The following is a 115343-nucleotide window of genomic DNA, read 5'->3' as shown; positions in this document are numbered from 1 at the left end:
TTTATTTACAAAGAAACGGCGCTTATGGAGAGTAATTTGTTAGCACTTAATTCTGCTAACAAATTACTCTTTGTGAACATGTCAACGTTATTCCTAAAGGCTTTAGAAAAAGCCTAAGCTTTAGAAAATGGTTAATTCATTTCCCTCAACATCCTCTTTTTCACAGGAAGACGATTCACTCTCCACTGAACGCTCAGGTTCCTCTTCTTCATTTTCCAAAGCTTGGGCTATTCGGTATATGCAGCAGGTGAATCAGCCATTGTCACGCCCTACGTTTGCTAATGAACGAGAATTGCGAGCGGCTATTGCGAAGACACTGCACCAGGCACTGCGGCCCATTAGCGCTAAAGCATGGAACAAAACGGAGCAGCTTCTTTCCGAAGAGGTCGTGCGGCATCAATTAGATCCTGACATTATTGATCCGTGGGCGATTGCGGGAGATGTATTCCAGATTTTTGACAAAGCCTTTGAAAGCTATGCTTCATTTATATATCCAGAACGCTTTGCCGTCAGTATTGCACCTGAGCTAGGTCATATTCGCGCAAAATTTACTGCTGTAGATCCTAGAGTAATTGGCTTTGTCAGTATGCAGTTTCACTACACTGGGCAATTGCTGTTGGAGTTGCTTGAGCCTAGCCAGCGCGGAGTATTGGAGCTTTACTTTAAGGCAATTGACGATCATCTTTATATGCCATTACAAAGGGCGTATGATGCTGCCTCGAACTATCCCTATGCGTCACTAGAATTAAGGGTTGTTCGGACGCTTCTTCCTAAGAGTAGTTCTATTGCTCAGCGGGTAGTCGCTAAAGTTTCAGACGCATTTCCTAACCATCAGTGCTATAGCGGCCCCTTAAAATCACCCACCGTGAGAACGTCTAGCACCCGAGATGCAGAAATGTTTCAAACCTATCTTTGGGTGTGTCTGCTAGAGAAAAATCCTAGCGTCGTACAGCAGGAGCTGTTTCCTTTGTGTGTGATGCTGTACCCCACATTTAACGTGAATTGGGAGCTGGTACGCTACATGCTTAAACTGTTGCAACGTGAGGTTGTTCAGCTTTTATCTCCGAGTGAGTTTGCTCAATGTGCATACCACTTTGATTTACTGGAAACAATTTTTTCGCCAGAAGTTACTGAGGCGAAGGGTGTCTGCTCAGAGAAAGCTGTGGCGACCGCTTAAGGAGACGTTTCTGCATTAGCGGCTGCCACAGCTATGGTGCTGTAGCGTCAGTACACTTTCTGCCAGAACAGCAGCTAACCATCGTCACCATTGAAAACCAGGAGGAAACCTCAGGACAACCGCTCATCAATCTCTTCCAGACATTGTTAGCGGCAGACGAATAAGGATATCCAGATGGTGGGCCGTGCCCACCGTCCAATTCAAAATTAATCCTTCAAAATCAATATCACGGTTGCTGCGTCGCAATCCCTAACCGTACACCTGCCAAATTCCGAATCCGATCCATCACCGCCACCACCTGACCATGGGGCGTCGCCGCATCGGCCCGTATGGTCACCATGGCAGGCTGCCCCGGTGCAATTAGCGCCTGCACATCAGCCGGCAAGGCCTCTAGGGTCACTGGCTGATCCCCCAAAAACAATGCCCCCTCTGCCGTAATCGTTAGGGTCAGCGCGGCCTCATCCTGACTGACCGAGGTGGTTGCTGTGGGTAGCGTCACCGGCAACCCCTCAGCCCTTGTAAGGTACAGCGTAGAGAGAATAAAAAACGCCAGAATCGCAAAGACCACGTCGATCATCGGTACGATGTTGATAGTCAGACGAGACTCTTCATCAGGGGGAAGATTCATAATCGTAGGATGGGCACGGCCCACCAGCAATGGGTGATCGGATCATAGCGACAGTGGTTAACCCACCCCGCAGCTCATCCCAAGAGGGGAAAGCGCTCAGCCTACGTTAAAGGGTGAGCCAATCTAAGGAACACTCTACCTTAAGAAAAAGCATAGCTACGATCAATCTTCACTCGGCAGGGGTGCTGTAAACGGGGTGGGTTGACCGCTAGGGCCCACAGTCCGATGGTGCGATGCATCGCCCCCTACGCCTCAAGTCATACGTAGATCATTAGTTGAGAAGAAAAGTTAATAGTTGGTTGAGTTTTTGGGTAGGTAGGGGTCATAGTGAGGATAGATAGGAACTGCCACTAGTGTTGTTCAACAAGCACTTTAACGTTAGCTCCTAAAGCGATGATCATCAAACTGTTTGGCATTTCATTGACTCTAACGTTGTCGGCATTGATGACAGAGATAGGCGAGGCTTCCCAAACAACGAGTGAGCCCATCATTTTGTCAATGGATAGGATAGAGGCTAAAAAACAGAAGCAGACCGGCTATTTAATGAGTCATTAAGCCTATGGCGAATCAGTCGCTGGCAAGAGGCGCTTGAGAAATTAGAACAAGCCCTAATATTGTACCGAGAAATTGGCGATCGCCAGGGGGAAAGTAGGTCACTGACAGGATTTGGATCTATTGCCGACAGCTTAGGACAGTATTCCCAGGCCTTGGACTACTATGAGCAGGCCCTGGTTATCAGCCGCGAGATTGATGACCGCACTGGCGAAGGGGCAACGCTCAACAATATTGGCCTTACTTACCACAACTTAGGGCAGTATTCCCAAGCCTTGAACTATTATGAGCAGGCTCTCAGGATTATGCGTGAGACTGGTAACCCCATGAGCGAAGGGACTACTCTCAACAATATTGGCGGCATTTACGATAGCTTAGGGCAGTATTCTCAAGCCTTGGACTACTATGAGCAGACACTCGCAATTTTTCGTGAGATTGGTAACCGCACGAGCGAAGGGACTACACTCAACAATATTGGCAGTATTTACAATGGTTTAGGGCAGTATCTTCAAGCCTTGGACTACTATGAGCAGGCACTCAGGATTATGCGTGAGATTGGTAATCGCGCTGGTGAAGGCATTACTCTCGATAATATTGGCCTTACTTACCACAACTTGGGGCAGTATTCCCAAGCCTTGGACTACCATGACCAGGCCCTCGTCATCCAACGGGAGATCGGCGATCGCGCCAGCGAAGGTAGCACGCTCAACAATATTGGCAGCATTTACGATAGCTTAGGCCAATATCCCCAAGCGCTAAACTACTATGGGCAAGCCCTGAGCATCAGCCGTGAGCTCGGTGACCCCACAGTCGAAGGGAGGACGCTCAACAATATTGGCCTCACTTACAATCACTTAGGCCAGTATCCCCAAGCGCTGGACTACTATGGGCAGGCCCTTGTCATCAGCCGTGAGATCAGTGATCGCACTGGCGAAAGAGGGACGCTCAACAATATTGGCCTCACTTACAATCACTTAGGCCAGTATCCCCAAGCGCTGGACTACTATGGGCAGGCCCTTGTCATCAGCCGCGAGATTGGTGACCGCGCTGGTGAAGGGGCAACGCTCAACAATATTGGCCTCACTTACAATCACTTAGGCCAGTATCCTCAAGCGCTGGACTACTATGGGCAGGCCCTCGTCATTAACCGCGAGATCGATAACCGCGCTGGCGAAGGCATCACGCTCAACAATATTGGTAGCACTTACGATAAGTTAGGCCAATATCCCCAAGCGCTAGACTACTACGAGCAAGCCCTCGTCATCCAGGGCGAGATCGGTAACCGCGTAGTCGAAGGGGCGACGCTTAACAATATTGGTCTCACTTACGATAAGTTAGGTCAGCACCCCCAAGCGCTAGACTACTATGAGCAGGCCCTCGTTATCCAACGCGAGGTCGGCAACCGCGCCAGTGAAGGCGTTACGCTCAACAACATTGGCTGGCTGCTGGAGGCGACGAAGGAATCTGAGTTAGCAATTATCTTCCTCAAACAGTCAGTCAATATCTACGAAAATATTCGTGATGATAACCAAACATTAACCCAAGAACAACAGCAATCTTATACAGATACTGTTGCCCATACCTATCGAAAGCTGGCAGATCTCTTGCTTCAAGAAAATCGAGTGCTAGAAGCCCAAGCTGTGCTTGATCTTCTGCGAACACAAGAGTTAGAAGACTATTTTCAGGATGTGCGTAGTCATGATGATGTGCCTAAAGACGTTGACTATTGGCAACTAGAAGAAGAGATCCTTACCCTCTATAAAGAGGTTCTTCTGGCCAAAGATGACTTAGCTCGACTAAAAGCCAAAGCAGATACTGAAGGCTATGACTCACTCACTTCCGAGGAACTAGAGCTGTATGATCAACTTAGCGCCCGTGAAGACGAGCTGTTGGATAACTTTACTGAGTTTCTAGATTACCCAGCCGTAAAAGAAGCCATCGCCCAGCTACGCACCTCAACAGAAGGCCAAAATATTGAACTGGCTAGCCTTCGCACACTTCAAAACAACATTGCTGACCTGCCCAATGCAGTTCTACTGTATCCACTCATCTTTGACGACCGACTAGAACTCATCCTGGTGTCTCCAGATGCCCCACCTATTCGCCGTCCGGTGGAAGTCAGTGCTAAGGACCTCAATGAGGCCATCCTTAACTATCGCACCCTGCTCCGCAGTCCCCATGGCTCTACTCAACAGGCAAAAGCAGCTGCACAAAAATTCTACAACTGGCTGATTAACGATATCGAAGAAGACCTGGCCCTGCTCGATACTGGCACCAGTACCCAAACCATTGTCTATTCTCCTGATGGTGCCCTGCGCTATATTCCCCTCGTCGCCCTGCACGATGGCAACCAGTGGCTGGCCGAGCGATTCTCGGTCACCCACATTACCACCGAATCCATTAGTGATTTTGACACCCCACCCCAGCCTGAGCAGAAAATCTTAGCCGCTGCCTGTGCCGACTGTAGTTTTAGCCCCACCGTTGGCGGTGAGCAATACACCTTTAGCGACCTTCCCTTTACCCGCACTGAGGTCAACAACCTGGCTACCCAGATCCCCAATACCGATGTTCTCCTTGATGCTGACTTTAGTAAAGCTGACACCGAACGCCGCATTGAATTAGGTGGCTACAATATTATTCACCTGGCCACCCACGGTGCCTTTATCTCCACCAGTCCCGATGATTCGTTTCTGTTATTTGGCGATGGTGATATTGCCACCCTGCGAGATATTAGCAGTTGGAATTTAGCAGGTACCGATTTGGTGGTCTTGAGTGCCTGTGAGACAGGACTGGGCGGACAGGATTTAGACAGTGGGATTGAGGTATTGGGGCTGGGCTATCAGATTCAGCGAGCTCAGGCAAAAGCAGCGATGGCATCGCTATGGCGAGTAGACGATGGCGGCACCCAAGCGTTGATGAATGCCTTTTACCTGGCCCTGAGTAAGGGATTACCCAAAGCCGAAGCTCTCCGCCGAGCTCAGCTAGCCCTGATAAAAAATGATCTCTCGGTCATTGCAGGAGAATCCGGAGCGGCGATTAATATTGTCGATTTCGAGACAGGCGAACCGATTAGTCTGAAGGCCAGTTCAGACCATCCCTACTACTGGGCACCGTTTATTTTGATCGGCAATGGTTTGTAGATAGCACCACACGCCGATGGTGCGATGCATCGCACCCTACCCCAAAGCCTTTTCCAACTGATTCTTTGCAGCATCCAATGCCTCGGGTAATTTCAACGCATCACGACCGCCTGCCTGGGCAAAGTTAGGTCGACCGCCACCACCACCGCCCGTAATCTTGGCAATACCGCCGATAAATTTACCAGCCTTCAAACCTTTATCCATGACAGGCTTACTAAAGGTTGCCACCAGGCTCACCTTGCCCGCAGCGGGGATAGACCCCAACACCACAGCTCCATCGCCTAGCTTCTGTAACAAACGCTCAGCAGCAGTCTTCAAAGAATCCGCATCTACTTCGCCCATGTTGGCCACTAGCACCTGGAAATCGCCCACAGTCTCTGCTTGATCTAACAGCTGATCAGACTTCAGCAATGCCAGCTCAGATTTGAGACCATCAACGGTTTTCTGCGTCACCTTCAGTTCGCTCTGCAGGTTGGTAATCCGGTCCACCAGTTCCTCAGGCTTTGCCTTAAACCGGTCGCTCAGATCTTTCACAATCTGGTCGCGCACATTTAAGTATTCCAGCACCGCCGGACCAGCCACTGCTTCAATGCGTCGCACGCCAGCGGCAATCCCCGACTCGGCAATGATTTTAAATACGCCAATCTCAGCGGTGTTGCCTACATGGGTGCCGCCGCATAGCTCCATAGACACGCCAGGAAAATCGACGACGCGCACTTCATCGCCGTACTTTTCACCAAACATGGCCGTAGCCCCTTTGGCCTTGGCATCGTCAATGGGCATGACCTCGACTTGGGCACCGTGGGCTTCCGCAATCCAGGTGTTTACCTGGGCTTCTACCTGCTGCACCTCAGCATCGGTCAGAGCGCGAGGACAGTTAAAGTCAAATCGCAGCCGGTCAAAACTCACCAGAGAACCGGCCTGGGAAATACTGTCATCCACCAGCTTCTTAAGAGCAGCCTGGAGTAGGTGAGTAGCGGTGTGGTTAGCCTGAGCCCGACGACGGCAGGCGCGATCGATTTGCGCGTTGACGCTATCCCCCACAGACAAGGTGCCGCGTTCTACTCGACCTAGATGGATAAACAGGTTGTTGTCCTTTTGCACATCTTCGATGCGTACCACCAGTGTGTCGCCGGAGAGAAAACCCCGGTCACCAATTTGACCACCGGACTCGGCATAGAAGGGAGTTTTGTCTAAGACCAGCTGTACTTCAGTACCGGCTTCTGCAGTTTCTACTGTTTCGCCATTGACCAAAATGGCTTTCACCATACTCTTGCTGGTGGCGTCGGTATAGCCGAGGAAGTCAGTGGAATCGATACCCAGTTCGTTGAGGTTACCCTGGGCCAGCAGGTCAATGGTTTCATGGGCACTCTTGGAACGCTCGCGCTGGGCTGCCATTTCTGTTTCGAACCCGGCGACATCGACGGTCAAGCCATTTTCTTCGGCAATTTCCTGGGTGAGTTCTAGGGGGAAGCCAAAGGTATCAAACAGCTTAAAGGCTTCTTCGCCGGAGATTTGCTTGGGTTTGCGCTCCAGAATTTCTGCTAGCAGCTTTTCACCCCGCTCCAGGGTCTTAAGAAACTGGTCTTCTTCCCGCTGCAGCTCAGCTTTAATAATGCCTTCGCGCTGCCGCAGGTCAGGGTAGGCAGATTCGCACAGCGCGATCGCACTTTCGGCCACTTCATTAATAAAGGCACCTTCAATCCCCAGGAGACGACCATGGCGCACGACGCGCCGAATCAAACGGCGCAGAATATAGCCGCGACCCACATTGGAGGCAGTGATGCCATCGGAAATCATATGAACCACAGACCGAACATGATCACCAATCACCTTTAAGGACACCTTGGCAGACTCATCCTGCTCAAAGTAATCCACCTTGGCGATGTCTGCAGCGGTCTGAATAATCGGGAAAATCAGGTCCGTTTCATAGTTGTTAGGCTTTTTCTGCAGAATTTGGGCCATCCGCTCCAGACCCAGGCCGGTATCAATGTTCTGAGCCTGGAGCGGCGTCAGCTTGCCATCGGCATCCCGGTTGTACTGCATAAATACCAAGTTGTAGAACTCGATAAACCGGGTATCGTCTTCAAGGTCAATGTCGTCGTCCCCGAGCTCGGGATGGAAGTCGTAGTAGATTTCAGAGCAGGGGCCACAGGGGCCAGTAGGACCAGACGTCCAGAAATTGTCCGCTTCATCCATACGGATAATGCGCTTTTCGGGGACACCTACTTGATCACGCCAGATGGCGTAGGCATCGTCGTCTTCCCGAAAAACACTCACCACCAAATTCTTGGGGGCAAGCTTAAATACTTCAGTGGAAAGCTCCCAGGCCCAGGCTACTGCCTGCTCTTTGAAATAATCGCCAAAGCTAAAGTTGCCCAGCATTTCAAAGAACGTATGGTGGCGAGCAGTGCGGCCCACATTCTCAATGTCGTTGGTACGAATACACTTTTGAGATGTGGTAGCTCGGTCGACAGGAGCCTGACGCTGGCCTAGAAAAATTGGCTTAAAGGGCAGCATGCCCGCAATCGTCAGCAAAACCGTGGGGTCTTCGGGCACTAGAGACGCACTGGGCAGAATCTTATGGCCTTTCGCCTCATAAAACTTGAGAAAGGCCTGACGAATCCCAGCGCCAGTGGTAACCGATTTTTTTAACCCAGGCTTTGACGTAGACATTTTTTAGCAAGCGCGTTTAGCGGATTTAAGGGTTTAGCAACGTAGTTTCTACCATTCTGACCGATGTTGCATCAAGTTTGATGAAACGGCCATGGTTTTTGTAGGTATTCATTGACGAATAGATGTGTTCCGTAGAACGAGGGGCTAAACCTCTGCCGAGTGCAAATGGCGTTCAATTAACTCACAGCATTCACTAACTGGGCGACGCTCGGCCATGGCGTCAATCAGTACTCCGTAGGCATCCGCTTCTTTTTCAATCAGTGTTTTGGCTTGGAGCATAGACCAGCGTTGTTTGAGAGGCACCTCTGCCAGAGGACGGTTGATTTGCCGCCACAGCAGGTTGAGCTTAAGACGGTCGTCATGCCCTCCCTCGGCGCTCCCGTAGGTGATTTCCTCGGCGGCAATGCCAGCCATCCATACGGTGCAGTAGCGGTCGATTTCTTGCTGGCTGATTTTACCGGCTGCAACGGCTCGATCAATATCGTCAGTTTTGAAGATCACGCCGCCATTGCCATCGACGCCGGAATGCAGGGCTTCCCAGGCGGTCAGAGTGTAATCGGCAATGGGAATACCCAATAGGTAGGCGGTTAAAAAGTGACCGGCTTCGTGGCGGACGATGCGATCGCAATATTCCGGCGAGCGCTGTGATATCCAGTCAATCAACAATCGACCACCGCGCCCTTGCCAGCCCAGCTGATCAACAGCCGCTATACCTAACAACGCGGCGGTAACGGTTGCCAGACCCTCTGGCGAAATCGCCAGCAGCGGACCTAGCAATATCAGCATCGTCACCGAAAAAACCGAAATAGCGATGAGGTTTAAGGTGATTTGACTCATAGTGCGATCAGTTCAGTTAACAGTTGCGATCGCCAACAGTGCCATCGGGGAGTATGGTGTCACAAATTACAGCCTCTGACCAGGTTGCCCCCCGCAAATTAGCCCCCTTGAGGTTAGCCCCCCGCCAGTCAGCACTGCCGATCACCGCCGCCGTCAGCTCCGCATTTTCAAGATTAGCCCCTTGAAAGTTGGCCCCATCAATGTTGGCCTGGGTGAGCACAGCTCCAGTCAAATCTGCACCACTCAAGTTAGCCCCTTGCAAACGAGCCCCATTCAGCGACGCCCCAGCCAAGTTAGCCTGGCTCAAATCAGTTCCCTTCAGCTCTGCCAGCATCAGGTTAGCTTCCTGCAAATTACTATTACTCAAGTTTGCATCAGTCAGCTCTGCCACCTTCAGGTTAACCTGAGCAAAATCTTCCCCTGACAGATCGGCTGAAGTGAGGATACAGACCGGACAGTCTCTCAATTCCAGCAGCATGTCCACATCATCTTGCAAATATGCCCAACTGGGTGTGGCAAACCCCAACAGCCCCCACAAGACCACTAATAATGCACCAAGGCCCGTTGCCAACGATTTTACGTTCATCCTCTTTCCAAGTGTGAATTGTCAAACTGGTTCCAGGCTTCGAGGTCACCTACTCCGTCACCTATTACATCCTAAAAGCTGACGGTCATTCTCAGCCAGTACACCTGCAGATGTCAAAATAATCTCAACCTCCATCCCACACACCAGTTACTTTCCCACCACTGCTGCTTTTGAAACTTCACCAAACAGGTTTCAGGTATCATAAAGCTCTGAAAAAATCAATCCCATGCTTGCCCATCAAGCCCCCCATCTGCTGCCGATTCGTGTTGATTTTTGTTTAAGCCGCTCAGTTTCTGTGTTTTTTTACGTAAATATAAGTAAAGTTAAGTACAGCCATCTATCTACGTAGCCATATCTCGTCACTCTGAGATATGACCAGGGTGCTTTTACACTGACAGACTTACAAAATCAAAAATTTGTAGTAACAGGTTTTCTGTAATGACAGGGGTAAAGCAGCAACTTGTCCTTATCTATATGATATTGGGCACGGTCATAGTCTCGATGTTTGTTCCCATCGATTGGCAAGGCCAAGCCAAAGTCCTGCGGGATTGTGTTGTCATGGCTTGGGTGGTGGGAGTTTTAAATTTTGCCTATTTAGGAGGGGGGTTAAATCGCCTCTTGGGCATTCGTCCCCGTGAGCCATTAGGGCTATTGGGAATTTTGTTTTCCCCTTTCCTGCATCGCAATGCTGGACATTTGATTGCCAACACGCTGCCTTTTGCAATTTTGGGGTGGTTAGTTCTGCTCCAGGGCATTGATAACTTTTACGCTTTGAGTACAGTTATTTTATTAGTTAGTGGTTTAGGTACCTGGCTTTTCGGGCGCTCAGCCATTCATCTGGGGGCTAGTGGCTTAATTTTTGGATACCTGGGATATTTGATTGCCCGAGGCTATCTGGAAGTCACTCTAATGACCATTGGGTTAGCATTTGTCGTCATGCTGCTCTATGGTGATCAAGTTGGGACAATGTTACCTGACTCCGATGAAACCACACTGTCGTGGGAAGCTCATATGTTTGGCTTTTTAGGCGGTGTCCTCGCCGCGTACAATCCGGTCTTTTTGGATCAGATGAGTGTGTTTCTAGCAAACCTCTAGATGCCTTCATGGCGTTCTGTCACAACCTTTTATAAATCTCTAAAAAATAGCTATGACAGCACCTCAACTGTCATAGCTATTTGTTTTTTTAACGTTCTGGTTGATTTAATCAAGCTGTTCTAACGGTCTGCTGAAGGGCTGATTTGATGCCTGGAAATCAACGTTTGAACAGGTGGTGAGCAATGCGTTTTCAGGGGGTTTGATGAATGTATACCCCTGACTCATAGCTGAAAAAGTCAAGACTCATAACTTGTTCATGTTTGTAGTAGATACTGTGTTTAGGATAGGTCACGTAACCAGTGGGGGGATCCACCATGAAAGCTGTTGCAATTGCCAGTACGCTCATTTCGCTCGGTGCCATCGTTAGTCCAGTCATGGCTCAGGAGACTACTACTGAGCAGACTGCACCTGTTATTGTTGCTCAAACAAGTGAAACTCTGAGCACCACGATCCGCAGTGACGAAACGCTGTATTTAGATAAAGATCAGGTTCACGAGTACAATTTGGTGCTCGATGAGCGCTCAGAGATTGACGGTCGTTTTTTCCCGGCAGGCAGTATTATTCGAGGACAGTTTGAGCCTGTGGATGGAGGACTACGGTACGTGGCAAACTCCGCAGAGGTCGGGGATCGAATTTTTGAACTCAGCGCTGTGTCTGAAACTCTCACCGATCAAAAGGACCCTCGTCAAACTGACGTAGACGATATTATTGAGGACGCAGCCATTGGCGCTGCTGGCGGTTTGATTGTTGGTGAAGTGCTAGGTGATATTGACTTCTTAGAGATTTTGGGTGGTGCGGCCGCAGGTGTCGTTGTTGGTAATGTGACTGCCCCGACCGTCGTTGTGGTTGAACCTGAGCAAACGATCTTGCTCTATGAAGATTAGTAGTTTGGCCAACGTTTAGCCCGTTATCAACGTAAACAAAAAGCTTCAGCGGAGTCTATGCTATCCGCTGAAGCTTTTTATTATCTATCCAAGAACATAAAATCACCGTGGATAGTGGCGTTAAACTAGTAGCCTGGCGTACAGTTTTCTGAGTATGGCGTCGCCAAAACTCACGATGAACTTACGATCAGCTCACTTCTCACCCCAACGGTCAACAATTGTGAGTCACTGGTATCAACTTGAAGTCGCTGTGGCCGCACAGCAAGTGAACACTCATCTAGAGGATGGATTAACGACTGAAGCAGCCAACCAGCGGCTGTTGAGAGATGGACCAAATGAACTAGTCACAGCTGAAGGTAAATCGCCCTGGCAGTTGTTATGGGAGCAATTTAGTGCGCCGCTGGTGATTATGCTAATTGTGGCAGCCGTTGTCTCTTGGCTAGTGGGAGCCTTTCGCGATGCGATCGCAATTCTTGCCATTGTTATTTTCAATGCAACCCTAGGGTTTCGCCAGGAGCGTAAAGCCGAGCAGGCGTTGGCGGCCCTAAAAAAGCTAGCGGTGCCAACGGTCCGCGTCCGCCGTAACGGCCAGGTGCAGGAATGTTCCATGACCTCTGTAGTGCGGGGAGATCTGGTGCTGCTAGAGGCGGGTAATGTAGTGCCTGCCGACGGTCGGTTGGTTGAGACCGTCAATCTGCAGGTGCAAGAAGCCGCGCTGACGGGGGAGTCGGCTCCGGTAGATAAACAGGCGACGGTTGTTTTTGAAAAAGAACAACCCCTGGGCGATCGCTGCAATATGGTCTATCACAGCACCACCATTACCCGTGGGCGCGGTACCTTTGTGGTAACTGAAACCGGCATGGGGACTGAGATTGGCCACATTGCCCGCATGCTGCAGTCGGTTGAGGGCGAAGCTACACCGCTACAGAAGCGCCTGGCCCAGCTGGGGAAGGCGCTGGGGGCAGGGGCAATTGCCATTTCGCTAGTAATTGCCGCCATGGGTCTGCTACAGGGAGAGCCCTTGAGACAGATGCTGCTCACCGCCGTCAGTGTGTCTGTGGCGGCGGTACCAGAAGGGCTACCGGCGGTTGTTACCATTGCCCTGGCGCTGGGGGCAGAGCGTATGTTAAAGCGTAATGCGCTGATTCGCCATTTGCCAGCGGTAGAAACCTTAGGGTCAGTGACGACAATTTGTTCTGATAAAACCGGCACCCTCACCGAAAACCGCATGGCAGTGACCGTACTAGATGTGGCCGGGCAGCAGATAGAGCTATCCGACGATATGGCCATTGGGAATCGAGCCATGAGTTTGCTGTTGCTCAGCGGTGCCCTATGTAACGATGCGTCCTTAGACAACAACCATGCCATTGGTGACCCTACAGAGACGGCCCTGGTGACAGCGGCGGCTCAAATGGGATTACCAAAACGCAAACTTGACCAGCTGTGGCCTCGTATAGACGAGGTGCCCTTTGATTCAGAGCGGAAGCGGATGACCACCTGTCACCGCTGTCAGCAGCCCCTACCAGAAGCACTACAGCAGAACTGGCAGCAATCGGTACCAGCAGACACTCACGTTGTGGTCTTTAGCAAAGGTGCCCTCCACAGCATGATGACCACAGTTGATCGGGTGTGGACGGACAATCAAATTCAGGTACTGACCGATGAGCTACGTCAACGGATATTTTTGGCCCACGACCGACTGGCCAACCAGGGACTGCGGGTATTGGGGTTGGCATTTCGGCCCCTGTCAGCTCAGCCAGACTGTCTAGAAGAAAAGCTAGTATTTCTTGGCATGATGGGGTTAATGGACCCGGCCCGTCCGGAGGTAAAAGAGGCCATTGGTCTGTGTCAAACTGCCGGGATTCAGGTGGTCATGATTACGGGTGACCATCCTCTAACCGCCCAGCACATCGCTCAAGATTTAAGAATTTCTGGTGACACACTACTCACAGGGCAAGACCTCAGCCTCATGCCCGTTGAGCAGCTAGAGACCGCCGTTACTAAAACTGCCGTTTATGCCAGAGTCACCCCTGAAGACAAGCTGCGAATTGTGCAAGCGCTACAGCGGCAGGGGCACATCGTGGCCATGACGGGAGACGGTGTGAATGATGCCCCGGCTTTGAAACAGGCCGATATTGGCGTAGCTATGGGCATCACCGGTACCGATGTGGCTAAGGAAGCCGCCGATATTGTTCTTCAAGACGACAACTTTGCATCAATTGTGGCAGCAGTCAGGGAAGGTCGGGTAATTTATGAAAATATTCGCAAGTTTATCAAATATACCTCGGCAGGGAACGTGGGACAGCTGTGGCTGTTGTTGCTGGCACCGTTTTTGGGGATGCCAATTCCGCTAGTACCCATCCAGATTTTATGGATTAACCTAATTGCCGATGGTCTCTTGGCACTGGCACTGAGCTTTGAACCGGCTGGACGGCAAGTGATGGAACAACCGCCCCACCGTCCCAATGAGAGTGTCTTTGGCCGCGGCATGGGGGTCGATATTCTCTGGATTGGTGTGTTGCTAGGAATTGTGTTGCTGTTGGTGGCTAATGGCTACTGGCGTAACGACGATCCGTCCTGGCAGACGATGGTGTTTACCACTCTGGCATTTTCTCGAATTGCCCTGTCAGAAGCGGTGCGCTCCTCCGATTCGTTATTTCAAATTGGTCTTTTGTCAAATGTCAAACTGTTGGGGGCGGTGCTGCTCACATTTGGCTTACAGCTGATGGTGATCTATGTGCCAGTCTGTCAAATACTTTTCTCAACGGTGGCCCTGAGTGGACAACAGATTGCGATCGCAATCCTGCTGGGCACCATCAGCTTCTGGGCGGTAGAACTCAAAAAGCTGTTAGCTCGCTAAGGGGATTGCACCCATCTACAGCCCCAGGTTGAGGCCGTAGATGGGTGGATGAGTGATGGGGTAACGGGGAAATTATTTAAGCGCGGGAGCCTAACTGCCCATAGCTTTTTCTCAGACATAACAATCTAACCATATCGCCATCAACAGCTAAATTTAGCCAATCTAGAATCCTTGAGAGAGACTCTTTTGCAGTCAGCTAGCATGAGAGTTTTCTTAAGGGTAAATCCTGGGGCCTATGTTAGGGTTAGGTAGATTTATTGATTACCCCCATAGCGCTTCAGCAGAAAGAACTTGTATTTACTTAGAAAATTATGAATTGATAGAGGAGCTGAGTAGGGCTGTGATCTACTTTATCGCTGCATGGTGCATAGTATCTATCGTCAGTTGGCTCATTGGCACTGCCCTAATTATTAGCTTACGGGCAGATTGTTTTGACCGCATGGGAGACCGGATTATCGTCTCCCTATGGTTAGGACTGGTTCTACTAGCTGATAGCTTACTCTTGCTCTCCCTGATACTGCCGCTGTCACCCATCGTAGGTTTGGCATTTGCTATTGGCATCAGTCTACTGCTAATCTGTTGGGCTCCGATCAGAGACGAACTCCAGCACCTCTGGAGAATAAAATCGTTAGCTGTAGTGGTAGCCATTGCCAGTTGGGCCGTTTTAGTTGCTGCCTATATGACCACACAGGTAACCTGGTTTGATACAGGACTGTACCATTTTGGATTAACTCGCTGGCTATCAGAATTTGGTACAGTTCCGGGGTTAGCGCTGGTCTTAAATAATCTTGGTTTTACGTCTTCTTGGTTTGCGCTAACGGCTCCTTTGAGTATTGAGAGTGTTGCATCCCGCGTCCATGCCGTGACCAATGGATGGGTGGCATTACTTGCTACCTGTCATGGATTTCTCACCCTTTGGTATTGGGTTACGGGCAAAGCTAGAGTAACCGACAAGTTTATGCTGATTTTTCTGGTCCTGGTGCTGCCAGGACTGACGGTAACTCCGTTTTTATCAGCGATTGTAACCTCCTCTTCTCCAGATGTCCCCATTATCTTCCTCACGGGCGTAGTAGCTTGGAGCATTTTAACAACGACAAACAGCCCCTCATCACGCTCTGAACAATCCAGAACACATCTGTGGGGTGCTTCACTCATTCCCTTATTGCTAGCCGTGGGAGCCGTCTCCATTAAGCTGTCGGCTCTCCCGCTGCTACCCATTGCGCTTTTATTTTATGGGCAGCAACCATTCCTAGACTATCGTCGATTATTGTTTGGCGGTTTACTCTCTTTATTACTTCTATCACCGCTGATGATCGTCAGTATAGTCACGTCTGGCTGCCCTCTTTATCCATCGTCCGTACTGTGTGTGAATGTGCCCTGGAGAGTGTCAGCCGCCGTTGCACATCGTGCAGTAGAAGTTATTCGTTTTTGGGATCATAACTTTGGGGAAGTTCCACCTGGAGCAAATCGCTTTTTCTGGCAGCTCTGGGAATGGCTCAAATTTGCTCGCTTTAATGCCATCATGCTGCTGCTGTTGTTGTTGTCCATGGGTTTTGCCATACCCACACTCAGGTCAGCTCGTAAACAAAAGATTGATAGCACGTCATGGCTACTGTGCTGCAGTCTGATTGGCATGGTGTTTATTATGCTCCGCGCTCCGATGATCCGCTTTGGCTTAGGTTATTTTATGATGACTCCAGCCATTACAATCTCGATTCTAGGCACAGCATATTTCGCTAAATCAAATTGGCAATTCCCTCGATACTTCTCAGGGCCAAACGTCAGGGGATATCTGTCTAAATCATTTTTTGTAGGACTCGGACTGATCGCAGTCCTGATTCTATTTCAACCAGACATTCAAGCTCGCTTGTTCCTACCCCCAGCTATGCCAAGTACTGCTGTCGAATCTAAACAGTCTTATGATGTCCAATATGTTCAGCCTGTTAACGATAGCGTCAAGTGTTGGGATGCCCCAATCCCTTGCACTCATAACGAACTTAACATTCGCTTACGTCATCCCTCCCGTGGATTAAGAGCTGGATTTGTACCGGCAGAGACAGCATATTAAGCAACAAGACAGGTTTAGGAAGAAGACGTTGCGGTCATTGTGGAAGCGATGGAGCGCTGTTTATACTTCTCCCAGACAAAGCCCACCATATTAGCAACTTGCGACAGAAAAAATAATCCTGAGAGACTCAAGGCGCGCACGGCTTGATACTTGGCAAAGGGATACATCAGTAGGCGGATATAAAACGCCAGTGGCTCTACTTGTATCGATTGAGTTTGTCGCTGACTGCGGACTCTATGAAAATGGAACGCTCCTCGACCGTAGTTAAAATGTTGTCGCCAAAAGGATGTTAGGCTGAGCTTATGGGCATGCCTGAGCTGCATTGTCGGAGCGTAGTGCATGGGAAAGCCATGGTATCGCCAGCGATCGCAAAATTCTCGGTCCTCTCCAGCGGCTAGGGGAAAACTGGTGTCAAACCCCTGGAGTTGTTGATATATAGTGCGGGGCATAGCAAAGTTATTGGACGCAAAAAACGTGGCTTCGCCTCTGGCCTGGTTGTAATAATCGTAGATATAGTCAATCAATAATTGACTGGCCGTAGAGTAAAGGTTATTGGGCAAAGCATTCAGAGTGCGTCCACCAATCAAAGCGCCTGGCACTTGGTGACAAGCCTCTGCTAAAGATCGCAACCAGTCAGACGTTGGCTGACAATCATCATCGGTAAACACAAGATAATGCCCTCGTGCCGCTGTCGCCCCAGTATTGCGGGCGGCGGCTGGACCCGTGTTTTGCTGTTGAACTAAGTGCAGTGAAAGCGATGACGCAAACTTGTCAGTAATCGGACTTAACGGGATGCGGCTACCATCATCTACTACAACAACTTCAAAACAATCACTGGGGTAATCTAATTGAGCAATGCTTTGCAGACATTGTTCCAAACAAGCAGGGCGATTGTAGGTTGGAATAATAATGGAAAATTGCAGGGAGGGGAAACTCATAACTCAAAATGATGACGCAAAACGCACACGATAATCTGCTTTGGAGTCGCTGACCTGACTGATTTAAAGCATTGTTCTATCTGTTGTGTAGGCGGAAAAAGTCTTACTAGCTGTTGTTTTCAGCAAATGCTGTCCTAAACGACGAGCCAGGGCCAGAATGGTAAAAGTGGGGGAGTAAGAAGGACCAGTGGGAAAGACTGCTGAACTGGCGACATAGAGATTATCTGTACCAAATACGCGACAGTTGGGATCGACCACGCCCGCTTCAGGATGACTGGCCATACGTGTAGTCCCCATTTGATGGGCAGCGTCTGTCATTGTCTCTAAGCTGGGTGGTTCATCACCAAAGTCAAAAGTCCCGAGACCTACTGCAGCAAAGCGTTTGGTTAAGAGCTGTAGGGTCTCTGCCATAGAACGGCGATCGTGATCCGTGAAGCACCAGTCCACCTGTAGCTTACGCTGGCCAAGCACATCACAGTCCGTGGCCAATTTCACGCGACTCCCTATCTGTGGGGCCTGTTCAGTCACAAATTTGACGCGATAATTAGCGACAATACCATTGCCATCTCGACAGATCGGACGACCCCGCACGATGCGTCCTAAACGCTCTCTCACCCCTTCATAAATCGGCTGCAGATACAACACATGTTCCAACAGTTCTTGTTTACGCTGTGTCTCGTCATCAAGGGCAAAGCACACACAAAACCTTGGTTTCGGGGCATATTGCAGCTCGTGGGCATAGTATTGTGCTAGGGGACCCGGCCGTAGTTTACCGGTATGGTGCTTGGGGTGATCGGTATAGAAACGACCAACCAGGTCATGGGCATTCCCAATGCCGCCAGGGAGTTGACGGTCGGACGCTAAGAGCAGACGCGCCGTTTCAAACGCGCCGGTGGCTAACACAATGGAGTCACCGGTAACAATCAGTTCTCGGCCTTCCAGGGAACGGCAAATCACTGACGTCACCCGCTGACAAGTATCATCGAGTTTGAGTTCAGTGGCCGTTGCCCCCAGGACAACTTTTAGGTTTTGAGATTGGCGCATCTCATCACCAAATCGGATAGCCGTGCGGGTGGGGGTTTCCTCCCAGTAAAAACTGCTCATTTTTAGGCCACCTGCCGCCAACTTTGCGCGCCAGGTCATAATCTCGGGACGGCTGGCTTCTGCCTCTAAATCGCCAAAGCCATAGTCCCTGGCTGCAGAGCGGTAGTGTTCTAAGAGATCGCCATAGCGAATGGGCCAGCCACTGTTGGCAATCCAGGGTCTACCTTCAAAATCCCAGGGCTGTAGATATTTCCATTTCCCTGTCCAGACGTTACTGGTGCCCCCAAACTGACGGACCCGACTGACACCGCGAAGCTCGGGCGGTAAGTATCGGTGGTAGTAAGTGTTGGGATTTAGCTCACGATGGCGTTTACCCAGGAAAATCACATCATTGAGCGCCTGGATTTTGGGATCAAATTTTTCCCGCCCGCTTTCTAACAGAATCACCTCTTGGCCATGGCGAGCCAGATAGGTGGCCACTTCGGAACCGGCGATCCCAGAGCCGACGACAACAACTTGCCCCCGCAGCTGTGTTTGTTCACCCAGTTCAAGAATATCGGTAATCATAGAATCTCCCTGTGAAAAAATATCTGATCAGAGCCGATTACTGTAGCTTGTTGAGCAACGCTGACATAAACAATTTGCCTTGGGTATAGCCCCCTGGCAGCAGCAGCCAAATACAGATGTAGAACAATGAATAAACCAGCCCCGTAACCAGCAGCCTCATGAGTAATAGATTGATGGTGGGCATGAATATTTGCACTGGATAAAGCAAACCGGCGGAGAAAATAGCCGCGATCGCAGGTCGCCATAGGGCCCCCATAAAGTCGCCCAAGGTAATGGGGGATTGGCGTACACAGTAAACCACCGCTGGGTAGCTCAACAAACACATCGCAACGGTGTAACCAACGGCCACGCCATAGGCCCCCCACTGCACACCGATTGCGATCGCAGCAATCATCACTGGCGTATGAATCAGGCTCCAGCGCAGCTGTCGTTGGGTTGTGGCCGCCGACACATAAATCCACTTAGTCACCCGGTAGAGGCAACCCACAAACACCCCCACAATCAGGACACGAAACATGGGCACAATCTCTAACCACTGCTCCCCTAGCATCAACAGGGTGACATCATCAGCGGTCATAAACAGACAGGCCAGGGCTGGCATACATACAGCAAAAATCAGCAGCAGCCCTCGCCGACAATAGAGTCGATAACGCTCTGGTTCAGATAAACTGCGGCTCAAACTGGACACCGCCACATCAAACAGCGGATAGTAGATTTGCCAAAATGGGAAATAGGCCCACTTGTAGGCCATGGCATAAAATCCCAGGGAGCTGGCCCCGCCCACATAGCCCAACAGCACCCGATCCATCTTCATACCCACCCGGCTAATACAGCGAAACCCGGTTAGATTCAGCCCATAGGAGAGAGTTGAACGCAGATCTTGTTGGCAGTGAGCAGAGTTGGCCAGACGCTGGGGACGCCAATCACAGTAAAGCCAGTAGGCAATCCCTTTTGTGACTTGTAGGGCCGTCAGCTGCAGTACTAAGGCCCAATAACCGAGACCTAGCCAGGCGGTGGCGATCGCCACCACCGTACTTGTCACCAATGCCACCAATTCAATTGCAGTCAGCAGCTCAAACCGCATTTGTCGTTTAAGCAGCGACAGATGCTGAAATGACAGACACAAACTAGCCACACCAATGGCCAGACATAACAGCATATGAGTCAGTTCTGGTTGCCCATAAAACTGGGCAACCAGGGGGGCCGTCAGCACCATGGCACCGAGAATCAGAGCATTGATTTTTAGGGATAGCCAAAAGATGACGCTGGCCTGTTCAGGATTAAACTCCTGACGTTGCACAGTGGCCGTTTCTAACCCCAGATTGCTGAGACTATCCACAATACTCAGCACCGGCTGCACCATCGCCAGCAATCCAAAATCAGCCGGCACCAGCAACCGCGCCAGTACCATGGTGCCACCGATACCAATGCCTAATTTGAGGGGTTGAGCCGCCACAGAAATGAGACCAGACTGCAGTGAGCGCTGGGTTAAGTTGGCTTTTAGGGCCGTCATTTCAAAGTGACGATTAGATTTAGCCATAACGCTACACTCCGGGCGGGCATATTCTCTCGCGGTTTTGTCGGCGCGACAGATGCTTCAAACACTGCCGTTTATAAGGAGACCCCAACCGCAGAAGAATATGTATGGGATGAATCATCAAAGCCTGACCCAGGGCTTTTGTTGCCAGCCAAACCTGTCCGCTTCTTTGCAACATATCGGCATGGTTAAACACAAAATCAGCCACTGTTTTGCGAGGATGGCTGGTAAACAGCGCCCGGTGTTTTGACCAAAGCCGCTCAAAATTCCGCTGGCGACGACGTGCATTAGACGACACCCGCATGCCCTCATGGGCCGATAAATGATACGTCACGTCCGGCACCCCCCACAGGGAGCAGACAGGGTTAAGCCGTAGAAATAATTCGGTATGTACCCGTGAGCTAAAACTCGGGTCAAACCCGCCCATTTCCAGTAATACCTCTCGTTCCACCACCAGGGTTTGCTTTGAGAAAAAAGACTCTCCCGGTGGGATCTCTTCTAAACAAAAGTGGGCTCCTCGGGGCAGGGTTGGTGGCAGGTGTGTTGCTAATCTATGCCCCTGTCTATTGACAATTGTCAAGCCAAAGAGCACAGCGACCGGCTTAGGTAGGTCTTGAGGAATAGTCTGGATCGCCGCCATCGCTTTTTCAGCCATATCAGGCAGTAACACATCATCATCGTCTAAATAGGTGATCCAGCGGCCCCTGGCAGCTTCTGCACCGTAGTTGCGGGCGGCAGCTCCTCCTTGATTAGGATCTTGCCGAATTACTCTCAGGTGTTCTTGGGCAGGCAACATTACGGCTGGGATAGAGCCATCATCCACAACAATGACTTCAATATCTGTCAGAGTTTGGCTTAAGGCGCTTTGAACAGCCCTCAACAATAGCTGAGGCCGGTTATAGGTGGGAATGATGATGCTGAGTAGAGGAGAACTCATGAAGATAAAATCTCCGGATGAACCATAGTATTCAGAGTGTAAGTGGCCTGTATTTGTTGATAGAGCGCGATAAATCGTTCGGTGCGAGTATGCTCACTAAAGTAAGTGAGGGCTCGGGTTCGGCCCGATTGCCCCATAGGTTCTGCCAGGTTCCGATTGAGTAATAGCTGAGTGAGCCTGGCGGCCATGGCGGCCACATCGCCGGGAGGCACTAAAAAGCCAGTAACATTAGGCTCAATGATTTCTGGCTGTGCCCCCACGGCACTGGCAATGACAGCGGTACCGCGCATCATGGCTTCTGTGGTCACATTGCCAAAGGGTTCAGACCACAGGGACGGCACCACCTGCACCCAGGCTTGATCAAACTGTCGCTCTAGCTCAGGGCGTGATAAATGTCCGAGCCAGGTAATATTGTCGGCCACCCCTAGCTGGTTGGCCAGGGCCCGTAGTTCGGGTTCTGACTTGCCTTGACCGGCGATGAGTAAGCGAGCCTGGGGGACTTGGGTGGTTGCGATCGCAAATGCCCGCATCAACACCGGCATCCCCTTTTCAGGCACCAGTCGACCGGCATAGGCAACGGTGGGAGGACAGCTCAGAGGGGGGCGCTGTTCCCTCACTGGCACACCATTGTGAATCACCTCCACCGATGACAACCCGGCCTGCTCTAATTCTGCTTTCATCGCCTGGCTGAGGGCCACCACCCGGTCAATGGCAGAACGCCATCGCTGCCACAGCTGCCACTGCACCATCAGCACCAGCCACGTTTTTGGTGTCAAACACCCTGACGACAAACATACCCGCCCCGGCAAAGACCGACAGCGGCTACCATCCGGCAACAGATTGGTGCCCGCCGGACAAATCGCCTTATAAACAGCCGTTTGATAGATGCAGGGAATATCTTTTAGCAATGGCAAAATCAATGGAGACAACTGCCAGAGAAACATCCGAATATGCACCACATCAGGCCGAAAGGAGTGCAATATCTGACGCAACTGCCAGTAGGCGGACAGATTAGCCGTCTGGGTTAACACCTGTAGCTTCGCATGAGTCCCAAAACAGACATCATCGGCCAATTGAGGATAGCCCTCTACCGGCTGAGCACTACTAGCAAACAATCGCACCTGATGGCCTCGATCAATTAACCCCTGACGCAGCGCTAGCATCTGGAGTTCTGCACCACCGGTTGCCGTGCCATAGTCATGCAGCAGAAGAATTTTCATCGGTTTTACGCTGAAGAATTCCTAACGATGGTGCTGCTGTGACCGGCAAACCCGATGCCCCCATGGCGGGATTTAACCATTTGCGGGCATGGCGATCGGTTAAATACTTGTTGAGTATGCGATCGATCGGGGTCAACAAACCATACATAAAGACTTTTTCAAAAAACCGATCCTTGACCAATCCAAATGTGACTTTTTCAAAAAACTGATGTTTAAATACACCCAACGTCAGACGGTCTAATAACGGTGAGAGAATCATTTGCCGTCGTCGCCAGCCCAGCGCCTTATGCTTTTGAGTAAAGTAAGTATCTTCAGACAGGTTCCACTTTTGTTTGAGGTGTTCTAAGCTGATCGTCTCCCAAGCATCACTCCAGCGCAACATATAAAAGTGCAAATCTGCTAAGGTCCAGGCAATCCCTGGCACATAGGTAATGAGAGAGTTAGGTTCAAAATAAATAGAGCCTCCAGCCTCCGTCACGGCCATACACAGGTCAACATGTTCTTTAGTATTGAGAAAGTTCTCATCCAATGGCCCCATGGCCTCAAAGACATCCATGTTGACCAACATGCAGTGAAACTCTACCAGTTCTGCCGGGCTTCGCTCCAGTTTCGACAGTGTATTAGCCACCTGCTGCCCCTGACGAGTCATTTTTTCCCGCAGCCGTCGCCGCCCCTTCACATCGACAATCACATGGGCCACACCATCGGCAAAGTGAATGGTTTCATGGACAGGTTCATCCTGACAGGTAAGGGGGCCGACAATGGCTGCCCTGGTTTCTTCAGCACATTCCACTAATGCCTTGAGCCACCCCGAAGAGACCACAACATCATTGTCAACAAAGACGACATAGGGTGTCTTTACCTGAGCCAAACCAATATTTCGCGATTGATTCGGTGTTAACAGCTGATCCACCCGAATCAGCTCAAAGTTTTTTTCCTGGGCTTGAGCGGTGAGATACGTCTTAATCGGTGGGGGTGAACCCCCATCCACGTACACTAACTCAAATGGATATTGTGTATGGTCATAGATACTTTCTAAGGAAGGTTGAGTGTAGCTAAATCGTTCTCGTGGTGAAACCACAAGCGTGACTTTGGGTTGACACATGGCTTCAATATCTTCCAATTTTAAGCACTCCGACAGATCATTGTTTGGTTTTCAGTTACCTCTCTTAAGCGGCAGGGGTTAATGATTTACGGTCAGCCCTAGACTCTGCTGTTTTTTGCTTAAGCTGTGCCCACTCCTGATCGGTAAAGTTCTCGTGATAAGAGCGCTCTACATTAATATTCCAGATATCGTGTTCCTCACCTAGAATATTCTTGGCAGCTAGCAATGCCGAGAGCATTGAGTGATCCTGGTTATTGTAACGGTGCATGCCGTTGCGTCCCACAGTTTGCAGATTTTCAAAACCGCGAATATAGTCTTCTAAAACCTTTAAGTGTCGACGGTATTCACCGTCATACACCGGATACGCTTTATATTGACGAATCACACATCCATCTTCTATATCACTGGCCTTAACCCCTAGATTCAGTTTTAAGATTTCCTGAGAGGCGAGCTCAATCAGCTGGGTATTCGTCATTTCCCAGATCCCATCTCCCTCACTGCAAAAATACTCCATGCCCAGACAGGTTTTATTGGCATCGGGCACCATGGCAATACTCCAATTTTTGAAGTTCTGAATACGACCTACCTTGAACTCAGGACTATGGATATACAGCCAGTTATCGGGAAATAAATAGGCCCGATCCAGGATCAAGGAGACAATCAGAAAGTCACGATACGTTAACCCACGAGCTGCTGCCAACACATAATCTGGTGGTGGTGGATGCAGCCGATGCATCAATGCTGTCACTGGCATTGAGCTGATGAAGTGATCCCCCGTTAATTCAAAGTTGCGATCGCCCTGCTTTGCAATTACCGTATGTATACGGCGGCCTTCTCGTTCAACCCTCACCACCTCTGTATTCAGATGCACCGGAGTTCCATGCTCTTCTAAAATCTCCTGACAACGTTCCCACATCATGCCGGGTCCCAAGCGTGGGTAGTCAAAGGTTTTGATCAGACTTTTTGAATTCTTACTGCCAAACAGCGCATTAATCACAGCTTCCTTAAGAGAAAGATTTTTAATTCGCTGAGCTGCCCAGTCAGCCCGAATTTGGTTACAGGGAATCCCCCATACCTTCTCCGTATACGTTTTGAAAAAGATCCGATAGAGTCTCGCCCCAAAACAATCGGTCACCCAATCTTCAAACGTCTGAGGAGTTGAACTTAAACCTAGATAGCGCTTGAGTTTCGCTCGCAGATAGCTAATTACAATCAGGAAACTACGAACAAGCCCTAAATTTCTGAGGGTTTTGAAAAGAGCCAGGGGATAATCATAAAACTTACCGTCATAGTAGATTCGAGATAACCGTGGCGTCTGAATAAAGTCGTCTCCTAAAATCTCTTGCCAAATAGCCTTCACTTCACCTACTTTAGTAAAGAAACGGTGCCCACCAATATCGAAGCGGTACCCTTTATAGCTCTCTGTACGGGAAATTCCACCAACCTTGTCAGCTCTTTCAAGCACAATGGCCTTGACCCCATGTTTCATTAACTCATAACCAGAGGTTAATCCAGCCGGTCCACCCCCAATAATGACTACGGAAGTAGCTATCTCTTCTCTAGCTTTTGACTTCATAGGTTACACACTCCAACATTTTCCCGATATAAGTGTTGTGATTAAATCTGTATTTAACTGACTGTATTTAACCGACTCCGGTTCATCAAAATCAGCAATCAGCGCCCCCTTAAACAGCGAACTCTCACCATAGGGTCCAATAGTTATAGAAAACGCCCAAAATAATGTTGCATCAGGACCCAGACAAACGCACTGCCCCCGTAGAAAAAGTAGAGCCAATGCCAGGGGATGACACGCAGCGTAAATAGCCCCCCACGCTTCGCACAAAAAAACCGATAGACGTTGAAATTAATCAACAGTAATCCCAACGCTGTTGCGGCTGTCAACCACCAAATCCAAGCAAAGAAGCAACCAGCTAACGCCGTGACTATCAGAGCAAACACACCCAGAACACTCAGACGGTTGGTATAATTGAGATTCAAATCCGCATCAAAACGCTGCTCGCGGATCAATAGGGTAGCCCAAGGAATTGCTCTATAGAAAATGTCTGCTTTCAGCAGCGATCTGGCCTCCCATCGTTTCAAATGCTTGACTTGAATGTCTTTATAAAGGCGAATTTCATACCCCATGCGCTTGAGACGATAGCCTAGCTCAATATCTTCAATACAGGGCTGGGTATAAGTCTCGTCAAAGCCTTCAATCGCCAGAAAAACCGAACGCCGAATAGCACCACAGGCTCCCCAAAAAGTAGACGCTATTTCTGCAGAGGTCTGATGAGTATAGTGATGGAAAAGATTCTTATATTGAGACAGAAAGTTTTCCGCCCCCGGTGCATCATCATAAGAGCCGATCAAAGCTGCAAGCTCCGGCTGTTCTTGAAATCGTTGCTCAACCAAACTGAGCGTATCTGGATGGAGTGTCACATCTGCATCCATAAAGAAGATAACATCCCCCTGGGCAGCCTTTGCACCAATATTTCTAGCTCGGGCTGGACCGCCAGAACTTCCTAATCGCAGTACCTTTGTGCCAAACTCCTCAGCTACTTGCCAAGAGCCATCCGTATCTCCATCAGATACGACAACAATTTCATCTGGAGGTCGAGCACTATGCCCAATGCTCCCTAAGCATGCGTAAAAAGCACCCCCACCATTATATACAGGAATAACAATTGAGATATTGATTGTAGACATTCCCACCCTGAAAAGACGAGTAGCAAAAAAATAACTCAGCAGAGTTACCTCTTAAAAGATGACCTTGCTAATATTTTTATAAATCAACAGTTCAAAGCGTTTATTATCAGCCCCAAAGCATCTTGGCCGATCAAAACGCCAGGTCAGTTGCCTGATTGGCTATGCCAAGAAAACTAATGAATTCAGTTCTTTGTTGAGAGTAGAACGGCTGACGCTAACTTTCATGAAATTGGGATGAGAGAATTCTTATGCCGATGCTATACATCTATCTTCCGAGTCAAACTCAAGAATTATGATCGACCAATATCTGCTCAGATATCTGAGCAGATATTGGTGAGATGGGCTTAGATACAGGAGCTCAAATTTTCTATACAGCTGCGATTAGACCGACTGAGCATGCTCACAATAATTCCTGCATCTGTTTGTTAGCATTTTTCAACCTAAATCTTTTTATTTCCAGAGATGTTTAATGGGATCTCGATATAAAACGTTGTCCCTTGCCTGAGCGTAGACTGGCAAGATAACTTGCCCTGGTGCATTTCTGTCACAATTTGATAGCTAATTGATAACCCCAGGCCAGTTCCTTTACCGACAGATTTTGTCGTAAAAAAAGGATTGAAGATATTTGCTAAAACACCCTCAGGAATACCAGGACCATTATCCGAAACTTCTATCAATAAGCAATTTTGACTTTTCTGCCAGTGGGTAGAAATTTGGATTTCTGGCATCTGATCATGTGGCTGCTCATGCTCATCAAAGGCATCCACAGCATTCACCAGAATATTCATAAACACCTGATTGAGGTGGCTGGCATAGCACTGAATCAAGGGTAAATTGCCATAGGACTTGATAATATTGATAGTAGGGCGTTGTTTACGAGCCTTTAAGCGATGTTTCAAAATTAGTAGGGCACTGTCAATACCCTGATGGATATCAATATCCTTAATTGCCGATTCGTCAACCCGAGAAAAGGTCTGCATACTTTTGACGATATCGACAATGCGACTAGTGCCCATCTTCATTGACGTCATGATTTTAGGCAAGTCTTCTAGGACAAAATTCAGTTCGATATCATCGATTTTATTCTGAATAATCGATTCCGGTTCTGGGTACTGCTGTTGATAAAGTTGAAGCAGCTCCAACAGCCCTGTTACATACTCCTGCATCGGTTCTAAATTGCTGGAGATAAATCCCACTGGATTATTAATCTCATGGGCAATACCCGCAGCTAGCTGGCCTAATCCAGCCATTTTTTCACCCTGCACCAAGCGTGCCTGGGTACTCTTTAACGTTTGCAATGTCTGATTTAACTTAGCGGTCTGCTGCTGAGTTTTATTCAACAGTTCCGCCTGCTGCAAAGCTATCCCCAACTGGGTTCCGACCTGGGCCAACAGTCCTACCTCGTCATCATCCCAATAGCGGGGTTTTGAGGTTTGATAGGCCATCAGCAGCCCCCACAATTTTTCTCCCTGTGAAATAGGTACAAAAACCTCATTCCGTGGCAATTGACCATCTTGACCAGGATTAGAAAATACATCCTGAATCATGGTCTGATTGGGAACGGTAGGCTGCCAACCATCGACAATCGAATCGGCGACAAAGGCCCCACTCCAATCAGCATTAAACCGATAAATAGCCACTCGCTCAACTTCGAGCAATTGCCGTACTTCCTGAGTGGTGGTGGTAAAAATCACATCAATATCTAAGGATTGACGAATTTTATCAATCGTTAAGGTTAAAGCTCGCTGACGATCCGTGGCTTTTTGCAAGGCGGCGGCTTGCTCACGTACCTGAGCAACAGCTTCGGCCTGATTCAAGGCTACACCTAGCTGCGTACTTACTTGGGCTAAGAAATCAATTTCATCCGTTTCCCAATGGCGCGGACGAGAATTTTGACAGGCTGCTAACAATCCCCAGAGTCGGCTGCCTTCCATAATCGGTACAATCATATAGGCAAGGGCCTGAGAGTCCTCTAACAGCGTCATAGGAAAAGCGTCATCATCCGTCTGATAGATATCATCCACCGCTACCGTTTCTTGCTGTGCATATCGCCCTCCCTGATTTTCCATCAGGTAAGCATCTTGAATTATTTCCTGAGTACCGACAAGCTTAGGCCAACCATCGGCGACGGATTCTGCCACAAACTGACCACTCCAGTCAGGATTAAATTGGTAAATAACAACGCGATCGGTCTTAAATAGGGACTGGATGCTTTTTGTCGTAGTGTCAAAAATCTCTTCAATTTGCAGAGAGTCACGAATAGCATTAATCGTTTGCGATAATAATTTCTGTTGTTCTAGTGCTTGTTCACGAGAAGACACATGTGCTAGCTGAGCCGCTTGCAACTTTAATTGCTCCACCTGACTCCACTGCTCCAGGGCTACGCCTAAATGCTTAGCAATTTGATCAATAAACTCAATTTCAGAAGGCTGCCACTGTCTAGATCCCTGACATTGGTGAATGCAAAGCAATCCCCATAATTCAGAGCCATTCATAATCGGTGACACCACATTTGCCTTAATGCCAAATTGCTCTAATTTTTGAACATAGCTATTTGATATATCACCTTCATAAATATTGTTGGCAACATACATGCGCCCTTCCTCATAGAGGGGAGCATAGTTTTCACCAAAGCAATGATCATAGATTTTCTCCTCCAGAATAGAGGTGATGCCCTCACCACAATCTTCCGCTACAAACTGCCCTTCCCAATGGTCCTCATTTTGAAAGAAAAAAATACCAACTTGATCGGCTTTCAAAAGCTGTCTTACTTCTTGAGCTGTGGTTTGAAAAATTGTTTCTAGATCAAGGGATTCACGAATACGACTGATGACACCCGTTAGAGACTTTTGCTGCTCTGTTTGATATCGTAACTGCTCTAGTAACTTTAGCTGTTGTAAGGCAAAGCTTAAGTACTCAACAATTTGCTGTACAAATTGAATATCATCCACACTCCAGTGGCGCACCTGCTCACATTGATGCACACAGAGCAGTCCCCATAGCTGCTCACCCTGGAGAATAGGAACTACTAGATTTGCCCGAACCTCAAACCGTTCTAAAACTGTGAGATAGCTGCTACTTAATTTAGCTGTGTGGATATCACTAATAACTTGAACCCGTCTCTCATCATATTGATGATTGAACTGTGCTTCAAAACTATGTTCGTATACTCGCTGGGTTAGAATCGAACGACAATGATCTGCTACATCTTCAGCAACGAACTCTCCTCGACAATCTTGATCGGGAGTAAACTGAAATATAACTACCCGATCTGCCTGCAAAAGACAGCGTATTTCAGTTGTCACAGACTGAAATAATACATCTATAGCAAGGGACTGACGAATCTTACTAATAGTCTTAGAAAGCGCTTTTTCACGGTCAACATTATGGGAGAAAACGCTAGTTTGTCTATCAGGATTAGGGGAATCTCCAGCTTGTTTCACGTTATCCTCAAGCTGTTTTATGATGCTCCGAGTTAGCGCAATTTCTTCTGAACTCCATAGACGTGGCGATTGGCAGTGATGCACACATAGTAGTCCCCACAACTCTTGCTCTTTGAGAATCGGGATCACTAAGTTGGCTTTCACCTGTAGCTGATTGAGGATCTCTACACAATCAGGCTTAAGATCAGTATCATGAATATCAGCAATAGCCTGTACTTGCCCGGCGTGATATTGAAGTATGGCAGGTTCATCCCCAAAACACTGATAATCCTGCTTCACCAGCACAGATACATAGCCTTCAGCTACATCCTCAGCGATAAATTCGCCATTCCAGTTTGTATCTGGATGAAATCGGAAAATAGCAACTCGGTCTACAGCTAGTAATTGTCTGATTTCTATTGTTGTCTCTTTAAGGATATTATCGATGGTTTCGGGTTCCGGTGAGCGAAGAATATTGTTGAGTTCTGCTGTCAGGTATCTATTCTGCTGAAGAGAGTTAGGGATAATTGCGGGATAACCTACAGGCTGTTTGGTGTTGCTAAATCTAGGGATGAATTGCATTTCATCAATTTACTGAACGGTTAAAATATCAAAACTGACACAATAGCGTAGTCTTCAAATTCATCGCATTATTGAGCCACACTGATGCTTGGGATTCGAGCCGTTCAGGCATATGAACCAGATTCAAGCTAACCACCTCAATGTCTCCATGGGATCATATCTTCAAGTCCTTATGCTCATGATAAATGCCAGCCCATCAATGATTATCTTTTCGACGTTGCCACGCCGAAAAAGGACTTAATCTGTGAAGTCTTGGCAAATAGCCATGATTTTAGATGTTTTTATTTATAAATTGGCAGTAGAACAGTTCTATTGGACTTGAGGGGAGCAGCAGTAGTTCCCTAGTCGAGCTGATCTGTTCTCAACGGACTCACGAGTACCTGGATCTTCTACTGAATCTTCTAAATGATGCGATTATTAGGATTACTGCATGCATTGTTGATCCCATGGCAACTCAAAAAACTGTCTTGCTCAACCAGATTGAATTAGTCTATTTAGACTGGCAAACTGATGGCGACCCGGTCCTGCTGCTCCACGGATTGGCAGACCATGCTTTGATCTGGTCGGCTGTGGGAGATCGGCTAGCAGAAAGCTACCATCCAGTGGCGGTTGATATGCGCGGCCACGGCAACAGTAGCAAGCCTGAGAATGGATACGACTTTGATACCGTCATGGACGACCTGGTACAGCTAATGGATCACCTGGGCTGGTCGGCGGCTCACATTGTCGGACATTCGTGGTCAGGCAAGGTCGCTACTTACTGGGCAACGCGCCAACCAGAGCGTTTTTTGAGTATGGTGCTGGTAGATCCCATTTTTGTATATGGAGTAGCGGGCATTTTTCGGCTAACGTTCCCGTTGTTTTATAGCATACTGCCATTTCTAAAGGGCATGGGGCCATTTGCGGATTGGGATACGGCCATTCAGCAAGGCAAACAGATGAAACAGTATCGAGACTGGAACGTGCTGCAGGAGTCAGTGTTTCGTCAAAGTCTAGAAGAGAAACCGGACGGCACTGTCAGCAGTAAGTTTACCAAGGCAGCACGGGATGGAATTTTTGAGGCGGTGCTAAGGGTTCCAGGCTTGATACAAGACATTCAGGTGCCGAGTCTCTTTATGCAGCCGGAAGCAGGTGTAAATCGATTTGACTGGCAGCTAAAACCCTATCAAGAATATTTACAGAATTTGGAAATTGAGGCGGTGCCTGGTAATCACTGGGCGTTTTTGGTTGAACCAGAACGTTTTAGTCAAACACTGACTGATTTTTTGGCTAAATCAGTCAATTAGAACAATGCATACCAACTATGGTTTGATGAACCTGGCTATGGTTGTGTGCTAGCCATCGCCAGCTGTCGCTGCCGAATATCGTCAAGCTTTGCATCGGGAATTGCGGCAATCAGCTGCTGGGTGTAAGGCTTTTGTGGCGACTTGTAGATATCCTCAGCAGGACCAATTTCCTCTAGACGCCCCTGGTTCATGACCATAATGCGATCGCTAATAAACTTGACCACACTCAGGTCATGGGAAATAAAGATGTAGGTAAGATTAAAGTCTTTTTGCAAATCCTTGAGCAGATTCAACACCTGGGCCTGTACTGAGACATCCAAGGCCGACACCGACTCATCACAGATAATAAACTTAGGTTCACAGGCCAGAGTGCGGGCAATACAGATACGCTGACGCTGACCACCGGAAAACTCATGGGGCATTCGTCGTAGGGCACTGGCATCTAGACCGACCCGTTCCAACAGGCTGATAGCTCGCGCTTGCCGTTCAGCCTTAGTACCGCCTAACCCATGGATTTGCATCGGTTCGATGATGGCGGCACCAATTGTCTGTCGGGCATCTAAGGAGCCGTAGGGATTTTGAAACACAATTTGCATTTCTCGCCGCAGCTGGCGCATGGCCTCAGCATTCAGGTCTAGAACCGGCTGATTATCAAAGAGAATCGACCCCGATGTCGGCTCAATCAAACGCAGCAAACAGCGGCTAAGGGTGGATTTACCGCAACCCGACTCACCGACCAAACCTAAGGTTTCACCAGGATACACCTCAAAACTGACCGTATCCACCGCGCGAAACTCTTGTTTTTGCCCAAAGAACCCGGTGCGGGTTGGAAACGCCTTGGTTAGATCTTGAACCTGTAACAGCGGCGTTTGCTGGAGCAGAGATTGACGATGGTGCTCAATTTCTTGGTCGCTCACTTCAGCCAGTAACTCCGCTTTCTCGGCGTCTGTACTCACTTTGGCAATAATCTTGTCAGCCTCTGCCCCAGGGCGAACTTCCATAAAATCGCTCACGGTGGGCAACCGACGCAGCTGTTGATGGGGCCTGGGTCGACAGTTCAACAAACCTTGGGTGTAGGGATGCTGTGGATTAGCAAACAGGTCATACACTGGAGCAATTTCAACCAGGTCACCCTTGTACATGACCGCTACGCGATCGGCAATTTCCGCCACCACCCCCATGTCGTGGGTGATGAACACAATCGCCGTTCCCCGCGAGGCTTGTAAATCCCGCAGCAGGTCCAGGATGGTCGCTTGAATGGTGACATCCAGGGCTGTGGTGGGCTCATCGGCAATGAGAATAGCGGGGTCACCGGCTAGTGCGATCGCAATCATCACCCGTTGCTGTTGTCCCCCCGACAGCTGGTGAGGATAGCGTCCTAACATCTGCTCAGGCTCAGGCAGTTTCACCTCGGCAAACAGCTCTAAAGCTCTCGTCTTAGCCGCTTTAGCATCCAGGTTCTGATGCAAGCGCTGCGCTTCGATCAGCTGGTCACCACAGGTATATACCGGGTTTAAGGAGGTCAGCGGCTCCTGAAAAATCATTGAAATCAGCTTACCCCGGTAGTACCTGCGGGCTTCGCGAGAAAGTTGAAGCAGATCCACTGGCTGCGCGTCGGGTGATGTGGGATCTCGAAACCAGATTTCCCCTGACAGTTCTGTTCCCGGTGCCAGGAGACCCATGAGAGCCAGAGATGTCACCGATTTACCCGAGCCCGATTCACCCACCAGACTTAATGTCTCTCCAGCCGCCAAAGAAAACGAAACAGATTTGACTGCTGCCACATCCCCAGCCTTGGTTGGAAATGTTACCGAGAGATTACGAACATCAAGCATAGGAACAGGCATATCTGGGCTGATGAGTAGAGCCAACATTATTCCTAACCTATCACACAGCATTTAATCCATTGTTTTTGTATCTGTTATCGCTGTTTCCAATTCATTTTACTTTTGTCATAGAAATACTTATTTTTTGACATGCTGTTACGTGTATAAATTTACTCATTCTTTCTAGTAAGGTTCATGTAGCGTGGTGGATCACATCCACAATTTAGTTGCTTGCTTCATCTCTCTACGACTCTCTTTGCAGATGTGGCCAGTCACGTCCGGAAATGTGGCTTTTTCTACGGCAAGATTCCGTTCTGGACGTAAACTCAGATTCACTTAGGAGCCCTTTATGATTCGTCAACGAAGCTTTTTCCGACGACGTTTTCGCAGAATTCTGTCAATTTTCTTTGCGCTGACGCTCACAGCCGTTCTGATTAACTGCGGCGGCACTCCCAGCAGTGACAGCTCGGCAACAAATCAGGTAGCGACCACAGATACAGGAACTCTTGTCTTTGGTTCGGGGGGACAACCTGCCAACCTTACCCCTGGGGACATCACCGATGGCAACTCACTCTATGTGCAGCTGCAGATTTACAACTATCTGATCGGCAATACCCCTGGTTCTACTGAGCTTGTCCCTGAGCTAGCCACCGAATGGACCTCGTCTGAGGATGGCCTGACCTGGACATTTCAGTTACGCGAAGGCGTTAAATTTCATGACGGCACCGATTTTAATGCCGAAGCGGTGATGTTTAACGTCAATCGCTGGTGGGACCCTGACTTTGAGTATGGTTTTCGTGATGAAGGTAAACTGTACGAAATTTGGACCGATCTCTTTGGCGGGTTTAAAGGGGACGAAGCCTCGATTCTGACCGATGTGCGCGCTGTGGACGACCTGACAGTAGAATTTACCCTGGCTGAACCCTTTGCCGCATTTCCAGCCGCGATCGCATCCGCCTACTTCGGTATTGCCAGCCCCAGTGCCATCCAGGAATCTGGTGCAAACTATGGCACCCCCTCTGGCTTGGCCGTAGGCACCGGACCATTTGTGTTTGAAGAATGGCTCAGCGGCGACCGGATTACCCTGTCCAAATTTGACGACTATTGGCAAGCAGGCCTACCCAAAGTCGATCAGCTGGTTATCAGCTTTATTGAAGATCCAGCAGCGCGACTGGCGCAGCTACGGGCCGGTGCCCTCGACTTTACCGTCGATCTCACCCCCGATCAGCTAGCAGAAATCGAAGCCGATGCCAATATCGAAGCCGTATTTCGCCCCTCCTTTAATGTCGGCTATCTGGCCCTGAATCCTAGCTACGAGCCCCTCGCCACACCAGAAGTGCGTCAGGCCATTGCCCAGGCCATCAACAGACCGGCCATTGTAGAAGCCTTTTGGGGAGAGTTAGGTACAACCGATGCCCACTTTGTACCGCCTTCTATGGCAGGCTATACCAGTGAGAGCGTGGGAGATTATGAGTATGATCCTGAAGCGGCTAAGGCTGTGATCGCAGAGGCCGGCTATCCCAATGGCTTTGACCTGGACCTGTGGTATATGCCCGTCAGCCGTCCCTATTTTCCTAACCCCAAGCCCATCGCCGAAGCCTTTGCAGCAGAGCTAAGCCAGATCGGCATTACGGTTAATTTACAAACCAAAGACTGGGCCGCCTACTTAGAAGATCGCAACACCCCTCCCGGTTTCCAATCCTTTATGCTCGGCTGGACCGGCGATTATGGTGACCCCGACAACTTTCTCTACGCCCACTTTGGTCCCGGTGCCACTCAAGACTTAGGCAACTATGAGAGTCCGGAAATGTTTGAACTCCTCAACAAGGCCCGTTCTGAAGCAGAACCCCAAGCGCGAGAGAAACTCTACCAAGAAGTCGACACCATGTTATTTGACAAGGCATTGCGGATTCCCATTGTCCACTCGCAGCCATTACTGGCCCAGCGTACTGGCTTAACAGGCTGGAGCCCCAGCCCCCTAGGAAATGAACCGTTTCCAGCAGTGGAGAAATCATAGATAAGTAGGTGAACTCAATTCTTTATAAGATTTGAACAAACTGTTTAACGTCCTAGAGTCTGCCCCCAACCCCCAATCCTGGGGGCATTGAGACCATCTACTGACTCAACCCAGTACCGCCGTTAAAACCACAACCACCAGCCGCTGTCCCCCTCGCATCGACACTAGCCGTAAAGAATCTCCATGGGTAGATACATCCTCAAACGCTTACTCCAGCTAGTTCCCGTACTGCTGGGCATTTCCCTGCTCGTGTTTGCCTTTTTACATCTAATTCCCGGCGATCCCGCCCTAGTGTTACTGGGGGACCGGGCCAACCCTGACCAGGTAGCGGCGTTGCGAGAGCGTATGGGCTTAAACGAGCCGTTGCCGCTGCAGTACTTATCTTTTCTGGGCAGCTTATTAAGATTTGACCTGGGAGAAAGTATCTTTACCGGCATTCCCATTTGGGATGAGATCAGGCTGCGATGGCCCGCCACCTTTGAGCTATCAGTTTCAGCCATGTTGATTGCTCTCCTATTGGGTATTCCCGCTGGTGTGATTGCCGCTGTGCGCAAAAACAGTTTGATTGACAATCTCACCATGAGCGGTTCACTCATAGGAGTATCCATGCCCGTATACTGGCTCGGGCTGTTGCTGGTTTATCTCTTTGCCGTCAATTTACAATGGCTTCCCCCCAGCGGGCGGATTGGCATTGAGGCAGGCTATAACTTTGAACCCATCACCGGCTTTTTTATCTTTGACGCCCTGGTTCAAGGAAACTTTGCAGCCCTCAAAAACATTTTGGCCCATCTGTTGCTGCCCGCTATTACCCTGAGCACAATTCCCCTGGCGATTTTGGCACGGATTACCCGCAGTGCCATGTTAGAAGTTCTCTCTCAAGACTATATTCGCACCGCCCGAGCCAAGGGGTTGCTAGAGCTGTTTGTGATTGGTAAACATGCCCTTAAAAACGCCATGCTGCCTGTAGTCACCATTGTCGGCCTAGAATTTGGCACCCTGTTAGGGGGAGCGATTTTAACCGAAACAATTTTCTCCTGGCCCGGTATTGGCAAATGGATTTACGAAGGCATTTTGCAACGCGATTACCCAGTGGTGCAGGGCGGCGTAGTGTTCGTAGCCCTCGTATTTGTCCTAGTGAATTTGATTGTAGATATCTCCTACGCCTTTCTAGACCCCAGAATTCAATACAAGTAGGGGCACCCTCCAAAATATCGGCAAATTCTCAACATCCTACAGATATCGCCAAATGTTCAACACCCTGAATTGGACGCACCGCTGGGCATCTCTACATCTTCCACACCCAAAACCATGACGCCTGCTACCACCACTAAACCCATTCCCAAACTATTAAAAAACCGCGCCGTTCAGCGTTTTTTAGAATCAACCTCAGGACTAATTGGTCTCGGCATCACCATTTTTATTATGCTAGCCGCCCTGCTAGCGCCAGTGCTTAACCCCTACGATCCCGCCTCCGATCGCAACTATGCCGCTCGGTTACAGGGGCCGAGTCTGGAGCATTGGTTTGGAGCTGATGGTCTGGGTCGCGACATTTTGACCCTGGTTTGGTACGGCCTCAGAACGTCATTGGTGATTGGCCTAGTTTCAGTCTTAATTGGTTTGCTAATTGGCGTAGCACTAGGATTATCGGCGGGCTACTTTCGAGGCTGGACAGAAACAGTGATCGGCTGGATAACAGATGTGATGCTGGCGTTTCCGTCGATTTTGCTTGCGATCGCAGTCGTTACCGTCACCGGCCCCAGTGTCATCAGCGTCATGTTTGCCGTCGGCATTGTCCAAATTCCCAAATTCATCCGACTCACCCGGAGTATGGTGCTCTCCCTAAGGGAACAAGAATTTGTCCAAACCGTCCGTGCCTTTGGCGCTAAACCACCTCGGGTTGTGTTTCTGCACATATTGCCAGCTAGCCTAGCCCCACTCGTGGTACAGGCCACATTGGCCATTGGGACCTCAACGTTAGAAGCAGCTGGTCTAGGTTTCTTAGGCTTGGGCGCTCAGCCCCCCACGCCAGAACTCGGCACCATGCTCTCCGATGCCTTTAAGGGCGGCTATTCCCTGTCAGCACCTTGGACTATTATGTTTCCGGGATTATTTATTACCCTAACTGTTTTAGCCTTTAATCTGTTGGGCGATGGTCTTCGGGATGCCCTTGATCCGAAAGGGAGTCGTTAGGCTGCATTGATTCAGTCCGCTAGGGCTAGCGTGTACACACATCTAGGAGATCTACTGGGAATCAGCTCCATGCTCTGCATTAGCCCTCATCCTAAATCCTTCTCCCTGGGGGAGAAGGACTTTGAGACTAACTCCCCTTCTTCCCGAGGGAGAAGGGGTTGGGGGATGTAGAGCTTTGCTCTTCTCGCAGATTGGGCTCGACATCTTGAGTCATTCTTCGACTTGTGTATACACGGTAGGTCCGCTAGGGGGATTGCACAGCAATAAAGTCCCAGGCAGAAAATTTGGCAGCCATTTCATCCACCCATCCACCCATCGACTCATCCACATCAGCATCTCACTAGAGATTACGATCGAGACTCAATCGCTAAGGCATGAGGATTCAATTAGGCCCTATCTTTTGCCATACAGGCGTTCCATGGAACGCCTCTGCAGACAACATTGTTGGATCTGATAAAATCCTGATCCCTAACCGCCAACTGAAGATTGTCTGGCAACCGGACGAGCAACTTCTCCTGTTCGCGCTAGGGACGAGAGAAATAATGTCGGCTCAGAAACATTGTAGTGTGTTGAAGTATCCAATAAGAAATCAAGCTTGCCATCACGATCTAAATCTCCAGCCCATAACAGACTGGGGCCGGTCCAATCACAGCAATTCTCTAGTTCATATTCCTGAGTTTTTCCATCCCCATCCTCAGAAAACGTCAAAACAGTCTGCAGAGTCTCACCCGAGCTAACTTCAGTTAGACTAAACCCGATGGTGAATCGGTATCTTTGAGGCTTCATCAACATCAAAAATCAAACTCAAAGAAGACAGACGTCCTGTCTGAGGCTGACTGTTAGGAATAGTAGCGGCACCAGAAAAGACTGTTTTAACGGTGCCAGCCTCTAAGAAGTCTGGACCTTTTACCAGAAATACGGATAAAGAGTCATTGTCAGTCACAACTTCTTTTCCCGTCAACTCACCCTCCTCTAGATCTACAAAGGGATCTCGAATCGTATTTACAGTAATGGTCGTTGGCAACAGCTCAAACCCAGCATCCGTGATAAATAATCCCCACCACTGCTCCCCAGAGGTCGCGAGGATTTCATCACCATGATAGTTACGTGCCTGCAGCAGCTCATAGGGAAATGTTTCAGTATTCAGGCTGGACAGAGAAGCTACAGAGATCGCAGCCACTTTAGATGGCAATTGAGTGGCGGGTAGGGAAGTATCCAGAGGCGCAATGGTTGAGACCAGGGTATTCTTCATCGCTGTTGGCTGAACTGAGCTGTGACTACAAGCCGTTAGTCCCAAATAAACGAGACTAACCAGTAATTTGCGATGCATTTTTCACCTCGTGAGCGCACGATTTTGCTAACCAATGCAACCTGATGGGCTCCTCTTCAAATCTAGGGGTCCAATTACGCAAACGCGATGGCAATCGACATACTTTGTATCGTGCGCTCAGACAATAAAACACCATAGTTTCAAGAGCTGATTTTAAGATTCCTGCTATTTCAAATCAAAAAGGGCGCGTTAACCTGGGGGTACCGGCATTATCCGTAATGAAATTACTATGGTTGTAACCTCATCCTCCCCATCAATCGCTGAATGGCTGGGTCAAGCAGCTGATGACTTACTAGGCCATAGGGCAAAAATTCCTAAAGACCAACTACATCTGCCAGGAGCTGACTGGGTAGATCGGATTTTTGCTCAAACCGACCGTAACCCGCAGGTATTACGTAGCTTGCAGCAGCTCTACAGTACCGGCCGATTAGCCAATACGGGCTATCTATCAATTTTGCCGGTGGATCAAGGGATTGAACATTCGGGAGCCGCATCGTTTGCACCAAATCCGATTTACTTTGACCCCCAGAATATTATTGAGCTTGCGATCGCAGGCAGCTGCAATGCCGTCGCCACCACCCTGGGCGTTATGGGAATGATGTCCCGCAAATATGCCCACAAAATTCCCTTTATCGTCAAGCTCAATCATAATGAGCTATTGACCTATCCCAACCAGTTTGACCAGCTGATGTTTGCCTCGGTTGAACAAGCCTGGAATCTAGGCGCTGTAGCTGTCGGTGCCACTATCTACTTTGGCTCACCCGAAGCCTCACGACAGATTCAGGAAGTCAGCAGAGCCTTTGCCCGCGCCCATGAGCTAGGTCTAGCAACAATCTTATGGTGTTACTTACGCAACGGTGTATTTAAGCAAGAAGATCAGGACTACCATGTCTCCGCTGACCTGACGGGGCAGGCCAATCATCTGGGGGTGACAATTGAGGCCGACATTATCAAACAAAAGCTGCCGCTGAATAATGGGGGATATAAAGCCGTAGCTCAGGCGACGAGTGAAAAGTATGGAAAAACCCACGATTTGGTGTATTCAGAGCTGACAACGGAGCATCCGATTGATTTAACCCGCTATCAGGTACTCAATTGCTACGCCGGTCGTGCTGGGTTAATTAATTCAGGTGGCGCATCAGGAGAGAATGACTTTGCTGAGGCAGTACGGACTGCAGTAATCAACAAGCGAGCCGGTGGCTGCGGGTTAATTTCAGGCCGTAAGACATTTCAACGAGACTTCAAGGAAGGAATTAAGCTATTCCATTTAATCCAGGATGTGTACCTCTCGGATGAAGTAACCATCGCCTAGCAATTCCAGGCTCAGTCCCAGGCTCTGCCTGGACTGCTGCCGCTCGGTCCCAGGCTCTCCTGGACCGCATCTGGAGGAGGCTCTGCCTCTGGCAATGGGTGGCGGAGCCACCGGGTAGAGTCGCCCAGGCAGAACCTGGGGGCGAGGAGTAAAGAGCTAATATTAAGTCCTGGAAGGAAAACAGACCACCCGAAAACCGATAAGGCTGTAGTAGTTGCCGAGCGTATCCCCGTCGCGATTGGCAGAGCGACAGTTGCCCGGACCATGGAGCCAGGAACCGCCCCGCAGTACTCTCCTATTTTCGCCAGAAGATATCCATGCACTTCCGTCTGTGGGGGCTCCTTCATAAGAATCATGCCAGCTATCTAAACACCATTCCCATACGTTGCCGTGCATATCGTAGAGACCAAATGCATTTGCGATCGCAAAGCTACCTACTTCCGTAGTTTTCTGTCGATACTCACCTTTCTGGCCTTTACCATAGAGCTGGCTGGCATCATAGTTGGCTAACTCTGATGAAATTGTTAGTCCGAAATGAAATGGTGTCGTCATTCTAGCCCGACAGGCATACTCCCACTGTGCTTCACTAGGCAACGTATATTCTTTCCCAGTCTTCTGCGATAGTCGTTTACAAAACTTCTCAGCATCCTGCCAGGTTACATTCTCAACCGGACGCTTTGCATCCTTGAACCTAGACGGATCACTCTTTAAATCTCGACCAATTTTCTGAAGATTTGCAACCGCTTGCCACTGCTCCTGAGTTATCGTAAATTTTCCCATCCAAAACTCAGGCAGCTTCACCTCATGCTGCGGGTACTCGTCCTCACTTGCACCTGCTTCACCCTCAGCGGCTCCCATCATAAATGTACCACCAGGAACACGTACCATCTCCAACGTCAGGCCATTACCCAAGTCTTCAGCAAAGTGTTCTGCTTTTCCCGGTATGATTTCAATCACATTACCTTGTTCGTCTACCTTGGCTGTCTTAAAGGGAAACGTAGGATATTGCTTAGTTTTTGACTTTTTGGATGAGTCCTCTTGAGCCACAAATTGCTGAGGCTTTGTCTTTTCTCCCAGAACTTCTACTTCTACCTCAATAGCTTGACCAACAAGCTCTTTCTCCATCGGTCGGACATCATCATCTTTCAAACTCAAATGTTTCTGATAGTCTTTTAGATCAACAATTGTCTCCTGACTAAGAGGAGACTCTTCTTCTAAGCAAGCCTGTAACGTTTCCCTATACTCCGCTAGCTTGCGCTGATACTCCCGATAGGGTTGTAAAACCTCTTCTTCAATAATCTTTGCTGCTGCTTCTGATAGCCCGTACTGCCTACGCAGCGAATGCAGCTGACGCCGAGCAGGAATGGTAAATTTGCCCGTGCGAGCTTTTTTCTCGACTGCTTTTCGATATTTCACCTCCGGTTTATCTTGAGGTGACCGGGCCACAATTAGCTTATACCCTTCATCTCGCAGCGTAATAATCTTAGGGCTCATAGCGGGAGATTCTTCTTGCACCTTGCGGCTAGCAAACTCGTGTAGCTCATCCACCGAGATCCAACCATCTCCATTCAGGTCTGCCGCCCCTTTTTCAATCCCTTCTACCAAGTAACGAGTGTAGATAGACGGACCGTCCCCCTCTTCGTCTCCGAAAGAATATCCTACCGAATTAGTCGAAGTTAGAACAACTCGACCCTCTGCTCCCAATACATCTTCAATCGGAACTTCTCCATCATCTTTAACTAGCACATCGCCAAAAGCACCGCTAAAGCAGCAGTCTAGAATAACAATTTGATGTTTGCAGCGACTATAGCAAATAAAGTTGTGAATATTTCTGGCCGCAACAGCAGTCGAAGTTACCAGCTTTTCGCGGATTTTTTCTGTGTTGCTGGCGGCAAAATACAGATCTCTGCGCTCATCTTTAAGACCATGACCTGAGAAAAACAGCAGGGCTAAATCATCGGGCTGACGGTCGGCAAACCAAAGTTCAATGGCCCGTGTCAGCTGACCAGCGGGCAAATCGGTCAAGGTCTGGACATGGTCAAAGCCACCCAAGGTTTTATCTACTAAAACTCGCTCTAAAGCAGCCACATCCTCAGTTGCTGCGGGCAAATTTGTCAGCCCGTCTGGATACTCAGCAATACCGATAAGGAGTGCATATTTTCCCATTGGAGTAGATGTCGTGCTTGGGTGAAGATGACCAATATCAATCCATACCAATATAGATCATTCGCTTCGGGGCTAAATCCTGAAAACTTTGCCAGACAGCTGATTTCAGCCAACCTTTTAGTTAGTTTTAATACTGAGGCAGTCCTTTTTCCTTTGAAGGCACACCTAAGATTTTTCTTTGACCTGGATGCGAATAGTTTCCAGCTTTTGCACAGCAGCCAATGCTACCTTTAGATCTTCTGCATTTTTGTATTCCAGCGTAGTCTTCAGACCATCCGCCTCGTACTGCAGAGTTAGCGTCCGGCCATAAAAGCGATTACCCAGAAAATCCACCGCTTTTTGCAGATTTTCGCGATTCACCTCTGCTGTGAGTACACCGCCAATAAAGGCAAGTAAGCCTGATTTTGCCCCCTCAGGCAGGTCTGACTCTCGGGCCAGACGGGCGCTATCAACTAAATCCCCTGATTGCAGTTCATCGGCCAGCTCTAAACTACGAGATTCCAGTGCTTCTGGTGCTAGATCGGTTTCAGCCTCAGTTAGATCAATAACGATAGTTAACGTGTCTGCCATTGGTTAAAACTGCCAACTCTGTTGCACTAGTAAATTTACCCATGGATCTTGATGCAGCTTACTTAGTCAGCCCAATATTATGAACGGTTCTTGATGCAGAGAGTCCCATAGTCTGACATCGCTGACGTTTCTCGATACGCTGCTGTGCATCAGGGCATCTGTCTATCCTATGGGCTGGAGCAACGGTCTGATTGTCTTAATTCAAGGTCAGTTCCAGTTTAATGAAGAAACGATGAATGCATCATGATGGATGGATTTGACGAATGCGATCGCAAGTACTCTGAAGTCTGAGTATCTACGTATTTTTTCCAGATAATCATCAAAGTGGTTTGTAAGTGTATGTGTATTTACCAAACCCATGCTTACATTACGTAGTTCCCACTAAGGCCACACGCGTAAAACCCGTAATAGAGCAGCCAAGATTAAGCCCAGGGTCTTATTGAACCATGGTCTAAAGCAAGCAAAACCCAACCCAGTTTTCTTGTTTGAATTTATGCTGACTACCAATCTTATAGGAAACAAAGTATGAAAAAAAAACCAATCATACTTTCGGCGGCAGTTGGCGCACTGCTAGTGTGGGTGGGACTGCTAGTTAAAGGACGTCCAGTCGACGTTGATGCTCATTTAGTGTATCGGGACTACCTGTCGGAGCAACTTCAACAGGACTTAATTCTAAATCAAACCCTGATCGCATCTCAGCAAACCTTAGAGCCTACTCAGGAAACATTTGCTCAAAAACTTCAGCAGATCCAAACCCTTCAGGATCAGCTTGAAGCTAGACCTGATTTTTTGACTTCCCAGTATAATCAAGAGCTTGAAACTATCCTTGAGGATACCAGCCAGCTACTGACCCAAAAAGCTGACCTGCTCGAACAATTTCAAGCACAGAATCTACAGATCAAGGCATCTTTATCGACTCTAGCATTATTGACTCAGGATTCTCAGCCCAACAATACCCAAGCCGCTGATAGACAAGTTAATCCAGCCCTTCAAGCCACAATCGATCAAATCTTGCTCTATAATTTTTCCTCAGATGAGGCATTGGTCGAAGATATTGAACGCAGAGTTACCGAGATTGATACCCTGACTGCAGATGCCGAGCGAGATAATATTGATCGCTTTTTAGAGCATGCCAGAATTATCTTAGACAACAAACCTCAGGTTGACCAACTCGCTCAGTCATTATTGTCATTACCAACAACACAACAACTTAAAACTCTAGCGAATACCTATGATGAAGCCTACCACATAGCCGAGAGAAGAGCGAGGCTGTTTCAGCTGGCAACCGTTATATGGAGTCTGATCATACTAGCGACAGCGGCTTATTTAGTACTGCGGAGACGACAGTCTTACAAAGTTGAAAAAATTACCAACTTTTTATCTGAAAGTATTGATGATGCCTTTATTGATGTTGACAATCACTGGCTAATTACCTATGCCAATGGACATGCGGCCAATGCGTTAGATAAATCGCCAGACGACCTAACCGGCCAGTTGCTGTGGACTGTCTTGCCACCAGAAATGGGGAAAGACCAGGAACACTACTATCAAGAGGCACGTAATCAGCAAGCTTTGACAACATTTGAAACTCGGTTTTCTGCCAAATCTCGCTGGCTTGAATTTCGTCTTAGTCCCAGTGTCAATGGACTCTCAATCTTTTGGCAGGATATTAGCAATCGGAAAAAAGCTGAATTCCAGCTAGCCTTGAGTTTGGAAGCCAATGATGAAGCCCTAAAAAAAGCTTACGAAGCTCAAAAGAAAGCAGAAACTGAACGGCTGAAAGCGGAAAAAGCAAACCAGGCAAAAAGTGAGTTTCTGGCTAATATGAGCCATGAGCTACGGACACCACTTAATGCCATCATTGGCTACAGCGAAATACTCGAAGAAGATGCAGAAGACCTGGCGCAAGACGGTTTTATCCCTGAGCTGCAAAAAATTCAAAGTGCTGGCAAACATCTGTTAGGTCTCATCAATGATGTGCTTGACCTTTCTAAGGTAGAAGCGGGTCACATGGAAATGTATTTAGAAACATTTGCAGTGATGCCCTTGGTAGAAGATGTTGCCGCAACCATGCAGCCTGTTATCGAGAAAAACAACAATACTCTCAACATCCAGTGTGCTGCAAGCGTTCAGACCATACATGCGGATCAGGTGAAAGTCCGTCAAAGTCTTTTCAATCTGTTGAGCAATGCTAGCAAGTTTACCCAAAATGGGACTATCACCATTAGCATCAATTCTGAAAATACTCTCAAGGGTCAGTGGATCAACTTTAGAATTCAAGATACCGGTATCGGTATGTTACCTGAACAGCTACAAAAGATTTTTAACGCCTTTGCTCAAGCAGATTCTTCAACTACACGAAAATACGGTGGCACTGGCTTAGGGTTAACCATCACTAAGCGTTTTGTTCAGATGATGGGCGGCACCGTGAATGTTGAGAGTGATATCGGCAAAGGTACGACTTTTACCGTCAGAATTCCAACAACTGTCAGCGAGACAGTATTGCGCTCTGAACCACCTGAAATGCCGACAGCAGAGCCGACATCCGCTCTGGCACATGCCCCTGATGACCAGCAGACGGAATTGTCTATCGAGCAGTCAATTTTTTCTCTGGTCACCGCTCCTGCTTCAGAATGTATCTTAGTCATTGATGATGATGATGAGAACTGTAAGCTAATTTGGAAAACGTTGGTGAGTCAAGGATATTTTGTTGTTTTAACCCACAACAAACGTAAAGGCTTAAAGATGGCCGATCAGCTTTTGCCTGACATAATTCTCGTAGATTCCATCATGTTGCGGGAAGATGGTAGCGATAATGTCTTCGACTTTTTTGAAGATAATGTAATGCTCTCAAAAATCCCTGTTGTTGTGCAAACAAAGCTGCCTGATCAAACAACCCATTACTCGCCAGGAAAAGTTGAGTCATCATCATCGCAAAAGCTGCAGAAATTGCTGACTGTGTTGAATAAGTATCATCCTAACCAGTTAGAAGACAGCGTTGATCAAAACGGGACTGACAGAGCGAGTCGAGACCACCATAGCCCCAGCCAGATCAAGCATAAAAATGTGGGTGTTAACTTGGCAAAATAAGAGATACGCCAACAGTATCAGCCGTTAGGCTCCCGCGCTTAAATAATGCCCCCGTTACCCCATCACTCATCCACCCATTTACAGCCTCAACCTGGGATTTCATTTTTGGGCAATCCCCTTCACCCCATCGGGCGTCAACAGATTAGCTAGAATTGTTGGTGTAATGCCGGTTAAATCCTCAACGGTTGTAAATGCATGGGCCGCTGGCCCCACTACCCACAAGGGAACGGCGTTTAAGGTATGACATTTGGTAGCTAAGTTTTCCACATTACCGTGATCGCTGACGACAATCAGGCTAGTCTGGGGGCCTAAGGATGCGACTACGGTGGCGAGAAAACGATCGATCCGCTGGAGTACGGCTACAGCTTGATCATAGGCTCTGGCATGCCCCGCGTAGTCACTGAGATAACATTCAAACAGAGTGATGCTGTGGTGATTTCCTAAGGTGGCTAGATAGCTGCCGGCCAGTTCAGGCGTAATCGGTGCGGTGGCAATACCACGGGAGCTGGCAATCTCACCGGTAATGTCCCAAAAAATGGCGGTGCCGCGCTCATATTCATATTGCATGCGAAAGGGTAAACCGGCTGTCATGTTGAGCAGCGTGCAGACGGAGTAGCGCCACCGTCGTTGGGCAATGGCTTCAAAGTACGCTGGAGAGTAAAGGTTGGCTAGCGTGGCTGTACCGCCTTGGGCCAAAACTCGCTTAAATAGGCCATGGGCTTCTATCAGCTGGCGTAGGGAACCATTGGCAAAGCCGGTTTGATGTTTGCCGCGAAATCTGGCGGCGTTGTGCCCTGTGTATAGGGTGGTTTGGCCGGTGGCGCTTTGGGGGAGTCCGGGTACTCCCAGGGTGGCGTCGATGGGTTTGAGTAAAAAGCGGGGACGCTGAACCTGAACCTCAGCTAGTAGGGGATGTGCCCACAGGGCCTGGCAATGGGGCATAGTAGCAGGATCGCTCAGGGGATTCTGGGGACCAGCGCTGCCAAGACCGAGGCCATCTAAAAAGATCAGAATGAATCGACTTGTCATTCGTATATCCTAGGGCATCCCTGCTGGATGCTCCGGCCATGGGTCTATGCGATCGCAAAGACGGACTGTTTTAACCGAATTTGATTGGCTGCGACCCAAGCGTGCAGATCAGCAAAGCTGCGATCTCGATACTTGCCATAGCGTTCTCGTTTATTGCGAATTCGCTGGGGCAGGGCTGGAAAAATGCCAAAATTTGGCGGCATCGGTTGAAAGTGCTTAGGTTCAGCTGAACTAATAAACTCAAACAGCGCCCCCATCATGGTCGTGACCGGCAATGACACCAGGGAACGTCCCAACACCGACCGTGCCGCATTGGTACCCGCCAGCCAGCCCCCTGCACAGGCCGCCGTATACCCTTCAGTCCCCACTAACTGACCCGCCGCAAACAAGTTCGCCCGTTGATGAAACTGCAGCGCACTGCTCAGCAGCTCAGGCGAATTAATAAAAGTGTTGCGATGCATTACCCCCATCCGCACAAACTCCGCATTTTCCAATCCTGGAATCATGCGAAACACCCGCTTTTGCTCACCCCAACGCAAATTAGTCTGAAAACCCACCATATTCCAGAGCTGGCCGCCCTTATCCTCCTGGCGGAGCTGCACCACGGCATAGGGTTTTTTATCCTTATTGGCAGGATCATCAAACGCACCATAGCGTTTATCAAACAACCCCACTGGCTTGAGGGGACCATAACGCATGGTGTCTTCACCGCGACGGGCCATTTCCTCAATGGGCAAACAGCCTTCAAAAAATTTAGCGGTTTCCTGTTCAAAGTCCTTGAGTTCAGCCTGCTCCGCTGCACACAGGGCCTGCCAAAAAGCCAGATACTGCTCCCGGTTCATCGGGCAATTCAAATAAGCGGCTTCCCCCCGATCGTAGCGGGAGGCCATAAAGGCAAAATCACGGTCAATCGACTCACCCACCACAATTGGGCTAGCAGCATCAAAAAAGCTCATATAGTCTTGACCGGTAAACTGACGCAGGTCTACCGCCAGGGCATCGCTGGTCAACGGTCCCGTCGTCAGCACCACCGTCCGATCCGTCGGGATGGTGGTGACTTCATCACGTCGTAGTTCAATTAGCGGATGTTGTTCTAACGTTGCTGTCAGGTCGCGGCTAAACACGCCGCGATCCACCGCCAGGGCACCCCCAGCAGGCACAGCATGTTCATCGGCCTTAGCAATCACCACTGAACCCAGCTGGCGTAATTCTTCGTGGAGCAGTCCCGAAGCTCGGTCCGTCGCCTTGGCCCCAAATGAATTACTACACACCAACTCAGCTACATGCTCAGAATGATGTGCAGGGCTGACTTTTACCGGACGCATCTCATGCAGCACCACTGGAATACCCGCTTGGGCAATTTGCCAAGTCGCTTCTGTTCCGGCAAGGCCACCGCCGATAACGTGAATAGGTTGGATGCGCTGGTCGGTCATAGTCGTACTTAACGGATGCAGAGGATTCCATCATAGGACACTAGCCATTGAAACCTTTATCCGGGGACCGATGTCAAAAAAAATACAGACAGAATTTCTCCCATAGAAAAGCACAATATTCTGTGATTTCGTCCCACACACACCCCAGAAAATCGCGTAACACTGAAAGTGTGAGGAATCTTAAGTATCTAGGAGCATGGTTGATCAACAGCCCCAAAATCCTGTAGAGCAACAGCTAGTCGAATCATTGGATTCTCAGCAGCTGGAGTTAGTTGCTAATTGGCTATTGTCCGAGTTAGAACTTCGGGTCGATGAAGGCTACAGACATCCCGATCTGGTCTGGTCCCTGGCCTGGATGAGCCAAAAACTGTGGATACTTTCTTCCAACAAACAGAATCCTCACTAACTGTCTGGCAGGCTACCAGCGTTTAAAGTCGGCGTTCTGTCGAACAAAAATCAGGCTAGGAGGTCTGACTGCTGTCAACCACGGGGACATCAACTACCCCATGCACCTCGGGTTGAGCTTGACCGATCCGGGCCAACATCGACAATAAAAAACCTTGGGGAGGGAGGTGACTAGGACGCTTCGCGTTCATAGCGATGGCCTTCATAATGGCCTCTTCAAGGTCGCCACCCTCTAATATCGTACTGATTATCCACATGGGCAGGTAACTTAGGAAGCGTCGACTACATATTGTTTGTATGAATAGCAAAAATCATCAGCAAATTTAACCAAAAATTTATCCGGAAATTTAGTTAAATTTTCACAAGTCTGAACATTTTCCATGCTAAGGAAACACAAACCCGTTGGGTGAATAATGTCTAGATCACGATGTTTGACTGATTAACAGTAAACACAGAGAGGATTTTAGCCATACAAACTCTCAGAATCATTCGATCATACGCACAGATTCGCCGGATATGTAAAAACTACATCCACCTCAAAATAAAACAGGAGAGTATGTGAAATTCTCGTGTATATTTTTTGAGCTACGAAACTTAAACGCTCGGTTGAACAGACGCCCAGATGGGCCAGTCCGAGCAGCCAGGGTTGATTTTCTACCCCAGAACGCCGCGTCAGTCTTATAAGATCTTTATTTCTAGCCTCTAATCCTCGTTTTCCCTTATCCCCATCCATGACTAAAAAACGTATCCTTTCGGGCATTCAAACCACTGGTAATTTGCATTTGGGGAACTATCTCGGCGCAATTCGCAATTGGGTAGAAATGCAGGATGAGTACGAATGTTTCCTGTTTCTGGCAGACTTACATGCGATTACGGTGCCCCATGATCCAAAGCTGCTAGCGGAAAATACCTATAAGGTGGCAGCGGCCTATTTAGCCTGTGGCATTGATCCTGAACGTGCAACTGTTTTTGTACAGTCCCATATCAGTGCCCACAGCGAGTTAGCCTGGTTATTTAACTGCATCACCCCACTGAACTGGTTAGAACGCATGATTCAGTTTAAGGAAAAGGCGGTTAAACAGGGAGAAAATGTCAGTGTTGGGTTATTGGATTATCCGGTCCTACAGTCAGCGGATATTTTGCTCTACGAGCCGGATATGGTTCCTGTCGGCGAAGATCAAAAACAGCATATTGAGCTGACCCGTGATATTGCTGTGCGGCTTAATCATTTATTTGGCAAAAAAAAGGAACCAGTGCTCAAGGTGCCAGACGCGCTGATTCGTGTGGATGGGGCACGGGTGATGAGCCTGACCGATGGGACGAAAAAGATGTCGAAATCCGACCCGTCTGAACTGAGCCGGATTGAGATTGGTGATACGCCGGATCTGATTAAGAAGAAAATCAAAAAGTGTAAGACTGATCCAATGCGGGGGTTAGAGTTTGGCAATCCGGAACGCCCGGAATGCGATAATTTGCTGACGCTGTATATGCTGCTATCGGGTCAGGAAAAAGCAGCGGTGGCAGCGGAATGTGCTGATATGGGCTGGGGGCAGTTTAAGCCTTTGCTGACGGAAACTGCGATCGCAGCGCTGCAGCCCATCCAAGAAAAATACCAGGCGTTGATGGACGATCGGGGTTATTTAGAATCGGTCCTGAAACAAGGTAATCAGAAGGCTAGCGTCATTGCCAATCAGACTTTAACTAAGGTAAAAGATGCCTTAGGCTACTCAAAGCCATTATAAAGCTGGTTGCTGGCGGGTAAGCAGCGGCCATCGTCTCGTACCATGGGATCATATGCGAACTACTTGTTGACCGTTGTGCAAACGGTTGATGGTTACCCTTATACGATCCAGCTTTAAATAAAATTTTCGATGGCAATTTCTAACGGCTCCCATTCGGCTTCTTCACTGCTACGCTCTGCGATCGCAGAGCGGCAGTTTATCATTACCGCTGAGGTGATGCCCCCCAAGGGCGGCGATCCCAGCCATATGATTACAATGGCGCAGCAGCTGAAGGGACGAGTCCATGCGGTCAATATTACCGATGGGAGTCGAGCCGTATTGCGCATGTCCTCGCTGGCCTCGGCAGTCTTGCTAAAACAAGTGGGGATTGAACCTATTTGTCAGCTGGCCTGTCGCGATCGCAACAGCATTGCCCTCCAGGCTGACCTCATGGGAGCCAACGCCCTGGGCATCCACAACGTTTTAGCCCTTACTGGCGACCCGGTAAAAGCTGGAGACCACCCCAAAGCCCGCAGCGTCTTTGACCTGGAATCGGTACGGCTGCTGCGCACCATCGGTCTGCTAAATCAAGGCATTGACCTCAACGAGAAAAAGCTGCCGGATGGTGCACTCGACATCTTTGCCGGTGCAGCTGTTGACCCCCAGTGTCCCAGCTGGTCAGGCTTACAAAAGCGGTTTGAGCGTAAAGTCAACGCCGGAGCCCAATTTTTCCAAAGTCAGCTGATTTCTGACTTTGACCGTCTTGAAAAATTTATGGATCAAATTGCCGCACCGACTGAAAAACCAGTGTTAGCTGGTATCTTCTTACTCAAATCGGCTAAAAATGCCGCCTTTCTCAATCGCAATGTTCCTGGGGTCCATATTCCAGACGACATCATTGAGCGTCTTGCCGCCGCTGAAGACCCCCTGCAGGAAGGCATCATCATTGCCGCTGAACAGATCAAATTAGCCCAAACTCTCTGTCAGGGGGTACACATTATGGCCATTCGCCGAGAAGACCTGATTCCAGAGATTTTAGATCGGGCCGGCATTGCCCCGGTTTGTAGCGAGCCTGCGGCTACTGATGTGTCGAGTCAAACCGTCTCTAGTCAGCAAGATTTGGCTGTAGTTTAGACTTCGACAAAAAATCTAATAGGTTCTCACGACATCAGCCTGATATCCCAGAGGCTAGAACGTTTTCACCTACCAAGTCTTGTAATAAAACCGACCTTTCCCTACTTTTTCCGGCTGCTGCCAGAGCTTGCCCTATGTTTGAGTAGACAAGGGCCTTGCTCAAGCTGTGATTCTAAGCAGCCTAGGCAACAAGAAATGCAAAAATAGTCATCACGGGACGGTAGATGCTGAAAATTGTGTTGCTAATTCTGGCTGAAACTCATTCAGCATCCTGGCTACACACAATAGCAGAATGGTTGGGCCAAACTGCTGGGCCTATCGCAGCTGCTGTAATTATTGCAACGGCAATATTAGTGGCCATATTAAGAAATGCCCCCCCAACAAGATCGCGTCGCTTAAATGTTGACAGCTCCCATCAGCAACCAGCCCCCGACGAAGTCGTTGCCCATCAGAGCAACACCATCACTAACGAGGCAGAGCTGTTTGATGCCTTTATTAGCCAAAAACTCAAGGAAAATAACAGCAATATTTACGCACCTGGCAAGGGACCTAATCATAACCAGACTCGTACTTATTTAGCATGGTTAGGACGGCAGCTTGAAAGCGCTCGTAGACCGGAGTTCTTGATTGAAGATTTGCAGCCTTGTATGCTGCACCGAAATCAGATTCATCTTTATCAGCTGATTTATGGATCAATGTACGGGCTATGTTTTGGGCTGTATTTTGGACTATATGGTGGCCTGCTGTTTGGGCTACTGTTTGGGCTGAGTACTGGACTAAAACCGTCTAGACAGCTCAGTGAAAAGCTGGTTTTTTCATGCTCAAAGGCATTAAGAAAAGGGCTACGTTTCGGCTTACGTGCTGGACTGTTGGTTGGGCTAACCTTGGGACTGGTCTGTGGGTTGTTTGCCTGGTTGTTTGCTGGCCTGCTTGCTGGCCTGCTGCTTTTGCTGATTATTGGGTTGAGTTTTGGGCTGCTGGTTGGGCTGCTGGTCGGATTGATTAGCGGATTGAGTCGTGGGCTAATCGATGAAAAAACCTTTCCAAATCAGGGAATCTGGAGATCTTTACAGAATTCCATCATAGTCATTTTAATTTTCGGACTGAGTTTTGGGCTGAGTGGTGGGCTGTTGTTCGGGCTGGGTTTCGGACTAGAGGGCTGGCTTTACAGCGACTTGAGAGAGGGATTGTTGATCGGATCAAGTGGTGGGCTGAATATGGGCCTCCCTCTCGGACTAAAATGTGGACTCGTGTATGCGTTGATCGGCGGGCCACACCTTGGGCTGAATGGCGGGCTGCAAGCCGTTGCACAACACCTTGCCCTGCGCATTGTGCTGACCCAAAGTGGGAACATCCCGTGGAACTATGTACGCTTTCTCAACCATGCTGTGGAGCTTCGCTTTCTACAACGAGTCGGAGACCGCTATCGTTTTACCAACGACCTGTTGAGAAAACATTTTGCGGTCATGAGTCTTGAATAGAGCTATTGAAAAAACACTACTTTTGCGATGTAGCGATCAGTGTGTCTCATTATGCAATTCTTAAATTGTCTTAGACTTTATGAGACATTTAAAGCATTGATACGCAAGTCTTTCGCTAGATCATTTCAGGTTGAGTGAAACGAATGGAAAACGATATTCCAGAAAAAGAAACTCACTTGTACCATTCTGGAGAATACCTTTTCGAGAGGTTATGCAGAAAACCCCAGTCTAGAAATTCGGTACTTTATTGGTCAGAAATCGCAAACAGGGCTCATCTCAGCCTTCCTAGATTTCAGGGATAGGCGACGATAGGTCCAAAATACCCCATGAGGGTAATAGTCACTAGCCCCCCAACTGTCTATGCTTAAACCACGAGCAACTGTGATTTACCAGGACATGAAAATTTTCTTTTTTAGGACATCTCTAACCAAGATGCTGTCGCCGGATACTTCTTAAATCCAAAGTTATCTCAGTAGAATTTTGCGTATTTTTCGGGTCTGTCCAACAGTCACCATACTACTTCCCGTTAAAATATAGATATGGAATTTCAACTTTGCTAAAGCGTTAGTTTATAGGGTCTTAGCAAAGTAGTACCTCTGAAGCGTTCAGGAAGATATGCCCCGACTAATCGGGACACTGTTGTTTTCTTGCACACACCTTAAGAGTGGTATGTATGACTAAGGAAAACAGTACCAAGGGGAATGCTGCTATGAATATAAAACGCCTAGGTTCACTATCGGTAATGATTATCGTCACTTGGTTAGGAGTACAGAATACCGCCTTCTCTCAGCTCCGTATTCTTAGCCCTCGTGACCGTTTACTGAGGTACAACGAATGTCCTCGTTGCGATCTTATCAGGACTGACTTAAGTTACCTGGATTTACGGGGTGCCGACCTCCGGGGCGCTGACCTCCGGCAGGCAGACCTCAGCTACTCGGATTTAAGTTACTCAGATTTACGAGGCGCTGACTTGAGAGGCGCGATTACAGAAGGCACAATTTTCAATTTCATTAGGCGATGAGTAGCATATTTTGTGCTATCCAAATATTTTTTATGGTGTAGGTGCTTGGGCATCTGCGACTCATACCTATCAGGGGGCTGATCAATGAAACGCATCGTTATGTTAGCTTTTAGTCTGTCTGTTATCTTAATGCCTTTCAAGTCTTTAATAGCTGGCGAAGCAGAGGTAGCAGAGTTGAAGGCAAAGAATTCCTGTCCAAGCTGCAATTTAGCTGGCGACACCTTGGCAGGTCTGAATCTGTCAGGAGCAAACCTAACCTACGCTAATTTAGCTAACGCTAACTTGTCAGGTGCAAGCTTGATCAATGCTACCCTAACTGGAGCAAACTTCTCCTCCACAGACCTCCGCAATACCAACTTAAATGGGGCTATCTGTGGAGAGACCATCTGTCCGAAGAACATGTTTGGCGGAGCCAGAGTCAACGCCAACACCACCTATCCCGATGGTAGCAAACCGAATTAGTAGTCCTTAAGCGAATCCGGCATCTCAGCTCATAGTTGGATTAAAGGGTATTTTCGCAATTAAGATCTATGCCTGTCGATGCTGGGTCTATGGAACCAGGGCGTTGCAGCCAGTCGCAAATTTTACCTTGCAAATCCTTCCAACTAACTTTCCAGAAATAAAGCTGGTTTCCTTTGCCAATAAATAGCAACATATTCTGGTTTTCATTGTAATCGATGGAATTGACAGCAATTAATGGATCGTTGGGTGTATCTAAGTAAAAGCTGGGAATAGATGATTTCACCGCTGGGTTGCTATTGTCATTGAGATCCCAAAGCCACAGTTCCCCTTTAGTATCCATAGAAAACAAGGTTTCGTTACTCCTAACGAATAGGACACGTTTAATCAAGCCTTCATGACCTTGGTAAGGCGTCGAGGTTTCCCTCCCTGACAATTCAGTCTGTGGGCGTTGAATCTGCCAAAAGCCACCCACATAGAATCTCAGACGTCTCCAAAATCCTTGCTCTAAGGGTCTAATCCGTATAGTTTTATCATCACTCACTGACGCTAAAAAATCACTTCGTTGACTAAAGGTAACATCGTTCACCTGAGCCCTGTGTCCCTGACGAATGCTTTCCATTTCATTCAGTTTCCCCTGCTCTAACTGGTATAGAACAACATTACTGCCAAGGCCGACAGCTAAATACCTACTGTTTGGAGAAAAATTGATTCTCGTCAAGGCATCCTGCTCACCTTCAGACTCTTCCCCAAGAATACAGGGTGTAAAAATGGAAGTGGAAGTAGAAGTGGATTCAATTTCTCTAGTGCCAGACTGAATGGATAGGAGATGGAGACGCCCTACCTCTAACTTACCGATCGTCTGGGTCGATAAGCTATCCGGCTGACACTGCGACTTAGTAAGTCCTTCAGCAATGGCCAAATACTCGCCTGTAGGGCTAAATCTAATGTCTGCAACAGTGTCAAACTCACGCTCAATGCAGGGCTGAATCAGGCCATCTTCCCCCCTGCAAAAGACTCTAACCCCCCTGTCCCTAAAGGTATTTGTGGCCGGCGTTTCTGTGGCCACAAAGGCTACAACAGATCTGTTAGGGTGAATTTCAACGTCCTTGGTGGTACCTGGCACAGGCACGTCAATTATCTGAGCAGGGTCACTGATATCTTCTAGGTTCCACAGGCTCAGGCGACTCTTCTGGTCTGGAGTGGGAGTCGTCACAGTGGCCAACCGAGTTCCGTCGATATTTAGGCTGAACGATTGAACTGCAAGGTCTGGAATAGTATAGGCTTTGTCTGTTTGGGGTCGATTTATTTCCCAGGTTTTAAGCACACCAGTATTGAGTCCGGCTAACAATCGCCCGTCCGGGGAAAACTCTACTGTACTGATATTGCGTACATTGATGATTTGTTGCCGCTGGAAAGAGGCGTTTGTAGGCGCTAAATCCTTGTTGGTGTCCCAAAGGATAACACCATCTGTGTCTACGGCAACCGCTAGGGTATTGAATCCCTGCTGCTTACTGAAGCTTAAGTCTACAACTCGCCTGTCCGTTTCTAGGGGGTGAAGAGAGGGTATATACTTTTTGGTCGCTGGGTCCTGATTCCACAGGTAAACGCGGTTTGTTGTCCCTCCCGAAGCGAGAATATTACCTTCCGCATTAAAGCTAAGGGCCGAAAACTCCCCCGGCTTGCAAGTTGAGTTACTAGTATTATCAACGGTTGCAGTTTTTGAAATATTACAACCTCGCAGGGTTTGGAACGGCTCTCCTCCGGTAACGTTCCAAAGATTAATGGTGTTGTCAAAGCTAGATACCGCCACCAAAGGGGCCGTGGGATGAAATTGAATGTCTCGGATGCGATCAGCCTGCCCTTGAGCTGTGGTTAACTTTTTATCATCAACTAGCTTAAGCTCAAGCTCTACATTCTTCGAGGCCAAGAGAGCATCCCCAGGAAGTTCATTTCTCGTCGAAATATTGTCTTCGGAGGGAATATCTCGACAGGTTAACTGCCAAAATTTAACCCTACCGTCACCATCACCAGTAACCATCCACTTCCCATCCGGGCTGATTCTCACCCGTTCTACACCGCGCGGGCCTGAGGATTCTTCACTAAGTGCGTTGGTTTCAATCGGTATACCTTCTAAATCCCAAAGTTTAATCTGGCCATCATCACTGGCAGAGGCGAGCATGGCACAGGTTGGATGAAAGCTAATACTGTTTACCCGACCATCGTGCCCCGGGATAGGCGTAGTCTCAGCCCCCCATAATCGAATCGTCTTGTCAGCGCTTGCTGTTGCTACCAGTTCCGGATCGCCAAACGCAATCTCCTTAATCGCTGTGGGGTGAGCCGAAAAGCTATCAACCTCTTGCAAATGCTGAAATGATGTCAGAATTTGTCCAGCGGCTTGCAGCCTTGTTTTTGCGGGCAAAATCCAGCGAAACAAGACATTCCTTTCAACCGCATGAGTGACCTCATAGCTTTTTACCAGCGCCTTAATTTGGTCTCCAGAAACCGCCAAAAACTCAGCCTCACTCACTGCAGCCTGAACATTAGAAATAATCGCCTGTCTGCCTTCTTTGATGGCGATGCCAGCCAGTACCACCGCCAACAGGCTAAATATGGTGCTGGCGCGGATAAATTGGGTCTTCTTCTTCCCGGCCTGCTTGAGAGACGCAATTTCCTTTTGCTGGCGCTTATTTTCTATTCGACTAGGATCAATCTTACGCCGAATCAACGTAGCCAGATAGTCGTGGACAAGCTGATAGCGTTCTTCTGAAACTTCCGGCAACAGCAAAACTAACCTAGACTCAACCAAGATTTCTAAGATGAGCCTCAGCTGTTCAGTATTAAACGACTTTAAATTTGAATCCTGCTCCAGTTCATGGAGAGTTTTTCTGGGTCTAATTTCTTTATCTCCAGTCAGTAAATACAGAACCATTTTGGCGGTATCCTCATTTTGAGGACCACAATCGACGATCACCTGATCCAAAAAATCCTCAACTAAAACCTCCTTAGGGTGAGTGCCCAACTGCCGGTACTCTTGCAGAGTAGTGATTTGTTTTTCCTGTAGAATTGAACCAACAACCTGTAGCTCAATCGGCCTCACCTCACCAATTTCTGCGGATAGGTCTTCAACCAATGCCTCCACTAAATTATCGGGCAGTTGATTGCCAGTACGGTCCGTTAGACGCTTGATAATCGTGACTGAATCAGACTTAGAGAAATTTCCAATAAAATAGAGTTTTTTCTCATTAAGAATATCGCTGAGTATATTACGGCTAAGGACCCGATCATCTTGCCCTGCCCTCGCTGGCATAGATAAACGGCTCCCCTGTAGGAGAAAATGGAGAAAGTCTTCCCGCAGAGATAAGATTACCTTCAAATAAAGTAATTCCAGACAGTCAGCCAGAAAAGAAAAGAATTGTTGCCTCAGCTGACGTTGCTCTTCAGTATCATTGCTGACAACAAATATCTCCTCAAATTGATCGAAAATCAGAATAGTTTGCAAATGATATTCATCATTGCTCAGGTCCAGCTGACGTAACTGCTCATGAATGGCAGAGATCAAACTATCTGACGGTATATGCTCATTCTTTGTTTTGGAATTTTGAGTAATATCTTGCTTAATCTCATTTTCCAACTCTGGAATAATTTGGATATTTTGTAACTTGAGCACTCTAATCAGGTCGTGGGCCAGATGCTTGGCCCAATTGTCATAAGCACGAACAAGGATGGGTAAATTTTCTTGAATGCCGCTGGACTGGGTGGTCAAGGTTGGCATAAGAGCGGCCTCGATTAAGGAACTCTTACCAACTCCCGACAAACCATGGAGAATAATTAGCTTATAATTGGGCTCCCGGATACGTTGCATCAGGTCATCGATTTCACGCTGCCGAGAAACCTGCATCTCAGTGGCGACTTGCCCCAGTTCCTTAAGCTTACTGGTACCTTTTACTCCATTCCAGGAGTTCTGCTCTGGTTGTAACCTACCAGCCCCTACAAAGGCTCTGAGTCCATACTGCTGCTCAATCGACAGGCGATCCATCTTGACGCGAAAAGCTTTTAGAAAATAATTCGCATCATCAGGAATAGCCTCTCCCTGAGCAAAGTAAATGGTATGCAACTTTTTCAAAATTCTGATGTAAATCTTGGGATGATTTTGAACTCCCAAGCTCTTTGCTAGCTCTAATGCTTCAATGGCAAGCTTTGCATGTCCCAATCGCTGCTCAGCTTCTGCAAGTAGCAGTAATAATAGACTCTTAAACCATTGTTTGTCCTTACCAACCTGCTTCAAGGTACGTAATGCATCTTTTGCAGACTGTTTCGCCTCCAGGTAATTCTTCTGGTAAGAAGCTACATCGATTAAAAAGCTATGAAATTGCACCACCCCCCAAGCATGGGGATGGGTTTGATGCAGTTGGATACCCTGGTGCGCAAGGCTTTCTAAATCTTGCCAGTGTGCATCTGTCCTTGGTCCTTCAATATCGTCAACAGCAATCCGCCGAATAATCTGTCCTAGTTGAGGCAAACAGTAGATGATTAGTTCAGTGCGATTGGTCTGTTCAAAAATCGCTATAGCCTGCTTCAACGCGTCCCTAGCCTGTCGGGTTTCATCAACAGAATCAAGCTTATCTCCCAGGCAATAGCGACATCGCCCTATATAAAAATATAGGAGCCCTGCCCGTAGTAAGGGACAATCAAGTGATTGCTGTTTAGTTCCTCCCTCTGAAATGGCCTGTAAGGAGTCTGGCGGCATAGCTTGCTGTTGCCAAAACCTGAGGCTTCGATTGAAATGATTCAGGGCTGTCTGGTGATCTTCTGAGCTCCCTGAGTCTGTATCATCTAAAGCAATCAGACCTTGGGCAAATTCTAAGTTGGCCTCTAAAATAGGCTCCAGAGAATTATTATTATCTTTGAAGTCTTGCAGAGCCATGTCGACTTCAAATCGCTTCAGTTCTCCCATGTACTCAACGGCATTTAAGATAGTGCCAACCCGATCAAAGTCAGAGGATAAAGCAGTCGAAAAAAGTTTATTTGCCCCCTCCTGTAGTGAATGCCGGATAATATCTGGTGGGAATTCAAACCGAATTTTAGTGGCCCAGCTTTCTAAATCCGGTGCTTTTTCTTTAAGGTGCAACAATCCTTTATCGGTAACCCAGAGAATCAGCGGAAAATGTAAGTTCTGTCTCAGTTCCTCCCGAATTTGATTAAGAGATGTCAGAAGATGACTTAAGTCTGAAACTTTTTCCAAGCCAAGCACACAAACACTGTCTGGTACGGTTTTCGATAATCGCCTTCGTAGGAGCGTGTAGAGTGCTCTTGAAGAAGGCTCTAATTCAAATAGCTGCAGACCAGTCTTTTCGGCCTGGAGATCTTGCAGCATAAGCTGTTGAAGTTTTTCATAGTTACACCGCACAACCAGTAGTTTAAATTCTCCTTGGGATGCTGAGATGGCCCAAATCAGCTTTTGGAGACTCCTTTTGTTATAGTTGCGAATCGCTTCAGAGAAAGAAGATGTGCTCATAACTGCAACTCTCTAGATTCTTTCAGAATTGGATTAACATCAAACCAGGATTGTCCCTGAGACCGATATTCAAACACTAACCGACTACGAACCAATGTCTGATATTCCTGATCACCTCTGACCTCCTTTCGCTCCTGTACCTGACGTAATAGGGCCCACTCAAAGTCAGATATCTGCATGATCATTTCATTGCGAAAGCTGCGAATTACCGTTTCTAGGCTATTTCGCTGCAAAGGTAGTGCCATATCCTCTTGAATCCAGGAATTTAGTAGACGCAGCAGATCACGCACATGACCACCACTAACCTGACACAGACGCCTGAGACTGGCAGAATTATCAAAAAGCTCTGCCGATTGCTTCAGTCGCTCAACTTCATTTAAATGAGGATAGGCTCGGGCTAACACCATCTGCTCTAAAAGTTTCAGGCCCTCTTCGCAAGCTTGTCCATTAGAATACTGCACGGTTATCATAGGCAGCACGCTGGGGGATTCAAATCTTTGAGTCAAAACATTGTATTCGTTACAGAACTTAAGCGAGAGGGGCATAGTGTAAACAATATGGCAGTTCAAACTGCCTAGAAACTCCCCTTGATCAATGAATAAGTACTCTTGCTGGGGACGAGATCCATATTTTGGGGTATTTGAAATCCGATCTAAATTATCAATGATCACCACTAGCCCTCGTTTTCCACTGGCCTTCAACGCCTCTATGGCTGGCTCCATCAGTTCATCGTTGATAGCCCTGAGCAACTGAGTTTTTTGCGGTGCCAGGAACTGGTTTAGTCTATCCCGTAGCCGAGCATCATTTTTTGCCCTGGCGGTGATTTTACCAATGCCAGCAGCAACTAGAGAAAATCCTTCCCGACCAACGCTCACTTCCCCTACACCAGGTACTACAAAATTCGCCCCACTCTCGGTATTGGCGGAGGTGCTGACACCCATGAACTGTCCTTCTGCCGTAAGTTCTATTTCAGTACTGAGTAGTTTGGCTGCAGCCAGGAGGATATCTTTTAAATTCTTAGGTTCCTTTATTTGGATAGAGTCCAAACTCTGACTAATGCGTTGGGCAATCGCTAGGAGTAAATCCCCAATGTCAACATCTGTTAACTCTAAATCTTTACTAGAGACAAAGTACACGACATGAAAGCCATCTTGTTCTAGTTCGGCCTTGAGTCTTAAAAGTTCTGTTGACTTACCGCATCCAATATGACCAGTAAACAGAGTACATGTGGGCTGATTAGGAGTCAGGATTGCAATCTTATTGCGGAGCTTCCTGATAATTTGCCCTCCCCGAACATTAGAAAAATCGATGTAATAATCCTTATCCTCAGACTGAGAATAGTTCAAGGTTTTACTGGGATCCGTTACCTGATAAAACTTTTGAAGATCTATACTCATGGACCAACTTAGATGCAGCTAAGTTGGTTTATATCACATGGATTAAGGACGTTGATCGACTTAGGGAAGAATTAGCCAAGGATAGGATTCTGACATAAAGATTTACAAAGGGGTATAAATTCCTATTTCCTTATTGATTATTGAGGTTTCTTATTGATTATTGAAGCTTATGTGGCGAAGCCAATGATTTGATGTGTAAAGCGATTTAGTCAGACGTACTCTTTCTCATAGAGCCTTTGAATTACCCCTTTGCGGATCATAGCCATCATTTCATACCTGTTGAGAATTTGATCAGCGTGTGGAAAGAGCCAAAACCCAGATTCAGTTTAACTAATCGTTTGATGCAGCAATTGTCTTACTCAATTGTGTTGTTGAGAGATTTGCCCGGTCTCAATTCGATTCTTCTGAGGTACGGTAGCAACGGGTAATCCAACCACGAATATCGTCGAAAGAGATTTCTGAGAAGGCATTTTCAATCCCCTCGGCATTGATCAGGTTACCCTGGCGGATATCCTCACTGGGCGATACTGCAACGCAATCGGCAGGATGTGATTTATTCATCCGCTTTTCACTAACTCTATGAACCTTCAGCCCCAACTCATTTCAGATTCTGGGTCCGATGCTCAACTTCCTAAGAATGATCGACAGCCCCATGACAATCCGTTATTAGATGCCTATTCCCAGGCAGTCACCAAAGTTGTCGAAACCGTTAGTCCAGCCGTAGTCAATATTGAAGTGCGTCGCCTGCGGCTGCGAGCCGATCGGCGGCGTCCGGTGGATGTCAGCGGTAGCGGTTCCGGCTTTCTCTTTGCCCCCGATGGCTACATCCTCACCAACAGCCACGTGGTTCACAACACCGACATCATTGAAGTCACCCTGGCCGATGGTCAACGACACCGCGCGGAGCTAATTGGCGATGACCCTGATACAGATTTAGCCATTATTCGCATCCCTGGGTCTAGTTTTACCCATGGCGATTTAGGCAACTCAGACGGGTTAAAGCCAGGTCAGCTAGTAATTGCCATTGGTAATCCACTGGGGTTTCAATGTACGGTCACTGCTGGTGTAGTCAGCGCTCTGGGTCGTTCATTTCGGTCCAAAACCGGGCGATTAATCGGCGATGTGATTCAAACCGATGCGGCATTAAATCCAGGGAATTCTGGTGGGCCGCTGGTTAATTCCCATGGGCAGATTATTGGAGTGAATACAGCCGTGATTCAAGCCGCCCAGGGTATTTGTTTTGCCACACCCATCAATATGGCCAAACGAGTCATTCGCCCATTAATGCAAATGGGGCGGGTGCGCCGGGGGCGTATTGGTGTAGGTGGACAAACGGTACCGTTGCCACAGCGCTTGGTACGTCAGCACAATCTATCGGCAGACAGTGGTGTGCTGGTCACCTGGCTTGAAGCCGGTAGTCCTGCCCAAGCAGCCGGGTTACAAGAACGCGATATTGTTGTCACTTTTACAGGCAATCCCGTACGCAATGTGGATGATTTACACCGGCTGTTGGATGAAGATACCATTGGATTGCGGACTCAGCTCACCATCCTGCGTCAAACCCAGCGATTGGATTTGACCATTGTGCCAAGAGAATCTCGTCCGGATTAGAAGACAGGGTAAAAATTATGCTGTTGGGCACAAACTAGCGTTGGCCAAAATCTTGGGCTTTTCACTTACTCCAACGTCAGCTGCTTTGGATCTAGCTCTAACCCAAGGGTCATGCCATAGCTCAAGCCCCTGATAAATGGTGCCAATACTTCCAGCGTGGCAGGGTCCTGGAAGTGTTCGGGCTTGGTTTCAGGATGAGGATAATAGATCAGTCCTGGTAAGCGTTGCGCTGTATCTAACACAACTCGACAGTCAAAGAAGGAGAAATCTTCCGGTGGAGCATTCTCCGCCCACTTTACCTGTCTAAACCTATGCCTGGCCTGACGTACTGTGTAGTGTTTGGGGTGAATAGACACATTGATAGTGCCAGGGAAATAGGCATCCAAACAAAGCCCTTGGGCCGCAAACATAGGCACCTGCATTTGCAACGTTCCTTCTGGAAAGCGCGGATCCTTGGCTTGGCCAGAGGCCACCCCGTGGCCTCGAATGACTTTTCCTAGAACATAGACCCAAGCTGTCATTCTATCAACTGCCCTGTTTTTCAAAACTCAGTAAACCAATAAAGCAACCATTGTTGCTTCAATTCACACAACAATCTACTGGGACTTCTTTAACAATGGTGTCTAAACTAACCGAGCGCCACAGAGTCAGTCAGTTATCCTGTCAGCTACTGTTGACAGTGCAAAGTGATTAATCCTAAGTTGCGTAGTTTTTGATGCATATTTGATGTATGGCAGATTCTATTTTTTTCAAGGGGAGGCTTACATCAGCAATGCTGGTCTGAAGGTAGATAAACCTTTGAAATACTAGGGTTTTAGACGATTAAAATACATAGAGCTACCGAGGGACAAGACCATGACGCAAAGGGAGGGCGCTAATGGTAACCAACCACCTGTGAGCAGCATTAGATAGCATATACTCCATAAGCTTAGGGTCATACCCGTTAGTACTACAACACATACTAATGGGTGATTATGCAAAAAACGACCATAGGCAGCACGGTTACGGAATGAATAGTAAATAACCCACACTACGCCATTGCTACTGATGGCCCACAGTAAAATCCACAGCCCCTCACCCCATTCAGGCAGCCACCATATCAGCGGGCGATTATCTAATGTGGCACTAATTAACTGACTGGCCTTTTGGGCATGAATGGTAACGCCGAGCATACGCTCGGTTTGTTTTGGAGTAAATTGGGCATCTTTAGGCTCAGCTAGGCCTATGAGGACAATGCGATCGCGACTCCACTCATCCAATTGATCATCTACCTTTCCCTCCAGTAACTCCCTGAGAGATACCTGCCGGGGACCCCGACTACGATAGTTCACTAAAATTTGATAGCCACCCTGCTCCTCTGGGTCCAGGTGATAACCTCCAGCAGTAGATGAAATTTTAGGTATAAAAACATTCCCCAGTTGAATCAAATCTGATGAGATAAAACTTAAATCAACCCCCTCCGGAGCCAAATAACGTAGTGCAATTCTCAAGCTAAAAGCAGCATTAGTATTACAGGCATTTGTCCCATCCATGCCAAGGATGTGACGCCGAATTCGATAGTCAGGGTCAATAGCAAAGTCGGTAAAACCCACCTGAACAGAGGGCAGCTCGGGGGGGGGGGGGGGCAATGCTGACAGGGGTATCCACCTCAACCGTTTGACCAATTTCACACACAGCAATAAACCGATCATCCAGCTGGGCCGCTAATGGGGGTGAGAATGCAAAATCATGATAAAAATCTAAGCCTAATACTCGCGGGTTGTGGGGTTTGAGCTTCTGCCACAGCAGCAACAGCGCCTCATCTGACAGAGAACCCCGACGCGGCATACCGAAGCGATCTTGATACTGGATATCGGCCTCGCTGACGGTAATGATTAAAAATCGATCGTCCGGGGGTTCTGGAGGGTGCGATCGCAATAACCGATCAAACGCTAATAGCTCTACTGGCTGTAATAACCCTAGCGATCTCACCAGCAACACCAGTAACGTCGCCCCTACCCCCACCATCACTGCCTGCCATAAAGGCCACAGGTTAAACGACTGAGGCGATAACTCCGCCAGCTGATTCGCCACCCAAGCCTGGTCAAACACCGTCGCATAAATGCGGTTAAAGACCGTTAGCCGCCCCTGGCGTCGAGTCACTAATCCCGTGAGCCTCAGCTCCATCTGTTCAGCCGAGTTATCAGCAGGCACGTCGCCTTTTTTGAGAATCTGTCGATAAAGACGCAGCAATCGCTGGGGTGAGCGGGCATTACGCAATAGCCGATTCTGAATTGTGCGCAGATGCTCTGGCTCATCCTGCACCTGCCAGTGCGCAATAATCCGAGTTTGGATTAGAGCCTGGACAGACGGGAAAACCTGACTTCTGATGCCCGACATCTGACTCCAAATACCTGATTCCTGTAGAAACAGCTGACACACCTTTTGGGTCAAAAAGGGTTGGCCTCCGGTCCAGGCCAAAATTTCCCGCAGAACAGCTTTAGGGTCAGCCGTAACCGCCGCCAACCCCCGGAGCAGTGGCTGAGCTTCCCAATAGGTAAACGGCTGCAGTTCAATGGCACGACCAATATTAAACGGTGTAGCGTGGGCATTTTGTATCAGATTCGACGGTGTCACCACCCCCAGCAGCACCACCGTCAAACGTTTATACTCAGGTCGAGTCGCGCGCTGCTCATGCCAGTTGCGCAGCAGACCAAAAAAGTCATCCGTGGCAAAGTTCAGCCCTAAAACACTGTCAATTTCGTCAAAAAAGAGCACCACTGGCTGTTGAGTTTGGGGCAACACCACCTGTTCTACAAACGTACCCAGTTGCTGCACCGGAGAGAGATCTTCGTGCTCCCGCAGCCATTTTCGACGATTGACCCGCAGACCCAGACTTGAAATCAACACTTGAATAATGCCACCATACCACTGGCTAGTTGTAATCTCCTGGCTGCCAATGCCCAACAGTTCTACCTCGGCACAGCGCACCCCAGCATCAAACAAACGCTCTACGGTTCGCACCCGCAGCGAAGATTTACCCATCTGACGAGAGGTTAAAACATAGCAGTAGGTGCCTGCCAACAGTGCATTAAACAGCTCATCATCAGCTTGCCGTGAGATATAACTGGGCGCATTGGGCGGTAAACTTCCCCCCGACTGATAGAGATAGTTCTCCTCCATTACCCATCTCCCAACTGGGTAGCAAAGTACCGACGATAGAGTTGACAGCGAGGCTCTGCAATATTGCCCGTCAGCTTGATTACCCCCATACTATGGAGCTGATGGGCCTGGACTGACTCCAACACCATCGGCTCCCTGGCATACACCACCTGGCGTAGGGTCTCCATCAGGGCTGGCGTATCCCGTAGGGTAATCCAATGTTCTCGTAGATGATTTGCATAGATGCCGGTTTCGGTGGGCGCTGCAGCTAACAGCGTGTGTAAAGACTCTTCAGGATGGGCCTTCAGATAGTCAAACGCCTGTTCTAGTAAATAAGGATGTCCACCTACCATGGCCATCAGCGGAGTCAGATCCAATGAGGTAGCCAACCCATGGTTCTGAGCAAACTGTTCAATTTGTTCTGGGGTAAATTCGGTGAGTTCGATGGGTACGCCAACATTAAAGGGTGATTGATTAATGTTGAGTGGGATATATACATCGGTAGAGTGAACAATCGCGAGACGTAACTGTTTCCACAGAGGGCGACTGCGGGTGCGAGCCATTTCGTACCATGATCGCAACAACCCAAAAAAGTCTTCGTAAATTTCAGGGTAGGGAAACAACAAATCTACATCATCTAAACAGAGCACCAGGGGTGCATTACTGGCAGCTAGCAAATACTCCTCCACATAGGTGGAACAGCTGACTTTACTGCCCATGCCTGCTTCATCCCAATAATCATCCAACTCATTGGGTAGAGCCAGTACCCGAGTAATATTGATACACAACCACCGCAGAAAGCGATTGAGATTGGAAAAATGCACCTGACGATCGGCGAATTCTAAGCTAATCCGAACTGTTTTTAGGCCTTTTGACTCTAGCTGAGTTAGAACATAATCCATCAGCAGGGTTTTACCCATCAGAGATGGCGCTTTGATCCGGACTAGAGCACCCGGCTGATAGAGCGTATCAAGACAAATGGTTTCTAAGGGGGTGCGCTCAACATAAAACTCGGAATAGCAGTTAACTTGTAAAGTATCATCAAATAAATGCTTAGCCAGAAGTTCATTCGTAGCCACATTACTCTTATCACTGCTAAGGACATGTGATTCTATCGGAGACTGTCCAGACGACAAGTTTAAATCCTGCAGCACACCAGAGTCTTTTATCTGGTCAAATTTTATTCTATCCCCTTTCAGTTTTAGCACCGGAATATGCTCTTCTGGAATACCTTGCAGCTCAAGAGAATTACACCCTAACTTGTAAGAAAATTCAACATCTCTTCCAGCACCCAACCCTCGGTAAAATCCTTCCGAAAAACGAATTGCCGCCCAATCTCCAATGGGCTGATTCATCCCAATAACCGCATCTATATAATTCACAATCGCCGCCGCCTGCACCTCGGAATAACATGCATTAAGCACTACACATTTCACCTGATCAGCAAATAGTTTAAACAAATTGGCTAAAGCCTGAGAGCTAATCAATTGCCCTTTGCCACTATCATCTTCAAATATCAGACCATTGGCCCCATCTCCATGACCACAAAAATGAACGATTTGAAGCTCATAATCTAGGAATGCCTGCTGAATATCACTTGGACGAGCCGCAATATGAGTTCTGATATCGAACCTTTCTCGCTGCTTAGCGCGTGCCAGTACGTTCTCAATCTCACGAACTTCCTTATCCAAAAGTAGTCTGGATGCATCTAGTGGATTAGCAGCTAGAATTAAAATCCTTTGCATCGATAGCATAGAACAATGCAAGTGCGAGAAGTTACTTACTATAATCTTTCAGCAAGATAGTTAGACCTCAATTCCTTACACAACTTCAATATATAAACTAAATCGTAATACAAACTGAGCGATGAGAGAAATCTAAAAATTAGGTAAGCATTCAAGAAGATGGCGCAGATTAGCAGTTCTAGCCGTGGGCTTTCACAACGCGTCGTGAGCCTATTGAATCAGGTCCAAAGTTTTCATTAGCCGCTATCTACCCCATCTTTTTTCAGATCAAGTGGCTGTAAGTATGCATCTGCCTTGGCCCAACGAGCTGGAATTGCATAACGTTGTCCATCTCTAAAGTTAAGGGTACCAAAGTGCTCACACAGCTCATCAATAGACCAAGAAATGATGACCAAAATTTGGACTGTTTTTTAAGGCTGAACAAAAGCAGTGGCCACCATTCTGGAATAACTTAATAAAGGCTGTAGCCCAGACAGTCTGCTGTTGTGCTGTGCAATATCTTTCAAACTGTGCTCGAGTCTATGAAACAACTCTTTGATATCCTTAGCTATAGCTGTGTAGTCATTGCTATAGCCCTTACAGCCCTGGCTTTGCTGGCAAACCAGTTTGGCTGGTCTTTATATTTAGAGATTTTTTCTCACTTCCAGGTACAGTATTTTTTTATCACACTTGTATTAGCGGGCATCAGCTTACTCCTAAGGCATACAGGTTTACTGATAGTCCTTTTTTGCACAGCAATCCTATCAGCCCAGGTGATCCCCTGGTATCTGCCATCTCATCTGGGTCATCTGCCTGCTAATTACCGTGTTCTGGTAGCCAACCTGAATTTTAGCAACAACGATGCCACCCAAACACTCTCCCTGATGGCTGCTGAACAGCCCGATCTGGCTCTCTTTATCGAAGTTGGTCGAACGATGGTAACTCAGCTGGATGCCCTAAAAACTGAGTTTCCCTACAGTACTTACCTTGCTGCAGCCGATGGCATCATCTTGTATAGTAAATCTCCCCTATCAAATATACAACTTCAACAATTTGGCCTGCACGCACGGGAGTCATTAGTTGCGAATTTGACAGTGGGGGAAAACCTCCTTTCCCTTGTTGCGGTTCATCCTTTGCCGCCTATCGAGCACAGGATGTTTCAATCTCGTAATACGTTACTGGCCGATGCCGAAGACTATATCAAAACTCAAACCGAGCCTGTCTTACTACTGGGTGATTTAAATATCACCATGTGGTCGCCTTATTATCAGGCTCTAATTCAACAAACCCAGCTGAAGAATGCACGCGAGGGTTTTGGCATTCAGGCCACTTGGCCTAGACTAGGCAGCTACTATCGCCTACCTACCTGGTTTCAATGGTTGATCGCGCCTCTACAAATTCCCATCGATCATTGTTTAGTCAGTCCAGAAATCAAAGTAGCTAACATTCATACAGGTATTGATACGGGATCTGACCATGCACCTATTGTGGTGGACTTGGTTATTCCTACTGCATGATTGCGCGATCGCAACAAATAGCAAAATTCTCACGATCACTAGTGTAATTATGTCAACCGATACATACCCCGATTATTTCCGTATAAAACATCAGGAGTAAATCCACGCGACTATTTAATAATTTGAGAGAACATTCTTGCTCTCTATGGACTAAATATTAGTCTACTTATCATAATGGCTACAAAATTTTCATTTAAGAGAAAAATATTTAATGTTTATCTTTTAGCATCCGTTTCAAGCATTTTAGGCAGTTTAGCAACACCTCTGATCACGCCAGCTTACCAGCACCATCCAGCTGAATTTATTCAAGACATCGAAACATCACCCTTTAGCTTATTGGTCCCACATCAGGGGATGATCAGTCATATCAGGCTTTCTCTTAAGTATGGATTAAAAGATGACAGCCGTGGGTTAGAAAGTGCAATCTTAATCCGTGATGCTGCTGAACTATTGATGAACTATCCAGAAGAATATGATTATTGGGAAGTTGTCAATCTGTCCATTACACAAAATTTGTTGGAGCAGTATTCTCAGTTAGAGCACATTACACTGGAGTTAGAAATTCTTCCTCGTGAGCATGTTCCCTATCACTGCATCAGTACCGTTACTCGATGGGCACAGGGTCATGTTGAAGAAAATTGGAGATTTGAGGTAAATGATCTCCTGAGTCAAGAAAGAACTTTAGATGCTGCTGTCAGTTACAGTTACAAAGCAGGTGTTCTGCATCCTGACTTTTTGGACATCCGAACTCAGCTGGGAAATTATCTGAATAGTCTGTCAGGAAAGAGTTTATCTTTTGAAGAACTGGAAGAGACGCTGGAACAGCACCTATTACAAAATTACGCAGAACAGCTATCTGATATTACAGTTCAGCTATGGTAAGCAAATAGCCGAAAGTAAACGTCCCTAACACCGCTGGCTTCGATTCTGCTCAACCAGCTAATAACGAAGCGGCATTTTTTCCTTGTACTTCAGGCATCCTCTGAACGAAGTCGAAGGGGACGCTTACGACAACTCTGATTAAACTGCTGCTAATAGTTGTTCAAAACTAAGCAACGTCCTGTTTCAAAGCCTGAATAAAATCAACTACTTTTTGAGGGACATCGGGAAAAAGATTGCTGAGCTTTTTAATAATATTGTGAATGCCTTCACTACCACCGGCAATTAGACCGGCAGTCAGAATGACATCTAGCACCCTAAATAAGTAAAAGCGAAAAAGCTCTAGAATAGACTCTGGTTCAGGAAAGTTAAATGCACTTTCTAGCGATCGCACCCCAACTAAACTAATTAGCGTCCCAAATGCGATCGCGACTCGCAAAAGGTTTTGACGCATATAATTTTTATAAACCCGTAGACTTTCTTCCGCATTAAATAAACGAAGCTTCACGGCCTTAATCGCTTCGTTATTAGAGCTTTCATCAGCGTTGGTCAGTAGTAACTGGAGTTCCACCTGAACATGTTCCACCTGAGCAGCTAGTCGTTCTTTTTCTTGTGACAAATAGGATAGCTTGTATACTTCTAGAGCACGCTCCAGAAAAAGAGCTACAACTATTAAGATTGTTAGCTTTTGAATGGAAATCTTAACAATCGAAGATTGTAATATAGGCGGATCTATCGGAATTAGAACATAAAATAAGCCACATACTAAAACCGTATAGAATATATAACGCGGAAATTTTAGTAGGGATTCACGGTCCATAGGATTGCCCTAAATAGCTCTCTGTTTGAGCATTCCATTATCTATGGCTACTTGTCTACATTTTCTATAGATTCTTCACTGCACAAGGAGATTGCACAAAAATAAAGACCCAGGTTGGGGCTGTGGATGGGTGGATGAGTGATGGGGTAACGGGGTGATTATTTAAGCGCAAGCACCCAAAGGTAATGTGAGCGTCAACGGGCATCTTGGCTTTTTGAGTCCAGGAGGTGGCGCTTGATTCATCACACGCCCTTTTTAGGGTTAAGGCAAGCCCCTACCTACACTCTCTTCCTAACAGGTTATCTTGATTTCTCAGCTTGGCAATCTTATTTTATCTGCCAAGCTGAGAACTGTTTTTTAGGCAAACAACCTGACGATTACAACATTTCACGAACTTTTTTTAGATCTCGCTTACTACACTGACGCTTCTTGGCAGCGTAGATCTTTCGACCATATGTTTGCAATGCCTTTTTAGCATCAATCATCTCTTTGAGTAACATATCCCAAACAAAGGGGAATGATAGTACCTCAAAGGTGATACGGTACCAGATATTCTCTATTTGACGATATTGTTCATAAGCAGTGATTTCAATCTCATGGTTAGGGGGTTTAGGTTCTCGTCTGCGACACACTTTAGGCACCACACACAGTAAGCCTGTTTCAGGATGCACATAGAATTGTGTTCCATAGCTATCTGCTAAAGAGGGACGTTCACCATTCCAATGCCACTGTCTTTGTTTGGTATAGGGCAAACCATCAATCATCTCTACATGCTGTTCTACAAAAGCCCAAAGGTGATCAATTACATGCTGACCAGCCATGGTACGAGGATTAAGGTCGCGGCAGAGGCGACTATAAACCTGATCCCAGGGTTGACCCACTTGAGACTGCAACAATTTACGCAACGGCCCTAGGTGATCTGATAGCCACTTAGACTGTCGTCGCGTCTTAATCAAATAGGGACTTAGCAATCCATCTTCAGTCGCCACTTGCGTAATCTGATTCAGCTCCTTTCGATATCCCTTCAGCTTTTTAGCACTAATCCGCATCCCACCTCGGGGACGCTCAATTACAATTTCACTCAGGCGATGTTCACTCATGGTACAAACTCAATAACAATCCTAAGCAAGGTTGTGTTGATATCGGGTAATACTTTCTTTAACAACTAATGGAGAGGACGGGACTCGAACCCGCATCGACCAACGATAACTTTCAGGAAACGCGCTTCCTTACTACCCTGAGGCAAATGGGAGCTTCCCCCATCTCGGACAATGAATTCCTTTCAGTGCTTCTGCAACCTGTTATCCGTTTACGGTTTTCGGGGAACGTCGCGACGCAACTATGAACCCTGACTGACTGACAAAAGTTAGTCAGCCTGCAACCTCCCGTCAGTAAATGGGGCTGGTGGCAGGCATCGAACCTGCAATCTTCTGTTTACAAGACAGTTGCTCTGCCAATTGAGCTACACCAGCAATAGTCCCCGAACCCACCCTCACTAAATTCAACCGATCAACACAGGGTAGTAAGCAGTCACAATAGGATGTGCACTTGTCACAATGCTGGGCGTAATTGATAAACGGGAATTGAACCCATTTGCACTTGCCCCCAGCGCACCAAGGAATCGTTTGCGAGACGATATGTTCCAACTTGCCCAGTTGGCGGGTTGTGTTCGCTTCTGTTGAATTTAGCTACCGACTATTTGCTTTAACCACCTAACAGGTCAATTTGCCAGTTCAGCGATTGAATCTGCGCATCTAGTAAACGATAATCCCGTGAGATACTGTCTAACTGACGCTGTAGACTGCCAATATCTACTGTACTCACAAATCTCACCTCTGAACGGCTATACCGATCGTGGGTAATGGAGGCGGCTTGGATTAGGTTTTCCAAAACACTTCGCTTAGTAAGTAGAGTATCCCGCTGAGCCAGGGCATCTGATAGAGAACCCTCAGCAAATACTGTATTAGCATTAGTCTGATTAATCCGCTGCACCAAACGGGTAAGTTCAGTAATTGCAGCATCCACATCCGACAGCAGCTCTTGAGGATTCTCAGGGGGCTGTTCACCTTCCTGGACCTTGGCACTGCGGGTTAAACGCTGACGCAGCTGAGCAATTCTCTTCTGACAATCTGCCCGTTGCATTAGGGCTTCTGCAAGCTTCATCGGATTCACCTCCTTTTGTAAGTTTATTGCTATTAGCATTACTGCCATACCCCTGACAGGAGTCGAACCTGTAACAAATCCGTTTTAAGCGGACCATGTCTACCAGTTGCATCACAGGGGCTGGTGGGTTGTGTAGGGATCGAACCTACGCTCTTCCGTTTAAGAGACGGCTGCTGTACCACTTAGCTAACAACCCTGGTACTCTCGGTGGGAGTCGAACCCACAACAACTAGATCCTCGGTCTAGTGCGTATGCCGTTCCGCCACGAGAGCATATGTGGGCAAACGCCCAGTACCCTTGGTGGGAGTCGAACCCACAAAATCTGGTCTCTGAAGCCAGCACGTATACCGGTTCCGTCACAAGGGCAAATGGTCGGGATGGCAGGATTTGTAGACGCCAGGCTTCTCGAAGAGTACCTGCGGCTCCTTGTCCCCAAAACAAGGCTTCTGACCACTGAATTACATCCCGATTTGGTACCCTTGGTGGGAGTCGAACCCACAACAACCGCGTTCTAAGCACGGCATGTCTACCAGTTGCATCACAAGGGCAAATGGTCGGGATGGCAGGATTTGAACCTACGGCCTCCTCGCTCCCGGTGAGGCCGTCTCACCACTGACGTACATCCCGATTTGGTACTCCTGAGGGGAGTCGAACCCACACGTAAGCTGGTTTTGAATCAGCCGCCTCTTCCAGTTGGGCTACAGGAGCAAGAAATGGAGAAATTAAATCGACCCAAGCATGATCAAATCTCTCCAATTCCCCCGCTAGGGTTTGAACCTAGAATCTTCGCAGTCAAAGTGCGAGATGTTGCCAGTTACACCACAGGGGATTGGATGCCGAGGTAGGATTTGCACCTACAACCTCCTGATTCAGAGTCAGGCGACTTGCTAATTCGTCCACTCGGCAATAGTTGTTGCTGATTTGAAGCATATTCTGCCAGTAACCTCGTCACTAGCAGAATATATTTAACTTGACTTAATCGGGGATCAGCAACACCCGACAATCAATGGCTGGGGCGAGAGGAGTCGAACCTCCAACTTCCTGGGTAACAACCAGGCGCTCTGCCAATTGAACTACACCCCATTGAGCACCCATGATGGATGCAAGCCCCCCAGATCCGATTTGAACGGATGACCTCTTGTTTTTCAGACAAGCGCTCTTACCTGACTGAGCTACCAGGGGATTCAATGTATGTTTTTCAACATGGATTGAAAAACAACGAGAACGGTAGGATTTGTAGACGTAAGGCTTCCCGAAGGGTACCCAGAGCATCGGTTTTGGAGACCGAGAGTTAGCCGTTACACCATCCCTGCGTCTGGTTGCAGTGGCAGGACTCGAACCTGCATATCCTCGCTTATGAGGCGAGTACCTTAACCTATTAGGTGACACTGCAGTGGAATCCAGGGTGGGAGTCGTTCGCGAAGCGTATCCGCGAGGAGCTACCCACGATTTTCGGTTTTGCAGACCGACGCCTTAAACCAACTTGGCTACCTGAACTTAAGCTACACGGGGATGACGAGATTTGAACTCGCGACTTCCTGTTCGACAGACAGGCACTCTAGACCACTGAGTTACACCCCCAGAAAGGGAAATATTTAGTTTTCAAGGTTCGGGTTTGAGTCTTGATGATGTGTTAAGCACTTATCTTTGAGACTTAAATTCGTAGCACTCCTGCACTATTTATGTACTACAAAACACACTGCGCAATATCAAGGGTTTTCGAGAGATTTTTCGAGAGATTTTAAAGCCATATACAGAAAGGGTTTGAACACCTTTAAGGACTTTCAATTAAAACCAATAAGATAGCAAAAGAACCTTATTAGAATCTTCTCGGATTTCACACAAAGGGACCGCGCTCAAGGAAATAAAGTCGTTTCACTTTTTGCACTTCACTTACGGCATCAACATGATGTTTATCAGAAGATACCGTCAAGCTTCTCTCATTAGATGCACTGAAATTGGATGGTTGTTGTCGCCGAGAAAATCGCCAATATTTGAATGGCTTACGACTCCAAGCAAGGAAAAATGGTGAGACTAAATACATGGTGATGTTCCTGACAAGAAAGTTTTTAATAGTCGCAGAGGAGATTTAGCCCAGCTCAAAGTTTCCCCTCTGTGAAGGGGACTTAAAGGAAGGATTCTAACTTGCATTAACAACTGAGACCCCTCCTAGCCTCCTTTAACAAGGGGAAACTAAAAGCGTTACTCACGTAGCACAATCTCTACTGTGGGAAGTAATAAAAGAAGTTTGTTCAGCCTTCTTTCGACAGCTACATGAAATAAGCAGTCTGCCGTTGGGTCACTTGCCATAGCTCGTAGATAAGCATTTCGCTTTCAGGTGCCAGGGCAGTGATAAAAGTGCCAGATTCAGCGTTGGCACTATTTGCAATCCAGGTTCCCTTAAGGCTTATTTCAACAAACTCGTCATCAACACTGGTTAGATCAATGACATCTGTTGCATTTTGCCTGAGTAGATACTCAAGCTGGGTAATACCCGGCAATTCAACAGGTAGTAAAAAGGAAGCTCTACTGGGTTCTAGATGTAAGGTTTCACCAACGTTAACTGCTAGCATGACTCGTTGAGTAGCAACTGCATCTAAGGATGCAGTTACCTGCTCAAGAAAAAGGCCGTAATTGGTATAGTTCAGCTTCAACACGGCTGACAATCTCCATGGATGGTTGGGTCAGTCACATGCCGACGGCGGCACAGGCTATTAAGTCGTCTGAGTGTTGCTGATCTTCGATATGATTTCATCTGTAAAGTCTGGGCTCATTACCCTGCCTTCAGATCGATTCATTCTCTAAATCAGTGACGGTTTCTTCTGTTCTTTCCAGAACTGTTCTGCGAAGGCAACAACTGGATGCATGGGCGCTTTAGGTCGTTTCATGAGTTGCATGCTGGCAGCATCCGGGGTGCGAGCTCCCTTACGAGAGTTGCAGGGGGCGCATGCGATCACCACGTTATCCCACGTGTGAGTACCATCTTGCGATCGCGGCACCACATGGTCCAGCGTCAGCTGTTGCTTACTACCGCAATATTGGCAACGATGGCCATCGCGTCGTAGCACTTCGCGACGATTGACCGGTGGTGTTTTCCAAATGCGATCGCTATTCCCAGCCCGCAGACGAATATACTCAGGAATCTCAAGGGTCAGGCTGGGGGATCGCATCTGCCAGGTTTTCCCTATTAGGTCTACAGGTTCTGCCCGGCCAGTTACTAAAAGAACCGTTGCTCGCTTGAGATTAATTCGCGCCATGGGTAAATAGTTTTTGGAAAAGAGGACGATAGGTTGATATATCGGCAATACGTGTTTATACGGTCGTAATGTCATGGTTAAGCCCTTTCAAGCCCTAAAAATGTCCAAAAATAATGGCCCTCGCTTCCGGATGCTGGAAGCGAGGGCCAAAAACCTGAGTAGGTCTTGGGTCTAGATAGGTAACACAGCTAAACGCCTGAGTTCCCCGCTTCGTCTATATCGGTTAGGTTCTGGTCGATTGAAATCTACGGTAATCGCACCACAGGATAGTTTATTAGCGCTAAAACGTCCTGCATCAGCGCCATTAACTGCCTTGGTCCAAATGCCATTGAGCATGGGATTACTCAAGCCAATCCCTAAACACCGCACCACTAGCACCAAATGTTCAAAGAATGGTACATATCTTTTCGAGCCTATGACTTCTATAAAGCGTTTCATAGTACTTATACCTCTGGTGTAACGGTGAATAAATCGGTTAGAACGCCGATGGCACTGAACCAAAGCAACTCGACCAGGTTGCTTTAATGTATTACTGATATGCTACATGCATAACACAAGGATGTCTACCCCCTTCGCAGAATTTTATGGTTTTAATACTGACTGCATCAAAATCATTAATTTGCGGTGAGAGCTAGTTTCTCTTGGAGAGCTATAGTCAGTAACACATTATTAATTGACGATTCCGGACGTGTCCGAAAAAAAAATCTGATCAGCAAAGTTACCCATGCCCCCACTCAGGGATAAACCTGCTGTCGTTTGCTCAGATAAAAGTGCCATAGTAATCTGGCCGCTACTGCCCGCCAGGGTCGCCACACTTCGCTCATCATCTGGGCTTCGTCCGAGGTCGGTCGTTTGGTCAATCCCTTCAGCTGTTGGATGGCGGTCTGCAGTGCTAAGTCACCCTTAGGCCAAATATCAGGCCGCTTCAAAACCATTAATATATAGATGTTCGCAGTCCACACACCAATCCCTTTAACCTGCATCAGCTGTTCAAGAACAGCTTGATCACTCCGGGTATCTAGACTATCTAAATCAAGCGTTTCATCTAAAATTGCATGGGCTAACGCCCGTCCATAGCTTGTTTTTTGACGACTAAAGCCTATCTGTTTCAGCTCGACAGCCGTTAGTTTCAGAAATTTCTCCGGGGTCAAGGGACTACATTGGGTTTGTAGACGTTTGTAGGCTGCATGGGCAGACGCCAGAGACACCTGTTGCTCAAGTATGATGTGAATCAGCGTCGAAAATCCGGGTTCTCTTTGCCAAAACGGAGGGAAATCGTAGCAGTTGATAATTTCAGCAAAGGCTGGATCTCGTTTAATCAGGTCCTGCACAGCTTGCTGCAACCTATGAGGGGTTAATGACTCCTGCATCTTACAAACGCCTGCCAGATATACAATTAAAACCAACCGCTCACTCTCTAGAACGGTTGGTTTGTAATTATTATTATGGGTGTTGCTGATCCCTCGGTACATCTAATCTGTCAAGTCTGGACTAGCTGCACTGCTCTCAGACCGGTTTATCCTCTCAATCAGCAACGGCTGATGATGACAGTAGTGAGAAAACTGTTATTTAGCAAAGTAGACTGCTCACGACTTTATTGAATGACGTCATAGTCAATCGACCGTGCCGTTCTGACCGGGGGAACAGGCTCATTTTGAATAGATTTGATCGCTGTGTATCCTAGCGGTAGTGATGCTAATAGACACATGGCTCCAGTGCCCACCAGCGATAGCTGCCTAACAGCTTTAGATGCCCGACGAGCATCAGGATACTGGCCACGACGATAAAATCGTTTTACCTGACTGGCATAGAGCAGGGCAGTGACTCCCACAGGGGGAAACGTGATCAACGCGGCTAATGCTGTTGACCAGTGGCTGGGGGGGCAGGGCTGATTTTTGTACAGGTCATACCGTTTCTCCCACTCAGGTCCCCGCACATTGCCGACATAGCCAATCAGCGTAAATTGGGTGATTTCTGATAGTTCGAGCGGTAACAGTAAATCACACACCTGATCCGGTAGGGTGAAATAACTGATCCCTTCACCCACCTGTCGCTTGAGAGAAATTTCCAGGGTTTTCCCCTGCTGCTTAACGCTGACATCAATGGGCTGCAGCTCAGCTTGAAGTAAGTCTTTGATCGGCGCTAATCTATCGGGTTTTGCTACGGATGGGACCTGATCTGCTAACGACGGATCATTGAGGGTAGCCAGTTGCCAATCTGCGATCGCACCCTCTAAATCATCTAGCTGATGTCGAACAAGTCCCCGCTTTAAATAGGCCTCAGCCCGGTTGGGATTACGCTCTAGAACCTGATCAAAACTGGCCAGCGCTGCCGCTAGATCGTTCATTTGAGTTTGGACGACACCCAGCTGATAATGAGCATCGGTATAACTAGGGTTGAGGGCAATTGCCTGCTGCCAATCCCTGAGCGCGTCAGCCATCATGTCTTGCGCCTGGGCAAGCTGGCCCAGGTGAAAATAAGCAACAGCCGGATTCTCCGCACAATCAATGGCCGCCACAAAATCTTGACGCGCATGATCTAGCTGACCCAAAGCACGATAGCTTAAGCCACGGCTAATATACACTGACGCCGTATCAGGATGATTAGCAAGCGCCTGAGATAGAGCTGCGATCGCACTTTGGTGATTTCCCTGTCGTGCCAATGTGCAACCACGCCGATAGGCCAAACGTGCTATCTGTCGTGCATACCAACTCTGCTTATCCATAATAAATAAATAGTACTGTGTTATTACTGCCCAAGCTATCCGCAGCCTAACCACCCCTAAGGCAAAAGAAAATCAGAGTGATGACGGAAGCTCCCCTCTCAAATAAATAATTTGATCAGTGTTTCCTGTTACAAAACTAAGCATCTTGATTCATGGCGATCACCCCATCCTTCACATCAATTTTGCTGATTTCCTAACAGATTTTTCAATACAGACATTATTCCCTAGGATCATCTTACCTATGACATTATGCCTAGAGACCTACGACAATTGACGTAGAGAGAAGTTCCAGCTCTGATTTGCCATGAAATGGCGATGAAGCGGGGTCAGATTGTACGAACACTTCGATGAAACCTATGTAATCCAACAAGACCGTCATAGGGGGCAACCAAAAGGCTATGTTAATTTCAGTGAGAACACTTACATAGCCTGGTCGATGCCTGTTCTCTCATTAAAAACAGAATTGGATGTTGCAGAATTATTACTCACTAATGGATGGTTTCCTGAAGAAATTAATGGCGTTCTAGTTTTTCCTCTACCTCGCGCCGCATTTCATCAGATAGATAACCACAATCATCCCATAACGGGCAGTGACGTAATTAAAGCTACAGTAGCAACTCCCACAACCTTGTATCGAGCCAGACAACTACTGGAGTCGGCTGGCTGGCTGGATCGAGAACTCGACTCTTTGCTTAAACCCTGCGTGTACACCCTCGATCCGTGGGCGGGTCAAACCATCAGACCTGTATCAATTGCAGGCCCAGTCAATACCAACTGCAGTCACAGCACCAAGACTCTGCGACTGCGGCGCTATCGATGGACAATGGCCCTAAGACGTATCCTCAGCCTGGCCTTCGTTATCTTACTTGTCTTGATGACTGTCTTCTTTTTGCCATAGCCGGTTGCATAGTTCGAACAGCTCTCTCTAGATCCGTCCAAATCGATCTGTTGCGTCTATCAAGGCGCTTAAAATCCCTAGTTCCATAGCCGAATGCCCAGCATCGGGGACAATCACTAACTCCGCTTCAGGCCAGGCCCGATGGAGTTCCCAGGCGGACGTCATGGGACAGACAACATCATAACGACCCTGAACAATGACAGCTGGAATGTGGCGAATCTTGGCAATGTTTTGCAATAGCTGATCAGGGGGATTAAAAAAGCCGCCATTGATAAAGTAATGGCACTCAATGCGCGCAAAGGCATCAGCAAACTCGTCTTGACCAAAGCGCTTCATGGTCTGAGAGTTTTGGATGAGATAACTGGTGCTCGCTTCCCAAATCGCCCAGGCACGGGCTGCTTGCTGCTTCACCTGTGGATCGGGGCTGGTTAACCGTCGGTAATATGCGGCGACTAGATCGTGGCGCTCTGCCTCCGGAATAGGTGCCAAATAATGCTCCCAAGCATCGGGAAAAATATAGCTGGCCCCCTCTTGATAAAACCAACGAATCTCCTTGGGACGCAGCATAAAGATGCCTCGCAAAATTAGCCCAGCGCATCGTTGCGGATAGTGCTGGGCATAGGCCAGCGCCAAGGTGCTCCCCCAGCTACCACCAAAGACGGTCCATTGGTCAATGGCTAGATGCGATCGCAATCGTTCGATATCATCCACCAAATCCCAGGTAGTATTATCCGTCAGCTCAGCGTGGGGTGTACTCTGTCCACAGCCACGCTGGTCAAACAGCACGATCCGCCAACGCTGTGGATCAAAAAACTGACGATAAAAAGGAACAATACCGCCACCAGGACCACCATGGAGAAACACCACCGGTTTCCCCTCTGGATTACCTACTTCCTCAAAGTACAGCGTATGAAGCGCAGAGACCGACAGTTGCCCCTGTCGGTAGGGTTGAATTGGGGGATAGGCTTGACGCATAGGGGACTAGGCAACGTTTTGCCCCGTTATTGTCGCACCCAAATAGCATTTCTTGCTTATTTCGTAGAGGCAGGCTTTCTCAGTACATACCAACGGCCAGTTTTTGGATCACGATAGGTATGAAACGGCTGCTGTTTCAACGGCTTAGTACACAGTTTGGGCATTGACTTGGCGATTTTCACGACTCTTTGTATAGATCAATTCACATATTGTGGCCCAATTTCCCCAAAAATTTGAGTGATCGACCATAAAGCGCTGTGTGATTTTTATCACAAAAAAGCAGAGAAACCTGGTAGTTTCTCTGCTTTTTATCAGGGTTACAGAGTAGGGGCAGGTGCCAGTCTACACATCAACCCGGTCTATGCATAGCGCTTTAAACGACGAGCACCCAACAGGCCTAAACCGACCAGACCCACCACTACGCCTGGCTCTGGCACAGATTCAGAGTCAGGTGGATTAACGATAGGAGGCTCATCCACAGGGGACACCACTGGTAGCGCATCGGTCACTACCGTACGACCTCCACCCCCTTCAGGATAGTCAGCCGCTGAGATCACTCCCCCTAACTCATCAGTGATGTAGTTGGCCAACGCCTGCTGATAGGAGACACCCAGGTTAGTAAAGGCGGCATCCCCAAAGGGATACTGGTCACCACCACGAGCCAAAAAGTCCACAATCGCCAAGGAAATATCCGGAGCATCCGGTAACACCTGACCATCTTGAATCAGGACCGTACCATCATCCAGCGTCACGTTGATCACCCGTTCACCAGAGGTGGTGATATTACCGTCCACATCAATCTCAATGGCCGTCAGCGTGGGGTTGTACTCAAAGCTAAAACCCGCAATCTGGGCAAACCGTCCGGTGCCATCACCAGTGGGTGCAGTCTCTCCTGTAGCTGGGTCCAGCTCCATCCGAGACACGGCATTCTCTAAAATATCCTTCAGGTTGTCCGCCTCAATGGCTTCGAAAACACTGAGGAAGTTGGTAAACGGCAGAATATCAAAGGTATCGGCTTCCGTAAAATCCCCTGCAGGAATAATACTGTCGTTACGGATACCGCCGCCGTTACCCAGGGCAATGTCTACTTCACCCAGCCCAAAGTCAGCCGCCAGTGCATTGGCCTGCCATAGAAACGAATCGGCAATTAAATTACCCAGGTTAGTTGCTTCACCCCGAATGCTATTACGCTCACCATTTAAGTTGACTTCAGATTGCGCAATTACATTGGACTCCAGGGCATCTAATGACGCCTGGACAGGGTCGGCAACAGCCGCTTGAGTGGCCGCGTCGATAAAATCACCATCGATAGCTACCGGGTCGCTGGCTGTACCAGGATCAATAACCGTTGCCACACCGTTGTTAAATTCAACAACCAGCTGGCCTACGTAGCTATATTGTCCAGGAGTGGTGACGACCGGAACTTCATTGCCATTGGCATCAGTGACAAAAATGGGATAGGGACCATCAGGGGTATCTCCCGGAATTAGGTTGCTGGTATCACCACTATCAAGTAGTTCGTCACCACCTCCTGCGATCGCAACATCAACACCACTGAGTTGAGCAATCAGCGCCTGGTCTTCATCCACCCCCTGCAGATGGCTCACAAAGATAATGTTTTGCACTCCAGCCGCAGTCAGCGCGTCAATCTCACCCTGAACAGCCGCTTGCACATCCTGACCAACAACGACACCGTCAGGGCTAGAAATAAACGGTAAGTTAGGCGTAGTGGCACCAACAATACCAATTTGCTCACCACCTTTAGTCACCACGGTACTCTTGGCAATCCGACCAGCAGCCACCAGATCTTGTAAAGCAGCTTCAGCCGAGAAATCCAGGTTGGCACTCAAGAAGGGAATAGACGCATCGACTTCACCGATAAAATCAGCCAAAATATCGGGGCCAAAGTCAAAATCATGGTTACCCAAAATAATGGCATCATAGCCCGCATTGCTAAGGGCAATGGCGTCATAAAAAACACCATCCGTCAAACTCGCATTAAACTCGGGACCCGCCAGGAAATTGTCGCCAGACGACAATAGCAACACATCATCTGTGGTGGCCGTATTGCGGATGTTATTGATTTCACCAACAAACTGCGCCGCTCCCCCAAAGCCATCTTCTCCCGGCAGCAAATCAGACTCACCGTCGTTGTTATGCAAAATAGTCAGACTAAATGCCTGGGCAGCATTATTTCCAGCCAAGCTCACCAAACTCACAGTCGCCGCCATGGTAGCAATGCGACCAATTACACCAAACCGTTTCATACTAATGCTTCAAATTCTCTATGGAAAAATCTCTGCTTCACAACGCAAGACCGCTCTTCAGCAGGTCACCTCACTCCCCCCTAGCAACTTACAGAGCAGAGGTTAAAGAATTTGAGCATCAGATTAAGAAAACATTGTCATCGATTAACTAAGGCTTAAGATAATCAAAAGCATATAAAAGCTTTTAATAACGCTCGATGAGCTTCATTCTTTCTTTGTAAAATTAATCTGGAATAGATACACAATTCAGCAATGATTCTGAGCTCAGTTATAGACTTCGGATTTTAAGGTAGCGGCAAAAAAAAGAGGGGACTTAATATATAAGACAGTTTTGGCGCAATCCAGCATGGCATCAGCAATATGGCCAGGTCGTTCTCATCCATTGGGAGCCACCTGGGACGGTCAGGGGACAAATTTTGCAGTTTTCTCGGAAAATGCAACAGCTATAGAGCTGTGTCTTTTTGATTCGCAAGGTCACGAGCGTCGGCTAACTCTACCGGAGGTGACTAACCACGTATGGCATGGGTATTTGCCAGGAGTGGGACCGGGTCAGCACTATGGATATCGAGTCTATGGTCCCTATAAGCCAAAACAAGGCAAACGATTTAACGCTGATAAGTTGCTGCTAGATCCCTATGCCCTGGCCATTAGCGGTGACATGAAGTTTAGTCCTGCTATTTTTGGCCATCCCATGGATCGGTTTGCCGATAGCGATCGCGACTTAGAAAGGTCCACACTGAATGATGCAGACTTCGTCCCCAAAGGCATTGTGGTGGACAAACACTTTGACTGGGAAGACGATCGCTATCCTGAAACCCCCTGGCATGAAACCATCATTTACGAAGTCCATGTCAAGGGTTTTACCCGCCAACATCCCAACATTCCGCCAGAACTTCAGGGCACCTATGCCGGTCTGGGGCATCCAGCCGCCATTGAACACCTCAAATCCCTGGGGGTAACCGCTGTTGAACTATTGCCCGTGCATCATTACAATGCCTACCCCGGTCATTTAATCAGTGTCGGGCTCCATAACTATTGGGGGTACGACTCAATTAACTATTTTGCCCCCTTCGCCGGGTACAGTGCCGCCGGGGATGCTGGGGACCAGGTCAATGAGTTTAAGACCATGGTCAAAGCTCTACACCAGGCGGGCATTGAGGTAATTTTAGACGTGGTGTACAACCACACAGGCGAGGGCAATCACTTTGGCCCCACCCTATCCCTACGGGGCATCGACAATGAAGCCTACTATCGGCTGGTGGAGCGCAGTCCTCGCTACTATATGGACTTTACCGGCTGTGGTAATTCTCTCAATGTGCGCCATCCCCAGGTGCTTAAGCTGATTATGGACAGCTTGCGATACTGGGTACAGGAAATGCACGTAGACGGATTCCGGTTTGATCTGGCATCAGCCCTGGCCCGCGAACTATACGAAGTAGACAGTCTGGCCGCCTTTTTTGACATCATCCACCAGGACCCGGTGCTATCGACAACAAAATTGATTGCTGAACCCTGGGACCTGGGTGAGGGTGGCTATCAGGTAGGTAACTTTCCGCTACTGTGGTCCGAATGGAATGGCAAATATCGTGACACCATGCGCGACTTTTGGCGCGATCACCACTGTCGTCTGGGGGAGTTTGCGTTTCGGTTTACCGGGAGTTCTGATCTGTACCAGGCCAATGGTAAGTTGCCCCATGCCAGCATCAATTTTATTACCGCCCATGATGGCTTTACCCTGCGGGACCTGGTGAGCTACAACGAAAAGCACAATGAGTCTAATGGTGAAGGTAATCGGGATGGTGAAAGCTATAACCGGTCCTGGAACTGCGGGGTGGAAGGTGAAACGGAGAATGAGGAGATTGTGGCCCTGCGATCGCAACAACAGCGCAATTTCCTAACCACCCTTTTTCTCTCCCAGGGTGTGCCCATGATGCTAGGTGGCGACGAAATGGGCCGCACCCAGCGTGGCAACAACAACACCTACTGTCAAGACAATGTCCTCGCCTGGTTTGACTGGAGTCTTCGCCACAAAAACAAAGAATTACTCGCCTTTACCCAACAGCTAATCACATTTCGCAAACAGCATCCAATCCTCTGCCGTCGTCAGTGGTTTCTAGGTCGCGAGATCCATGGCTCCGGCGTAATTGACATCGGTTGGTTCAACCCCGACGGCAGCATTATTAGCGATGAAGACTGGCATGATGGTAGTTCCAAAGCTATCAGTATCTTTCTCAATGGCGAAGAAATTCTCAACACGGACAAACAAGGCCAGCGCATCATTGACGACAGCTTTCTGGTCTTCTTTAATGCCTATCCTGAACTCCAGGAATTTGCTATCCCCCCATCAGTAGAACAAAAAGACTGGCGGGTAATTCTAGACACCAAAAACCCCGCAGGCTTTGTAGACAACGGCCCTGTCTATGACCATGGTCAGAAAGTTCCCGTCGCGTCTCGGTCGCTGGTCTTACTAGCCTGTCCCCACTGCTTTGACACCACCTCCGGCAACGATGGCGCTACCTGCACCTTACCCAAGCGGGGATAGCGTGCCTGTGTCCACTTTCATCTTCGCAAGCACCTTTCTGTATTGCTTAACCCTTTTATGCCCAACAGCTACGATCTCATTTATGCCGTTGTCCGTCAAATTCCTGCTGGTAAAGTCGCTACCTATGGCCAGGTAGCCGAGCTAGCAGGTCTGATTGGCAAACCTCGTGTGGTCGGCTATGCCCTTTACAAAGTCGCCCCTGAAGATGATATCCCCTGGCAGCGAGTCATCAATGCTAAAGGAGAGATTTCGACATCGGCCTTTCGAGATGGGTCAGACGATTTACAAAGAGTCTTATTAGAAGACGAAGGCATCGAATTTGAAGGCAATAAAATTAACCTCAGCAAGTATCGCTGGCAGCCACCCCCAGAAATGATTGAGGCCATTGACTTTGGCAAGGATGAATAGATCACGATATCTCTATTCAACAGCCTTCATTAACGAAAACAAGATCAAGGGTGTGGACGTTATGGTTTGGGGTGCGCTATCCTGAGCAAAAGACTTCGAAACATAAACTAATGAAGTAGCATCCTCAAGTAAGACAGCTGAGCTAGTAGATTTGGTAGTTTGCCATGTCGGTCCTACGATACCGGTAGCTGACTGGTAAATGTTGACTGTGTAATCTTAAGAGTAAGTCAAAGGACAAGCCGATCAGCCGTTTTGCTTCAGTTTTTGAATCTTTTACAAGATTAGCCGTTGCTGATTTCGCGAATGAGACGATCTGTAAAACACACTATTTAGCAGTATCTTGCAGATCAAAGCATACCAAGGAACAGTAACACCCAAAATTAATATATAGCTTTGCGCACATCGTTCACAACAGTGGTGATCGCTGAAAGCTATAGCTGTCTTATCAGCAACTTGTTACTTTCATTTTGCCAGGAGCAACGGGATGCCCAGTTCTCAAAAGTCCTGTTTGATTGCAGAAAATTTAAGCTATGTGCTAGAGTCCACCAAACCATTATTTCAAGGGATTTCTCTCAGTCTTACGGCAGAGGATCGAATTGCTCTAGTTGGTGCTAACGGTGTGGGCAAATCCACACTGCTAAAGATTTTAAGTGGCCAGATCCGGCCCACTCAAGGAACCGTGACCTGCCAAGGTTCAACCTACTACTTGCCACAGATCAGCACGATTCGAGATTCTCTAGGATCGGAGTCTGTTTTTGAATTTCTTAATGTGATTTCCAACGAATGGTGGGAGATTGAACAGAAGCTTGCAACTGTCTTCAGGACGACCCTAGATCTATCGTTGCCGCTACAGAGTCTCAGCGGTGGGGAGTTGACCAAACTATTTCTAGCCATTGGTTTATCTCGTTCTCCGGATCTTTTATTGCTGGATGAACCAACAAATCACCTGGATCTTTGGGCCCTTGAAGATCTGTATCAGGCCCTCTGCCAGTTTCGAGGTGCGTTTGTGATTGTCTCCCACAAACCCTTCTTTTTGGACCAGGTGGCAAACATCACCTGGGAACTGACAGCAACAGGATTGCAGGTGTATGGAGGAAATTTCTCCCATTATCAGGAACAAAAGCAGCTGGTAGATGCTGCACGGGTCAGGGCGCACGAAACTGCTAGGAAAGAACTAAAACGAACTAAAGCGACCGTTTTAAGTGAGCAAAAACGGGCTGCTCAATCCCATCGCCATGGTCGCCAGCAAGCACTGGGTGGCAATATGCCCGCCATTGTTGCCGGAAAATTAAAGCGCAAAGCCGAGGCCACAGCGGGAAAATTAAAGCTAAAGCATGATAAAGCAGTGAAAGCTGCCACTCAAAAAGTAGCCGCGACAAAAATTAGAACCCATAAGGCTACTAGTATTCAGCTGGAGGAGAACAGTCGAAAGCATAGAAATTTAATTGATATCCAACATGCCGATCTGTGGGTTGGAGAGCGATTGTTACTTAAAGATATTGAGCTACAGATTGGCAGTTGCGATCGCATCACCATCGTAGGCCCCAACGGCTCAGGTAAATCTTGCTTGATCAAAGCAATGCTGGGCAATAAATCGACACCGGCCTGCTTACAAGGCGGCAGCGTACAACTAGCCGACATGCGTACGGTCTATCTAGACCAAACCTATGACTTAGTGGATCGTAATCAAACTGTATTACAAAATATGCAGCAAGCTAATCCTACCCTCAACTACCAGCTATTGCGACAACAGTTAGGCCATTTTTTATTTTTTAATGACGATGTGTTTAAAATGGCTTCAGTGTTAAGTGGTGGAGAGTTGGCAAGACTTGCGATCTCGATGATTACCATTTCAGAAATTGATCTACTGATCCTGGATGAACCCATCAATAATCTAGATATCATCACCGTCGATCAAATGGTGACAGCCCTCAACGATTATCAAAGAGCTCTTTGGGTAATCTCCCACGACCTAGATTTTCTCAGTCGAATTAACATCACACACTCATTCCAACTAAAACAGCAAACACTGCAGCAGACCACTGTTCTCCCTAGCGCTCAATCACACTATTACTCTCATCTATTAGTAGAAGAAGCATGACAGGCAAGCCACCACCAGAGATGATTGAGGCCATTGATTTTGGCAAAGATGAGTAGAAGCAGAACTTTACAAAAAGACCTTGTCCATAGGCATCAGCAGCCCCGGCAAAATAGGAGATTCTAAGCTGTCCTGTGATAGTAAGGTACCAACCAGTTCTAGCTGAGCATTGCGACGACGATAGACCTCCATCGTTTGCAAATGCCAGTTGACGATCCAATATTCTTGTACCCCATACAGCGAATATAACTTTCGTTTGAACTCTTTATCCCGTTGTTCATTGCGATCGCCAGGGGATAAAATCTCGACCATCAGTTCTGGCGTAACCACTAGATGACCAGCGTCGTCAATACCGTTGGCTAAACGCTCTTTGCTAATCCACACTACATCTGGAATAACCGCATCCGTCGGTGAAAATATAACTTCTGGTGTTTGAAAGGCACTACCTAGCCCCGTTTCTTCTGACCAGTTTTCTAATCGAACGTGGATTTTACCAGCTGCGCTCTGGTGACGAATATGTGGGGCGCGGGTCACAAGTAATTCTCCATCGATTATTTCATAGCGCTTCCAACCGCCGTCATCAGGCATGACGTCAAGGTCTCGGACGGTCCAGCGTATGGGGTTGGTAACCATAGGAGTCGAAACTGGGATTAGGTCTAGTATAGCGAGGGGATAGCGGCTCTATTAAGGCAATGCTACAAATCTGGAGGAAAGTTTATTCAACTATTACAGTGAAAAAACTAGGACGGCTTTATTGTTTGAGTGCTACTCGTTTCGTCAAAATTGCCATGACTCCATTGGGGCGTCCGGTGGAGATGGGCCAACTCAGGCTAAGATTGCTGTTCAAACTGTTCAGGATAGATACCCCAATTTACCCAACGAATTGCTTCCCTAGCAGACTGCACATTGGGAGGTACTCGAATAGCATGAATAAAATGAGTACTGGGACAAATCATCTTTAACAGAGCGATGGATTGACCATCAATATCATCAACCAATTCATTGAGTTTAAGCAGTGTGTACTCTTGCCAAGAATCTACTTCTGAAGCATTCAGCTCTTTACAAATTCGCTCGTACCCAATACCTTGAATCAAAATACGTCGCAGTTCAGCATTGTTTTCATGCAATAACCATTTTGCAACCCACTTTTCAGACTGAATATGACCGTACTTTTTCGGCAACGCGACCCCATGGTGAAAGTAAAGACCATAGCCATCTGCATACAAAATAGAAAACTCTCCTTCTGCGTGAAGGCGTTCATCTGCATCAAATGAGAGTTTGATGGGACGGCTACAAACAAAGCACTTTTTTTCGTAAGGTAAAATCCAGCCACACTGAGTGGTTATTTCCTGAAAAGCAGACCATTTCTCAACATCATATTTACAGTTGAGGACAGTGATACAAAATTCCCACCAGGCACCTTGGACTGCCCACAGTTCTGGATAAATGCAATGATTGTAAGCAATATATTGACTGAGTTGCTTACCAATCCGGTGTACAAAACGGCTAAATTGTTGGTCTTTTAATAAAATCTCTAACTGTCTTAACTGAGACAATACTGCTTTATCTTTAATCCGCTTTTGTAACTTATGTACGACACAAGCTACCATTTGTGCGTGCAGTCGACCAACTTGTTTTTCTACTAGCTCAGTTAAAGGACGCTTGACTGGTGGGCTACATAATTTCTGCTTGAGTAAGACAAACTGTTTGGCAGGCAATCGAGAATCTGGCTGTCCAATAAGCGGCGGTTGCAGCCTTTTCAGGATACTGCTTTGCGGTTTTCCCAGGGTCTTAACGCCCTGTTTTTTCAGTGAGATACCTAAGGTATGCACCAAAAACTGAGCCAGCTGACTGTTAAGATTAGGGCCACACTGGTTAAGATAAATTTCAATTCTTTCAATCAGCTGTTGATCTAGATCGTCAATTAACTTTTCTAGAAGATATCCTATGGCAGCATAAGGACTGTCGCAAAACGTGACCTGAGGTGACGACAATCCCACAGCAGCATAAGCGGATTTAACAGCGTCAACAGCTCCTGACTCTGTAACGGGTTGCTTGGGGAAAATATGAGTTTTCCACTGTTTTTGAATACTTGATGTTTTTTTAAGTTGTTCTGGCGTCAAGTGACCGGATTGTTTCCAAAACATTAGCTGCCCTCTAAAATTTTCTGTTGCCCTGAAATTTAGAACGGCTCTTAATCAACCACATACTTCCAATTGCTTAAGGCTCTTGATCGACCTCCCTGTTTCGGATTAGATTGCGGCTGTTTTTCAGCAGCTTTTTGAGTAGCCAATTCTGCAGCCGAAGAAACGGGCAGGGGGCTACCGTCAGCTCTCTGCTCACTATATTGCAAAACTTCCGCTATTAATTGCTCTGTGGAGCTAGATCTTACCCCTTCTACAAAATCTTTGAGAAATTCTTGATCAGTATCTTCACTCGTAATAAATTCTTGTTCTAGGTTCAACGAGAGCTGACTGTTTTTCTGCGGCGCGTATTCTCTTTGAACATATATTTTCCAATTCCCATGATGCACTTTTAATGGCCGATGTTCATCATGGGATAAAATTGCAAACCGGGATCGAACCTGGAGATAAAGTTGTTCTCGATGAGAAAATAAGGTAGCAATCCCTTTGCTGATGCGATGCGAGTGCCCTGTAGAAACACCTTCTACCAGAGTAAGATGAGGCAGTTTATCTCCTAAAACCTTTACGGTTGGTAGTAGAATTAAATCACCCTGACGTATTGGTCCCATAACCCCATTCCTTGCATCACAATTATCACCGTTAACTTGATCACTACTCTAGCCAGGGATTCACAAAAAGCTTACAGTATAGGCGATCAAGGGGTTACGGCTATGAAAAATGACATCATTGCGTAAAGCTGTACAATCCCCTTGATTGACACAGTACTGACACTCACACTAATAAAAGTCTACACCTACTCAGTGTTTTCCCTACCATGGTGAACACTGATGCTCAAATAGTGCCAGTGTAAAACGATGATTTCATAGACTTTGAGTGATTAATAAAGCTTTGATAAAGTCAGCTTCTGTCGATAACTCTGACATTTCTTGAGAAAGAATATCCACTCAAAGTAATTGCTCTCTTGGCAGCTGTTAGGGCAACAGCAAGTCTCATAAAATAGATCAAGCGATCGAAGCACACAAATTACGATAGATTTCAAGTCCTCGACGGCGATTACATTATCCAGTAAAGCCCAGTGGGAGTATGCTTGTCGGGCTGATACCACAACGCCATTTCATTTCGGACCAAAAAATATAACAGACTTGGCCAATCATCAGAGAGCCCGAAAAGAGACAACAGAAGTGGGAAGTTTTGCGATCGCAATAACAACTCAGATTTGTGAAGTTTACCTTGCCACACATCACATAGATGGTCGTCAACAGGGTGATTAAAAACTGACGACGAGATTTGCTAAATGGCCCACTTTACGCAGTAAACCCGGTATCATGCATGTCATAGTTATTCAGGGTGGTTTGTCTGTTAACAAAACCTTAGATCCTGGATAGCTTTTCTGTCTATTTCTCTCGCGTTGCTGTCCGGACTATTGTTACTATAGAGTCTTTATCTAAGCAGGCTTAGTAGGGCTCTGCTTAGATAAAGACATCTTTTCAAAGGGAGTCGTCTCCATTCAGGTAAAGTATCGGATTTTTCTTAAACTTAATCCGATTAATACTTTCTTTAAAGATGTAGTAAAATTAGAACTAACTCTCCATAAGATTTATAATTAGGTGGTGAGATCATAAATAGCCCAGTCAGTTCTTCAGAAAGATTAAGAATGAACTCTCTTGTGGGGTAAGTTTTCATCCCCAACCGTTCGAAATATCAGGCTTCTAGGTGCTTTAGTCTACCTCTTTGTATCTTTTTTTACGCTTTTCATGATTCTCTCTAAGAGTCATGAATTTGTTAGCCTTCTTGATGAGAGTTTTCTCATTTTCCACGGCTAATTATGAGGTTTTCTTAGAAAGTTTGTCGCTCATATCGTTTGCTGGCTGTTCACTCCAATAGCCGACAATTTTGTGTTTCGTCAGATCCAGATATGACAAGGGTCAGGCAGTACGATCGTCAATTGTTTTTGTTTAATTTTCAAATTTTGCCTTTTCGTAATCTCTTACTGTTAAACCAATAGCTATTATGACTACAAATTTCTTTGGCAACTTTCAGCAGCTCAAAATTCAGCAGCAGCTTCTACTATTGATTATTATGAGTGCCGCCATTCCCGCCTTTGCCGTTGGCCTGTTGGGTGTCACCTCCGCCGGTAGTACTTTAGGGCATAACGCAACAGAATTACTCCGCGAAGAGGCGCAGGATAGTGCTGAGGAAACCGCCACGTTTTTGACGGGTATCAATAAGGACGTGCTGTTTTTGAGCCAGCTGCCTCCGGTGCAGGGCATAATCCGGGCGCGAGCCAACGACGGCATCGACCCCGAAGACGGCTTTTCCTATGATAAATGGGTCAGTCGTCTGCAGGATATCTTTATCAATAAGATGGAAGATAACGATCAGTACATGCAGCTGCGATATATTGACGAATCTGGTCAAGAGCTGGTGCGGGTGGACTCCGATGGCAGCACCATTGCCCCGATTCCTAGGGATCAGTTACAAGATAAAGGCGATAGGGATTATTTTACAAATACGATCGGCCTGGCCATCGGTAGCGTTTATACATCGCCGGTAAACCTGAACCAGGAGCAGGGAGAAATTGAGATCCCCTTTAAACCGGTTATTCGCTATGCCACCCCAGTGGTAGATGCGGCGGGTCAGCAGCGGGGCATTATCATTGCCAACGTCTTTGCGGAAAGTTTTCTAGAATCTTTAGTTCAATCAGAAGGCGATGAACTTGAAACAGAGGAGCTGTATCTGGTTAACAACGAGGGCTATTATCTTTTCCATCCCAATGCCGAAAAACTGTGGGGCTTTGACCTCGGTAAAGACGAAACCTTGGCCAATGATTATTCTCCAGAAGTGGCCGAACAAATTCTCTCTGGTGAAGAGGGCACGATCAACGTTGGCGACTCTATTTTGGCCTATAAGCAGTTTGTGCCTAGCCCTGAGCAGCCCTATACGATGACTGCGATCGCAAAGTTGCCCAAAAGCGAAGTCTTTGCCTCCGTCAACTCATTTAAGCTGTTTGCAGGGCTGACAGTGCTGCTATCGCTGGGTCTGGTAATTCCCTTTTCTATCTGGCGCGGGCGGGATCTGGTGGCACTGCTTGAGAAAGTATCCTCAAATATTGCTACCTCTGCTCAAGAAATGGCCTCCACCGTGGCTGAACAGGAGCGCATCGCTAGCCAGCAGGCCACCTCTGTCAATGAAACCACCACCACCATGGATGAGCTAGAGGCCTCTTCTCGGCACGCAGCTGAGCAGGCCAATGCTGCCGTTGAGGCTGCCAAACGTGCCTTTAGTGCGTCAGAAGAAGGGGCGCAATCCTTGAGTGCCGGCTTAGACGGCATGTTTAGCCTGGAGAGCAAGGTGGATGAGATTGCTGGACAAATTATTAACCTCAGCAGCCAGGCCGACCAGATTAGTCACATCTCTCAGCTGGTGATCGACTTTGCCAACCAAACTAATATGCTCGCTCTCAACTCATCGGTGGAAGCGGTTCGAGCCGGGGAGCATGGTAAAGGCTTTGCAGTGGTTGCTAACGAAATTCGTAAGCTCGCTGACCAAAGTCAGCAGTCAGCGGACAAAATCAATAATCTGGTGTCGGATATTCAAAAAGCCATCAATGTAACCGTTATGGTGACCGAAGAAGGAACTAAAACAGTGAAAACAGGGGTGCAGCTGGCCAAGCGTACAGAATCTGCCTTTGGGGATATTCAAGAGTCGATTAATCAGGTGGTGCTGAATAACCAGCAGGTATCTCTAAACCTAAAACAACAAGTGGATGCCATTAAGCAGGTTGTGACTGCAATGGAGCTGATTAATCGGGGCGCTAAGGAAACAGCCGGTGGCCTTAACCAAACCAAAATTGGTACAGAGCAGCTAAATAAAGCCGCCCTAGACCTGGAACAAATCATCTAGACGGTTTAATTCAGGGAATCAGCTATTAGACAGCTGTTTCTCTAAAGTGCTTTACTGGCCCCCAGGCTCTGCCTAGGGGCCCTACAGGTGGCTCCGCCATATCACCCTCCCAGAGACGGTCCAGGCAGAGCCTGGGACCAAGGCTAGAGAGGAGTGATCGGCAATAGTCCTGCTTCTCCCAGGTAATTTCGATAGCCCGAATACCGCCAGTGGGCCGGATCATCCACATACCAGCGCTTTACCGGATTATATTGTGAATGTAATCCAGCTTTTACCGCAACATCACCTCAGAAAAGATCATCAGCCAAAAAACGGTTTACTACCAGCTACCACTGGCTCCACCACCTGAAGAGCGACCTCCTCCTGAAGAAGAGCCGCCTCCAAACGAGCTACTGCCACTTGACCTTTTCTTCCTGGGAATCGTCACCGTGTAGGTATTCTCATAAGAACAGTGCTGACATGTCTCCGTTACCCGAGCAGTTCCTGAAGAATAATAAGTGGCTGGGCGAATAACATCTCGTCTCGATAAAAGAGTTCTGTAATGACACCCTCTACAGGTTTTGTACTGAGAAAACAAATTGCCATAGCGATTGATATCATAGCTGGTGCAGTTAGGGCATTGCCAAACATCATAATCAACAGAGCCCAGTTGCTCTTCTGCATTCTGTCCCTCGTCTAGATACTGGTTGTCACTACTCTCATCTAGACGAATCATATCTGTTCCACAATCTGGGCAACGACGACGACGGTAGCGTAAAAATTGCCTCAATGTTAAACCAATACCGCCTAAACCAGCTACACCACCGCCCAGTAACCATGACTGATAGTTGTTGTTCTGAATCTCATATGAAGGTGAAACATCAGGGCTAGCCGACTGAGGGGATGAGGGCTGTGCCGCTGTCTCTTCAGGTATTGTTAAACGTCGAATAATTGCTTCAGTACCTTGTACAATCCCACTGCTGTAGTCGTTTTGCTTAAAATTCGGCACCATGTACTCATCAATGACAGACTGCATTGCAAAGTCTAAGGAGTTTCCATAGCCAGCCCCAACTTCGATTCTGACGTTACGATCGCTAACGGCCACCAGGGTTAAAATGCCATCGTTCTTATCAGCATCGCCAATTCCCCAGCTATTAAATAGGTTAGTGGCAAACGATTCGATGGTGCTATCTCCAGTATCGTAGTCTTGAATTGAGTTAATGGTGAGGACTACGGCCTCAATCCCCTGGTTAGCTTCTAGGGTGGCTAATGACTGCCGAATACTGGCGGCATCTTCTGGGCGTATGACCTGAGCATAGTCATTCAGGTATGGATCGTTCGCTGTAGGATAGCCAGTCTGAGCCCAGGATGGTGATATGTTGGCCTGAGCCAATAGGTAAGTTGCGATCGCACCTACCATCATAAGCATCCCTCTCTGCATCCAGCGAGCAGACATGGTGGGCAGACTAAACATAGTTACGAGCACCTGACGAGTCACTACTATCTACAGGTTTGTAGGACCCTATTTCGGATAGTTTTATAGGGGCGAGCCAACCTTATAAAATTTACAGATAGAGGTTGTTTGAAAAGTGTCAAATATTCTGACTGCCCCTTAAATCTCCCAATTTTTAGGAGATTTAAGGGGCAGCAGGCCTATTCAGTAAAGAATGCTGCCTTTAAAGCATCCTCTTAAAAGGCAGGCAGTGGCGGTAGCGGCTCACCTAGCCATTTTTGAGAAAAGTCATCTAATTCACCCCCCAGACGTTTGTGATAGACAAACGTATTCACCCACTGGAGTAAATCGACTTCTCCACGCCGTAAACCAATGTGGGCTGGAGATTCTTTGATAATAAATTTGCCTTCAATGTTCTTGTCAGGATTGTTTTTTGATAGTTCAGAAGCAACAACATTGCCCGTAGCAATCATATCCACCTGACCTGAAATTAAGGAGGAAGCTGTGAGACTATTGTCGGCAAAGCGTTCTATCTGCACGTCTTCGCCAACAGCATCGGACAGCTCTAGGTCTTCTAGGGTGCCTTGGGTGACTCCTATTTTATAGCCACCGAGATCGTCAAAACCCCCAACATCAGAAAGTTCTGACGAGCCGTAAATACCTGAGAAAAACGGAGCATAGGGAATTGAGAAGAAAATAGATTTGGCGCGCTCAGGGTTAGCTCCCATACTGGAGATCACCAAATCTGCCTTATTGGTTTGCAAAAACGGAATGCGGTTGTCGCTAGTCACGGGCACTAGCTCTAGCTCAACACCCAGGTCTTCAGCGATTAAGTTAGCGACGTCAATGTCGTAGCCTTCTAAGTTGCCGCTGGCATCAACAGATCCAAACGGGGCAAAATCTTGGGGTACCGCAATTTTGATGGTGCCAGCTTCAATAATGCGATCGAGACTCGAAACAACAGCCACATCATCCTGCGCGGTTACGCTAGGAGAGTTGCCGCCACCAGCACAGGCCACAGCAACCAATGAAAACACACAGGCGATCACAGCAATAGAAATGGTTTGCCACCACCGTCTGGGGATAGAAAAACCCATGGTCAATAGTCCTCACTCAAATCCTTATGGGTCTAAGGAATGTACGATAGGCCCACCGTAGCAGGCTGAATAGGACTCACTGTATCCTGGATTACATTCCAATTTCAGTAAGCTAAGGATTTCTCTAGTTTTCTACTGGCAACAGAAATTGGGAAACAAATGGCAAAGTAAACAATTGCTGTAATCAAATATACAAAAAATGGTTCAAAGGTCACATTGGTAATATTGGTGGCTGAGCGGGCTAGTTCAACAAAGCCAATGGCGGAGGCTAGGGAGGTTCCTTTGATTACCTGGGCTAGAAAGCCAACGGTTGGGGCAATGGAGCGACGCATAGCCTGGGGTAGAATAACCAGTCCTAGCTGTTGAAAGTAGTTCATACTCAAGGCCTTAGACGCTTCCCACTGTCCAGTGGGAATTGATTCAACTGAACCACGCCAAATGTCACCGAGAAAGGCGCTAGTAAAGGTAGTCAGGGCCAGGGTTGCAGACATCCACGGGCTGATTTCAATGCCTAAAATGCTGATGCCAAAGAATGCTAACAAAAACTGAATGAGCAGCGGTGTGCCTTGGACAATTTCCAGGTAGCCCCAACTGATGTATTTGAGGGGACGAAACGGAGAGATTCTCATTAGCATTAGGAGAAAACCAGCCAGCCCTCCACAGACAAAGGCGATGGATGATAGTAGCAGAGTCCAGCGGGCGGCCCACAACAAGGCAAAAACAATATCTAAGTGACTAAAATCTCTCATATCATCCCTCAGATATAGCGGGTGAAGGTGAATAGACGACGGTGACACAGCTGGGCCAGGAGCTTGAAGCTAAGGGCTAACAACACATAGATAATGGCCAAAGCAAAGTAGACTTCAAAGTCTCGGAAGGTGCGCGATCTCAAAAAATTGCCCATAAACGTCAGCTCCTTAGCTGAAATCTGGGACACCACGCTGGACAGCAACAACAGCAACACCATTTGGCTGGTCAGGGCCGGGTAAATATTGGCAATAGCAGGCTTGAGCACCACCAGACGAAATATCTGCTGTCGGGTCAACCCCAGGGACATGCCCGCCTCAATTTGGCTTTGATCGATGGACTGAATTCCAGCACGAATGATCTCGGTAGCGTAAGCTCCAAAATTAATGGTGAGGGCAAACAAAGCGGCCTGACCGCTGCCCAGTCGCGGTCCTAAACTGGAAATGCCAAAAAAAATAAACAGTAGCTGTACAAGAAAGGGGGTATTGCGAATCGCCTCCACATAGGTGGCCGCTAGCATCCCTAAATAGCGGTTACCCGAAGTGCGGCAGAGAGCACCAACAACCCCCACAAGCATCCCCAAGGCGATGGCCAGAGCAGACAGCTGTAAGGTCAGCCCTACCCCCTCCAACAACAGATCCCAATTGTCCCAGATGACTTGAAACTGAAATCGATAGGTCATTATTTATCCTAAGCTGTCACTGTTGCCGCTTGCCAGCCCAAGGTCCGGGCTCGCTCCTGGGCAATTTTAGGCACATCTGCTGCAATAAATTGTTCGTGGAGGATCTGAACGCTTAAAAGGTGGTTAATCATGGCATCCAGCTGGACTTGTTCGGCCACGGGGGTGCGTCGATGCTGATGACGATTAAATAGTGCGGCTACGGCTGCAGGGTTCAGGAGACCTGTCGCTGCGATCGCAGCTGCTGATAAGTATTGTTTGGCCAATGTCAACATGGCGGTTTGTTTGACCGGGTCCGTATGAGCAGGCGGGGCCATAAAGGCAAACTTTTGACGGTTGTATAGGGTGGCGGGTAATAGCTCTTTCATGGTTTCCCGCAGGATGTATTTGTCTTTGCGATCGCGAAATCGTAAGCTGGGCGGCACCGTCACGGCAAACTCCACCAGAGGATGATCTAAGAAAGCCGGTCTGGCTTCGAGGGAATTCGCCATATCCACCCGATCCCCAGCCCAGCCTAAGACCTGAGATTCAAACTGAGTTTTGATCCATACATACTGAGCCTTATCCAACGGATGACGCCCAGCCAACTGTTGTGAGTTCAGGGTGTTAGCAATGGCCTCCCCTGGTGAATAGGTGGCTAAGGTCTGCTGATAGTCTGGGCTGAGCAAGGGCATAACCAACGGAGCCGACGATAGCCAGGACTGCAAACAGCTGGGAGTAAACCCAATACACTCGGTCAGCGCGACATCGTTTAACCGCTCTTGGGCCAACAGATTACCTTTAAATAACTGATTGCTCTCCTGCAGCCAGGATTCCAACTCAGCCCGCTCCGTTGGAGAAGCATGGTCCATACCATGCAAAATCATATCCAGACGTAGCTGTGGATACCCAGCAAACAACTCGTCTGACCCTTCTCCTGTGACGACAACTTTATAACCGGCTTGGTGGACATACTCACTCATGAGTAGCTTGGCCACTGTAAACGTGTTGTAGATACTGCGCTCAGTGTGCCAAATAGTGCGAGCAAAATGATTATAGAGCTCATGCCCCGGCACCATCAGAATCTCCTGATCTGCGCCAACGGCTGCCGCCATTTCTTGGGCAATGGCGGTTTCATCATAATCACCATCGTCAAAACCAATGGTAAATGCCTTAACTGGAGATTGTTGACAGGCCGCCGCCACACCCAAAATTGAGCAAGAGTCAATCCCTCCTGAGAGATAACAGGCCACAGGCACGTCCGCCTCTAGCCTGAGCTGAATCGCTTCTACAAAGTGCTGACGCAGAGTTTCAATATACTCATCCTCTCTGAGAATATGTCGGTCGCCAGGGCAGGGAAAATCCACATCCCAATAGGGTTGGGTACGCACCCGCAGGGCTCCATCTCGCCGCTCACAGATCACCATCTGGCCTGGCTGCACCCCATGCACCCCTTCAAAACAGGTGGTTCCTGGCACCATTGTCTGCATTAACTGGTGATACAGACCCGCTGGTGAAAATGTCCGTCGTACCGCCGGGTGGGCAAATAATACTTTGATTTCGGACCCAAAAATGAGTCCCTCATCGGTCATAGTCCAGTAAAGAGGTTTGACGCCAAAGCGATCGCGCACCAGGGTCAGTCGTGCCGAATCCCGCTCGTACAGGGCAAAGGCAAATTCTCCCCGCAGGTGTGGCAGCGCCCCCATTAACCCCAGGCGCTCCGTCAGATGCAGCACCAGTTCCGTATCGCTTTTGGTCACAAACTGGTAGCCTCGCGATGTTAGATCGGCCCGCAACCGCTTGTAATCATAAAACTCACCATTATGGGCAATCAGATAGCGGCCATCTTCTGAGGCAAAGGGCTGACGACCCCGGTTAGGGTTGAGGTCAATAATCGAGAGCCGGGCATGGGCAAACCCAATGCCTGCCTGAGTCTTATACCCAAAACCATCAGGGCCTCGGTGAGATTGAATGGCCGCCATGGCCACTAGTTGTTCTGGGTCAACGGGTCGATTTGCATCATGGTGCATGATGCCCGCAATGCCGCACATTTTGTCATCTTGGATACATGTCGGGTTTATCCTAACGGTTGATTCCGTGAAAATACGCTCTCTCTCAAGTTTTTTAGAGGGGGTTTAGCTCCGTTACCACAATCTGCGCTGCCACTAAACGCTTACCAGTCAGGGAGATGACAGAAATTTGCCAGAGCGTTACGTAGACAACATTTCTTTTTGTAACCTGTGGCTAATGTTATGTAATCCGAATAATTCTTTAGGCAATTTTTAATCTCTAAAAAGTACGGTTTAGGGCTATGACCTTTTCGATTGTTGCCTGGGATGAAAAGACTGGCATGACAGGGGTGGCGGTGGCCACTAAGCATTTGGCAGTGGGGGCGCTGGTGCCCCATGTTCGAGCCGGGGTGGGTGCGATCGCAACCCAGGCTCAAACCAATCCTCTACTTGGCATCCAGGGACTGCATTTGCTGGAGCACAGTCGCCATGCATCACCAGATAGAATCCTACAGCGCCTACTGCAGAACGACTCAGAACGGGATCAGCGACAGCTACACCTGGTTAATTGTCATGGTCAAACCGCGGCCTGGACTGGGAAAGACTGTATTGGCTGGGCCGGTCATTTTACGTTTCCCGGCTTTTCAGTAGCTGGCAATATGCTTGTTAACAAAAAAACAGTGCTGGCGATGGCAGACGCCTATCAGCAAACAGCCCATAAACCATTGAGTGAAAGGCTGTTGCTAGCACTAGAACAGGGTGACGCCGCTGGCGGTGATAAACGTGGTCGCCAGTCAGCCGCTCTCTACATTATGGACACCAGTACCTACCCACACCTGGACCTGCGGGTGGATCACCATGAACAGCCCATTATCACTCTCCGCACCCTGTTTGAAGAGTCTTGCAAAGATTACTATCAATCCTTCCGTCAATCAATGCCCATTGAACGCGCCCAGATCTTGACCATGGACGCTGCCTGGCTGGACGAGGCGGTGTAAAGGTTTACCTGACCACTAACGTTTTTACATACCCTTCCAATTCAGGACTAAACCGAGCAATAAAACCACCGTCTGCCCCGTAGAGTTCGATCGGCAGCTGTGTACGCTTACCAATGTTGATCACCTCCTGCAACAGCTGATTGACCGCAACAATCATCTGATCCGAAGCCGGTACACTCACACGGTTATTCGGGTCGGCAATGGAGAAATCTGCCAGGGCATCATAGTTTTCAGCTAGAGATAACTGCACCGTACCGCCTTTCATCCCAAACTGACAAAACGTTGGCTGACAAACACGGGCAAAGTTCTCTTTTGCCTTTTCAAATCGCAGCGCTAACCGTAAATTTTCCTGGGCTCGGGACAGCGCTGGTTCATAGTTTTTGAGCAGAGTTTGGCCATCGGCATGGCGTGAGGTCCCCATAGGGACTCCCTTCATCTGAGTAATGGCATCACGCCAGCTCAGCATCGCCAACGTCCACTGTTCTTCAGATTCATATTGACGGGCGGTCGCAGCATGGCGCACGGCTTCGTTATAAAACTGGTCAGCAGCCTGTTCTTGTTGATAGCGCGTCCGGACCTTAGCCAGATCTGTTTCGTATTGGGTCAGGATCTTATTGGCCTCACCATGGGCCATAGTTCCCTGCGGAATCTGTTGAATCTGTTTTACAGATTTATCCCAAGACTCTAACGCTGTCTGCCAGGCTGATAGTGTGTTGGCAATTTCCGCTTGATCCTTGGCTAAAGAAGCATTGAGCTGAGCCTGGTTTAGATTTTCCTCCGCCTTTTGTTCAGCCACAATTCGCCCTTCAATCGTGGTCAAATTCCCTCGGTACTCTTGCAGCTTAGGCACAACAAATTCCGCATAGATCGGGCTGCCCATGGGAATCTCTTCCAGCTGAGCAATGGTCTCACGCCAGCGCTCAGCTATTCCCTCCCAGTGAGCAATGGGATGGGGTGGATCTTGACTTTCTTGGGCAGCAACAAGGGCATTCTCTTGGGCTTCGGCTACCGTATTGAGCAGCTCAGCTTCACCTTGATAATCAGCTAATAATGCCTGGGCACTGGCCCTATGCTGTGACCACGGAGGAATCGGTTTCAGGGTGTTCACAGCGGTATTTAGCTGTTCACTCATGTCCAATACAGTTTGGGGGGTGGGCTTGTCCCTAAGGGCAATTAAAGCCGCATCGCCCAATGCCTGGGCTTGCTGAATGCGATCGCACTCGCCAATCACACAGGGGCGACTGAGCCCATAGCCCAGGGTGCCAAACACTGCCGCAATGCCAATACCTGCAGCCACTAAACCAGAAGGTATACGCCCATCGTCTGCCTCAGGTTCCCATGGTTCATCAGCTTCAAACGCCACTGATTCCCCTACATGAGCTGTATCATCGGGCGGCTGCTCATAGAAACCATCCAGGTTGAGCAACTCATCAATCGACGGCTGATCGTCATCCGCTTGAAACTCTTCCCTAGAAGGCAACGCCTCACCCCATCGTTGACCGCTACTAGATAAGAGTTCGTCACCACCCGATAAAAATTCTTCCTCTGAGAGATCCCCTGTCACCTCATCATCATCCTCATGGAACAGGCTGACGGGAGCCACCTCCGGTTGGCGACTCAATAATGGCTCAAAGGCCTGATCATCCAGCGCCACATCATCCAACAAAATAGGGCCTGAACTATCCTGCAACAGCCAATTAAACCGATGAACGGCACTCGGATTGGGATGAGCTTTTGGCTTTAGATAAACCTTAATGGGTATAGGTTCCCCCATCGCCCCCAAATGCTCCGCCTCTACTGGCAAACCATCAATTTCCAGACGATGACGAATTAAGGTCTCCACCTGAGCAAACACATAGTTGCCTGGCACCGTATCCACATTGGGGCTTTCTAACAAAACCATGATCTTGCCCCGGCTAACGGCACACTGCACCGTTAGCTGATCAGGCACCTCCGGTGCTCTACTCAGATCGTAGGTCAAATCAGCCGCCAGACGACTTAAGGTAAATGCCGACGCTAGACTCATGCTCTACGCCTCCACAAAGTTAACCAGCCAGGCAATCGCCTAAATAAATAACTGTCCAAAGACAACCAATGCATGATGCAACCATGGATTTGGCCCTTAGCTTACCCAAACGTTGGCTCAGATGTGAAAGGGCTCAGGGGTATTAAAGCTATTGAATAGTGGCCTATTGTTTGCGTTTTCGCAAGCCCTTTTTCCCTTTGTTCAAAACCTATTGGCATAATCCCCAGAATATCAATATCAAATATATGGCTCACGCTACTCTAGAAATCAACCGTCCTTACAATTTGAACGATGGTTTCTATCAGTCTGGTGTGAGCGATGAATGTCCTAATTGTTGAAGACGAAATCGACATTGCTGAACTTATTCAGCTGTATCTTACAAATGAGAATTTCACAACTGAAATCTGCACCAGCGGTCCCGCTGCCCTAGAACGCTTCCCCATCTTCAAACCAGACCTAATTATTTTGGACCTGATGATTCCAGGCTTAGACGGCCTAGAAGTATGTGCTCGGATTCGCCGGATGCCTGGTCAAAAAGATCCCTATATACTAATGCTGACGGCTAAAGGGGAAGAAATTGATCGCATTATTGGTCTCTCAACCGGGGCCGATGACTACATGGTCAAACCCTTTAGTCCGCGGGAGCTGGTTGCTCGGGTACGCGCGTTGTTACGGCGCAGTCTCCGAGGAACAGAACCGAGTCACACCCATCAGACTCTCCACTTTACGATCGATCTAGATCAGCGCTCGGTACTTTACAAACATCCTGAGCAAAGTTCAACCATAACAGCCCTTGATTTAACTCCATTAGAGTTTGATTTGCTAGCCACATTTTTGAGCTATCCCGGTCGTGTCTGGAACCGCCCTCAGCTGATTGAAAAACTCTGGGGAGATAATTTTTTTGGGGATGAACGAGTCGTTGATACCCACATTGCTCGCCTGCGTAAAAAGATTGAACCCCATCCCACTCAGCCAAGATTTATTAAAACCGTTGTCGGTGTTGGCTATCGATTTGAAGATTAACGATACGTGTGCTTAATTTTGAAATCTAAGTTTTGAGTTCAACACCTCGTTCAAAGTTTAGGATGTACACCTCAAAACTCCCCTAATTGGCTATGCCTAAAGTCCCTTTAAGGACCCGATTATTTATTTCCCATCTGATTGTCATGGCCGTCGCGATTATTGCCTTGGCAGGTATTAGTCGTTTATCTACCCCGCGATACTTTGTGGTTACCCTGGAACGTCTAGAAGGTCGGGGTATTCGGATTCAGCAAATGCGTGGGCAAATTTTAGACAGTTTTACCGATGCCTGGGCTCGGGGTATGGTCTGGTCGGTTCTGTTAGGTGGAGGAGCAGCGGGTGGCATCAGCTACCTGCTATCGCGACGGATCATTCGTCCGCTAATACGGATGGAACAGATCACTCAGCGCTTTGCTGCCGGTGACTGGGCCGCCCGAGTGCCCCCATCTGATATCCCAGAGCTGCACCAGCTGGGCCATAGCTTTAATCGCATGGCCAGCGAGTTAGAGCGGGTAGAGCAGCAGCGGCGGGAATTAGTCAGTGACCTATCCCATGAACTCCGAACACCGCTCACGATTGTGCGTGGCTATCTTGAAGCCCTTACTGATCAAAAGCTGCCCGCTGCCCCTGAAACCTACGAACGTTTGATTCGCGAAACTCAGCGACTGCAACGGCTGGTGGAAGATTTACAGGAACTCTCTAAAATCGAAACGGGCTATTTGCCAGTGCAGCGACAAACCTTAAACCTACCGCCTCTAATCCAGCCGATCGTTCAGCGATTCCGTGACCAGCAGTTGACATCTGAAAATCCGAAAATTGTCGTAGAGATAGCCGCAGATTTACCTGCCGTTACCGCTGACCCAGCTCGTACTGAACAAATTTTGGTAAATCTGCTGGGCAATGCTCTCCAATATACGGACATTGGACAAATCACGATCAGTGCCTGGTGTCAAAAAGATCGAGTATGGATTGCTGTACAAGATACGGGAATTGGTATCGCTGAGTCGGATCTACCCCACGTTTTTGAACGATTTTGGCGAGCCGATCGTTCACGTAATCGCAGATCTGGCGGGACTGGCATTGGTCTGGCTATCTGCAAACGATTGGTCGAATTACAGGGTGGGGAAATTCGCGTTCTCAGCCAAATTAATCAGGGCAGTAACTTTCAATTTTGGTTACCGAAAGCTACGTAAACCCACTAAGTTTTGACATAGACGGCGACCCAGCGGATTACAATCTATCAACTGATAGGTCATAATAATTAATATCCAATGACCGTCACTGCGGACACTCATTGCTGGCAAGCTATCGTAAGCAGTGCAACTCACTTGATTGAGCTTTTCTTGGCCTGCGACTAGTACCTGTCCGCTTTTTTGTGCTCATGTCCGAATCTAACTCCCAGGGTCGTCAAGATCCTCGTCTCAGCAAAAAGTTATGTGACTCTGGCCAGCTTTTTCGCGATCGCTACGAGGTAGTGCGCATTTTGGGTCGCGGTGGTTTTGGTGTTACCCACCTGGCCCGCGATCGCATGCTGCCTGGCTCGCCACTGTGTGTGATCAAACAACTATTTCCCAAAGTTAGCCACCCCATTGCCCTGGAACGAGCCAAACAGCGCTTTCGCCGCGAAGCTAGAATTCTGGGTCGTTTAGGCAGCCATTCACAACTACCAATGCTGCTGGACTATTTCACCTTCAAAGGGGAATTTTTTCTAGTTCAGGAATATGTCCATGGGGATACATTGAGCCGTGAAGTCCGCAAAAATGGAGCCCAAAAAGAGCCGGTCGTTAAACAGTTTTTAGCGGAAGTTCTTCCAGCCATACGCTATATCCATAGAAATCGGGTCATCCACCGCGACATCAAACCTCCCAACATCATCCGCTGTCGTGATGATAATCGGTTGGTCCTACTTGATTTTGGCGCTGTGCGTGAGTGTCTCCATTATGATGATGACCCCGGTGATCACGCCGCTAGTCCCACCACCCACTTTGTTGGCACGATGGGGTTTGCTCCCCCCGAGCAACTGGCCCTACGCCCCACCTACAGCAGCGATATCTACGCCCTGGGCGTCACCTGCTTGTACCTGCTCACAGGCAAGTCCCCTTTAGAATTCGATATTGATCCCAATACACAAGAAATCAACTGGCAACGTTCGGTCAATATTAGTAAGCCCTTTGAACGATTGCTGGCCAAAATGCTAACTACCGATTTATCAGAGCGTTTTAAACGCATTGATGAGGTGCAACGGGCGCTCCAACTTGATGCCCACTACAGCAATTTGGAACGATGTCTCAATCGAGTCCCTAAAGCAGCAGGGACATCGGACTCAGAAAAACTGAACAACATCGAACAGAATCAATCCCCAATCCAGCGCCGGGCAGCCGCTATTCGACGGTTACGGCAACGTCAGCACACAAAAAATCGTCCTAGCACCGGATCTGCATTTCCCCAATAAACCCTACTGCGAGGAAACCGAGCCCTGGGCAGTCTCCAGCCAGGTGTGGATCACCTCATCCACACTATCGGGCGCTTCATCATAGAGGCAGTGGCCACCCCCCTCAATGGCTCGGTACGTGATTTGTGGATTCGAGGCCAAAATCTGTTGCCCCCACTTGATGGGTAACACATTATCCTCAGTTCCCCACAGTAAAAGCACTGGGATGGATACTTGCTGTAGCAAGTCTGCAGTGGCATCACTAAACTCTGTCTTAGTCCGAGATTTCACCAGATAGCACAGTGTACGAGCGGCCCCGCGTTCCAAGGTGGGGCGCGTAAATAGCTCAACTAGCTCATCATTCAACAGATCAGGTCGTTGGTAAATACTCATCAATACTCGCCGAATGACTCCCGGCTGACGCACTAAGCTAAACAAGGGACGCAGCAGCAAGGGCGTTGCAAATATACCTTCCACTCCCCGCGCCCAGCGATCGAGCCAGCCGGATACCAGTTCCTGGCGGGCCAAAGGTAAGGTCAACAAAATTAGTCGATTGACCATGGCTGGATGCCGGGCTGCAGCAGTCAACGCCACTAATGCCCCCAGGGAATGCCCCACTAAAACTATTGGTTGACCAATCAAAGCTTGCCAAAAATCATAGAGTTGCTCTTGCCAGAACTCAGCCCCCACAATTACTGCCGCCTTTTGGGAATGACCAAAACCCAGAAGATCCAAAGCATAGACAGGTCGCTGCTGCCCCCACATCCTCAAATTTGAACGCCACTGTTCTAAACTGGCACCAAAGCCATGAACTAACAGCATCGGTGTCTGCTGTTGAGCGGCTGGAGTATCGGGTCTGATGTAGGTATAGCGCACACGCCAGCCTCGCCAGTACCAAAAACGCTGATGTCCCAGGTCAGGACGGGTCAGGGCTTGGGCTCGCTGCATAGGTTTACTCAAGCTACTACATAGGGTTATGGCACATTGCTGCCTTTAACGCCATCCCAGTTAAAGGCAGCAATGTGGGCTTTAAGAAAACAATCATCTGCCCGTGGAAAAGATTTCCACGGGCAGATGATAACTATCATGTAATTTCAAGCAGCCTGCTATTAAAGGAACCAATAGTGGCTGACTACAGATACCTTTAAGATAGGTTAAGAAACAAGTGCCAATGATTCGATAAGTTCCCTGAAAACTTATCACCATTCACCGGGGACAGCGAGGCGTAGTATGACTGAGATAAAACAGAGGGATGTTCAAATATTACCTATCGCCACCGATACCCTCGCTCTGCGCTCTCGCAGCTGGAATCGATTGCGTTTCGAGATTGAATATGCTTTAGAGAAAGGAACAACGGCTAATGCTTATTTGATCAATGCCGATCGGGTGGCTTTAATTGACCCGCCAGGAGGATCGTTTACAACTATTTTTTTAGAGGCGCTGCGATCGCAGATTTCCCTCGATCAGCTGGATTACATCATTCTGGGGCACGTTAATCCCAACCGACTAGAAACCTTGCAGCACCTGGTCAGTGAAGCTCCGCAGGTGACAATTGTCTGTTCTAATCCGGGTGCGATCGCACTTAAAGCCGCTGAGCTTCCCTTACAAAATCCTTTATTCATTATCAAGAATGCCGACGATATTCTTGATCTCGGTCAGGGCCACCAGCTGCAGTTTATGCCGGTGCCTACCCCCCGCTGGCCTGACGGTCTGAGTACCTATGACCCCAGTACCTGCACGCTTTATACCGATAAATTTTTTAGCGCCCATATTTGTAACGATGACGCCTACGACCTCAACTGGAATCAGCTGCTAGGGGACCGTCGTTACTATTTCGACACCGTCATGGCCCCCAATGCCAAACAGGTAGCCACGGCCCTTGAAAAACTCAGTGAGTTCCCGGCCCACCTGTACGGTGCAGGTCATGGGCCTATGGTGAAATACGGTATCCATGAACTCACCCAGCACTATCAACAATGGTGCGCTCAGCAAAAGCAACAAACCCTGAGCGTTGCTTTGATTTATGCATCGGCCTACGGCAATACAGCCACTATTGGCCAAGCCATTGCCCGTGGCATCACTAAAGCAGGCGTTGCCGTCGAGTCCATCAATGCTGAACAAGCCCCTCAAAGCGAGATCAAGACTGCAGCTGAAACCTGTGCAGGGTTTATTATCGGCTCTCCCACTTTGGGGGGGCATGCTCCAACTCAAATCCAAACAGCCCTGGGACTCCTACTTTCTAATGCGTCTAAAAGTAAGCTAGCCGGTGTCTTTGGCTCCTACGGTTGGAGTGGTGAAGCCATTGATTTGCTCGAAAGTAAACTACGGGACGGCGGCTACAGCTTTGGTTTTGACCCTATTCGGGTAAAATTCAAGCCCGATGAGGTCACCCTTAAGTATTGCGAAGAGGCAGGCACCGATTTTGCCCAAGCCTTGAAAAAGGCCAGACGTGCTAAAGCTCCCCGCACCCCTGCTAGCGATGTTGAAAAGGCCGTTGGTAGACTTGTCGGGTCGCTATGTGTCGTCACAGCCAAACAAAGTGAAGTGGCTAGCGCCATGTTGGCCTCGTGGGTCGCCCAAGCTACCTTCAGTCCCCCTGGATTTACCGTCGCTGTTGCTAAAGAACGGGCCATCGAAACGTTAATTTATCCTGGCAATCCATTTGTTCTAAATATTTTGGGGGAAGGTAAGCATTTAGGCCCCATGAAACAATTTCTTAAACCATTTACTCCAGGGGAAAATAGATTTGAGGGTGTGGATATTGACGTGGCTGATAACGGAGCTTATATCCTTAAGGATGCGATCGCATACCTGGAATGTACCGTCAAAAATCGCATGGATTGTGGTGATCATTGGGTTGTTTACGCCACAATTGACAGCGGTCAAGTTCTAGATAGCAATATTAAAACAGCTGTTCACCACCGTAAAACCGGAAACCATTACTAGCACTCAATCAAGATGTTTATAAGAAGAGCACAAAAGAGCATTCTTGAAGACTAGAGACGGCATATCAATTAAAGTCGCCTTTCTAATTGCCTAAGACTCTCCACTGTTATTTATTTTCTTGACCCTTTAAATTATAAAATCGCTTTTCAATACACCATTCATTCCTCAGCGATTTTTCCATAGCCCCCCGATCAAGCTGCTAATAGCTGTTCCATTTTGGCAGCAAAATCAGCTTGTTATTTGCTGCATATTTTTATAGGAGCTTGAAAATAAAAATAAAACCTAATCCAGGAAAAAGCACCAAATTCGACGCTTGGCTACTATTTTCCAAAAGGATTCATGACTCTTTACATGCACATAAAACAACTAGCCTATACAGCTAAAAGTATGTTACCTGTAGAAATATTTCATCATTTAGAATCATTGTTCAATATAGATTTATGACCGTTGCGCCATATCAGTCTGACCTTTTCAAAAGATGTAAAGAAATTTATGGATTTTTGTCAGATTGCCAGCGACAGGCAACCCGTGACCAGCATGCCAAACTAGCCAACTTTACGGTCCCCATCAGTGTGATTGAGCCCTGGCTTGCTCTACAACAGCTAGAAGAAAAATACCCAATACATTTTTACTATTCGACGCCTCAATATACTCTTCTAGGCCTAGGCATAACCATCATTCAGCAAACTGCTGGACCCGATCGGTTTGAGCGCATGCAACAGTTTGTAGATGTCTGGAAACGTCGAATTCTTTCACCAAATCAGAACGGCCCCATTGTTCAACCTTATTTTCTATGTGGATTCACTTTTTTTGAACAGACTAAAGGCTTATTTAAGCCAGCCCAGGTATTTGTTCCTCAGCTACAAATCCTTCAACGTAATGGACAAACAACCGCTAGCTTAAACTATCTCATTGACGATGCCGTCAACATAACTCGAATAGTCGATGACATCCGACAAAGACTTCAGGCCCTCGAAACAGCTGCAGAAAAGACCATAAATATTTCTCTTACATCATTTTCTAGAGCATTACAGACTCCAAAAGTTATTAGAGACGTAGGCAACTTTCAGCAGATGGTTAGCAATGTATTGCCCACGCTCAAGAGTTCTACACTTCACAAAATAGTTCTCGCCGACGCATTGGATGTATTATCCGCTAACCCCTTTAACATTCCAAAATCGCTCAAAGCTCTCGGTATAGCCTACAGTGACTGCTGTATTTTTTCGTTCAGCAATGGAAAAGGCCCTGTTTTTATCGGAGCAAGTCCAGAAAGACTACTGAGTATTACCACATCAGACACCGGTAAACAGCTTACAACGGATGCCCTGGCAGGTTCTGCAGATCGAGGAAACAATCTTAAAACTGATCAAATTATTGCTGAAAATTTGATCAGCAACCCCAAAGAACGCTATGAACATCAGGTCGTTGTTGAATTCATCGCTGAGCAGCTAACTCAACTAGGTCTAACCCCCATGTTTGACACTTCGCCAGCAATACTGCGTCTAGCAAACATCCAACATTTACATACACCCATTCAGGCATATTTACCAAATCATCTTAAACCCCTCGATTTAGTTAAAAGATTACATCCTACCCCTGCGGTCGCCGGATTGCCTCGACTAACCGCTAATCAACTACTGAAAAAAACAGAATCTTTCGATCGAGGCCCTTATGCATCCCCTATTGGATGGATTGATACCAATGGTAACAGTGAATTTGTTGTAGGGATTCGCTCAGCTCTGATTAATGGTCGCCAGGCAAGATTATTTGCGGGTGCCGGAATTGTCGCTCAGTCAAATCCCCGCAGCGAACTGGCAGAGATCAAACTCAAACTACAGGCACTGCTAGGGGCTTTAGTGTGAGTACATTAGATTATCGCAACACAAATACCCTATGGGCATCAGTACTCATAGAAACCTTAAGCCGCCTTGGGTTAACTACCGCTATCATTTGTCCAGGCTCTCGATCTACACCGCTGACGGTGGCATTGGCTCGTCACCCTAAAATTGAGACCATTCCAATTCTAGATGAGCGCTCAGCCTCCTTTTTTGCCCTAGGGTGTGCTAAGCAGCTACACCAGCCTGTAATCCTGGTTTGTACGTCAGGAACAGCCGGTGCTAACTTTTACCCTGCCATCATCGAAGCTTACGAAAGCCACGTTCCTCTACTGATCTTCACAGCTGATCGCCCCCCTGAAATGCGTGCCTGCAGTTCAGGCCAAACCATTGATCAACAAAAGCTATTCGGTACTTTTGTAAACTGGTATACCGAGATGGCTGTACCAGAAGTCAATCTCCTCAGCTACGCTAGACAAACTATGGTGCAGAGTTGGAGGAAAGCCTTCTCTCCTAGCCCTGGTCCAGTACATATTAACTGTCCATTCAGAGATCCGCTGGCTCCCATAAAAGACTCTCCAGAACCATCATTATCTGAAGCAGATTTTTTTACAGCTATTTCTCCTCCCTATATGGGAGAAAAAAAACTACAGGAACTACCAACAAACCTTCTAGAATCTTGGACCAAGGTCAAGACAGGTATTATTATTGCAGGGCCCGCTCAACCTGAGTGTTCCGAGACTTACTGTCAAGCTGTTGCTCAAATTTCTAAAATCTTAGGATGGCCTGTACTCGCAGATGGACTCTCTCCAGTTCGCAATTATCAGTCTCTTAACCCATACCTGATTAGCACCTACGATAGTTTACTACGAAACACTATTGCTGCCGAGCAACTGATTCCTCATCATGTAATACAACTAGGCCCACTACCCACCAGCAAAATATTACGCCAGTGGCTACAACACCACCAACCCTTTACTTGGCAAGTTACACCTCACACTACAAATGTAGATCCTCTACATGGAAAGACTCAAATCCTGGAAATTTCAGTAGAGCATCTAGGAGAGCTCATCATCTCATCGACAGAATCAAGCACTTTTAGCCAAGATATCAGCCAACATTGCCAACAATGGCTTGACTATGAGAGGACTTTAAGGGAAAAACTTTACCAAGCAATCAAAGCAGTCAAAATTCCCTTTGAGGGAAAAATCTCCTGGGTTCTCTCACAATATCTACCCCAAGGAACCTCAGTCATCATTGCCAACAGCATGCCTATCCGCGATATGGAATCCTTTTGGCAGCCCAACGACCGCCATATTCAACCCTACTTTAGCCGAGGTGCTAATGGGATCGATGGAACGTTATCTACTGCCATGGGTATTACCCATCATAGCCAAAATAGTCTTTTGCTAACAGGAGACCTCGCTTTTCTCCATGATACTAATGGTCTGCTCAATTATCCTTCTCTAAAGGGTTCCCTAACCGTGATTGTAATTAATAATGAAGGGGGTGGAATTTTTGAAATGCTGCCTATGTCAAACTTTAACCCACCTTTTGAAAAATACTTTGCTATGCCCCAATCTGTTAATATTTCAAAATTATGTGCAGCTTACGGCATTAGACATAACTTGATTCAAACTTGGGAGCAGTTAATTAAGCAACTAAAAGATTTACAGTTCAACAGACAGAAAAATCTACATGTGTTGGAATTTTGCACTAATCGAAAAGCTGACACCAAGTGGAGGCAAACAGAAATTGTTTGGCTTGCAAATGGTATTCATCAGTGACACAGTGTTGTTGTACCTATAGCAAAGTAAACAGACGACGCAATCATCAAGATATGTGACATTCAAGATCAATCACAGACAGAAGCGCGCTGCTCCAGGTGAGGAACAACGCGCTTCTTGAATAGGACCCTGGCACCGAGCTATTTTCACAAGGGGCAACCCCCTCACTATCTTCACCGCAGGTGCGTTTCACAACCGAGTTCGGGATGGATCGGAGTGGGACCACACCGCCATTGGCACCAGGAATGTTATCGAGCTTACTGCTGCTTCAGTAGAGCCCTGAAAAACTGCATAGATATTGTCGAACACATCGGTAATTCGAGATGAAAACCATGACTGATAGGACAAGCCCTCGGTCTGTTAGTATTCCTCAGCTTCATACATTGCTGCACTTCCACTTAGAACCTATTAACGGGTCGTCTTCCCGTGACCTTACTGGGTTATCCCATGAGAGCACTCATCTTGAGGTGGGCTTCCCACTTAGATGCTTTCAGCGGTTATCCGCTCCGCACTTGGCTACCCTGCGTTTACCGTTGGCACGATAACAGGTACACCAGAGGTGCGTTCTTCCCGGTCCTCTCGTACTAAGGAAGACTCCTCTCAATGCTCTTGCGCCTGCACCGGATATGGACCGAACTGTCTCACGACGTTCTGAACCCAGCTCGCGTGCCGCTTTAATGGGCGAACAGCCCAACCCTTGGGACGTACTACCGCCCCAGGTTGCGACGAGCCGACATCGAGGTGCCAAACCTCCCCGTCGATGTGAACTCTTGGGGGAGATCAGCCTGTTATCCCTAGAGTAACTTTTATCCGTTGAGCGACGGCCCTTCCACTCGGTACCGTCGGATCACTAAGGCCGTGTTTCCACCCTGCTCGAGTTGTCACTCTCGCAGTCAAGCTCCCTTATGCCTTTACACTCGTAGGCTGATTTCCAACCAGCCGGAGGGAACCTTTGCGCGCCTCCGTTACCTTTTAGGAGGCGACCGCCCCAGTCAAACTGCCCACCTGATACTGTCCACTAACCGGATAACGGTCAATGTTAGAATCCTAGCCTTGATAGAGTGGTATCTCACCAGCGACTCATTACACCCCACAAGGTATAAATCAAAGTCTCCCACCTATCCTGCGCAATCAAAGCCCGAACACAATACCAAGCTACAGTAAAGCTTCATAGGGTCTTTCTGTCCAGGTGCAGGTAGTCCGTATCTTCACAGACAATCCTATTTCGCCGAGCCTCTCTCCGAGACAGCATCCAGATCGTTACGCCTTTCGTGCGGGTCGGAACTTACCCGACAAGGAATTTCGCTACCTTAGGACCGTTATAGTTACGGCCGCCGTT

General features: G+C 47.9%; 82 protein-coding genes, 16 tRNA genes and 2 rRNA genes. 33 read left to right on the top strand and 67 right to left on the bottom strand.

Features of this window, described 5'->3' with window-relative positions:
- Window positions 1-127: 127 nt before the first annotated feature.
- Window positions 128-1177, top strand: a complete 1050-nt coding sequence (locus N836_RS70880) for a hypothetical protein (protein ID WP_023076793.1) — start codon at window positions 128-130, stop codon at window positions 1175-1177.
- A 226-nt stretch (window positions 1178-1403) separates the two neighbouring features.
- Here the strand turns inward: N836_RS70880 and N836_RS70875 are convergent, their stop codons facing one another.
- Window positions 1404-1805, bottom strand: coding sequence for an ExbD/TolR family protein (locus N836_RS70875; protein ID WP_023076792.1), 402 nt, complete (start codon window positions 1803-1805; stop codon window positions 1404-1406).
- 566 nt (window positions 1806-2371) lie between these two features.
- On the opposite strand from N836_RS70875, the gene N836_RS70870 reads away from it, so the two are divergent.
- Window positions 2372-5497: a CHAT domain-containing protein gene (locus N836_RS70870; protein ID WP_268744353.1), complete on the top strand. Its 3126-nt coding sequence runs from the start codon at window positions 2372-2374 to the stop codon at window positions 5495-5497.
- Window positions 5498-5533: 36 nt separating this feature from the next.
- On the opposite strand, the gene alaS is transcribed toward N836_RS70870, so the two are convergent.
- The 3 genes from alaS to N836_RS70855 all read right to left on the bottom strand — a co-directional run bounded on the left by alaS (window position 5534) and on the right by N836_RS70855 (window position 9596).
- Entirely contained in the window at window positions 5534-8173 is a 2640-nt protein-coding gene (gene alaS, locus N836_RS70865; RefSeq protein WP_023076789.1) for an alanine--tRNA ligase, read from the bottom strand.
- Window positions 8174-8317: 144 nt separating this feature from the next.
- Window positions 8318-9010 carry a hypothetical protein gene (locus N836_RS70860; protein WP_023076788.1) on the bottom strand — a complete coding sequence of 231 codons (693 nt, stop codon included), beginning with the start codon at window positions 9008-9010 and terminating at the stop codon, window positions 8318-8320.
- 16 nt (window positions 9011-9026) lie between these two features.
- A complete protein-coding gene (locus tag N836_RS70855; RefSeq protein ID WP_023076787.1) occupies window positions 9027-9596 on the bottom strand; it encodes a pentapeptide repeat-containing protein in 570 nt (189 codons plus the stop codon).
- Between the two features lie 501 nt (window positions 9597-10097).
- Here N836_RS70855 and N836_RS70850 point away from each other — a divergent pair.
- The 4 genes from N836_RS70850 to N836_RS70835 all read left to right on the top strand — a co-directional run bounded on the left by N836_RS70850 (window position 10098) and on the right by N836_RS70835 (window position 16503).
- Complete coding sequence (locus N836_RS70850) at window positions 10098-10691, top strand: rhomboid family intramembrane serine protease (RefSeq protein WP_036055021.1); 594 nt, start codon at window positions 10098-10100, stop codon at window positions 10689-10691.
- Between the two features lie 314 nt (window positions 10692-11005).
- Window positions 11006-11575: a hypothetical protein gene (locus N836_RS70845; RefSeq protein WP_023076783.1), complete on the top strand. Its 570-nt coding sequence runs from the start codon at window positions 11006-11008 to the stop codon at window positions 11573-11575.
- Between the two features lie 175 nt (window positions 11576-11750).
- Window positions 11751-14435 (top strand): cation-translocating P-type ATPase, encoded by a 2685-nt coding sequence (locus tag N836_RS70840; protein ID WP_023076782.1) that lies wholly within the window; start codon window positions 11751-11753, stop codon window positions 14433-14435.
- A 340-nt stretch (window positions 14436-14775) separates the two neighbouring features.
- Complete coding sequence (locus tag N836_RS70835) at window positions 14776-16503, top strand: LIC_10190 family membrane protein (protein WP_152532309.1); 1728 nt, start codon at window positions 14776-14778, stop codon at window positions 16501-16503.
- Window positions 16504-16517: 14 nt separating this feature from the next.
- On the opposite strand, the gene N836_RS70830 is transcribed toward N836_RS70835, so the two are convergent.
- From N836_RS70830 to N836_RS70790, 9 genes are all read right to left on the bottom strand, one after another.
- Window positions 16518-17441: a glycosyltransferase family 2 protein gene (locus N836_RS70830; RefSeq protein WP_023076780.1), complete on the bottom strand. Its 924-nt coding sequence runs from the start codon at window positions 17439-17441 to the stop codon at window positions 16518-16520.
- 63 nt (window positions 17442-17504) lie between these two features.
- Window positions 17505-19052: a GMC oxidoreductase gene (locus N836_RS70825; RefSeq protein ID WP_023076779.1), complete on the bottom strand. Its 1548-nt coding sequence runs from the start codon at window positions 19050-19052 to the stop codon at window positions 17505-17507.
- 37 nt (window positions 19053-19089) lie between these two features.
- The gene (locus tag N836_RS70820; RefSeq protein WP_023076778.1) at window positions 19090-20592 is read right to left on the bottom strand and encodes a lipopolysaccharide biosynthesis protein; all 1503 of its coding nucleotides are present in this window, start codon (window positions 20590-20592) and stop codon (window positions 19090-19092) included.
- Window positions 20593-20596: 4 nt separating this feature from the next.
- Window positions 20597-21526 (bottom strand): glycosyltransferase family 2 protein, encoded by a 930-nt coding sequence (locus tag N836_RS70815; RefSeq protein WP_023076777.1) that lies wholly within the window; start codon window positions 21524-21526, stop codon window positions 20597-20599.
- Window positions 21523-22746 (bottom strand): glycosyltransferase family 4 protein, encoded by a 1224-nt coding sequence (locus N836_RS70810; protein ID WP_023076776.1) that lies wholly within the window; start codon window positions 22744-22746, stop codon window positions 21523-21525. Before N836_RS70810 ends, N836_RS70815 begins: the two co-directional genes overlap by 4 nt.
- Window positions 22724-23851 carry a glycosyltransferase family 2 protein gene (locus N836_RS70805; RefSeq protein ID WP_063624719.1) on the bottom strand — a complete coding sequence of 376 codons (1128 nt, stop codon included), beginning with the start codon at window positions 23849-23851 and terminating at the stop codon, window positions 22724-22726. Before N836_RS70805 ends, N836_RS70810 begins: the two co-directional genes overlap by 23 nt.
- A gap of 64 nt (window positions 23852-23915) precedes the next feature.
- Window positions 23916-25427, bottom strand: coding sequence for an NAD(P)/FAD-dependent oxidoreductase (locus tag N836_RS70800; protein WP_023076774.1), 1512 nt, complete (start codon window positions 25425-25427; stop codon window positions 23916-23918).
- Window positions 25428-25570: 143 nt separating this feature from the next.
- Entirely contained in the window at window positions 25571-26557 is a 987-nt protein-coding gene (locus N836_RS70795; protein WP_023076773.1) for a glycosyltransferase family 2 protein, read from the bottom strand.
- A gap of 440 nt (window positions 26558-26997) precedes the next feature.
- Window positions 26998-30561: a GAF domain-containing protein gene (locus tag N836_RS70790; protein WP_023076772.1), complete on the bottom strand. Its 3564-nt coding sequence runs from the start codon at window positions 30559-30561 to the stop codon at window positions 26998-27000.
- Between the two features lie 446 nt (window positions 30562-31007).
- Here N836_RS70790 and N836_RS70785 point away from each other — a divergent pair, with 446 nt between their 5' ends.
- Complete coding sequence (locus N836_RS70785) at window positions 31008-31847, top strand: alpha/beta fold hydrolase (RefSeq protein WP_023076771.1); 840 nt, start codon at window positions 31008-31010, stop codon at window positions 31845-31847.
- 35 nt (window positions 31848-31882) lie between these two features.
- Here the strand turns inward: N836_RS70785 and N836_RS70780 are convergent, their stop codons facing one another.
- A complete protein-coding gene (locus tag N836_RS70780; RefSeq protein WP_023076770.1) occupies window positions 31883-33721 on the bottom strand; it encodes an ABC transporter ATP-binding protein in 1839 nt (612 codons plus the stop codon).
- A gap of 301 nt (window positions 33722-34022) precedes the next feature.
- Here N836_RS70780 and N836_RS70775 point away from each other — a divergent pair, with 301 nt between their 5' ends.
- From N836_RS70775 to N836_RS70765, 3 genes are all read left to right on the top strand, one after another.
- Window positions 34023-35690, top strand: a complete 1668-nt coding sequence (locus tag N836_RS70775; protein ID WP_023076769.1) for an ABC transporter substrate-binding protein — start codon at window positions 34023-34025, stop codon at window positions 35688-35690.
- Between the two features lie 183 nt (window positions 35691-35873).
- Window positions 35874-36884: an ABC transporter permease gene (locus N836_RS70770; RefSeq protein ID WP_023076768.1), complete on the top strand. Its 1011-nt coding sequence runs from the start codon at window positions 35874-35876 to the stop codon at window positions 36882-36884.
- A gap of 114 nt (window positions 36885-36998) precedes the next feature.
- Window positions 36999-37880 (top strand): ABC transporter permease, encoded by an 882-nt coding sequence (locus N836_RS70765; protein ID WP_023076767.1) that lies wholly within the window; start codon window positions 36999-37001, stop codon window positions 37878-37880.
- Window positions 37881-38348: 468 nt separating this feature from the next.
- On the opposite strand, the gene N836_RS0139855 is transcribed toward N836_RS70765, so the two are convergent.
- Together N836_RS0139855 and N836_RS70760 are read right to left on the bottom strand one after the other, a co-directional pair.
- The gene (locus N836_RS0139855) at window positions 38349-38588 is read right to left on the bottom strand and encodes a hypothetical protein (protein ID WP_023076766.1); all 240 of its coding nucleotides are present in this window, start codon (window positions 38586-38588) and stop codon (window positions 38349-38351) included.
- 40 nt (window positions 38589-38628) lie between these two features.
- Complete coding sequence (locus N836_RS70760; protein WP_031294622.1) at window positions 38629-39210, bottom strand: hypothetical protein; 582 nt, start codon at window positions 39208-39210, stop codon at window positions 38629-38631.
- Between the two features lie 229 nt (window positions 39211-39439).
- On the opposite strand from N836_RS70760, the gene N836_RS70755 reads away from it, so the two are divergent.
- Complete coding sequence (locus N836_RS70755) at window positions 39440-40522, top strand: class I fructose-bisphosphate aldolase (RefSeq protein ID WP_023076764.1); 1083 nt, start codon at window positions 39440-39442, stop codon at window positions 40520-40522.
- Between the two features lie 162 nt (window positions 40523-40684).
- Here the strand turns inward: N836_RS70755 and N836_RS70750 are convergent, their stop codons facing one another.
- Window positions 40685-42688: a caspase, EACC1-associated type gene (locus N836_RS70750; RefSeq protein WP_023076763.1), complete on the bottom strand. Its 2004-nt coding sequence runs from the start codon at window positions 42686-42688 to the stop codon at window positions 40685-40687.
- Between the two features lie 165 nt (window positions 42689-42853).
- Entirely contained in the window at window positions 42854-43258 is a 405-nt protein-coding gene (locus tag N836_RS70745; RefSeq protein ID WP_023076762.1) for a hypothetical protein, read from the bottom strand.
- 525 nt (window positions 43259-43783) lie between these two features.
- On the opposite strand from N836_RS70745, the gene N836_RS70740 reads away from it, so the two are divergent.
- Entirely contained in the window at window positions 43784-46348 is a 2565-nt protein-coding gene (locus N836_RS70740) for a DAHL domain-containing protein (RefSeq protein ID WP_023076761.1), read from the top strand.
- 99 nt (window positions 46349-46447) lie between these two features.
- Here N836_RS70740 and N836_RS70735 read toward each other — a convergent pair whose 3' ends face one another.
- Together N836_RS70735 and trmFO are read right to left on the bottom strand one after the other, a co-directional pair.
- Entirely contained in the window at window positions 46448-47377 is a 930-nt protein-coding gene (locus N836_RS70735) for an alkaline phosphatase family protein (protein ID WP_023076760.1), read from the bottom strand.
- 44 nt (window positions 47378-47421) lie between these two features.
- The gene (gene trmFO / locus N836_RS70730; protein ID WP_023076759.1) at window positions 47422-48810 is read right to left on the bottom strand and encodes an FADH(2)-oxidizing methylenetetrahydrofolate--tRNA-(uracil(54)-C(5))-methyltransferase TrmFO; all 1389 of its coding nucleotides are present in this window, start codon (window positions 48808-48810) and stop codon (window positions 47422-47424) included.
- A gap of 196 nt (window positions 48811-49006) precedes the next feature.
- On the opposite strand from trmFO, the gene N836_RS70725 reads away from it, so the two are divergent.
- Window positions 49007-49216: a hypothetical protein gene (locus N836_RS70725; protein ID WP_023076758.1), complete on the top strand. Its 210-nt coding sequence runs from the start codon at window positions 49007-49009 to the stop codon at window positions 49214-49216.
- A 55-nt stretch (window positions 49217-49271) separates the two neighbouring features.
- Here N836_RS70725 and N836_RS70720 read toward each other — a convergent pair whose 3' ends face one another.
- On the bottom strand, window positions 49272-49472 hold the full coding sequence (locus N836_RS70720; RefSeq protein ID WP_023076757.1) for a hypothetical protein: 201 nt from the start codon (window positions 49470-49472) through the stop codon (window positions 49272-49274).
- Between the two features lie 474 nt (window positions 49473-49946).
- Here N836_RS70720 and trpS point away from each other — a divergent pair, with 474 nt between their 5' ends.
- The 5 genes from trpS to N836_RS74050 all read left to right on the top strand — a co-directional run bounded on the left by trpS (window position 49947) and on the right by N836_RS74050 (window position 55034).
- Window positions 49947-50957 (top strand): tryptophan--tRNA ligase, encoded by a 1011-nt coding sequence (trpS, locus tag N836_RS70715; RefSeq protein ID WP_023076756.1) that lies wholly within the window; start codon window positions 49947-49949, stop codon window positions 50955-50957.
- Between the two features lie 129 nt (window positions 50958-51086).
- Window positions 51087-52070, top strand: a complete 984-nt coding sequence (locus N836_RS70710; protein ID WP_023076755.1) for a methylenetetrahydrofolate reductase — start codon at window positions 51087-51089, stop codon at window positions 52068-52070.
- A 224-nt stretch (window positions 52071-52294) separates the two neighbouring features.
- A complete protein-coding gene (locus tag N836_RS70705; protein WP_023076754.1) occupies window positions 52295-53551 on the top strand; it encodes a hypothetical protein in 1257 nt (418 codons plus the stop codon).
- Window positions 53552-54260: 709 nt separating this feature from the next.
- A complete protein-coding gene (locus tag N836_RS0139840; protein WP_200867483.1) occupies window positions 54261-54572 on the top strand; it encodes a pentapeptide repeat-containing protein in 312 nt (103 codons plus the stop codon).
- Between the two features lie 84 nt (window positions 54573-54656).
- The gene (locus N836_RS74050; RefSeq protein WP_023076752.1) at window positions 54657-55034 is read left to right on the top strand and encodes a pentapeptide repeat-containing protein; all 378 of its coding nucleotides are present in this window, start codon (window positions 54657-54659) and stop codon (window positions 55032-55034) included.
- A 40-nt stretch (window positions 55035-55074) separates the two neighbouring features.
- On the opposite strand, the gene N836_RS70700 is transcribed toward N836_RS74050, so the two are convergent.
- From N836_RS70700 to N836_RS76825, 3 genes are all read right to left on the bottom strand, one after another.
- Window positions 55075-60549, bottom strand: a complete 5475-nt coding sequence (locus N836_RS70700; RefSeq protein WP_023076751.1) for an NACHT and WD repeat domain-containing protein — start codon at window positions 60547-60549, stop codon at window positions 55075-55077.
- Window positions 60546-61946 carry a P-loop NTPase fold protein gene (locus tag N836_RS70695; RefSeq protein WP_023076750.1) on the bottom strand — a complete coding sequence of 467 codons (1401 nt, stop codon included), beginning with the start codon at window positions 61944-61946 and terminating at the stop codon, window positions 60546-60548. Before N836_RS70695 ends, N836_RS70700 begins: the two co-directional genes overlap by 4 nt.
- A 390-nt stretch (window positions 61947-62336) precedes the next feature.
- Window positions 62337-62507, bottom strand: a complete 171-nt coding sequence (locus N836_RS76825) for a hypothetical protein (protein WP_023076749.1) — start codon at window positions 62505-62507, stop codon at window positions 62337-62339.
- An 18-nt stretch (window positions 62508-62525) separates the two neighbouring features.
- On the opposite strand from N836_RS76825, the gene N836_RS70690 reads away from it, so the two are divergent.
- Window positions 62526-63557 carry a S1C family serine protease gene (locus N836_RS70690; protein ID WP_023076748.1) on the top strand — a complete coding sequence of 344 codons (1032 nt, stop codon included), beginning with the start codon at window positions 62526-62528 and terminating at the stop codon, window positions 63555-63557.
- A gap of 65 nt (window positions 63558-63622) precedes the next feature.
- Here the strand turns inward: N836_RS70690 and N836_RS70685 are convergent, their stop codons facing one another.
- The 5 genes from N836_RS70685 to N836_RS76820 form a co-directional block, all read right to left on the bottom strand.
- Window positions 63623-64078 (bottom strand): hypothetical protein, encoded by a 456-nt coding sequence (locus N836_RS70685; protein WP_023076747.1) that lies wholly within the window; start codon window positions 64076-64078, stop codon window positions 63623-63625.
- 285 nt (window positions 64079-64363) lie between these two features.
- Complete coding sequence (locus tag N836_RS78000; RefSeq protein WP_161635056.1) at window positions 64364-65185, bottom strand: CHASE2 domain-containing protein; 822 nt, start codon at window positions 65183-65185, stop codon at window positions 64364-64366.
- Window positions 65124-66719 (bottom strand): AAA-like domain-containing protein, encoded by a 1596-nt coding sequence (locus N836_RS0139830; protein ID WP_023076745.1) that lies wholly within the window; start codon window positions 66717-66719, stop codon window positions 65124-65126. The genes N836_RS78000 and N836_RS0139830 overlap by 62 nt, the downstream gene beginning before the upstream one ends.
- Window positions 66719-68443, bottom strand: coding sequence for an AAA-like domain-containing protein (locus N836_RS70675; protein WP_023076744.1), 1725 nt, complete (start codon window positions 68441-68443; stop codon window positions 66719-66721). The genes N836_RS0139830 and N836_RS70675 overlap by 1 nt, the downstream gene beginning before the upstream one ends.
- A 236-nt stretch (window positions 68444-68679) precedes the next feature.
- A complete protein-coding gene (locus N836_RS76820; protein ID WP_023076743.1) occupies window positions 68680-68838 on the bottom strand; it encodes a hypothetical protein in 159 nt (52 codons plus the stop codon).
- A 126-nt stretch (window positions 68839-68964) separates the two neighbouring features.
- Here N836_RS76820 and N836_RS70670 point away from each other — a divergent pair, with 126 nt between their 5' ends.
- Both N836_RS70670 and N836_RS70665 read left to right on the top strand, forming a co-directional pair.
- On the top strand, window positions 68965-69939 hold the full coding sequence (locus tag N836_RS70670; protein ID WP_023076742.1) for an endonuclease/exonuclease/phosphatase family protein: 975 nt from the start codon (window positions 68965-68967) through the stop codon (window positions 69937-69939).
- Between the two features lie 174 nt (window positions 69940-70113).
- Window positions 70114-70821 carry a hypothetical protein gene (locus N836_RS70665; RefSeq protein ID WP_023076741.1) on the top strand — a complete coding sequence of 236 codons (708 nt, stop codon included), beginning with the start codon at window positions 70114-70116 and terminating at the stop codon, window positions 70819-70821.
- Between the two features lie 166 nt (window positions 70822-70987).
- Here the strand turns inward: N836_RS70665 and N836_RS70660 are convergent, their stop codons facing one another.
- The 24 genes from N836_RS70660 to N836_RS70555 form a co-directional block, all read right to left on the bottom strand.
- Window positions 70988-71638, bottom strand: coding sequence for a hypothetical protein (locus tag N836_RS70660; RefSeq protein WP_023076740.1), 651 nt, complete (start codon window positions 71636-71638; stop codon window positions 70988-70990).
- A gap of 377 nt (window positions 71639-72015) precedes the next feature.
- The gene (locus N836_RS70655; RefSeq protein ID WP_023076739.1) at window positions 72016-72738 is read right to left on the bottom strand and encodes a hypothetical protein; all 723 of its coding nucleotides are present in this window, start codon (window positions 72736-72738) and stop codon (window positions 72016-72018) included.
- A gap of 296 nt (window positions 72739-73034) precedes the next feature.
- Window positions 73035-73110: transfer RNA gene (locus N836_RS70650), tRNA-Thr, on the bottom strand.
- Window positions 73111-73342: 232 nt separating this feature from the next.
- Complete coding sequence (locus N836_RS70645; protein WP_023076738.1) at window positions 73343-73801, bottom strand: DIP1984 family protein; 459 nt, start codon at window positions 73799-73801, stop codon at window positions 73343-73345.
- Window positions 73802-73848: 47 nt separating this feature from the next.
- Window positions 73849-73922 (bottom strand) — tRNA-Leu (locus N836_RS70640).
- Window positions 73923-73997 (bottom strand) — tRNA-Lys (locus tag N836_RS70635).
- Window positions 73998-74073: transfer RNA gene (locus tag N836_RS70630), tRNA-Leu, on the bottom strand.
- A 20-nt stretch (window positions 74074-74093) separates the two neighbouring features.
- A tRNA-Leu gene (locus tag N836_RS70625) sits at window positions 74094-74167 on the bottom strand.
- Between the two features lie 3 nt (window positions 74168-74170).
- A tRNA-Pro gene (locus tag N836_RS76210) sits at window positions 74171-74269 on the bottom strand.
- 3 nt (window positions 74270-74272) lie between these two features.
- Window positions 74273-74349: transfer RNA gene (locus tag N836_RS70620), tRNA-Leu, on the bottom strand.
- Between the two features lie 3 nt (window positions 74350-74352).
- Window positions 74353-74428, bottom strand: a tRNA-Pro gene (locus N836_RS70615).
- Window positions 74429-74431: 3 nt separating this feature from the next.
- Window positions 74432-74509, bottom strand: a tRNA-Leu gene (locus tag N836_RS70610).
- Between the two features lie 48 nt (window positions 74510-74557).
- Window positions 74558-74630 (bottom strand) — tRNA-Gln (locus tag N836_RS70605).
- Window position 74631: 1 nt separating this feature from the next.
- Window positions 74632-74707, bottom strand: a tRNA-Gln gene (locus N836_RS70600).
- Between the two features lie 101 nt (window positions 74708-74808).
- Window positions 74809-74884, bottom strand: a tRNA-Asn gene (locus N836_RS70595).
- Window positions 74885-74908: 24 nt separating this feature from the next.
- Window positions 74909-74983: transfer RNA gene (locus N836_RS70590), tRNA-Phe, on the bottom strand.
- 134 nt (window positions 74984-75117) lie between these two features.
- A tRNA-Met gene (locus tag N836_RS70585) sits at window positions 75118-75194 on the bottom strand.
- Window position 75195: 1 nt separating this feature from the next.
- Window positions 75196-75298, bottom strand: a tRNA-Cys gene (locus N836_RS70580).
- Window positions 75299-75308: 10 nt separating this feature from the next.
- Window positions 75309-75382 (bottom strand) — tRNA-Asp (locus tag N836_RS70575).
- Window positions 75383-76071: 689 nt separating this feature from the next.
- Window positions 76072-76458, bottom strand: coding sequence for an alr0857 family protein (locus N836_RS70570; RefSeq protein WP_023076737.1), 387 nt, complete (start codon window positions 76456-76458; stop codon window positions 76072-76074).
- A 144-nt stretch (window positions 76459-76602) separates the two neighbouring features.
- Window positions 76603-77133: an HNH endonuclease gene (locus tag N836_RS70565; RefSeq protein ID WP_031294602.1), complete on the bottom strand. Its 531-nt coding sequence runs from the start codon at window positions 77131-77133 to the stop codon at window positions 76603-76605.
- Between the two features lie 96 nt (window positions 77134-77229).
- Entirely contained in the window at window positions 77230-77496 is a 267-nt protein-coding gene (locus tag N836_RS0139825; RefSeq protein WP_152532308.1) for a hypothetical protein, read from the bottom strand.
- Window positions 77497-77792: 296 nt separating this feature from the next.
- Entirely contained in the window at window positions 77793-78464 is a 672-nt protein-coding gene (locus N836_RS70560) for a DNA-3-methyladenine glycosylase family protein (protein ID WP_235071194.1), read from the bottom strand.
- Between the two features lie 188 nt (window positions 78465-78652).
- On the bottom strand, window positions 78653-79783 hold the full coding sequence (locus N836_RS70555) for a tetratricopeptide repeat protein (protein ID WP_023076734.1): 1131 nt from the start codon (window positions 79781-79783) through the stop codon (window positions 78653-78655).
- A gap of 436 nt (window positions 79784-80219) precedes the next feature.
- Between N836_RS70555 and N836_RS70550 the strand changes: the two genes are divergently transcribed.
- Window positions 80220-80681: a hypothetical protein gene (locus N836_RS70550; RefSeq protein ID WP_023076733.1), complete on the top strand. Its 462-nt coding sequence runs from the start codon at window positions 80220-80222 to the stop codon at window positions 80679-80681.
- A 27-nt stretch (window positions 80682-80708) separates the two neighbouring features.
- On the opposite strand, the gene pip is transcribed toward N836_RS70550, so the two are convergent.
- Window positions 80709-81656: a prolyl aminopeptidase gene (gene pip, locus N836_RS70545; protein WP_023076732.1), complete on the bottom strand. Its 948-nt coding sequence runs from the start codon at window positions 81654-81656 to the stop codon at window positions 80709-80711.
- Window positions 81657-82015: 359 nt separating this feature from the next.
- Entirely contained in the window at window positions 82016-83923 is a 1908-nt protein-coding gene (locus N836_RS70540) for a bifunctional metallophosphatase/5'-nucleotidase (RefSeq protein WP_023076731.1), read from the bottom strand.
- A 346-nt stretch (window positions 83924-84269) separates the two neighbouring features.
- Here N836_RS70540 and glgX point away from each other — a divergent pair, with 346 nt between their 5' ends.
- From glgX to abc-f, 3 genes are all read left to right on the top strand, one after another.
- Window positions 84270-86465 carry a glycogen debranching protein GlgX gene (glgX, locus tag N836_RS70535; RefSeq protein WP_023076730.1) on the top strand — a complete coding sequence of 732 codons (2196 nt, stop codon included), beginning with the start codon at window positions 84270-84272 and terminating at the stop codon, window positions 86463-86465.
- A 57-nt stretch (window positions 86466-86522) separates the two neighbouring features.
- Window positions 86523-86873, top strand: coding sequence for an MGMT family protein (locus N836_RS70530; protein ID WP_023076729.1), 351 nt, complete (start codon window positions 86523-86525; stop codon window positions 86871-86873).
- A 484-nt stretch (window positions 86874-87357) separates the two neighbouring features.
- Window positions 87358-88974, top strand: coding sequence for a ribosomal protection-like ABC-F family protein (gene abc-f, locus N836_RS70525; RefSeq protein WP_023076728.1), 1617 nt, complete (start codon window positions 87358-87360; stop codon window positions 88972-88974).
- A 66-nt stretch (window positions 88975-89040) separates the two neighbouring features.
- Here the strand turns inward: abc-f and N836_RS70520 are convergent, their stop codons facing one another.
- From N836_RS70520 to N836_RS77305, 3 genes are all read right to left on the bottom strand, one after another.
- Window positions 89041-89604, bottom strand: coding sequence for a Uma2 family endonuclease (locus N836_RS70520; protein WP_031294598.1), 564 nt, complete (start codon window positions 89602-89604; stop codon window positions 89041-89043).
- Between the two features lie 197 nt (window positions 89605-89801).
- Window positions 89802-91118 (bottom strand): DUF6745 domain-containing protein, encoded by a 1317-nt coding sequence (locus N836_RS74045; protein ID WP_023076726.1) that lies wholly within the window; start codon window positions 91116-91118, stop codon window positions 89802-89804.
- 47 nt (window positions 91119-91165) lie between these two features.
- Window positions 91166-91723 (bottom strand): hypothetical protein, encoded by a 558-nt coding sequence (locus tag N836_RS77305; RefSeq protein ID WP_023076725.1) that lies wholly within the window; start codon window positions 91721-91723, stop codon window positions 91166-91168.
- A gap of 1402 nt (window positions 91724-93125) precedes the next feature.
- Between N836_RS77305 and N836_RS70510 the strand changes: the two genes are divergently transcribed.
- A complete protein-coding gene (locus N836_RS70510; protein WP_023076724.1) occupies window positions 93126-95018 on the top strand; it encodes a methyl-accepting chemotaxis protein in 1893 nt (630 codons plus the stop codon).
- Window positions 95019-95337: 319 nt separating this feature from the next.
- On the opposite strand, the gene N836_RS70505 is transcribed toward N836_RS70510, so the two are convergent.
- The 5 genes from N836_RS70505 to asnB form a co-directional block, all read right to left on the bottom strand.
- A complete protein-coding gene (locus tag N836_RS70505) occupies window positions 95338-96471 on the bottom strand; it encodes a TPM domain-containing protein (protein ID WP_023076723.1) in 1134 nt (377 codons plus the stop codon).
- Window positions 96472-96686: 215 nt separating this feature from the next.
- Window positions 96687-97547, bottom strand: a complete 861-nt coding sequence (locus tag N836_RS70500; protein ID WP_023076722.1) for a transporter substrate-binding domain-containing protein — start codon at window positions 97545-97547, stop codon at window positions 96687-96689.
- Window positions 97548-97651: 104 nt separating this feature from the next.
- Window positions 97652-98296, bottom strand: a complete 645-nt coding sequence (locus N836_RS70495) for an amino acid ABC transporter permease (RefSeq protein ID WP_023076721.1) — start codon at window positions 98294-98296, stop codon at window positions 97652-97654.
- Between the two features lie 8 nt (window positions 98297-98304).
- A complete protein-coding gene (locus N836_RS70490; RefSeq protein ID WP_023076720.1) occupies window positions 98305-98976 on the bottom strand; it encodes an amino acid ABC transporter permease in 672 nt (223 codons plus the stop codon).
- 8 nt (window positions 98977-98984) lie between these two features.
- Window positions 98985-101003: an asparagine synthase (glutamine-hydrolyzing) gene (gene asnB, locus N836_RS70485; RefSeq protein WP_023076719.1), complete on the bottom strand. Its 2019-nt coding sequence runs from the start codon at window positions 101001-101003 to the stop codon at window positions 98985-98987.
- Between the two features lie 260 nt (window positions 101004-101263).
- On the opposite strand from asnB, the gene N836_RS70480 reads away from it, so the two are divergent.
- A complete protein-coding gene (locus N836_RS70480; RefSeq protein WP_023076718.1) occupies window positions 101264-101959 on the top strand; it encodes a DUF1028 domain-containing protein in 696 nt (231 codons plus the stop codon).
- A 4-nt stretch (window positions 101960-101963) separates the two neighbouring features.
- Here the strand turns inward: N836_RS70480 and N836_RS70475 are convergent, their stop codons facing one another.
- On the bottom strand, window positions 101964-103985 hold the full coding sequence (locus tag N836_RS70475; RefSeq protein ID WP_023076717.1) for a hypothetical protein: 2022 nt from the start codon (window positions 103983-103985) through the stop codon (window positions 101964-101966).
- Window positions 103986-104303: 318 nt separating this feature from the next.
- On the opposite strand from N836_RS70475, the gene N836_RS70470 reads away from it, so the two are divergent.
- The 3 genes from N836_RS70470 to N836_RS70460 all read left to right on the top strand — a co-directional run bounded on the left by N836_RS70470 (window position 104304) and on the right by N836_RS70460 (window position 107457).
- On the top strand, window positions 104304-105008 hold the full coding sequence (locus N836_RS70470; protein WP_023076716.1) for a response regulator transcription factor: 705 nt from the start codon (window positions 104304-104306) through the stop codon (window positions 105006-105008).
- Between the two features lie 92 nt (window positions 105009-105100).
- Window positions 105101-106198, top strand: coding sequence for a sensor histidine kinase (locus N836_RS70465; protein ID WP_031294591.1), 1098 nt, complete (start codon window positions 105101-105103; stop codon window positions 106196-106198).
- 188 nt (window positions 106199-106386) lie between these two features.
- Window positions 106387-107457: a serine/threonine-protein kinase gene (locus tag N836_RS70460; RefSeq protein WP_023076714.1), complete on the top strand. Its 1071-nt coding sequence runs from the start codon at window positions 106387-106389 to the stop codon at window positions 107455-107457.
- 3 nt (window positions 107458-107460) lie between these two features.
- On the opposite strand, the gene N836_RS70455 is transcribed toward N836_RS70460, so the two are convergent.
- Window positions 107461-108384, bottom strand: a complete 924-nt coding sequence (locus tag N836_RS70455; RefSeq protein ID WP_023076713.1) for an alpha/beta fold hydrolase — start codon at window positions 108382-108384, stop codon at window positions 107461-107463.
- Window positions 108385-108666: 282 nt separating this feature from the next.
- Between N836_RS70455 and N836_RS70450 the strand changes: the two genes are divergently transcribed.
- The 3 genes from N836_RS70450 (at window position 108667) to menD (ending at window position 114004) form a co-directional block, all read left to right on the top strand.
- A complete protein-coding gene (locus N836_RS70450; RefSeq protein WP_023076712.1) occupies window positions 108667-110382 on the top strand; it encodes a diflavin flavoprotein in 1716 nt (571 codons plus the stop codon).
- 440 nt (window positions 110383-110822) lie between these two features.
- Window positions 110823-112244 (top strand): isochorismate synthase, encoded by a 1422-nt coding sequence (locus N836_RS70445; protein ID WP_023076711.1) that lies wholly within the window; start codon window positions 110823-110825, stop codon window positions 112242-112244.
- Window positions 112241-114004, top strand: a complete 1764-nt coding sequence (gene menD, locus N836_RS70440; RefSeq protein WP_023076710.1) for a 2-succinyl-5-enolpyruvyl-6-hydroxy-3-cyclohexene-1-carboxylic-acid synthase — start codon at window positions 112241-112243, stop codon at window positions 114002-114004. Before N836_RS70445 ends, menD begins: the two co-directional genes overlap by 4 nt.
- 127 nt (window positions 114005-114131) lie before the next feature.
- On the opposite strand, the gene rrf is transcribed toward menD, so the two are convergent.
- Together rrf and N836_RS70430 are read right to left on the bottom strand one after the other, a co-directional pair.
- Window positions 114132-114248 (bottom strand): 5S ribosomal RNA (gene rrf, locus N836_RS70435).
- A 96-nt stretch (window positions 114249-114344) separates the two neighbouring features.
- Window positions 114345-115343 (bottom strand): 23S ribosomal RNA (locus tag N836_RS70430); the annotation flags it as partial.

The sequence above is a fragment of the Leptolyngbya sp. Heron Island J genome (assembly GCF_000482245.1).
Lineage (GTDB): Bacteria > Cyanobacteriota > Cyanobacteriia > Phormidesmidales > Phormidesmidaceae > Leptothoe.
The sequence above is the reverse complement of the archived record's forward strand: the minus strand, read 5'-3'. Positions and strand labels throughout refer to the sequence as shown.

Excerpts from the sequence above, each read along its gene's own strand:
- N836_RS70880 (WP_023076793.1), top strand. The coding sequence starts at position 128 with ATGGTTAATTCATTTCCCTCAACATCCTCTTTTTCACAGGAAGACGAT.
- N836_RS70875 (WP_023076792.1), bottom strand. The coding sequence starts at position 1,805 with ATGAATCTTCCCCCTGATGAAGAGTCTCGTCTGACTATCAACATCGTA.
- alaS (WP_023076789.1), bottom strand. The coding sequence starts at position 8,173 with ATGTCTACGTCAAAGCCTGGGTTAAAAAAATCGGTTACCACTGGCGCT.
- N836_RS70860 (WP_023076788.1), bottom strand. The coding sequence starts at position 9,010 with ATGAGTCAAATCACCTTAAACCTCATCGCTATTTCGGTTTTTTCGGTG.
- N836_RS70855 (WP_023076787.1), bottom strand. The coding sequence starts at position 9,596 with ATGAACGTAAAATCGTTGGCAACGGGCCTTGGTGCATTATTAGTGGTC.
- N836_RS70850 (WP_036055021.1), top strand. The coding sequence starts at position 10,098 with ATGTTTGTTCCCATCGATTGGCAAGGCCAAGCCAAAGTCCTGCGGGAT.
- N836_RS70845 (WP_023076783.1), top strand. The coding sequence starts at position 11,006 with ATGAAAGCTGTTGCAATTGCCAGTACGCTCATTTCGCTCGGTGCCATC.
- N836_RS70840 (WP_023076782.1), top strand. The coding sequence starts at position 11,751 with ATGAACTTACGATCAGCTCACTTCTCACCCCAACGGTCAACAATTGTG.
- N836_RS70830 (WP_023076780.1), bottom strand. The coding sequence starts at position 17,441 with ATGAGTTTCCCCTCCCTGCAATTTTCCATTATTATTCCAACCTACAAT.
- N836_RS70825 (WP_023076779.1), bottom strand. The coding sequence starts at position 19,052 with ATGATTACCGATATTCTTGAACTGGGTGAACAAACACAGCTGCGGGGG.
- N836_RS70820 (WP_023076778.1), bottom strand. The coding sequence starts at position 20,592 with ATGGCTAAATCTAATCGTCACTTTGAAATGACGGCCCTAAAAGCCAAC.
- N836_RS70815 (WP_023076777.1), bottom strand. The coding sequence starts at position 21,526 with ATGAGTTCTCCTCTACTCAGCATCATCATTCCCACCTATAACCGGCCT.
- N836_RS70810 (WP_023076776.1), bottom strand. The coding sequence starts at position 22,746 with ATGAAAATTCTTCTGCTGCATGACTATGGCACGGCAACCGGTGGTGCA.
- N836_RS70805 (WP_063624719.1), bottom strand. The coding sequence starts at position 23,851 with ATGTGTCAACCCAAAGTCACGCTTGTGGTTTCACCACGAGAACGATTT.
- N836_RS70800 (WP_023076774.1), bottom strand. The coding sequence starts at position 25,427 with ATGAAGTCAAAAGCTAGAGAAGAGATAGCTACTTCCGTAGTCATTATT.
- N836_RS70795 (WP_023076773.1), bottom strand. The coding sequence starts at position 26,557 with ATGTCTACAATCAATATCTCAATTGTTATTCCTGTATATAATGGTGGG.
- N836_RS70790 (WP_023076772.1), bottom strand. The coding sequence starts at position 30,561 with ATGCAATTCATCCCTAGATTTAGCAACACCAAACAGCCTGTAGGTTAT.
- N836_RS70785 (WP_023076771.1), top strand. The coding sequence starts at position 31,008 with ATGGCAACTCAAAAAACTGTCTTGCTCAACCAGATTGAATTAGTCTAT.
- N836_RS70780 (WP_023076770.1), bottom strand. The coding sequence starts at position 33,721 with ATGTTGGCTCTACTCATCAGCCCAGATATGCCTGTTCCTATGCTTGAT.
- N836_RS70775 (WP_023076769.1), top strand. The coding sequence starts at position 34,023 with ATGATTCGTCAACGAAGCTTTTTCCGACGACGTTTTCGCAGAATTCTG.
- N836_RS70770 (WP_023076768.1), top strand. The coding sequence starts at position 35,874 with ATGGGTAGATACATCCTCAAACGCTTACTCCAGCTAGTTCCCGTACTG.
- N836_RS70765 (WP_023076767.1), top strand. The coding sequence starts at position 36,999 with ATGACGCCTGCTACCACCACTAAACCCATTCCCAAACTATTAAAAAAC.
- N836_RS70760 (WP_031294622.1), bottom strand. The coding sequence starts at position 39,210 with ATGCATCGCAAATTACTGGTTAGTCTCGTTTATTTGGGACTAACGGCT.
- N836_RS70755 (WP_023076764.1), top strand. The coding sequence starts at position 39,440 with ATGGTTGTAACCTCATCCTCCCCATCAATCGCTGAATGGCTGGGTCAA.
- N836_RS70750 (WP_023076763.1), bottom strand. The coding sequence starts at position 42,688 with ATGGGAAAATATGCACTCCTTATCGGTATTGCTGAGTATCCAGACGGG.
- N836_RS70745 (WP_023076762.1), bottom strand. The coding sequence starts at position 43,258 with ATGGCAGACACGTTAACTATCGTTATTGATCTAACTGAGGCTGAAACC.
- N836_RS70740 (WP_023076761.1), top strand. The coding sequence starts at position 43,784 with ATGAAAAAAAAACCAATCATACTTTCGGCGGCAGTTGGCGCACTGCTA.
- N836_RS70735 (WP_023076760.1), bottom strand. The coding sequence starts at position 47,377 with ATGACAAGTCGATTCATTCTGATCTTTTTAGATGGCCTCGGTCTTGGC.
- trmFO (WP_023076759.1), bottom strand. The coding sequence starts at position 48,810 with ATGACCGACCAGCGCATCCAACCTATTCACGTTATCGGCGGTGGCCTT.
- N836_RS70725 (WP_023076758.1), top strand. The coding sequence starts at position 49,007 with ATGGTTGATCAACAGCCCCAAAATCCTGTAGAGCAACAGCTAGTCGAA.
- N836_RS70720 (WP_023076757.1), bottom strand. The coding sequence starts at position 49,472 with ATGTGGATAATCAGTACGATATTAGAGGGTGGCGACCTTGAAGAGGCC.
- trpS (WP_023076756.1), top strand. The coding sequence starts at position 49,947 with ATGACTAAAAAACGTATCCTTTCGGGCATTCAAACCACTGGTAATTTG.
- N836_RS70710 (WP_023076755.1), top strand. The coding sequence starts at position 51,087 with ATGGCAATTTCTAACGGCTCCCATTCGGCTTCTTCACTGCTACGCTCT.
- N836_RS70705 (WP_023076754.1), top strand. The coding sequence starts at position 52,295 with ATGCTGAAAATTGTGTTGCTAATTCTGGCTGAAACTCATTCAGCATCC.
- N836_RS0139840 (WP_200867483.1), top strand. The coding sequence starts at position 54,261 with ATGAATATAAAACGCCTAGGTTCACTATCGGTAATGATTATCGTCACT.
- N836_RS74050 (WP_023076752.1), top strand. The coding sequence starts at position 54,657 with ATGAAACGCATCGTTATGTTAGCTTTTAGTCTGTCTGTTATCTTAATG.
- N836_RS70700 (WP_023076751.1), bottom strand. The coding sequence starts at position 60,549 with ATGAGCACATCTTCTTTCTCTGAAGCGATTCGCAACTATAACAAAAGG.
- N836_RS70695 (WP_023076750.1), bottom strand. The coding sequence starts at position 61,946 with ATGAGTATAGATCTTCAAAAGTTTTATCAGGTAACGGATCCCAGTAAA.
- N836_RS76825 (WP_023076749.1), bottom strand. The coding sequence starts at position 62,507 with ATGAATAAATCACATCCTGCCGATTGCGTTGCAGTATCGCCCAGTGAG.
- N836_RS70690 (WP_023076748.1), top strand. The coding sequence starts at position 62,526 with ATGAACCTTCAGCCCCAACTCATTTCAGATTCTGGGTCCGATGCTCAA.
- N836_RS70685 (WP_023076747.1), bottom strand. The coding sequence starts at position 64,078 with ATGACAGCTTGGGTCTATGTTCTAGGAAAAGTCATTCGAGGCCACGGG.
- N836_RS0139830 (WP_023076745.1), bottom strand. The coding sequence starts at position 66,719 with ATGGAGGAGAACTATCTCTATCAGTCGGGGGGAAGTTTACCGCCCAAT.
- N836_RS70675 (WP_023076744.1), bottom strand. The coding sequence starts at position 68,443 with ATGCAAAGGATTTTAATTCTAGCTGCTAATCCACTAGATGCATCCAGA.
- N836_RS70670 (WP_023076742.1), top strand. The coding sequence starts at position 68,965 with ATGAAACAACTCTTTGATATCCTTAGCTATAGCTGTGTAGTCATTGCT.
- N836_RS70665 (WP_023076741.1), top strand. The coding sequence starts at position 70,114 with ATGGCTACAAAATTTTCATTTAAGAGAAAAATATTTAATGTTTATCTT.
- N836_RS70660 (WP_023076740.1), bottom strand. The coding sequence starts at position 71,638 with ATGGACCGTGAATCCCTACTAAAATTTCCGCGTTATATATTCTATACG.
- N836_RS70655 (WP_023076739.1), bottom strand. The coding sequence starts at position 72,738 with ATGAGTGAACATCGCCTGAGTGAAATTGTAATTGAGCGTCCCCGAGGT.
- N836_RS70645 (WP_023076738.1), bottom strand. The coding sequence starts at position 73,801 with ATGAAGCTTGCAGAAGCCCTAATGCAACGGGCAGATTGTCAGAAGAGA.
- N836_RS70565 (WP_031294602.1), bottom strand. The coding sequence starts at position 77,133 with ATGACATTACGACCGTATAAACACGTATTGCCGATATATCAACCTATC.
- N836_RS0139825 (WP_152532308.1), bottom strand. The coding sequence starts at position 77,496 with ATGAAACGCTTTATAGAAGTCATAGGCTCGAAAAGATATGTACCATTC.
- N836_RS70555 (WP_023076734.1), bottom strand. The coding sequence starts at position 79,783 with ATGGATAAGCAGAGTTGGTATGCACGACAGATAGCACGTTTGGCCTAT.
- N836_RS70550 (WP_023076733.1), top strand. The coding sequence starts at position 80,220 with ATGCCTGTTCTCTCATTAAAAACAGAATTGGATGTTGCAGAATTATTA.
- pip (WP_023076732.1), bottom strand. The coding sequence starts at position 81,656 with ATGCGTCAAGCCTATCCCCCAATTCAACCCTACCGACAGGGGCAACTG.
- N836_RS70540 (WP_023076731.1), bottom strand. The coding sequence starts at position 83,923 with ATGAAACGGTTTGGTGTAATTGGTCGCATTGCTACCATGGCGGCGACT.
- glgX (WP_023076730.1), top strand. The coding sequence starts at position 84,270 with ATGGCATCAGCAATATGGCCAGGTCGTTCTCATCCATTGGGAGCCACC.
- N836_RS70530 (WP_023076729.1), top strand. The coding sequence starts at position 86,523 with ATGCCCAACAGCTACGATCTCATTTATGCCGTTGTCCGTCAAATTCCT.
- abc-f (WP_023076728.1), top strand. The coding sequence starts at position 87,358 with ATGCCCAGTTCTCAAAAGTCCTGTTTGATTGCAGAAAATTTAAGCTAT.
- N836_RS70520 (WP_031294598.1), bottom strand. The coding sequence starts at position 89,604 with ATGGTTACCAACCCCATACGCTGGACCGTCCGAGACCTTGACGTCATG.
- N836_RS74045 (WP_023076726.1), bottom strand. The coding sequence starts at position 91,118 with ATGTTTTGGAAACAATCCGGTCACTTGACGCCAGAACAACTTAAAAAA.
- N836_RS77305 (WP_023076725.1), bottom strand. The coding sequence starts at position 91,723 with ATGGGACCAATACGTCAGGGTGATTTAATTCTACTACCAACCGTAAAG.
- N836_RS70510 (WP_023076724.1), top strand. The coding sequence starts at position 93,126 with ATGACTACAAATTTCTTTGGCAACTTTCAGCAGCTCAAAATTCAGCAG.
- N836_RS70505 (WP_023076723.1), bottom strand. The coding sequence starts at position 96,471 with ATGTTTAGTCTGCCCACCATGTCTGCTCGCTGGATGCAGAGAGGGATG.
- N836_RS70500 (WP_023076722.1), bottom strand. The coding sequence starts at position 97,547 with ATGGGTTTTTCTATCCCCAGACGGTGGTGGCAAACCATTTCTATTGCT.
- N836_RS70495 (WP_023076721.1), bottom strand. The coding sequence starts at position 98,296 with ATGAGAGATTTTAGTCACTTAGATATTGTTTTTGCCTTGTTGTGGGCC.
- N836_RS70490 (WP_023076720.1), bottom strand. The coding sequence starts at position 98,976 with ATGACCTATCGATTTCAGTTTCAAGTCATCTGGGACAATTGGGATCTG.
- asnB (WP_023076719.1), bottom strand. The coding sequence starts at position 101,003 with ATGTGCGGCATTGCGGGCATCATGCACCATGATGCAAATCGACCCGTT.
- N836_RS70480 (WP_023076718.1), top strand. The coding sequence starts at position 101,264 with ATGACCTTTTCGATTGTTGCCTGGGATGAAAAGACTGGCATGACAGGG.
- N836_RS70475 (WP_023076717.1), bottom strand. The coding sequence starts at position 103,985 with ATGAGTCTAGCGTCGGCATTTACCTTAAGTCGTCTGGCGGCTGATTTG.
- N836_RS70470 (WP_023076716.1), top strand. The coding sequence starts at position 104,304 with ATGAATGTCCTAATTGTTGAAGACGAAATCGACATTGCTGAACTTATT.
- N836_RS70465 (WP_031294591.1), top strand. The coding sequence starts at position 105,101 with ATGCCTAAAGTCCCTTTAAGGACCCGATTATTTATTTCCCATCTGATT.
- N836_RS70460 (WP_023076714.1), top strand. The coding sequence starts at position 106,387 with ATGTCCGAATCTAACTCCCAGGGTCGTCAAGATCCTCGTCTCAGCAAA.
- N836_RS70455 (WP_023076713.1), bottom strand. The coding sequence starts at position 108,384 with ATGCAGCGAGCCCAAGCCCTGACCCGTCCTGACCTGGGACATCAGCGT.
- N836_RS70450 (WP_023076712.1), top strand. The coding sequence starts at position 108,667 with ATGACTGAGATAAAACAGAGGGATGTTCAAATATTACCTATCGCCACC.
- N836_RS70445 (WP_023076711.1), top strand. The coding sequence starts at position 110,823 with ATGACCGTTGCGCCATATCAGTCTGACCTTTTCAAAAGATGTAAAGAA.